Below are 115,343 nucleotides of genomic sequence, written 5' to 3'. Positions count from 1 at the left end.
CAGGTGACGCGTGGAGATTCGCTGATCGATACTGACCACCAGGTCCACCCGGATGCCTTGCTTGAGCAGAGGCAGATAGGCTGTATCCACACAGATCAACAACGGCCGCTCAGGTTGTCCGGCCACGGCCCGCAATGCCGGGTAATGCTGCTCCAGACTTGGTCCCGTAGCGATCACGAACACCTCGCGCCCAGGATGAAGATCGAACAGTTCGGCAACATCTCGATCTGCCCGAACCCAAGGTTCGATGGTGGCCAGACGCGCGGCGATATCCGGCGTATCGGCCGAGAACAGACGATTGTTGAAGGACAGATGGGTCTCGCTGATCAGCCGATCACGAATCTTCGCGCTGTAATCATCGGCCAGCACCAACTCGGCTGGCAGGGCAAAGAACGGCAGTTGAATCTCTGGCAGATCGCCGGCATACAGCAACTCGACCCGCGGATCGGCCAGCCAGTCCTGCTGATCAAGCAGTTGCAGCACCAGCCTGAACACCGCGCCATTGAGGATGTGCACGTACAGGCGCTTCAGCTCCGGCCGCTGGAGCAACGCCCGTTGCAGATCCCCCAAGCCACAGCCGTACAGATGCAGGACCGGCGCCTCAGGCAGGCTGGCGGCCTGGGTATGCGCCTCACGGGTGCGATCATGACGACTGGTGAGCTGAATACCTGCAATGCTCAGGGTCGAGCCCAGCCCCTCAACCAGATCGGCCTGCAGCGCACCACTGTCTTCAGCCAGCAGCCGCTCCAGCAGCACCGGCCAGCGCTCGCCCAAAACCCGGGCATTGTGTTCCAAGCTGTCGCTCATGCTGCCTCGCTTATCACTCGCGCAAAAAAATAGCGCTCAAGATTACACCTTGAGCGCTACGTGTGCCGCTGAACGCTGAGCGTCAGGAGCGATAGATGATCGCCGACCCCCAGGACAAGCCAACGCCGAAACCACTCAAGGCCACGCGCTTCCAGCTGGAATCGAACATGTGTTTTTCCAGCAACAGCGGAATGCTCGAGGAAACCGTATTACCGGTTTCCACCATGTCCTTGATGAACTTGTCCGGATCGCCCTCAAAGCGCCGGGCCACGGCGTCGACAATGGCCGCACTGCCCTGGTGAATGCAGAACGCATCGATATCGTCCGGCTGCAAGCCCGACTCGGCTAGCAACTCGTGCAGGTGGGCAGGCACCTTGAGCAGCGCGAAGTTGAACACCTGGCGGCCATTCATGAAGAACACGCCGTCGCTGACTTTCAGGTGCGGAGCACCGGAGCCATCGGTGCCGAACTTGGCCTTGCCCAACTGCCAGGTCGCGCCCTCGCCCAGCCAGGTGGCAGTGGCGGCATCGCCGAACAGCATGGTGGTGTTGCGGTCTTCGGGATCGACGATCTTCGAATAGGGATCGGCGGTCACCAACAGGCCGTTCTTCAGGCCCGCAGCTTCCATGAAGCCCTTGATGGCGTAGATACCGTAGACATACCCGGAACAGCCCAGGGAGATATCGAAAGCCGCGACTGTCGTCGGCAGGCCCAGTTTGTCCTGAACGATCGCGGCAGTGTGAGGCAGCCCCTCCTCGTCACCGTTCTGGGTGACCACGATCAATACGTCGATAGCTTCGCGCTTGAGTTCCGGGTTGCTGGCGAACAGGGCATTGACCGCTTCGACACACAGATCGGAAGTCTCTTGCCCGTCGTCTTTGCGCGGCAAAAAAGCAGAACCGATCTTGCCCAGGATGAAATCTTCATCCTTGGCGAATTTTGCACCTTGTGCGTAATTGTCCACGCCGGCTACAGGCACGTAGCTCGCAATGCTTTTTATGCCAATCATTACGGCTTCCCAATAATAAACAGCTCAATACCCCCGCTCAGTCACTGAGCAGGGCTGCCGAAAGAAACACAGATACTTGCGCCGAACACAACGGCATCGGGAAGAACCAAGGGCTATCACGGGTCCTGTCACGCAGGGCTGGCGCCATCTTCCCGGGCAATACAATACAGTGAAGATGCACGTTATGACTCACAGGTCACGCTATTTTGCCGAATCAGCCACACAAAGGCCTATTCGATGAGCGCCCAGTCCAGTGCCGTGCCGCGCTTGAGGGCTTGACGCGCACGACGGCCAAGCAGCGCATCGTAGTGCTTGGGAGCCAGCCCCAGCCCGGGACGGATTGCCCGCACGTTGTCGGCACTGAACAGCTCCCCGGCCTGCATGTCCCGGGTGACATACAACGACCGACGGTACATCAGCGACTTGCTCTCGGCCTGAGTAGCGCCATAGCGCACTTGCCCCATGGCCTGCCAGGCCCGCTCGGTTTCCACCACCAGGCTGGCCAACTCCCCTGGCTCCAGGGAAAAACTGGCGTCGACCCCACCGGCCGAACGGTCCAGGGTGAAGTGCTTTTCGATCACCGTGGCGCCCAGGGCCACAGCAGCCACCGAGACCCCAACCCCCATGCTGTGATCGGACAAGCCCACCTCACAGCCGAACAGCTCCCGCAGATGAGGAATGGTCAGCAGGTTGCTGTTGGCCGGCGAAGCCGGATAGGTGCTGGTGCACTTGAGCAATACCAGATCCCGACAGCCGGCCTGCCTGGCGGCCTGCACGCTTTCGTCCAGCTCGGCGATGCTGGCCATGCCGGTGGAAATGATCAGCGGCTTGCCGGTGGCAGCGACCCGGCGAATCAGCGGCAGGTCGGTGTTCTCAAAACTGGCGATCTTGTAGGCCGGAACGTCGAGGCTCTCGAGAAAGTCCACCGCGCTCTCGTCGAACGGTGTGGAAAACGCCAGCATGCCCAACTCACGTGCCCGAGCGAAGATCGGCTCGTGCCACTCCCATGGCGTATGGGCACGCTGGTACAGGTCGTATAGCGATGAACCGGCCCAAAGACTGTCCGGGTCCTTGATAAAAAACTCGCCCTGATCCAGGTCCAGGGTCATGGTGTCGGCGGTGTAGGTCTGCAACTTCAGGGCATGGGCACCGGCCCTGGCTGCGGCCTCGACAATCTGCAGGGCCACATCCAGCGACTGATTATGGTTGCCGCTCATCTCGGCGATGATCAACGGCGCCGCACCCGCGCCCACGCAGCGCGAGCCGATCTTGAAACTAGTCATCCAGATGTTCCTTCAACACACGGGTGAATTCACAGGGCGCCTGGCAATAGCCGGCCCGGCGAAACAATGTCAGCGAAACCTGATTCTCTGCCAGCACCCTAGCCCCCAGACGCTGCACGTCGGGCCAATGGCGCACCAGCCAAGCCTCGCCCTGCTCCAGCAACGTCCGCCCCCAGCCCAAGCCCAGGTGCTCGGCAAACAGGTAGATCGACACATCCACCTGAACGCCTTGGCGGTCATAGCGCAGCACCCCCACGGCCCCTGCGGCTGTTTCCGCTATCAGCAACAGCCGCTGCGGATCTCTCACAGCGGCCTCCAGCCAGCGCACATGGTCCGGCCACTCAAGCGCCTCAGGCAGCAGGGACCAACGCCTGACAGGCTCAGCATTGCGCCCGTCGAACAGAAGCCGGGCATCCTCCACAGTCGCCGGACGCAAGCGCAGTACTGCAGTGAACAACGCCGCCGCCACTCGCTGCACGCCCCGACCATCCACCAGCTCGCGGGCCCGGCGAGACAGGCTATGCCGCAGCCCCGGATTGCCCAGCAACAGGCTCAGGGCCTGGCGCACCTGCTCCACGCTGACCTGCTCACAGGCCCCCAGGTACAAGTGGGCACCCGCCTCGGCCAGCAACCGGGCATTGGCCTCCTGGTTAGCGGCCACGGTGATGCACAGCGTAGGCACGCCCAATACCGCCCGCTCCCAGCTGGTACCGCCCCCCGCGCCCAGGCACAGGTCGGCCTCGGCCAACAGCCCGGCAAAATCCTTCACATAGCTGTGCAGTCGCCAGTGCGGCCGTTCGGCAGCCAGGGCCTGCATGGCCTGCCAGTCCGGGTTGCCGCTGCCGGCGACGAAGTCCACCTGCAGATCGTGAAATTCCAGCAGCGCCAACATGGCCTTGCGGGTCTGACCGGCGGCATCGAAGCCGCCGAAGTTCACCAGCAAGCGCCGCGCCTGTGGCCGGATCGATATCGGTGGACGGCGGAACTCTTCGCGCAGCAAGGCGTAGTGCGGACCGAACAGGGTCCGGCACGACGCATCGTGCAATCCGGAATAAGCCTGGGCACTGCCGCTGAAATTCTGGTCCAGCAACAGGTCCACGGCATGCTTGCGGTTGGCCAGATCATCGATCGCGGCAATCCTCGGCGCCCATTGGCGAGCGGCGCTCTGCCATTGATGATCAAGGCCGTAATGATCCACCAGCACCCAGTCGAAGGCCGGCTGAGAGGCCAATGCCAGCTGCAGCGCGGTAATGTCCGCCTGCCAGGGCAAGGGCGCCTCGATTCCCAGTTCTGGATGCTCGCCGACGTAGCACTCCGGCAATTCAAAGGCCTGGAAGCCCTCGGCCCGCAGCGCCTCCAGGCGATGACCGGGCAGACGCCGACAGGCGAACGCCACATCAGCGCCCTGACGGCGCAGTTCCTGGGCCAGGGTCAGGCAGCGGGCCACGTGGCCACTGCCGATGGCCGGCGACGCGTCGGCGCGAATCAGCACCCTCACTCCAGCTCTCCTGCGGCCTTCAGCGCGGCATACAGGTATTCAGCTCGCTGCCAGTCCTCTTCGGTATCGATGTCCTGCACCAGATGACGGGGCAGGATCACCGGCAGGCTGCGGGGCGAGAACAGCACCTCCCCCTCCAGCCAGGCCTGGCTCCTGCCCCAGTAGAACTGCCCGGCATCCTGATAGGCCGGTGGCAGATCCTGGGAACGGCTCTGGCGAAATTCCGGGTACAGGGCATTGAGCGCCCCTTGCTCATCGAGAGTCAGCGCCCGCTGCACGGGAAAGCCGAAGCTGCATACCGAGAAGGCGAACGCCTTGTCCGGGTGCTGCACCAGCGTCTCCAGCCCCTGGCGCAGATAACGCACCTGCAGCAAGGGCGCGGTGGCGTAGATACAACACGCGTACTCAAACACCTGCCCCTGCTCCTGCAACGCCTGCAGGGCATGGACAATCACCGCTGCCGTGCCGGTGAAGTCATCTGCCAGGGACTGTGGCCGAATAAACGGCACCTCGGCGCCACAGGCGAGCGCCAGTTCGGCGATCTCTGGATCGTCGGTGCTGACCACCACTCGCTGGAACAATCCGCAACTCAATGCCTTGTCGATGGAGCGAGCGAGCATCGGCACACCGTCAAAGGCCCTGAGGTTCTTGCGCGCGATACGCTTGCTGCCGCCTCGGGCAGGAATGATGGCGATTGCGCTCACGATATTGACGGCTCCTGAATCCAGCGTCGCACCTGCTGGACAACATAGTCCTGCTCGCTGTCACTCAACCCGGGATAAATCGGCAGGCTGATGGCTTCTGCGTAATAGTGCTCAGCCTCGGGAAAGTCCCCCTGGGCGAAGCCCAATGCCTGGTAATAGGGCTGCAGGTGCACCGGAATGTAATGCAGGTTGACCCCGATTCCCGCCTCACGCAGCCCCTCGAAGACCTGCCGATGGGAGCGCTGCAATCCGTCGAGCTGCAAGCGCACCACATACAGGTGCCAGGCTGACTGCGCATCAGCCTGAGCCTTGGGCAGCGTCAACGGCAAGTCCTGCAACAGCTGCTGGTATCGGGCTGCCAGGTACTGGCGTCGCGCTACAAAGCCATCCAGTTTTTTCAACTGTGACAAGCCCAGCGCCGCCTGAAGATCGGTCATTCGATAGTTGAAGCCCAGCTCCACTTGCTGGTAATACCAGGGACCATGGCTGGCCTCACTCATCTGTTGCGGATCACGGGTCATACCGTGGCTACGCAAGCGCCGTAAACGATCCGCCAACTCAGGACGATTGGTCAGAACCATCCCTCCCTCGGCACTGGTAATGATCTTCACCGGATGAAAGCTGAACACGGTCATGGCGGCAAACTCGCCGCACCCGACAGGCCGGCCGGCATAGCGCGCACCCACCGCGTGAGAGGCGTCCTCGATCACGGTGAAGGCATAACGCTCGGCCAGTTCCGCCAACTGGCGCATGTCACAGCTCTGTCCGGAAAAAGCCACCGCCACCACCACCTTGGGCAGGCGCCCCATGGCCTGGGCAACCTGCAGCTTGCCAGCCAAGGCCTCGACATCAAGATTCCAGGTCTGCGGATCGATATCGACAAAATCCACATCCGCGCCGCAATAACGCCCGCAGTTGGCCGAAGCCAGAAAAGTGTTGGGGCTGGTCCACAGCCAATCGCCTGGCCCCAGGCCGGCCGCCAGGCAAGCAATGTGCAAGGCCGCCGTGGCATTGCAGACGGCCACCCCATAGGCTGCTTCGCAACGGACCGCCACGGCCTGCTCAAAGGCATCTATGGTGGGCCCCTGAGTCAGCCAGTCGGACTGCAGGACGGCCAGAACCGCATCAATATCGGCCTGATCCACGCTCTGGCGGCCGTACGGAATCATGCCGAAATCCCGTCATGCAACTCGGCAATCTGCCCCACCGAGAGAAAGTGCGGATTGGTATCGGAGCGGTACTCGAAATCCTCGGCGACCGAAACGCCCCTCTCCCCGACCCCATCAACGGCAAAATCGACATTGACACTGGTGAAGCGAATGGACGGTTGAATCGTGTAGTGATCGGCAAACTCCAGGGTCATGCGCGCATCATCCAGAGGCACCATCAACTCATGGAGCTTCTCCCCAGGACGGATGCCCACCTGCTTCTGCGGCAGATGAGAGGCCATGCCCGACGCCAGATCGACAATGCGAATCGAGGGAATCTTGGGCACGAAGATCTCACCGCCATGCATACGGGCAAAGCTGTCCAGAACAAACTGCACGCCGTGATCCAGTGTGATCCAGAACCGCGTCATGCGCTCATCGGTGATCGGCAGTTCCCTGGCGCCCTCGGCAATCAGCTTGCTGAAGAACGGCACGACCGAACCACGGGAGCCGGCGACATTGCCGTAGCGCACCACAGCAAACCGGGTTGGCTGCTCACCGGCAATATTGTTCGCCGCCACAAACAGCTTGTCCGACAGCAGTTTGGTGGCGCCGTACAGGTTGATCGGGCTCGCCGCCTTGTCGGTAGACAAGGCCACGACCTTTTTCACTCCGTTGTCGATGGCCGCGGCAATGATGTTCTCCGCACCATTGACGTTGGTGCGAATGCATTCCGTGGGGTTGTACTCGGCAGCCGGCACCTGCTTCAGGGCGGCAGCATGGATCACATAGTCGATGCCACGCATGGCTTGGCGCAAACGCTCGGCATCACGCACATCGCCGAGAAAATAACGCATGCAGGGGGCATTGAAGGTTTGCTGCATTTCATACTGTTTGAGTTCGTCACGGGAAAACACCACCACCCGCTTGGGCTGATACTGCTCCAGCAGACGACGAATGAAATTGCGCCCGAACGAACCGGTGCCACCGGAAATGAAAATCGACTTGCCGTTGAACATGACTGAATCCTTATCCGAGCAACTGGGCCCAGTTGACCGCACTGGCAGCACCCAGGGCAAAACCCTTGCCGCTCAACGCCAGGTTCTGGTTATAGGCAATATCCTGGGCAAAGCGTGCCGCCCATTTGTCTTGCAGTGCCGCGGCCGCCTGTGGGTGTTGCGGCAACGTCCCCGGATGCTGCACCTGGGCCTGGGGCGTCAGTACCGTGAGGTAACCGGCATCGGCCACTTTCAGGCACAGGTCGACATCGGCGAAAGCCTGGTCGAAATGCTCTTCATCCAGCCCGCCCACCGCCTCGAACAGCGCTTTGCCGATCATCAGACAGGCACCGGACACCGCTGAATAATTCTTCTCCACCCACAGGCTATTCATGTAGCCCGCAGCCTCCTTGGTCTCACCGGCGAAGGCCGCACCCAGGTGGCCGTCGAACCCCAGGATCAGCCCGGCCTGGGTGGTCACGCCGTTTTCGTTCACCAGCTTGGCGCCAACAATCCCGACTTCCGGACGTTGAGCCTGGTTGAGCAAGCTCTCGATCCAGTTGGCGTTGACCACCTCAGCATCGGCCGCAAGCAGCACCAGGTACTCGCCCCGAGCTTCACGGCACGCCATGTTGAACAAGGCCGAAGCGCTCAGGCGTTGGCCGCTGCGCAACACACGAATGCGCTCGCCGCGGCCTTCCAGGCTGGTCAGCCAGCTGTCGAGCTCGACACTCTGGTTGTGGTTTTCGGCGATCAGCACTTCATAGCGCTGGTAGCGGGTGCGCTGCAGCACGCTGACCAGGCAGCGTTGCAACTCGGCGAAATTGTCCTGGCTGGGCAGGATGATCGACACCAGAGGGCGCTCGGCGTGCTGATACTCGATCTGGTAGGTACCCGGCTGCGCCGAACCGACCTGAGCGCGATAACCTCGTGCGGCCAGGTGCCGGGTCAGCACCTGCCGCTCTTCGGCGTCAGCCTCATCCCCCGGGGCCTGACAAATCAGCAAGGGCTCGGCCAGGTGGGCCAGACCGGACAGGCCACCGTCCTGGATCAGGCGCAGCAACAGGTCCAGCTCAAGCGCCTGCTTGAGCTCACGGGAGAAACCACCAGCCTGCAACACAGTCTCGCGGTGCAGCAACCAATGCCGAGCCATCAGCGCCGGTGTGCCTTGCAATTGATCGAGGTTGACCCCGGGGCGGAACACCGAAGTCAAAGTGGCATCGGCACGGCGCTGGATCTCGTCCATGGCCACGGCACGAATGCCTTCGGCGCCGAGCAATTCCAGGCTCGCCCGCAGCAGGCCGCTGGCGGTGAACTGATCACCGGCCTCGGCCAACAGCACCCAGTCGGCACGAGACTGGGCCATGGCCTGATTGATGCGCTCGACGTAGTTGTTTTCCGTGACCTTGACGAAATGCAAGGTGTCCTGGGCCGTGGTGGTGGCCGGCAGCTCGCCCGTGGTGAACACCACCAGTTTGAACGCCTTGTAATGACCGGCCAGCAGGCTGTCGAGCGTGGCCTGCAACTTGACCAGGTCAGCGTCCAGGTCCAGCAGCAGGATCTGCACTTGCGGGCCACCGGCATGGCGGGCCAGGTGCGCAGCGATGGCACTCAGCTGTGTCGGCTCCGGAGCACGGGCCTCGAGCCATTTGAGCAAGCGTCCCGACTCGGTCGCGTTGAACAGCGCACGACTGTCCGACCCCGGTACCGACGCCAGGCGCTCGGCCCAGGCCTGCAGCTTGCGCGCCTCCTCGGGCTCGTCGCTGTCTTGCATCGACTCGGCCAGGCGCTTGACCACCTCGCGGTTGAACAGGTTCAGGGTCAGCGCTTCCCACAACCGGGCGCGCAAGCTCTCCGGTGTGTCGTTGGGATGAACCCGCATCAACTCTTCCTGACGCAGCAACACACCCTCCAGCTCTTTGAGCTGCAGACGCCCGGTGGGCATGGCATGCATGAGGAATTCCAACTCGGTCAGCAGATCGAACATCGGCTGGTTGTAGAACGGCATCTCGACGAACTGCTCGGGACCGAAGGAGCGTACCGGCTCGGCCCCGACCTCGACCCAGGCCGAACGAAAGATCGCCGTGCCCTTGAGGGAACGTCCGCTGAGCAAGCAGTCGGCCATGGCGGTGAAACTGTCCAGGGCGATCTGCTTCACCTGCTCGGGGTCCCGACCACTGAAACCGGTGGGCAGCGAGGCGAGGAACTCGGCGAACGCCTCACGCTGGGCCACCGATTGCGCGTCCTTGTAGGTCAGCACCGTCAGCACATTGGTGTTGTGCTCCGAGGCCCCGTAGTTGGCCTCACGCACGGCAAACGGAATCGGCAGGATCCGCGCCTTGGCGCAGGCCAGCAGGAAGAAGGAATGACCGATTTCCTGCCATTCGAAACTCACCCCTGGCGGCAGCAGCTCATACCACTGGCGCAGCAGGTCGGTGCGGGTTACCGCATAGAACGGTGGCAGGAAATGCCCCATGAAGTTCATCACCCGATCCTGGGCATCATCGGCGTCATAGTCCTCCATGACCCGGCGATCACGGCGGTAGTAATTGGTTTCCGAAGCCCGGGCCAGGTACATCATCCCGTAGCCATGGCACAGCCCGTAGTCGGGATGGGCCTCAAGAAACTCCAGGGAGCTGGTCAGCGCATCATGGAGGAGAAAATCGTCATCGGCAGCGAACGCCATGTAGGGCGTGGTCACCAGGCTCATGCCGTAGGTCAGCTTGTCCTGCAAGCCCTTGTAGCCGAACTGCGGCAGATGCCGATAGTCGACCTGGGGATAGAGCTGCGCCAGGGACTCATCCGCCTCCAGCGACGAATCCAGTACCAGGATCGAGCACGGATAGGTGCTGTAATACTGCAAGGTGCGCCGCATGAACGCTTTGCGGTTGTGGGACAACAGCACAAGGGTGAAACGCTCACTCAGGGGTGCTTTGTCATTCATTGCTTTGTCTCCAACCCACATAGGTACTTCCCCACAACCGGCCAAACGCCTTGAACCTGCAACCATTGATAGTTAACGAACCCGACGCAGGTAACCGTCCGGCGCCACGGTGATCAGCAACTTGTTCTGCATCTGATAGTCGATCTCGAAATCGCGGTTCTCCTCCAGATAGGCCCAGACTGCGGTTTTCGGGTTGTCACCCGGACCCCACGGACGGTCCGGGAAGAACTCCGGCGGCATGTCCTCGACCACGGTGTCCATGACCACGCAGTAGCTGTCCACCGACACCAGCGGCGCATACAGACGCAGCTCTTCGAGCACGTGCTCGTGGGTATGGTTGGAGTCCAGGACCAGAATCACCTTCTTGCCGGCGGCTGCAGCCCGTACCTGCTCGGCGATGGCCGGGTCGATGCTCGAACCTTCGATCATGCGGATCCGCTTGCTCATCGGATGCTGCTCGATGGCTTCGCGGTTGTGCGGGCGGATATCCAGGTCGATGCCCAGCACTTCGCCATGGCCCTGCAACTCCAGCAGCGAGGCGTAGTAGATGATCGAGCCGCCGTGGGCGATACCGCATTCGATCACCAGGTCCGGCTTGACCTGCCAGATGATCTCCTGCATCGCCATCATGTCCTGGGGCAGCTGGATGATCGGCCGGCCCATCCAGGAAAAGTGATAGCTGTACTTGTGGGTCGCGGACTCGTTGAAAAAGTCACGGGCCAGGCCCTTGAGTTTCTCATCCTGGCCCTGGGCGCTGATCTGCGCCTGGCATTCTTGTTCAAAGGCTTGAATGACGTTGTGCTCGGTCATGTTCGGTTCTCAATGGCAAATTAGCTGAACGAAGCGCTGTCGACGGCGTGATAGACATAACGACCGTCGGTCATGCGCTTGATTTCTTCGAGGTAGTTGGAATTCATCACGAACAGGTTGGCGCCTGCCGGCAGTGCCTCCATGGCTTCTTGTGGCGATGACACACGCATGCCACTGAGCGGCAGGTACCGGCCCTGTTTGGCCGGGTTGATATCGACGACCTGATCCACCGCCACACCCGCGCGTTGCAGGAACAGCGAATAGATCACGCCCTTGGACGACGCGCCCCAGATCCCGGCAGCGGTGTGCGGCGCCGAGCCGATGATGCGTTTGGCGCACTCGATGCTGGCGGTGAAATCCGCCGGCATCTGCAAGGGCTGGATCGGCGCCGGCAACGACGACGTCAAGCTGCCCAGGTCCGCCACCACGTACAGGTACTGGCCGCCGAACAGATGCCCGGCCTCGTGCACGGTGCCGAACATGCGCTGCAGGTCCTCGAGGCGGAAGTAGTTGACGTGCTCATAGAACACGTCGAACCAGGCGCGATGCTCGAGAATCCAGTCGAAACACGGCACTTCGATATAGATCTGCCCGCCCTGGTTGGCATCGGCAATCTCTGCCAGAAAGGCCAGCGGATCAGCAATATGCTCCAGCACATGACGCAGCACGATGGCCTCGGCAGCCAGCCCCAGGCCTCGGGTGAAAGGCGCCTTGATCACCTCGGGGTTGGTCCCCTCGTAGGCCGGGTCGATGCCGGTGATGGCATAGCCCTCACTGCGCAGCAGTTCGAGGAAATAGCCCTTGCCGCAACCGACCTCGATCAGCTCGCGCCCCTTGAAGTGCCGGGCGATGATGCCCTCTACATCCATCAGGTGCTGCTGGAACTGCGCCGAATGGGCCTGTTCGTTCTGGTAGTCGCTGTCGTAGCTGAGCTTATCGGCATCGAAGGCCTGATTGAAGATCAGCCCGCTCTTGAGATCCTGCACCAGCACGATGTCCGCAGACGCCGAGGCGCGGGCACTCTGGGCATCGGCGAAGGTACGGTTCTGCAACACCGGCAAGTCGGCGACCCGATACAACTCATGCGCCATGTTCGGCTCCTGTTATGTGCAGCAAGCGCTGGTTCAAGCCCCAGAACGCCATGGGTTCGTAGTCCGGGTACGGGTAATGCCCCAGGTTCAGGCGAATCGCCGAACCGCGCTGGGCGATGCGCTGCTCCACCAGGGAACGCACGGCTATTGGCCGGCCGCTGGAGCAATTGACCACCCCGGAAAAGGTCCGCTGGCGCAGCAGCGCCGCGAGGTAGCCGGCCGCTTCTTCGATGGCCAGGTAGTCCCGCAGCTGCTCGCCGCCGGACATGTCGAACACTTCGTCACCGGCGTCGATGGCCCGATCCAGTGCCGCCAGCAGGCTCTTGGGATTCTGTCCGGAGCCATGCAGGTAGAACAGCCGCGCCCACTGCAAGCTGAAGGGCAACTGCTGCTGCAGGGCCTGGAGGAACAGGTGCAGGCTGTGCTTGGCCAGGCCGTAGGGATTGCCTGGACGAGCCTCGGCCTGCTCTGTCAAAGGTCCGCTCTGCATGCCGTACTCGAAGCAGGTGCCGGTGACCAGCACCTGGCTCACACCCGCCTCGACCACGGCCTTGATAAAGCGATAGTCGGCCATCAGGTTGTGCTCCAGGTGAAACAGCGCCTGGTAGTTCGGCAATCCGGGCCAGGCCAGATGGGCCAAGGCATCGACCCCGTCCACCAGGGCCGCGATATCCAGCTGCGGGTCATGCACATCCAGCGCGCGAAACTCTACCGCGTCGAACCAAGGCATCTGCCGCGCCTTGTCCAGATCCCGGGCCAGCGCACGGACCCGGCAACCCCGGGCCAGCAAGGCCGCGACCAGATGCCGGCCGACAAAGCCGGTGGCGCCGGTGACCAGCACCGTCATGCCCTTCACAGCAGCTTCAACTCAGGCACGGCAATCACGAAACGCCCGCCCCATTGCCGCACCTGGGCCAGTTGCTCGCTGACTTCGCCCAACAGGTTCCAGGGCAACACCAGCACATAGTCCGGCTGCTCCTGGTCGATGCGCTCGGGCGCGACCACCGGGATGCGACTGCCCGGCAGGAACTTGCCCTGCTTGTGCGGGCTGGCGTCGGCGACCCAGGCCAGCAAGTCGGCCTTGACCCCGGCGTAGTTGAGCAAGGTATTGCCCTTGGCCGCCGCGCCATAACCCACCACGCGCTTGCCTTCGGCCTTGGCCTGGAGCAGGAAGCGCAGCAGCTCGTGCTTGATCCGCTGCGCGGCTGGCGCCAGGGTCTGGTAGTACTCGGGCGTGTTCACCCCGGCGCGCTGTTCCAACAGCAACTGCTGCGCCACGCTGTCTTGCACCGGCCGGCGCGAGCCGTCGATGCGCTGCACGAAGACCCGTAGCGAACCGCCATGGGTGGCCAGGGTCTGGACGTCGAAAACTTCCAGGCCGTTGCGTTGGCACAGGCTCAGGACGGCGGTCAGCGACAGGTAGGAATAATGTTCGTGGTACAGGGTGTCGAACTGCTGCCCGGCCATCAGGGTCAGCAGCTGGGGAAACTCGAACGTCGCCACCCCCGTCGGCTTGAGCAAAGTCGCGAAACCGCAGAGGAAATCGTTGATGTCCGGCACATGGGCCAGCACATTGTTGGCCGCCATCAGGTCGGCGGCCCAGCCCTCCTCCAGCAACTGCGCGGCAGTGCCACGGCCGAAGAACAGCTCGCGGATCTGCAACCCCTTGGCCCGCGCCGCCTGCGCGGTGCTGCGGGTCGGCTCGACCCCCAGGCAGGGAATGTCACGCTGGGCCACGTACTGCAGCAGGTAGCCGTCGTTGGCCGCCACTTCCACCACCCGGCTGCGGGCGTCCAGGCCGAAACGCTCGACCATCTGCGCCACGTAGTCCCGGGCATGCTGCAGCCAGGTGCTGGAGAACGAACTGAAGTAGGCATAGTCGGCGTCGAACAGGTGGTCGGCGCGGGTGTAGTCCTCGGTCTGCACCAGCCAGCATTGCTGGCACACCTGGACCTTGAGCGGCACCCACTGCTCGGCCTGATCCAATTGCTCGGCCCGCAGGTAGGCGTTGGATGGCGGCGAGGTGCCCAAGTCGATCAGAGGCAGGCTCAGGCATGCGCCACAACCGCGGCAATTCATAGTCTTACTCCAGCGAAGGCAGCATCGAGCAAGGGGTGGCTGGCATCCCGGGTCGACAGATTATTGACAGGCAACGGCCAGTTGATCGCCAGTCGCGGGTCCAGCACCGACAACCCGGCCTCGTGCTCGGGGGCATAGTCGGCGCTGTGCAGGTAGAGCAACTCGGCATCGTCGCTCAGGGCCTGGAAGCCATGGGCGAAACCCGCCGGCAGCAACAGGCTGCGCCCATCGCCGCCACGCAGGTGCTCGGCATGCCAATGCAAAAAAGTCGGTGACTCGGGGCGCAGGTCCACCGCCACATCCCAGACTTCGCCGCGCAAGCAACTGATGAGCTTGGCTTCGGGCCGGGCGGCGGTCTGATAGTGCAAGCCACGCACGCTGCCCTGTTCGCGGGTGCAGGAGTGGTTGATCTGGCGAATATGGAAGGGCTGGCCAAAGGCGCTAAGGCTGCCTTCGCAGAACAGCCGGGAGAAATGCCCGCGCTGATCTTCGAAGCGTTTGTGGCGCACCTCGAACAACCCGGCCATTGGCAGAGCCAGGACCTGGAACTCGCTCACAGCGCCCCCCGGTACAGGTTCAACTGCCCAAGGGTCACGGCACGCATGTCCGCGCCGCTCTTCCAGGCCAGGTGCCAGTCCAGGGTCTGCGCCAGGCACTGTTGCAGCGTCCAGCGAGGTTTCCAGCCCAACAGCTGGCGCGCACGACTGCTGTCCAGACGCAGCAGGCCGGCTTCGTGCAGCTCACTGGGTTCGATTCGCAGGCCCGGGGCCTCGGGCCATTGCCGGGCCAGCAGCTCCACCACTTCACCGACGCTGCACATGTCCTGTTCACCGGGCCCGAAGTTCCAGGCACCGGCGTATTGCGGGCCGTTCACGTACAGGCCGGCTGCCAGTTGCAGGTAACCGGCCAGGGGCTCCAGGGCGTGTTGCCAGGGGCGTACCGCCTGGGGATAACGCAAGGTCACCGGCTCGTCGGCCGACCAGGCCTTGAGCACATCGGGAATCAACCGCTCGGGGGCGAAATCGCCACCGCCCAGCACATTGCCGGCCCGGGCCGTGGCCAGGGCCAGGCCGTGCTCGGCATAACGCTCGGCAGCAAAGAAGGATGAGGCATAGGACTGGGCCAGCAACTCGCAACAAGCCTTGCTGCTGCTGTAGGGATCATGGCCGCCCAAGGCTTCGTTTTCCCGATAGGGCCACAGCCATTCCTGATTGGCGTAGACCTTGTCAGTGGTCACCAGGACGCAGGCACGGACCCCACCGACCTGACGGATCGCTTCCAACAGGTTGAGGGTGCCCATGACGTTGCTTGAGTAGGTTCCCAGCGGATCACGGTAAGCCTCGCGCACCAGGGGCTGGGCCGCCAGGTGCAGGACGATTTCCGGCTGCACCTGGGCGATCAGCTCCAGCAGGCTACCCAGGTCCCGCAGGTCGCCACGATGATCGTCGACACCTTCGGCCACCCGGGCCAGTTCGAACAGGCTCGGCTCGGTCCCCGGGTCCAGGGCGAATCCGCTGACCTGGGCCCCCAGGCTTTGCAGCCACAGGCTCAGCCAACTGCCCTTGAAACCGGTATGGCCGGTCAGCAGGACCCGCTTGCCACGCCAGAATTCCTGGCTCAGTCCCATTGCTTCCACGGGGCCTCCCCGCTTTGCCAGAGCTGCTCCAGATGATTCTTGTCCCGCAGGGTATCCATGGACTGCCAGAATCCCGAATGCTCGTAGGCGCTCAGTTGCTGATCCTTGGCCAGCTGGATCAGCGGCTCGGCCTCCCAGGTGGTGCTGTCGCCATCGATGTAGGACAGCACCTTGGGCGACAACACAAAGAACCCACCGTTGATCCAGCCACCATCGCCACGGGGTTTCTCGGTGAAGCCCAGGACCTGGTCGCCATCGCGATCCAGGGCGCCATAGCGGCCCGGGGGCTGCACGGCCGTGACCGTGGCCAGCTTGCCGTGGGACCTGTGGAAATCCACCAATGCACCGATATCCAGATCGGATACGCCATCGCCATAGGTGAAGCAGAAAGCCTCGTCTTCCTGCAGATAACGTCCGGCCCGGCGCAAGCGTCCGCCGGTCATGGTTTCCTCTCCAGTGTCGATCAGCGTCACGCTCCACGGCTCGCTGTAATTCTGATGCACGTCCATGCGGTTGTTGCGCATGTCGAAGGTCACATCCGAAGTGTGCAGGAAGTAGTTGGCGAAGAAGTCCTTGATCGCGTAGCCCTTGTAGCCCAGGCAAATCACGAAGTCATGAATCCCGTGGGCGGAATACTGCTTCATGATGTGCCAAAGAATTGGCTTGCCACCGATCTCGATCATGGGCTTGGGCTTGAGGTGGGACTCTTCGCTGATTCGCGTACCCAGTCCACCTGCCAGAATTACTGCCTTCATCGCTGTCCTCTTGCTCTTCGCGGGCCAGCCCAGCCCTTTCAGGACTGGCACGGCGCCAGATGCAGATCATTCATCGCAACCAAAGGGGCCCTTGCACTGCGCCGCAGTGAAGGATTTATGGCGATTTGCCGAGGACTTGCAGGAAGTGCGCCAATTGCGTGCGCGGCGCCCGCAGGCGCCGCAGAAGACAGCGAGAGCAACCACCCGAACGGAGGATTGCCCAACATCCCGGCCAACGACGATGGCAATCGCCGGCCGGGGGGAGGACGATCAGTCCGCCAACCATCCCCACAGCCAGTGCCGCAGGTTGTCGTCGCGCAGCATGAAGTCGCGATGCACCGCTTCTCGCAGTTCATCCCCCATGCGGTAGCTGGCTGCCGGGTCGGACAGGTGCATGCGGATCGCCTGCAACCATTCCTCGGTGCTGTTGCTGCGGACCTTGGTGCAAGGCAGGAAACCGCGATAGGCCTCGGTGTCGGTGCAGATCACCGGGTAACCGCAGGCACCGTATTCCAAGAGCCGCAGGTTGCTCTTGCAGTCGTTGAAGATATGAAACTCCAGCGGCGCCAGCGCCAGATCCAGGTTCAGGCTGGCCAGCTTGAACGGATAGCTCTGCAGGCTGGTGAGCGAGTGAAATTCGTGTACGTAAGGACGCAGGTCGTCAGGGCACATGCCAAAGAATACCCACTCGACCTCGTTCGCCAGCTCGCGCACCACCTCGGCGATGATCTCCAGGTCGCCGGTATGGCTGGTGCCACCGCCCCAACCCACCCGCGGCTTGCTGGAGGTACCACGACGACTGGTCAAACTGGCCCAGGGGTCCAGCGCCAGCATGTTGGGCACCACGCGAATGTCGCTGTGCATGCTCGACAGGGCATCGGCCAGGGGCTGGGTGGTCACCACCACGCGATCACACAAGCCGATGCCTTCGCGCAGCATCTGCTCGGTGTTCACCGGCTTGTTCCGAGCGTGGGTGTTCTTCTTCGGCGCACTGACGATGTAGTCGTCGAGCTCGAAGACCCGCAGGGCGCTGGAGTATTTTTTCATCCGCAGAATGTCACTGGCCGCCCCTTCGCTGTAGCGGCACTGCAGGATGATGGTATCCGGCGACAGGCGCTCGATGTCCGCCGTGGACGGCGACTCGTAGGCCACCCGGGCAATCACCCGCCCCGCTTCTTCCAACGCCGTCAGGGGACCGGTCACCCGGTAATGCCCGACCGCGGAACTGTTGACCGGCAAGCCGAGGATCAAGGGCAAGGCGCGACTGCAGAACGGATTCCAGTTGTTGCGCAAGGAAGGCTCCAGACTGAAGCTGGAGTAGCCCAGGCTCAGGGCCGGGTTATAGGCCGGATCGCGAGCGATCTTCGCCATCCACTGCTGATAGAAGCGCTCCTGCTCGGCCTCGCGGGCCAGCTGCCGCTCGCTGTCATCACCGGCAGGCGACGCTGGCCGCAGCATCAGGGTGGCGTGAGGCGTCCAGACCACCAGATAGCCGTTGCGGTCGACCCGCAGGCACAGGTCGGTCGCCCCCAATTCGTCGGCGAAGGCCTGCTCATCCAGGCCGCCCAGGCTGTCGAAGACCTCCTTGCGTACCATCAGGCAATCGCCACTGACCGCACTCCAGTTCTGTACCACTTGCAGCCGTTGCATGTAGCCCCGGGCGTCCATGGCTTCGCCGACAAAAGGCGAACTCGCAGGCCCGGCCATGCCCAGCACCTGGCCGGCATGGAGAATGGAGCCATCGGTGGCCAGAATCCGCGCCCCCACCACGCCCACCTCCGGACGCTGGGCCTGATTGAGCAACTCATCCAGCCAGTCGCCGCTACAGATCAGCGCCCCCGGATTGAGCAGCAACAGGTAGTCGCCACGCGCCTGGCTCGCCGCACTGTTGATCAGCGCAGCCTGGCTGTGCGGACCGACATAAGGCAGAACCCGCAGCATTGCACCACCCAGCTGGGCCATGGCCGCCAGCCAGTCGGCCATGGCCGGGTCGCGACTGCCGGCATCCACCAGCACAATTTCGTAGTGGTTGTAGGCCGTCTGCTCGATCAGGCTTTCAACGCAGCGCTGCAGGGTCGCCAGGGAGTCACCGCACGGCAGGATGATCGACACCAGCGGCCGGCTGCCATGCAGGTAATAGATCCGATTGAGCAGGGGCAGGTCATCGTGAACAATCCGGTGTTCCACACCGATCCGCTGCAGATGCGCGGCCACCAGCCCTTCACTGGCCTCGATCACCTGGGGCCGGGACAGCCACTGGGCGAAGCTGAACGCGGACTCCAGCTGGATATCGGCAATGTGCTCGATGGTCCGGGGCCCCGCCGCCTCCACCATCCGCCATAGAAGATCATGGGGCGCCAGTTCGCCATGGCGCGGATCGAACCCGCCTTCGGCCATGAAGCGCTCGCGGGAAAAAGCCAGGGCACGACCAACATAGGGATAGGAGCGCATCAGGTCGAGGTTGAAGTCAGGCTTGAACACCGGCTCCGACGACTCACCCTCCAGCAGCGCGCCTTCATCACTGTAGGCACAGAGCATGGCCGGGGTATTGGCGATGCGTTCGGCAAGGATCAACAGCGCCGACTCCAGCAGGCGATCACCGGCCTGCAGCAGATAGAACCAGTCGCAACCTTCCAGCTGCGGCACCAGCTCATTGAGCTGCTGCACCCAGTCGCCTCGCAGAGGCTGGTGCAGAACCCGGTCACGCACCTGCTCCTCGCCCACCGACAACACCAGCACCGCGGCAGGCGCGAACAGCTGGCCATCAATGCTCTCCAGAGTCCGGGCAAGCGCTTCGCCATCGCCCTCGAAGTCAAGGACCACCGGCACCAACTGCACCCGCCGCGGCCAGCTGTCGATGCGCTGAGGCATCAGCCGCTGCTCCACCGCCGAGAACTTGCGTACCGACAGCCACTCCCGATAGAAATCCTCGTAACTGATGCTCTCGCCACCCACCCGACCATCGACCACGGTACTGCGGTTGCCCAGCACCCGGGTCACGCACAGCTCCTGCCAGTTGCGCGGCTGCCCGGCCTCCCGAGCCATATCGACATACCGCACCCAGCCTGCCGCCGGCGCCGACTCGCCACTGCGAGCGGCCAGCATCTGCACCAGCCACTCCCACTCACTGCGTGCCTGCTTGAGCATTTCCGGGGTAGCGCTCAGGCGCCCCGGGTACAGGCGTTCGCAACTGAGCACCGTCACCAGCGCCGCAAGATTGCCACGGCGCATCAGGCAGATGAACAGGGCGAAATCCAGCAGCGCGACAAAACCCGCGCCCTCCTGGATCAATGCCGGCAGCAGCTCCAGCACATCGGCACGACGCATCAGCGCCGAGCTGAAGTTGCCGATGAAGTTGCGTGGCGTGCTCTCGAAGATCGCCAGCATATCCTCGCCCTTGAGCACGGCATCGTTGTAGGTAAAGCGGCAGTTGTCGACCCGCGGCGGCAGGATGAAATTCCCAGCGTCACTGAATACCCGCAGCGCACACACCAGATTGACATCCGGATTGTCGATCAGCACCGGCGCCTGCAGGGCGATGCTGGGTGCAAACAGCCGATCGTCATCACACAACACCTTGATCAGCTCGCCACGCGCCTCTTCAACACAGCGCAGAACGTTCTTCTGCAGCCCAAGGCGTTGCGGGTTGCGCAGGTAACGCACAGGGTGCGCAGGCTCGGCCACAGCTTCAACGATACGCTGGATCTGATCGTCGGCACTGTCGTCGCAAATGACGATTTCCAGGGGCTGGTAGGTTTGGGCCAAGGCACTGTCGAGGGCCTGGCTGAAGAAGCGCGGATTGAAGGCGGGGATAACGATGCTGACTAGAGGGGCTTGGTTCACGGTTGCAAACTCTCGAGCGGCGAGCCCTGGCCAGAAAGACCAGGGCTGCAGAACCGCTTAAAAAAGACGGCTGACGGCTCGACGGTCATGGCGTTCGAGCCGCAGCTCGAACGCCATGTTCTCAGACCTTGTTGAACAGGCCGAGCTGAGTGATCTTGCTGAAGGCCAACTGCGAGGCCTGCAACATGGTCTGCTGCAGGGTCAGGCGGGTCATGACTTCGGCCGGGTCGGAGTCACTGATGGCAGAACGGGTGGTGACGTTGGCTGCCGCCAGACTTTCGTTGATTTCGTTCTGGGTGGCCAAAGCCGAACCACGACCACCGATGGAGCTGATGCCGATGGACAGCTGATCGACACCACTGGCCAGGTTGGCCATGCCCGACGCAAGGTCGGCCAACTGCTTCTGGGTTGCCAGGACGTCACCGTCAGTGGGTGTGTTCAACGCGTTTTTCAACTGACTCACGGTGTCCAGGATGTTCTGGGTTTCGTGGGTGTTCACCGCCACGCTGAACTGATCGTTGGCGGCCGGCGAAGGAGCGCCCGTCAGGGTGAAGCTCACGCCTGCCGCAGTGGCGATATTGCCCGGCCCTACCACACCCGAAGACACCGGTTTGCTGTCTGCCGTCAGCGGCGCGGCATACAGATCGAAATTGGTGGCGCTGGTGAACTTGAGCACGGCAGAGCCACTCGGGAACGTCGAGTTGTAGGCTACCGGATCAGTCACGCTGGCGGCCGAGACCTGAGTCATGCTCGGGTTGCCCGGAGAACGCGCAACGTTGAAGGTGTCCGGCTTCGACGCCAATGTAAAACTGTGCCCCGGCAGCACCGCGCCAGCGACATCGCCGGACTTGAGATTGACGTTCAGGTTCAGATCGACACCACGGAAACTCACCGTCTGATTCGGCGAAGTACCGATCACCCCGCCCTTGCTGGCCTCAGCCGTCACATCGTTGCCGCTGCCATCGAGGATCTGCAACTGGGTGCCGCTGACGAACGACACGGTATAAGGCTCGCCACCGCGGAACTGGCTGTTGTAGGTGCCGCTGTTGGTCATCTGGCCATTGGACAGGGAAACCCGCCCATCATCCACCACCGGCGAAGTCATGGTGACCTGGCTACGACTGGTGTTGAGCGCCTGCTGGAACACATCCCAACCGGTGCTGTTGGCAGCCATCATCATGGTGTCGCCCACCGGCAGCTTCAGGCTGCTCTGGTCACCGTTGTAACTGTAGGTGCCATCGGAGTTGCGGCTGAACGGCGGAACGTCGTCCTTGGAGCCGCCAAAGAGGTACTTGCCGTTTTCGTCCTGAGAGTTCATCAGGCTCAGCAGTTGCTCTTCGATCTGCCCCAGCTCGGCAGCATTGGCCTGCCGGTCGGCATTGGTGTATCCGGCGCTGCCGGCGCCGACGGCCAGTTGCTTGGCCCGGTCCAGAACGTTGTTGATGCTGGTCATCACCGACTCGGCCTGGCCCAGGGAAGCCTTGATCGAGTTGCTGTTGGCCTTGTACTGATCAAGCAGGGAAGCCTGCTGACCCAGCTGCAGCAAACGGGCAGCGCCCACCGGATCGTCGGCGGCAGTCTTGACCCGGACCAGGCTGCTGGCCTCTTCGCCACTCTTGATCGCGTTGGAGAAGTTCTTCTGATAGTTGGCAGCCGAAGTCTCGTAATACTGGGCGGTGGAAATGCGCATGGGCTACGACTCCTTAAAGGCTGTTGATCAGCGTGCTGAAGGTTTCCTGCGCAGCCTTGATGATCTGCGAAGACGCGGTGTAGTACTGCTGGAACTTGACCAGGTTGCCGGTCTCATCGTCCAGGTTGACGCCGGACAGCGAGTCACGGGCACCCTTGGCGTTGGCCAGGATGGAACCGTTGGCAGCACTGTCGAGCTTGGCCTGGCTGGCCTTGGCGCCGACGTTCTCGATCAGCTTGCCGTAGGCATCCACCAGGGTGATGCCCTTGCTCGCCGAACCGGTGTCCACGGTCTGCTTGGTCTGCAGCCCCGACAGCGCCAGGCCGTTACGGTTATCGGAAGAGCCGGCGCCATTCACCGAAATGTTCATGTTGTCGCCGGCATTGGGCGAACCGGCAACGGTCATCTGCACCGTGAAGGTCTTGGTCACAGGTGGCACGCCGCCGTCAGTGATCGGGTTACCGCTGGCATCGAGCATCTTGATCTGCAGGTTCAGGACATTGCTCTGCCCTGGCACGATGGAGCCGCTGCCCATCTTGACGCCCTTGGCGTCAAAGTAATCGTAGGTCTGGCTGCCGCCGGACGCCGCATTGAACACCACCTTGACCGGGCCGGAGTTCTTCAGGGCGGTCTGCATTTCCAGCTTGCTGGCTGCATCGTAGTTGTTGATCGGCACCGCCAGGGACGGCTGCGCAGAGATGCTCAGGGAGCTCTTGACCCCGGCACCGATCTCGGCCTTCAGCGGCGCAGCCAGAGCCAGGCGCTTGGCGTCAGTCATTTCCGTCTGGATGGTGGCTGCGGCATTGCGGGTCGGGGTGATCTTGAAGCTGTCACCGGCGGCCACCGTGCCATTGAGATTCAGCGAGAAACCGTCGATCACGGGTGCCGGGCTGGTCGTGGTGCTGAAGGTGCCCATGTCCTTGCCGTCGGAACGCTTGACGGTGTAATCCGTGGCACTGCTGAAGGTCACGGTGTAGTCGCCGGTGCTCAGCTTGCCGGTGTCCTTGATGGTCACATCGAAGTTGCCCGAGCCCGCGCTGTTGGCGGCGCTGGCCATACTGCGCTGACTGATCATCCGCAGGCTGTTGATGTCGTTGAACAGGTTGCCGCCAAACTCACCGTTCTTGTCGATACCCTGGGCCATCTGGCTGTTCATCTGGTCGGCAACCACCAGGGCCACGCGCCCCAGTTCATTCATTGCCGGGTCCAGCACTTCACTGCGATAGCGCAACAGGCCACCAATCTCGCCACCGGTGGTGACGTTGGTGATGTCCACGGTGCTGGTGCCGCGATTGAGCTGCAGCATGGAGCGCGTCGGGTCGTTCTTGCCCTGCACCACTTCCAGGGTGTTGGCGGAGTTGCCCATCACCAGCGGCTGGCCACTGCCCAGGTACAAGTCGAGGCTGGAACCACGCTCCGACACCTGGACGCCGATAAAGGTCGAAAGCTGGCGCACGGTTTCGTTACGGGCATCCAACAGGTCGTTGGGCATACCGTTGCCATTGGTCGACAGTTCGGAAATCTTCTGGTTGAGCTGGGCGACGGTATTGGCCAGCTTGTTGACCTGGTCGGCCATGCTCGCCATGTTGCCGTTGATGTTGCTGTTCTGTTCGTTGAGCTGGCTGGACACCGAGTTGAAACGGTTACTCAAGGCCTGGGTGTCGCTGAGCAGCAACTGCCGAGAGGCTTCATCGGTAGGCTTGGCGTTGAGGTTCTGCAGCGAGGCGAAGAATTTGGTCAGGGCGCCGTTCATGCCGGTGCCGTTGTCCGACAGCAACTGGTCGACCGGGCTGATCTGACTCTGGTAGGCCGCGACGTCACTGTTCAAGGACGTGGCGGTGCGCAACTGGGCATCGAGGAAGCTGTTGTACACCCGGCGTACGTCCGCCAGGGTGGTACCGGTGCCGATGAAGACATTGCCGAATTGAGCGGAGGCCTTGGTGCCCTGCACGGTCTGCTGCCGCGAGTACCCGGCGGTGTCGGCGTTGGCAATGTTGTTACCCGTAGTCACCAACGACGTTTGGCTGGCGGCCAGCCCCGACATCCCAATATTGAGCAAACTCATGATTCAGACCTTATAAATTCGTGGAAACGCCCGCCGCAGCGTAGCTCTCGTAGTTCTTCATCTGCTTGGCTATCTGCGAAATCTTGCTAGCGTAATCCGGGTCCGTTGCATACCCGGCTTTTTGCAACTCGCGAACAAACTGTTCTGGTTTATCGGCAACCTTCAGCACTTCTTGATAGCGATTATTGCTCTGCAACAAGGTCACCAGATCGTGGAAGCTGTCCTGGTAGGAATCATAGGAACGGAACGCCGCCGTCTCCTTGACCATCTGCCCATCGCGGAACTCGCTGGTGATCGCTCGGGCCTGAGCGCCCTGCCAACTTTTGTTGGCCTTGATGCCGAACAGGTTGTGACTGCTGCTGCCATCCTGCTGACGCATGACCGATTTACCCCAGCCGGTTTCCAGCGCGGCCTGGGCTACCAGATAACGCGGATCGATACCGATGCGCTGGGCCGCCTGCTGCGCCATCGGCAACATGGTGGCGACAAAATCATCTGCGGAACTGAAGGCGCGCTTGGCCGGCGCCAGCGGTGGCTGAGCCATGGCCCGGCCATACACGCGCATCTTGCCCTGGGACGCGGCGTAGCCCTGGTTGACCCGCCACTCGCCACGCAGCACCGCATCGGCGGCTGCGCTATTGCGGGTGGGCGCAACGTTCTGGGTAGAAGCGTCAGCAGTCGCACCGGCCGAAGGCACGATACCGGTCAACAGGCGATCGGTAAGCTTGCTCGGCAACGACAGGCGCCGTTGATTGAGCAACGCCATATCGTTATGCGACACCGTGCTGCGCAACGGGTCCTGGGCACGCGAGGCCCACATTGGACGCTGACCATTGACCCGGCTCAACGGACCATCCTGGGCGGTGGTACCGGCGGCAATCGGGGTCGGAGTCGCCACCGGCGCCGCGGCTGTCAAGGCCGTATGGGTCGCGCCCGGGTTGGCCGGTTTGTTCTTCATCATCTGGCGCATCAGCACATTGGCCAGGCCGATACCGCCACCCTCACGAGACAGGGATACCGCCAACTGCTGGTCGTACATGTCCTGGTACTGCTTGGCGGCCGGGGTATTGAGCGGGTTGTCCTGGGCAATGACATCAGTGGCCTTGCGCATGGACTTGAGCATTTCATTGAGGAACAGCGACTCGAACTCCTGCGCCACTTTGCGCACGTTGGCTTCGCCGTTCTTGTCGCCGACCTTGAGTTGCTGCAGGCGATTGAGGTCGGAGTAAGACCCGGAATCGCCGCTGCCAATCAGTCCACTCTTACGAATATCCATGGCGCTCACCTCAAATCACGATCAGGTCGGCCTGCAAGGCGCCGGCCTGTTTCAAGGCTTCGAGGATCGCCATCAAGTCACCCGGCGCAGCCCCGACCTGGTTCACCGCACGGACGATCTCATCCAGGGTGGTGCCCGGGCCGAACTTGAACATCGGCTTGGCTTCCTGCTGGGCGTTGACCCGCGAACGCGGCACCACAGCGGTCTGGCCATTGGACAGAGGGCCGGGCTGGCTGACGATCGGGTCTTCGGTAATGGTCACGGTCAGGCTGCCGTGGGTCACCGCCGCCGGCGAGACCTTGACGTTCTGGCCAATGACGATGGTGCCGGTACGGGAGTTGATGATGACCTTCGCCACCGCCTGCCCCGGGTCGACTTCCAGATTCTCCAGGATCGACAGGTAGTCCACGCGCTGGCTTGGGTCCAGAGGCGCGGTAACCCGGATCGAACCGCCATCAATGGCCTGGGCCACGCCCGGGCCGAGCATGTCGTTGATCTTGTCGACAATGCGCTTGGCGGTGGTGAAGTCCGAACGATTGAGGTTCAGGGTCAGGCTGTTGCCCTGGTTGAAACCGCTGGGCACGGCGCGCTCCACCGAAGCACCACCGGGAATCCGCCCGGCAGATGGCACGTTGACGGTGATCTTCGAGCCGTCACGCCCTTCAGCGTCGAAACCGCCCACCACCAGGTTGCCCTGGGCAATGGCGTAGACGTTGCCGTCGATCCCCTTGAGCGGGGTCAGCAGCAAGGTGCCGCCACGCAGGCTCTTGGAGTTACCGATGGAGGACACGGTGATGTCCACCTGCTGACCCGGCTTGGCGAATGCCGGCAGATCGGCGCTGACCGACACCGCCGCGACGTTCTTCAACTGCACGTTGCCGGAGCCGGCCGGCACCTTGATGCCAAACTGCGACAGCATGTTGTTGAACGTCTGCAGAGTGAACGGGGTCTGGGTCGTCTGGTCGCCGGTGCCGTTAAGCCCGACCACCAGGCCGTAACCGATCAATTGGTTGGAACGCACGCCGGAAATACTGGCAATGTCCTTCAACCGCTCGGCCTGGACGCCAAGGGAAGTGGACAGCAACAACGCCGCCGCCATCAGGTGCTTGAAGTTGAACATGAGGCTTCTCATCACCTAGAAAGGGAACAGCGGACTGAGGAAGAAACGATCGAACCAGCCAGGCTGGTTAGCATCGGCAAACGAGCCGGTACCCGAATAAGTAATGCGGGCATCTGCGACCCGGGTCGAGGAGACGGTGTTGTCGGTAGCGATATCGTCTGCCCGTACCAGACCGGCGATCCGCACCAGTTCGTCACCGGTGTTGAGCGTCATCCACTTCTCGCCGCGCACCGCGATGATGCCGTTGGGCAATACATCGGCCACGGTGACGGTGATCGAACCGGTCAGGCTGTTGCTCTGCGCCGCCTTGCTGTCGCCCTTGGTGGCACGGTTGCCGCTGTAGCCGGCATTGAGGGTCAGGTCGCCATCGCCCAACGGGTTGTTGGTGTTGGGTACGGCACCAAACAGCGAGGTCAGGCCGATGCTGTTGGAGCTGGTCTTGTTCAGGGCCGAGTTGGCGCCCTTGCTGGCGCTGGTCCGCTCGTTCAGGGTGATGGTAATGATGTCACCCACCCGGAACGCCTTGCGGTCGCTGTACAGGTTCTGCTCAAAACCGGCCTGGTAGATCGAGCCGTTGTTGGACGCGGAAGGCAGCGGCGTGCGCGGCAACACCGGGGCGTAATAAGGGTCATTGGGCTTGGGCGGCGGAGCAACACAGCCCGCGAGCACGGCACTCCCACTCAGCGCTAGAACACACATAAACCGATTCATGACCCTTCCTCACGATGTTGCCGGTGCGCCACTTCAGACCCGTGGCGACCTCAAGACTTGATTACAGCTTCTGCGTAATGAACGAGAGCATCTGGTCCGCAGTGGAGATCACCTTGGAGTTCATCTCGTAGGCCCGCTGGGTGGTGATCATGTTGACCATTTCCTCAACGGTGCTGACGTTGGACGCTTCCAGGGTGTTCTGCAGCGTGGTGCCGAAGCCGTTAAGGCCCGGGGTACCAATTTGCGGCGCGCCACTGGCGGCGGTTTCCAGGAACAGGTTGTTGCCCTGGGACTGCAGGCCAGCCGGGTTGATGAAGTCGGCGGTTTGCAGGTTACCGATCACCTGGGAAGCCGGGTTGCCGGCGATGGTGATGGATACGGTGCCGTCCTGACCCACGGTGAAGGTCTGTGCGTCGTTGGGCACAACCACCGCAGGCTCCAGGGCAAAACCGCTGGCAGTGACGATCTGACCATCGGAATTGAGGTGGAACGTACCGTCACGGGTATAGGCCGTGGTGCCGTCGGGCTGCAGGATCTGGAAGAAACCACGGCCATTGATGGCCAGGTCCAGAGGCTGCTCGGTGGTCTGCAGGCTGCCGGCAGTGAAGTTCTTCTGGGTCCCGACAATGCGCACGCCGGTACCGACCTGCAGGCCGGTTGGCAGTTCGCTGTCCTGGGTCGACTGGGCACCGGGCTGGCGCTTGATCTGATACAGCAGGTCCTGGAACTCGGCGCGATCACGTTTGAAACCCGTGGTCGAGACGTTCGCCAGGTTGTTGGAAATAACACTCAGGTTGGTGTCCTGGGCGGACAGACCGGTTTTGGCAACCCATAGAGCCGGAAGCATTCGATTCTCCTCTCGCGCCTGTTTTACGGCGCTAGATACTGGTAATTAGCTGATCTGCAAGACCCGAGCCATGGCCTGGTCGTCTTCTTTGGCGCTGTTCATCATCTTGACGTGCAATTCGAACTGGCGGGACAAGGCCAGCACCGCGGTCATTTCTTCCACGGCATTGACGTTGCTCGACTCCAGGAAACCCGAGACCAACTGCACATTGGCATCGGCAGGGGCCGGCTGGCCGTCCTTGGTCTTGATCGACCCATCCAGGCCCTTGGTCAGGTTCTTGATATCCGGATTGACCAGCTTGATGCGATCGACCTCGGCCATGACCCGCGGACCTTCACCCATGGCACGAATGCTGATGGTGCCGTCCTGGCCGACTTCGATCTTCTGCTCTGGCGGCACGGCGATAGGACCGCCATTGCCCATGACCGGCATGCCATTGCCTGCCCGCAACACGCCCAGAGCGTCGACATTCAAGCTGCCGGTGCGCACATAGCTTTCGCTGCCATCGGGGCTCTGCACGGCGATCCAGCCCTTGCCGCTGACGGCCACGTCCAGGTCACGACCGGTTTCCACCATGGAGCCGGGAGTAAAATCCGTTGCCGGCCGCTCCCCCATGGCAAAGGCCCGCGCCGGAAAACTGTCACCAAACACCGGCATCGCGCGCGCCTGCTCCAGGTCGCGCTGAAAACCGTTGGTGGAGATGTTCGCCAGATTGTTGGCATGAGCCTTTTGCGCCAGAGCATTCTGGCTGGCGCCGGTCATTGCCACATAAAGGTACTTGTCCACAATCGTTCCTCATCTGCCGGACGTTTGCCGCCCCACACTGTACTGAGCATGGCGTAAGCAATTTCTACACCAACTTTAACTTCCAGCAGCGCTCCCCATGCAGGCCGGGGCTTTGCCGCGAGCAACGGGTTTTTCAGGGCGGAATGAGAGACGAAAAAACGGCGGACTTATGCCGCTAACGGCAAGTCTCGGTCCCATGACCCGGGTCCGCTCCGCACTCGGGCTGGACACTTTGTGAACGGATCTTGCTAGGCACAGTGACTGGCTATCGCAACTTCAGTTTGCGCAGGGGTGGCCGACACCTAAGCCAGTGACTGCCAAGGAGAACCACTTTGAACCTGTACCTCAATCAGCTGCGCAAGACAGCTGACTTCAAGGAAGCCATCTATTCCGGGGATATCTTCCTGGACACTGACCTGGCCACCGCAAAAGAACTCTGCGGGTACGCCAAGGAAAGCATCACCGCGGCATTCGATGGCGAAACCAACCACCAGGCTCTGCACACGATGATGCCGGTAGAAGAGTTCGTCAGCCGGGTTACCCGACTCAAGGGCCAGTTCACCAACAGCCAGCGCGTCAAGGATCTGATCCTTGGCTTCATTCACGAGATCGGCATCGATCCTCGGGACTACATTTTCGACGTACCGCGCCTGCGGGTCGTGCCCAACTACGACTACCTGCACGCTGGCGTCAGCTACGCCTACAAGCCTCATCGCGACAGCTGGTACGGCAGCGTGGATTGCCAGATCAACACCTGGATGCCGGTCTACACCATCACCCCGGACCAGACCATGATGATCAACCCCAGCTACTTCGAGAAGCCGGTGGCCAACACCTCGAAGGACTGGAGCCTGAAGGACTGGATCAGCAACCAGCGACACAAGGCCAAGGACAACCTGACCGAAGAAGTACGAGTCCACCCGGTGCCCCTGGGGGAGATCGACGACAGCTCTGAACTGCGCATCGCCGGCAACTCAGGCGAGATGCTGGTGTTCTCCGGCTCGCACCTGCACGGCACTGTCCCCAACCGTACCGACCGCACCCGCTTCAGCGTGGACTTCCGCCTGATGCACCTCGAAGACCTGAAACACAACCGCGGAGCCCCCAACGTAGACAGCGCCTGCCCCGACGTCGGCTCCGGCTTCAAAGACTACTTCCACGCCCACGACTTCTCGAATTTCCAAGGATTCAAGCCATGACCAAACGCCGCCTTACCCCCGCCGAAGCCCAATACAACGAAACCCGCGCCGGCGTACTCAAGCGGGTCGACGCCGAGTACGTTGCCGACGCACCCTTCGTCTTCGCCAACCGCATCAACGTCACCGCCGCGCTGTCGCGCATGGAGCTGTTCAAGAAGGTCATGGATGTACCCGGGGCGATCATCGAGTGCGGCGTGTACAAGGGCAACTCGCTGATGCTCTACATGCACCTGTCGATGATCCTCGAACCTTATGCCATCAACCGCTCCATCGTCGGCTTCGACACCTTCGAAGGCTTCACCAGCATCAACAAGGACGAGGACCCGGCCGACATCAACGAAAGCATGTTCTCCGACACCGACCAGTCGCTGATCCAGGACATGATCGATGCCAACGACCTGCTGCGTCCGGTGAACCGCATCCCGCGCTGCGAGCTGGTCAAGGGCGACATCTGCAAGACCGCGCCGGAATTCGTCAAGTCGCGTCCGGACCTGGTAGTGGCCATGCTGATCCTCGACACCGACCTGTACGAGCCCACCAAGGTCGCCCTGGAAACCTTCCTGCCGTACATGCCCAAGGGCGCTATCGTGGTTCTCGACGAAGTCGCCTACCGCAACTTCCCGGGCGAAACCAAGGCCCTGCGCGAAGTGTTCGACATGAACAAGATCGAACTCAAGCGCCTGCCTTTTGACTCCTGTGTCGGCTACTTCCATATCTGAAGACAGCCAGCCCCGAGCCAAACGAAAAGCCCCGCTTCATAAGCGGGGCTTTTTTCATTCCGGCGACTCCTTGCCAACCTCGTACTGGCGCAACTTGTTGGCGATGGTGGTATGGGAAACCCCCAGGCGCTTGCCCAGTTGCCGACTGCTGGGATGCTCGGCATAGAGACTTTCCAGCACCGCCTTTTCAAAGCGACCGACAATCTGCTCCAGGCCGCCTTCCAGGGAAAAGTCCCCCAGGGGCTGGCGCGCGCCATAGTCCGGCAGACGGATATGCTCGGCCTTGACCGTGCCGCCATCACACAGCGAGACCGCCTGGAACAGCACGTTCTCCAACTGCCGGACATTGCCCGGCCAGTGATAGTGACTGAGGCGCTCCATGGCCGCCGGAGCCAGCCGTGGCAGCGCACAACCGATCTGGCGACTGGCCTGATCGAGGAAGTGCTCCACCAGGGGCGTCAAACCGTCGAGGCATTCGCGCAGCGGCGGAATATGCAGGGACAGCACGTTGAGTCGGTGGTACAGGTCCTGGCGAAACTCGCCCCGGGCACAGAGTTCGGACAGATCCACCTGAGTCGCACAGATCACTCGCACATCCAGGTAGACCTCCTCGTCACTGCCGACACGGCGGAAGCAACCATCCTGGAGAAAGCGCAGCAACTTGACCTGCAGGCGCGGGCTCATTTCCCCCACACCATCGAGAAACAGCGTGCCGCCGGCCGTCAGTTCCAGCAGCCCGAGCTTGCCCTCGGCGCGAGCCCCTTCAAAGGCCCCGGGGCCATAGCCGAACAGCTCGGTCTCGGCCATGGATTCCGGCAGCCCGGCGCAGTTCAGAGCCATCAGCGGCGACTGGCCCCGAGGGCTGGCCAGGTGGCAGGCGCGGGCCAGCAACTCCTTGCCGGTGCCGGTCTCGCCTTCAATCAACAGGGGCGCATCCAGGGGCGCCATGCGCCGGGCTTCCCGCACCACCGCTGCCATGACTTTCGAACTCTGGAAAATACTGTCAAAGCCCCGCAACTCCTGCTTGCGCACATTGTAGATACGCTCACCAACCCGATCCGCCCGGTGCAGAGTCAATACCGCACCGGCCATGGCCTCGCTGTCATCGTGCTCGGATTGCAGCGGGGCGATGTCCGCCAGAAACACGTCGCCCTTGACCTTGACCCGCAGCCCGTTGATCCGCGACTGGTTGGCCCGCACCAACTCCGGCAAATCGAAGTCCTCGGCGTAGCGTGACAGCGGAATCCCCGGCACCTCATCCACCCGCACGCCCAGCAACTGCGCTGCCGCTCGGTTGGCGGCCACGATGGAGCCGCCCATGTCGATGGACAGCACCGGGAACTCCAGGGCACCCAGCAGCGCATTGAGCTCCATGTGCCGACGCTCGCTGGGCATCAGCCCGACCCTTTTGACGCCAAACACTCCGGCGATGGATTCGAACTTGGGGCGCAATGCCTGGAACTGCAGGTTGATCAGGTTCGGACAGTGCAGATAGATGGCGTTGCCATGTTCGCCCCCCACCTCGCCCCGGGCCACGTTGATCCCGTATTCCACCAGCAGATTGAGGATGTCCCGCAGGATGCCGATGCGGTTCTGGCAGTGAACTTTGATACGCATGAAGAAAGGCCCGAAGCGGATAATGGAGGGCATAAACGCCGAAAACCGACGCTTTTGACGTCGGCACTTGCAAACTTTCTGCTGGGTGGCGCAGATAATCGTCAAGATTATGTGACAGCAAAGGGCTTTTTCAAACCTGAAAAGCCACAATACTTGGGCGCCCCGGGCAAAATCGTAACGATTAGTTTACAAATTGGCGTCCTACCCCCCTCCATCAGCGCCTGTCAGCTGCTGCAAAGCGTCGCACCCTGGGGTATCACTGGGGTCACCCATAACAAGAACGCATCCCCTGGCAGGAGAGCAGCATGAAGCAGACGCAGTACGTGGCCCGCGAGCCCGACGCGCAAGGTTTTATCGACTATCCACCCGAAGAACACGCGGTGTGGAACACCCTGATCACGCGCCAGTTGAAAGTGATCGAGGGGCGCGCGTGCCAGGAGTACCTGGACGGCATCGACAAGCTCGGACTGCCCCACGACCGCATCCCGCAGTTGAGTGAAATCAACAAGGTCCTCGGCGAAACCACGGGCTGGCAAGTGGCCCGGGTGCCGGCACTGATTCCTTTCCAGACCTTTTTCGAACTGCTGGCCAGCAAGCGCTTTCCGGTGGCGACCTTCATTCGTACTCCTGAAGAGTTGGACTACCTGCAGGAACCGGACATCTTCCACGAGATTTTCGGCCACTGCCCGCTGCTGACCAATCCCTGGTTCGCCGAATTCACCCACACCTACGGCAAGCTCGGCCTGCAAGCCACCAAGGAAGAGCGCGTTTACCTGGCGCGTCTGTACTGGATGACTATCGAGTTCGGCCTGGTGGACACCCCGGACGGGCGACGCATCTACGGCGGCGGCATCCTCTCCTCGCCCAAGGAAACCGTCTACAGCCTGTCCGAAGAGCCGGAACACCAAGCCTTCGATCCGCTGGAAGCCATGCGCACGCCTTATCGCATCGACATCCTGCAACCCATCTACTTTGCCCTGCCCAACCTCAAGCGCCTGTTCGACCTGGCCCATGAAGACATCATGGCCCTGGTCCACCAAGGCATGCAGCTGGGCCTGCACGCCCCCAAGTTCCCGCCAAAACCCAAGGCGGCCTGAGCAGCCCGCCCTCGCGGGCGGCTGCGAAAGATAGTAACTTCCAACAAGAATCGAACTCAGGAATACACCATGACCGCTCTGAACCAAGCCCATTGCGAAGCCTGCCGCGCCGATGCCCCTCAGGTCAGCGACGAAGAACTGCCGGTACTGATCAAGCAGATCCCCGACTGGAACATCGAAGTTCGTGACGGCGTGATGCAGCTGGAAAAAGTCTTCCTGTTCAAGAATTTCAAATTCGCCCTGGCCTTCACCAATGCCATGGGCGAGATCTCCGAGGCCGAAGGCCACCACCCGGGCCTGCTCACCGAATGGGGCAAAGTCACCGTGACCTGGTGGAGCCACTCGATCAAGGGCCTGCACCGCAACGACTTCATCATGGCCGCCCGCACCGACGAAGTGGCCAAGACCGCAGAAGGACGCAAGTAATGCATTTTGATGCCATCGGTCGCGTACCCGGCGATCCGATTCTCGGCCTGATGGAGGCCTACGCCAACGATCCCAATCCGCGCAAATTCGACCTCGGCGTGGGGGTCTACAAGGATGCTCAGGGCCTGACGCCGATCCCGCAATCGGTGAAGCTGGCGGAGCAGCGCCTGGTGGATCGCCAGACCACCAAGACCTACATCGGAGGCCACGGCGACGCGGCCTTCGGCAAGGTGATCAATGAGCTGGTACTGGGCAGTGATTCGCCACTCATCGCCGCGCAGCGCGCCGGTGCTACCCAGACCCCGGGAGGTACCGGCGCCCTGCGCCTGAGCGCCGACTTCATCGCCCAGTGCCTGCCGGGCCGCGGCGTTTGGTTGAGCAACCCGACCTGGCCGATCCACGAAACCATCTTCGCCGCAGCCGGGGTCAAGGTCAGTCACTACCCCTACGTGGGCAGCGACAACCGCCTGGACGTCGAGGCCATGCTGGACACCCTGAACCGGGTGCCCGAAGGCGACGTGGTGCTGCTGCACGCCTGCTGCCACAACCCCACCGGCTTCGACCTGAGCCAGGCCGACTGGCAACGGGTGCTGGAGGTGGTGCGCAGCCGCAAGCTGCTGCCGCTGATCGACTTCGCCTACCAGGGCTTTGGCGACGGCCTGGAACAGGATGCCTGGGCGGTGCGGTTGTTCGCCGCCGAAGTGCCGGAAGTACTGATCACCAGTTCCTGCTCGAAGAACTTCGGCCTGTACCGCGATCGCACCGGGGCCCTGATCGTCTGCACCCGGGACGCCGAAAAACTCCTCGACGTGCGCAGTCAACTGGCCCATATCGCCCGTAACCTGTGGTCCACACCACCGGATCATGGGGCCGCAGTAGTCGCCACCATCCTCGGTGACCCGGAGCTGAAAAGCCTCTGGGCCGACGAAGTGGAAGCCATGCGCCAGCGCATCGCCCAATTGCGCGCCGGTCTGCTGGAAGCCTTGCAGCCCTATGGACTGGCCGAGCGCTTCGCCCACATCGGCGTGCAACGCGGCATGTTCTCCTACACCGGCCTGAGCCCGTCTCAGGTCAAGGAACTGCGTGAACACCACAGCGTGTACATGGTCAGTTCCGGCCGGGCCAACGTGGCCGGGATCGACGCTTCGCGCCTGAGCCTGCTGGCTGAGGCGATCGCTCGGGTCGTCTAAAAGCAGAGCGCGTGCTTGCCGGCGCGGGAGGCCCTGAGGGTGCCTTCGCCGGCAAGCCGGTTCCTGCCGCCGCTTTGTCCTTTCATCCCGAAATCGCGATAAAAATCTTTTTGTCATTTCCAGTGCTGTATCCTGCCCAGGCTTTTTAAAAGCGCGGACCTACCCAGCGATTTAAAAAACAGACTTTGCGAGGAGCAACGACATGCATGAGATCCCGAATCTCCCCTTCCCAAGCCTGCACGAAACTGAGCAGACAACCACGCCACAAGCCAGTGCCGAAAAGCCTGTAGTGCAAGAAGCCGCCGACAGCCGCAAGGCCGACAGCGAAGACTGAAAAGAGCTGTAACCAGACCGTGTGGAAAGCGCTACTCAAGCGCTTTCCACACCGCCTGAATCTTTCCCCCCGAGCCCCTGCCGAACCATGACCGACTCCTTCAGCGAAACCCAAGCCAGCGTACTGCTGGGTACTGCGGAAAAAATGATCGAGATCTGGAATCGCCTCAGCCCGGAAAAACAGGCCGCCCTGCTGGCCCGTTTCGGCACCCAGGAAAATGCCCTGGCCGCTCTGGTCACCACTCAGCTGCTGAGCGCCAAAGACACCTGACTCAATCCCTCAACCAGGGACGTTCTGAACAACGCGTCGATTTCTGCCCCTGCATCCCCGTCCACATCGGTATCATAAGCAGCCTATCTATTGAGCTGTCGCAGTGGACCCATCCCCATGCCAGATACCCAGCGCCCCTTGACGGTCACGCTGCAAGTCGTCTCCATCGTCCTGTTCACCTTTATTGGCTACCTGAATATCGGCATTCCCCTGGCGGTACTGCCAGGCTACGTCCATAGCGACCTGGGGTTTGGCGCAGTGATCGCCGGCCTGGTGATCAGCGTGCAATACCTGGCCACCCTCCTCAGCCGCCCCTACGCCGGACGCATCATCGACAACCTGGGCTGCAAGCGCGCTGTCATGTACGGCCTGGCCGGCTGCGGCCTGAGCGGCGTGTTCATGCTGCTTTCCACCTGGCTGCAGGGTCAGCCGACCCTGAGTTTGATCAGCCTGCTGATCGGCCGCCTGGTCCTGGGCAGCGCGGAAAGCCTGGTGGGTTCGGGGTCGATTGGTTGGGGCATCGGCCGAGTCGGCGCACAGAACACCGCCAAGGTGATTTCCTGGAACGGCATCGCCAGTTATGGCGCCCTGGCCATCGGCGCGCCCCTGGGGGTTTGGCTGGTCAATCGCCTGGGCCTGTGGAGCATGGGGGTAAGCATCATTCTGCTGGCGGTGCTCGGCCTGCTACTGGCCTGGCCAAAACTCGCCGCGCCGATAGTCGCCGGGGAACGCCTGCCGTTCATCCATGTGCTGGGCAAAGTCTTCCCTCACGGTTGCGGCCTGGCCCTGGGCTCCATCGGCTTTGGCACCATCGCCACCTTCATCACCCTGTACTACACGACCCAGCACTGGTCCAACGCGGTGCTTTGCCTGAGCCTGTTCGGCGCCAGTTTCATTGGTGCACGCCTGCTGTTCGGCAACCTGATCAACCGCCTCGGCGGCTTTCGCGTGGCCATTGCCTGCCTGTCGGTTGAAACCCTCGGCCTGCTCCTGCTGTGGCTGGCCCCCGATGCCCACTGGGCCCTGGCCGGCGCGGCCTTGAGCGGCTTTGGCTTCTCCCTGGTGTTCCCGGCACTGGGCGTGGAGGCGGTCAATCTGGTGCCGGCCTCCAGCCGTGGCGCGGCGGTGGGCGCCTACTCGCTGTTCATCGACCTGTCTTTGGGCATCACCGGACCACTGGCCGGGGCGATTGCCGGCGGTTTCGGCTTTGCCTCGATCTTCCTGTTTGCCGCCATCGCCGCGTGCTGCGGCCTGCTGCTGAGCCTGTACCTGTATCACCAGGCCCCCAAGCAGCGTAAGGAACGTTCGAACCGCTAGAAGTCCACTTTGCCGCGGCCAGCCTTGATGCTGCCGCGCTTGACCTTGGTCTCCAGGCGGCGCTTCTTCGAGCCCAGGGTCGGCTTGGTGGGGCGGCGCTTCTTTTCCACCTTGACGGCGCTGAGGATCAGCTCGGTGAGACGCTCCAGGGCATCGGCGCGATTCTGCTCCTGGGTGCGGTACTGCTGGGCCTTGAGAATGATCACGCCGTCACTGGTGATGCGACTGTCGCGCAGCGCCAGCAGGCGCTCCTTGTAGAAAGGTGGCAGGGACGAGGCCGGAATGTCGAAGCGCAAATGCACTGCACTGGACACCTTGTTGACGTTCTGACCACCGGCGCCCTGGGCGCGGATGGCGGTCAGCTCGATCTCGGCATCCGGCAGATGCACGTTGTTGGAAATCACCAGCATGGAACAGGAATCCGTCTTCAGGGCGCACAGGATACCCCCATTCCCCACGCTCTTGCGGACCTGTTCGCTGGCAAGCCAGCGCCTGCGACAGGCAACTCCCACGCTGGAGCCGACTGGCCGACGAAAGCGATCTCGCTCCCACAAAGATCACAGGCATGAAAAACCCGGCCGGAGCCGGGTTAGTCATTGCCAAGGCCGCGCTTACTTCAGCGCAGTACTGGCTGCTTGCAGCGAGTGCTGAGCACTGCGCTTGTTCTTGATCAGGTAGCAGACCCACATGAACACCACCCACACCGGGATCGCGTACACCGAGATCTGAATGCCTGGAATCATCAGCATGATGCCGAGGATGAACACCACGAACGCCAGGCAGACATAGTTGCCGTAGGGGTACCACAGCGCCTTGAACAGCGAGGTCTGGCCGGTACGGTTCATGTGCTGGCGGAACTTGAAGTGCGAGTAGCTGATCATGGCCCAGTTGATCACCAGGGTCGCCACCACCAGGGACATCAGCAGCTCAAGGGCGTGCTGGGGAATCAGGTAGTTGAGCACCACGGCAACGAAGGTCACCACCGCCGAGGCGAGGATCGACAGCACCGGCACACCGCGCTTGTCGATCTTGGCCAGGACTTTCGGCGCATCGCCCTGCTCGGCCATGCCCAATAGCATGCGGCTGTTGCAGTAGGTGCCGCTGTTGTACACCGACAACGCCGCGGTCAGGACCACGAAGTTGAGGATGTGCGCTGCCGTGTTGCTGCCCAGCATCGAGAACACCTGGACGAACGGACTGCCGCTGTAGGCATCGCCAGAGGCATTCAGGGTCACCAGCAGGGTGTCCCACGGGGTCAGCGACAGCAGCACCACCAGGGCGCCGATGTAGAAAATCAGGATGCGGTAGATCACCTGGTTGATGGCCTTGGGGATCACGGTTTTCGGCTTGTCGGCCTCGGCTGCAGTGAAGCCGAGCATTTCCAGGCCGCCGAAGGAGAACATGATGATCGCCATGGCCATCACCAGTCCGCTGACGCCGTTGGGGAAGAAGCCGCCATGGGACCAGAGGTTGCTCACCGATGCCTGCGGGCCGCCGTTCCCGCTGACCAGCAGGTAGCTGCCCAGGGCGATCATGCCGACGATGGCCACCACCTTGATGATGGCGAACCAGAACTCGGCCTCGCCGAACACCTTGACGTTGGCCAGGTTGATGACGTTGATCATCACGAAGAACACCGCCGCCGAGGCCCAGGTCGGCACCTCCGGCCACCAGTAATGCACATACTTGCCGACCGCGGTCAGTTCCGACATGCCCACCAGGATGTAGAGAATCCAGCAGTTCCAGCCGGAAAGGAAACCGGCGAAACCGCCCCAGTACTTATGGGCGAAGTGACTGAAAGAACCGGCCACCGGCTCTTCAACGATCATCTCGCCCAGCTGGCGCATGATCATGAAGGCGATGAAACCGCAGATGGCGTAACCGAGGATCATCGACGGACCGGCGGATTTGAGCACCCCGGCCGACCCCAGGAACAAACCGGTACCGATCGCGCCACCCAGGGCGATCAGTTGAATATGGCGATTTTTCAGGCCGCGTTTCAGCTCGCCCGAATGCGAGTTTTGTCCACTCATGAAAAGGTTCTCACGCAAGGTTTGATGATGTTTGCAAGACGTTGCCGCCCGGTGAAGGCTTAAGCGGCGCGGAGCAAACCCCAGCGCAGGCACCCGAAGTTCAGCGTTTTTCTAACGGTCATGCGTCACCTGTTTGTTTTTATCTGTGACGAAATCGAACCCACCACGCTCGTGACGCGGCGGAGTGAACAAGGTGGATAACCTTGAGTTTATTGGCCCGGCAGCAGTGTCTTCAGCGCCCTGGGAGCAGACTGAAACACGCGGCGCAGACGCAAAGTGCGCGGGTACGCAGTTGGGTCACAGTTAAAACGCCGCGCATTGTACACCCCTGCCCCCCTGCCGCCAGACACCGCTGTATCAGCGTGCCGGTAACCGGGATCCTGAGGGGCCAGCTCGATGCTCGGCATCGGCGGCGCAACGTTGGACGGACCGAGTGGGGTCGTCGATGAAGGTGCGATGACCATCGCCCTTCGAAGGGTGTCGGTGAAAGTCGGTTACGGCGTTCATTGCGCCTCCTTCTTGTTATGCACCTGTACGCAGGCAGGTGTGCATCTCACCTGCCTTGGCGCCCTGGAACAAGCGGGCCAGAGCTCTGGCAAGCGGATTAACCGATGCCCGGCGGCAGCTTTTCCTTACAGCGTCCGGGCCTTCGCCGATTCAGGGCGAAACACGGAGGATTTCGTAATATTTTCTTTACAGTGTGTAACGTGAATTTGCCAAACCAGATCAATCAGCGCGGCGACTGCAAATTGACGCGCACGCCATCCCACATCGGAAAAAGCCTTAGCTTTTTGTTTTCAGGTGATAAATTTCCGTCCTTAAAATAGAAAATAAAGTTCAGCAGAAAATAATCTAATTATTTTTTTGCACTTCAAAATCCCCTGAACTAGGTTTCCAGCCACTTGCCGGATGCCTCACCCGACAAGTACGAGGAGTGGATGAGCAGCCCTCGCAACCATCCCGTTCGCCGCTGTTGATCCGTTCCGCCAATGGACTGCTGTGCCCTATGTCATCTAGGAGAGTCACCATGCAAACACTGGAACAAGACCTGGAAACCGAACTGCAACTGGACGATTGGTTCGAAGCGGCAACCCACGATGCGGCCGTGGAAATGATGCAGGCCGAGGCGGTGGTACCGTTCGGCACGGCGATGTGGCCGATGTAAGGCGCCCGGACCGGAGCAGGCCTCGCGCCTGCCCCGGTCACCTTTGTCCTCCAGGGAGGTTTTATGGACCAGACCCGCGCCATCCGCCATTTCCTGTACTACCTCGAACGCCATCCGGCCTTGAGCGGTGCCCAAGCATTGAAAGTGGTGATCGGCCATACCGCCGACTACCAGGCCATGGCCAACGCCATCATCGAACAATCGCGCCAGGCCACACCCCTGACTGTCAGCGCCCTGCGCCTGGACCTGGAGCCGGCCGAACGCCTCGCCCAGGCGATCATCGACTGTGACCTGTACATCTTCTTCTACGACTCCTCGACCCTGCCCCAGCCACGCCCCGATGGCCCGGAATTCCTCCGCCCCCTGCATGGCCTGATGGCCGAACACTGGAAGAAGTCCCTGCTGTTCAAGGATTACGGCGACTATTTCTACGACACCTTCAGCGTCGAGCCACAACGTATCGCCGACCTCAACGCCACCTTGATCCGGCGCCTGTCCCACGCCAGCACCCTGAGTTTCAGCGATCCCCAGGGCTCATATTTCGAGGCGCCCCTAAACAGCGTGAAGAAGTGGACCGACATCAACGGCGTGGGCAATTACGACCTGGCACCGGGTGAGATCGCCACCCACAGCGATGCAATCAATGGCCATGTGAAATTCCTCGGCACCTTCCTCAGCACCATCCCCTTTGCTCGCAAATACGGGGTGCTGCAGACTCCGCTGGAGCTGTGGATCGAGAACTCCAGCATCCGCCAGGTCGCCACCCAGGTGCCCGGGCTGGCCAATGACTTCAACAAGTACCTGGACGCCAACCCGTCGAACCGACGCATCGAGGAGCTGGGGATCGGCACCAACGAAGGCATCAAGTCCTTGTACGGACGCAACTCCGGCTTTGAAGAGCGTCATTGCGGCCTGCATCTGGGGCTGGGAGGCGGAGCCAAGGGCAGCCACCACCTGGACCTGATCTTCAGCGCCGGCGTGCTGACGGTGGACAACAAACCAGTGTTCGACGGCCAGTTCGCCTTTTAACCTCTATTGATACAGGAACCGGCTTGCCGCGGCGAAGGCGATCATGAGCCTTGCCCAAGGCTTGAGAGTCTATTCGCCGGCAAGCCGGCTCCTACGAAACACCGGGCAAAAAAAACGCCAACCCGAAGGTTGGCGTTTTTTTGTCTGCGGGCCGAGGCTTATTCCGGCTTGCGACGACCGAAGCCAGGACGCTGGCCGCTACCGGCCGGGGCGCCACGGCGCTTGCCGGACGGTGCGTCCTTGTCCAGCACCAGGCTTGGGCGCTTGGACTTCGGTGCCGGCTTGGCTGGACGCTTGGTGTCCGCCGGACGCTCGGCTACTGGCGTACCACGGCCGCTTGCCGGACGCGGTGCACGTGGCGCGCGCTCGCCATCCTGACGGGCCGCCGGCTTGCGCCCTGGACGCTCGCCCTCGATCTGCGGCTCGCGGGACACCCGCGGATTGGCCGGTGCGCCATTGGCCGGACGCAGGGTGCGTACACGCTCGCTTTTGCCCACCGGACGCGAGGATTTACGCTGCATGCGCTCCAGCTTGTCCTTGGACTTGGCGTTGAGCTGTGGCAGCGCCACCGGGGTCAGGCCGACTTCGGCGCTGAGCACGTCGACTTCGTACTGGCTCATTTCGCGCCAGCGGCCCATGGGCAGGTCGGAGTTGAGGAACACCGGGCCGAAACGCACGCGCTTCAGTCGGCTCACCACCAGGCCCTGGGACTCCCACAAGCGACGCACTTCACGGTTGCGGCCTTCCATCACCACGCAGTGGTACCAGTGGTTGAATCCTTCGCCGCCGGGCGCCTGCTGGATATCGGTGAACTTGGCCGGGCCGTCTTCGAGCATGACGCCCGCCTTCAGGCGCTCGATCATCTCGTCATCGACTTCACCACGTACACGCACTGCGTACTCGCGGTCCATTTCGTAGGACGGGTGCATCAAGCGGTTGGCCAGCTCACCGTCGGTGGTGAACATCAGCAAGCCAGTGGTGTTGATGTCCAGGCGGCCGATGTTGATCCAGCGGCCTTCCCGCGGACGCGGCAGCTTGTCGAACACGGTCGGTCGGCCTTCCGGGTCGTCACGGGTGCAGATCTCGCCGTCGGGCTTGTTGTACATGATCACGCGGCGCACCGATTCGGCGGCCTCTTCGCGCTTGATCACCTTGCCATCGATGGAAATGGCGTCATGCAGGTCGACGCGCAGGCCGAGGGTGGCCTCTTTGCCGTTGACCTTGATCCGGCCCTGGCTGATCCAGGCCTCGACGTCGCGGCGCGAGCCGACGCCGATGCGGGCGAGGACTTTCTGCAGTTTCTCGCCGGCTGGACGGATTTCCTGGTCGTTCTGATCGGTATCGCTCATCTGGGCACCTCCCGGTGTAGCGCTTCAGGCTAGAGCGGCCTGAAGACGTGAAAACAGGTTCTGTGGCGAAGGGATCGCCAAAGGGTCGCGAATCATACGCTCATGGCGGCGATTGCGCATCACAGACTAGTTGATAAGTCGCCGCCCGGGCTTTTTTCCGCCCGCCGGCGCCCCTTCTGCGCAAGCCGGCTTGCCGGCGAAGAGGCCCACACGCCTTGCACCTAAGCGGCCGACACCTTCATTGGCCAGCCAGCTACGGTCAGTCGTCCAGCAGACGGCGTTCGTTTTCGATCGCTTCGGCCAGGGCCAGGGCTTCGGCCTCTTCTTCACTCAATTCCGGCGCCGAAGGCTCCAGGGCCGCAACGGCAGCCAGCAACTTGGCTCGGGCCTCGGCAACGCCGAGCACATCGTCCTCGGCGTCAAGCAGCGGCTCCTCTTCGGGCTCGACCGCCAGTTCATCGGTGTCATCAGAGTTGTCATCAGGGACGGCAGCCTCGGTTTGCCCCTCAGGCTGATCGAACACCGGCTCCGGGTTCTCTGGCTCAACCGCGCCATCACGATGCAGGTCGTCGAAGTCGGTCTTGATTCCCTCCTCCATGGAGTCCAGCTCCAGCAACAGGCTATGGAAGCTGGTTTCTTCCTTGGGTTCCTCAGGCTCGGCGCTGGCATCGGCCAACTGCTGCAGGTGCTCGGGCACCGGCGCATCGTCGAACTCCAGCACCGGCTCGGCCTCGATCTCCCGCAATTCGGCCAGGGGCGGCAGGTCATCGAGGTTCTTCAGGTTGAAATGGTCGAGAAACGCCTTGGTGGTGGCGAACATCGCCGGTTTGCCCGGCACATCGCGGTAACCCACCACCCGAATCCACTCGCGTTCGAGCAGGGTCTTGACGATGTTGCTGTTGACCGCCACGCCGCGCACATCCTCGATCTCGCCGCGGGTGATGGGCTGGCGGTAAGCGATCAGGGCCATGGTTTCCAGCAGGGCACGGGAGTAGCGCTGCGGGCGCTCCTCCCACAGGCGGCCGACCCAAGGCGCGAACTTTTCACGGATCTGCAGGCGATAGCCGGAAGCCACTTCCTTGAGCTCGAAAGCCCGACCTTCGCAGGATTTGCCCAGCAGGGTCAGGGCCTTCTTGAAGACGGCCGGGTCCGGTCGCTCGGCTTCTTCGAAGAGCTCGAACAGGCGTTCCAGGGACTGGGGTTTTCCCGAGGCCAACAGAAAGGCTTCGAGCAGGGGCGCCAGCTCGCGGGGTTCATTCAGGTTCATGATTTAAGCTCGTTATTCGGCTCGCGCCCGTACGTGGATGGCCGCAAAGGGCTCATTCTGCACCAGCTCGACCAGGGATTCCTTGACCAGTTCGAGGATCGCCATAAAGGTCACCACCACTCCCAGGCGCCCCTCTTCTGCGGTGAACAGCTCGACAAAGGGCACGAAGCCACCGCCTTTGAGCCGCTCCAGCACATCACTCATGCGTTCGCGAGTGGACAAGGCCTCGCGGCTGACCTGATGGCTTTCGAACATGTCGCCACGGCGCAGCACCTCGGCCATGGACATCAGCAACTCTTCCAGGGCCACATCCGGCAGCAGCTTGCGCGCCCGGGCCTCCGGGGCATCAAGCTTGGGCACCACCACGTCGCGGCCGACCCGGCTCAGGCCGTCGATGCCTTCGGCGGCCGCCTTGAAGCGTTCGTACTCCTGCAGGCGGCGAATCAGCTCGGCCCGGGGATCATCCTCTTCTTCCTCGATCTCAGCAGAGCGCGGCAGCAGCATCCGCGATTTGATCTCGGCCAGCATCGCCGCCATCACCAGGTACTCGGCGGCCAGCTCCAGGCGCACCGACTGCATCAGCTCCACATAGCCCATGTACTGGCGGGTGATTTCCGCCACCGGGATGTCGAGGATGTTGATGTTCTGTTTGCGGATCAGGTACAGCAGCAGGTCCAACGGGCCTTCGAAGGCCTCGAGGAAGACCTCCAGTGCATCCGGGGGGATGTACAGGTCCAGGGGCATTTCCATGACCGCCTGGCCGTAGACCATGGCGAATGGCAGCTCCTGTTGGGCGCCGGCCTGCTCGTCGACGGTTTCCAGTACGGACATCTAGGCCTCGGCCATGAACGGCGCAGGGTCGCCGCAACCGACGCGAATCACTTCCGGTTCACCATCGGCCAGGCTGATCACCGTGGAGGACTCGGTGCTGCCAAAGCCGCCGTCGATGATCAGGTCCACCTGATGCTCCAGCAGCTGGCGCATTTCATAGGGGTCGCTCAGAGCCTCTGTATCGCCGGGCATGATCAGGCTGACGCTCATCAGTGGCTCACCCAGCTCGGCCAGCAGCGCCAGGGCAATAGGATTGCTCGGCACCCGCAGGCCGATGGTGCGGCGCTTGGGATGCAGCAGCAGGCGCGGGACTTCCCGGGTGGCGTTGAGAATGAAGGTGTAAGGCCCCGGCACATGAGCCTTGAGCAGGCGGAAAGTGCCGGTATCGATCTTGGCAAACAGCCCCAACTGCGACAGGTCACTGCAGATCAGCGCAAAGTTGTGCTTGTCGTCCAGTTGACGCAAGCGCCGCACTCGTTCGATCGCGCCCTTGTCACCCATCTGGCAGGCAACGGCGTAGGACGAATCCGTGGGATAAATCACCACGCCACCGCCGCGAATGATCTCGACGGCCTGTTTGATCAGACGTGGCTGTGGGTTTTCCGGGTGGATCTGGAAAAATTGACTCACTGTCTCTACCTGTTCAGGCGGCAATAATTGGCTCATGTTTGAACCGACACCAAAGTGGCGGCAGGTCCTCCGGAACCGGACGATACTCGCCGATCTCGGACCAGCCTCCTGGGCCATGAAAGTCACTGCCAGCGCTCACCAGCAGTCCGAATTCACGAGCAAGGATGGCCAAACTGCCCACTTGCTCTGCAGGTTGGTGGCCATTGACTACTTCGATTGCATGGCCGCCGGCTTGAATATAGTCGGCAATCAAGCGACGGCGCTTGCTGCGGGTGAAATCGTAATGCCAGGGATGGGCCAGACTGACCCAGGCCCCCGCCTCGCGAAGGGTGCCGACGGTGTCTTCCAGTGTCGGCCAATGCTGTTTGACGTCTCCCAGCTTTCCCGCCCCCAGCCATTTGCGAAAAGCTTCGGCACGATCCTTCACAAAACCGGCACGTACCAGATAGTCGGCAAAGTGCGGCCGCGCCGGGGCATTGCCACTGTCCCCCAACTCCTGCTGGATCGCCCTGGCGCCTTCCAGCGCCCCGGGCATGCCCTTGAGGGCCAGCTTGCGGCTGATCTCCTCGGAGCGCAGCCAGCGCCCCTCGTGCAGTTTGTCGATGGCCGCCACCAGAGCCGGGGCCTGGGTATCGAATCCGTAGCCCAGCACATGAATAGTGGCACCGCCCCAGGTGCAGGACAGCTCGACGCCGTTGACCAACTGCATGCCCAGTTGCGCCGCTGCCTGACGGGCCTCCGCCAGGCCTTCGAGGGTGTCGTGGTCGGTCAAGGACAGGATTCGCACGCCTCTCTCGTACGCACGCGCAACCAGAACCGCAGGCGCCAGGGCGCCGTCGGAGGCCGTGCTATGGCAGTGCAAATCAACATTCACAGGACGATAAAACCTCAAGTCAGCTGGCGCTTTCGCTACCAAGGATGTTTGTTATTATGCCGCCACATCCTGCTTCTGGCTGCCACTGTGAAACAATTCATCGACTTCATCCCGCTGTTCCTGTTTTTCATCGTCTACAAAATCGATCCCCGGATCGTCGACCTTGCCGGTCACGAAGTCAGCGTGGGCGGTATCTACAGCGCCACCGCAGTACTGATCATCAGCTCCCTGGTGGTTTACGGCGCACTGTTCATTTCCCAGCGCAAACTGGAAAAAAGCCAATGGCTGACCCTGATCGCCTGCCTGGTCTTTGGCAGCCTGACCCTGGCCTTCCATAGCGAAACCTTCCTTAAATGGAAGGCGCCGGTGGTCAACTGGCTATTCGCCCTGGCCTTTGCCGGCAGCCACTTCATCGGCGATCGCCTGTTGATCAAGCGCATCATGGGCCATGCCCTGACCCTGCCGGACCCGGTGTGGACCCGCCTGAACATCGCCTGGATCGCCTTCTTCCTGTTCTGCGGCGCCGCCAACCTGTTCGTCGCCTTCACCTTCCAGAGCATCTGGGTCGACTTCAAGGTCTTCGGCAGCCTGGGCATGACTGTATTGTTCCTGGTGGGCCAGGGCGTCTACCTGTCGCGCCACCTGCATGACGCTGATCCCACCACCCCGAAAACCGAGGACTGACATGCTTTACGCAATCATTGCCACAGACGTCGCCAACTCCCTGGAAAAACGCCTGGCCAACCGGCCGGCGCACCTGGAACGGCTGCAAGTGCTCAAGGACCAAGGGCGTGTGGTGCTGGCCGGCCCACACCCGGCGATCGACAGCAATGACCCTGGCGCCGCCGGCTTCACCGGCAGCCTGATCGTCGCCGAGTTCGACTCCCTGAGCGCCGCCCAAGCCTGGGCCGACGCCGACCCCTTCGTGACCTCCGGCGTCTATGCCCATGTGCAGGTCAAGCCGTTCAGGCAATCGATGCCGTAAATCCTCCCTGACGCGATGAACCTTCACGGTTCATCGCGTTCTCAATCGCTCATTATTCTCGTTTGACGGCCGACAACCTGCCCAACACTCGATTGGAATCAGGAGTTTCGATGCGCCAAGGTCCGCTGTGCCTGCTGTTGGTCATGTTGTCGATCGGGGCTCCGGCCCTTGCCGAGGAAACCCAGGAAACCGGCCATTCCACGCCGCTGTCCCTGAGCGCCGGCAGTCAGATCACCGAGTTGCAGCAACGCTTGAAAGAAAGCGAACGCCTGCGTGAAGAGCTGAGCAAACAACTGCAGAGTGCCGATGCCGAACGGGAAAGCCCGCAGCTGACCCGCTTGCGCCAGGAGAACCAGCGCCTCAAGCTGCAACTCAAAGAGGCCCAGGCCAACCCGGCGCCACGCCTGCTGACCGACCAGCAGCAATGGTTCGTCACCGGCGGCGGCGTGGCCCTCATCGCCCTGCTCTGCGGTATCTTTGCCAGTGGCGGACATCGCAAGCGTCGACAATGGCTAAATTGAGTGATTCATGAGCGACCTGTTACTGATTGATGACGACCAGGAGCTGTGCGAGCTCCTGAGCAGCTGGCTCGGCCAGGAAGGCTTTCAAGTGCGGGCCTGCCACGATGGCCTGAGCGCACGCCGGGCCTTGTCGGAAATGGCCCCGGCTGCCGTAGTCCTGGACGTGATGCTGCCCGACGGCAGCGGCCTGGAGCTGCTCAAGCAACTGCGCAACGACCACCCCGACCTGCCGGTACTGATGCTCTCGGCCCGGGGCGAGCCCCTGGACCGAATCCTCGGCCTGGAACTGGGCGCCGACGACTACCTGGCCAAGCCTTGCGACCCTCGCGAACTCACTGCCCGCTTGCGCGCCGTGCTGCGCCGCAGCCACCCGGTGGCCACCTCCAGCCAGATGGAGCTGGGCGATCTGTGCTTCAGTCCAGTGCGCGGCGTGGTCAACATCGACGAACAGGACATCACCCTGACGGTTTCCGAAAGCCGCCTGCTAGAAGCCCTGCTCAAGCAGCCTGGCGAGCCCCTGGACAAGCAGGAGCTGGCGCAGATCGCCCTGGGCCGCAAGCTGACCCTGTACGACCGCAGCCTGGACATGCACGTCAGCAACCTGCGCAAGAAGATCGGCCCCCACCCCGACGGCCGCCCACGAATCGTCGCCCTGCGCAGCCGCGGCTATTACTACAGCCTGTGATTGCAATGTGCCCTGACGCATTTGTCAGGGCCCGGAAATACCTTCTTTACCCAAGCTTTACCCTCCGCTGACTGCCGCTGACCTTGATCTGGGTAACCTGAACTCATCCGGAACTTACCGGGAATGAGACAAGGAGACACACCATGCGCAAGACCCTGATCGCCCTGATGTTCGCCGCCGCCCTGCCAACCGTGGCCATGGCCATGCCTGAAGGCAACGGCCCGATGGGTCCGATGGACGGCCCTCGGCACAGCGAACACATGCGCGGCAAAGGCCCCTTCAGCGAACTGGACCTGAGCCGTGAACAGCGTCAGCAGATCGGCAAACTGATGGGCGAGCAAATGCACGACCGCAAGGCCGTGGTGGAAAAGTACCTGGAGAAACTCTCGCCGGCCGACCAGAAAGCCATGAAGGATGAACTGGCCGCCAAACAGCAGAAAACCCAGGCTGACATCCGCGCACTGCTCAAGCCCGAACAACAGAAAGAGTTCGACGCCATCGTCAAGAAACAAGAGGAACGTCGCGCCGAATGGGCCCAGTTCAAGGCCTGGAAAGCGCAACAACCGCAAAAAGCGCAATAATGCGTTAGCGTTCACCCTAATAGCCCAGTGGCCTCCCCCACTGGGCTTTCGCGTTCGAGGAGTTCCTGTGCGTTCATTGTTCTGGCGCATCCTGGCCAGTTTCTGGCTGGCCATCACCCTGGTTGCAGGACTGTCGATCCTGCTTGGGCACATGCTCAACCAGGACGCCTGGATCCTCAGCCGCCATCCGGGGCTCAACAGCCTCACCGCACAGTGGACGCAAACCTACGAGACCCAGGGCGAAGACGCCGCCCAGGACATCCTCCAACAGCGCAAGCGCCAGTACCACATCGATGTTCAGGTACTCAACGAGAGCGGCGACCCGGTGGTACGCGGGACTTTCCCGCGCCGCGCGGCTGCCTTCGAAGCCCGGCAGAACAACGATGACCGCCACCTGCCCTGGCGCCGCCTGACAGCGGAATACACCAGCCCGACCACCGGCGACACCTACCTGTTCATCTACCGCATCCCCCATCCGGAACTGGATGCCTGGCATCGCGACAGCCTGACCTGGCCCCTCAGCGCCCTGGCCATTGCCCTGGTGGTGCTGACCCTGTTCAGCCTGCTGGTGACCCTGTCCATCACCCGCCCCTTGAGCCGCCTGCGCGGCGCGGTTCACGACCTTGGCCAGGCCACCTATCAGCAGAACAGCCTGGCGCGCCTGGCCAATCGCCGTGACGAGTTCGGCGTGCTGGCCCGAGACTTCAACCGCATGGGTTCACGCCTGCAGAGCCTGATCGGCAGCCAGCGCCAACTGCTCAGGGATGTCTCCCACGAACTGCGTTCGCCCCTGGCGCGCCTGCGTATTGCCCTGGCACTGGCGGAGCGCGCCGCCCCCGAAGAACGGGAGAGACTCTGGCCACGCCTGACACGGGAATGTGATCGTCTGGAGGCGCTGATCAGCGAGATCCTGGTGCTGGCTCGGGTCGATGCGGACAACGCCAGCGCCGAAGAGGTCGACCTCAACGCCTTGCTGCAGGCCCTGCAAAAAGACGCGCAACTGGCCTGCCCCGAGCAGCAGGTCCAGATCACTGCCCAAGCGCAATTGAGCCTGCGGGGCTGGCCGACCATGCTTGAACGGGCGGTGGACAACCTGCTGCGCAACGCCCAGCGCTTCAATCCTGCCGGGCAACCGATCGAAGTCACGGCCCTGCGCCAGGGCGAGAAGATCCAGATCAGCGTGCGCGACCATGGTCCTGGCGTGGATGCCGAGCACTTGCGACAACTGGGAGAGCCGTTCTTCCGCGCCCCTGGGCAGAGTGCTCCAGGCCATGGCCTGGGGCTGGCCATCGCCCGCCGCGCAGCGGAACGCCACGGCGGCAGCCTGATACTGGGCAACCATCCCCTGGGCGGATTCGTCGCCACGCTGGAGCTGCCCCTGGTCCCGGGAGCCGTGGTGCAGGCCTGAATGCAACGCGGGCAAGCCGCTGCTGCGAGGTTCGACAGCAGCGGGCTTGCCCGCAAGGTACTCAGCTTTCGAAGGGGATAATCAGGCCCTGGCGGTCCAGGCGCTGACGAACTCGGCGGTGTCGACTTTCGGTGCGACCCGCGGTTCGTTCAGCGGCGTGCCCAGGTAAAGGAAGGCGATGATCTCTTCGCCGTCTGCCAGGCCGAGCCCCTTGGCCACATGGGGCGAATAGGACAACTCGCCCGTGCGCCATACCGCGCCGATACCCTGGGCATAGGCTGCCAGCAAAATACCGTGGGCTGCACAGCCCGCCGCCAGCAATTGCTCGGACTTGGGCACCTTGAAATGCTCCTGCAGCCGTGCCACGACCACGACCACCAGCGGTGCGCGCAGCGGCATGGCCCGAGCCTTGTCCAACGCGGCCTGAGTCACTTCGCCGCCTTGCAGTTGTACCGCTTCGACCAGCAGTTCGCCCAACTGGTCACGGGCTTCGCCTTCAACCGTGAGAAAGCGCCAAGGGCGCAGTTGCCCGTGATCCGGCGCCCGCAAGGCGGCAGCAAACAGTGCTTCGCGTTGCTGCGCTGTGGGAGCTGGCTCCACCAGGCGCGGCACGGAAACACGGTTGAGCAAAGCGTCGAGAGCCTCCATCGGCCACCTCCTGAAAAAAATGTCCGGCTATTCTAGCGGTATCTGCCGGCCGGGTGCCGGTTTACATGCCCTGCACCGCAGGTAGAATGGGCGCCCTTCTCATACCAGCCCGAGCGGAACACATGGCGTTGCCGACCTTAAGGATCATTGGTTTCATTATCGGCATCTTCCTCATCACCCTGGCCATCGCCATGGTGGTGCCGATGGCGACACTGGTGATCTTCGAACGCACCGGCGACCTGCCGTCCTTCCTCTGGGCCAGCATGATCACCTTCATCGCCGGCCTGGCTCTGGTGATTCCTGGCCGTCCCGAACATATTCACCTGCGCCCCCGGGACATGTACCTGCTGACGGTCTCCAGCTGGGTGGTGGTGTGTATCTTCGCCGCCCTGCCGTTCCTGCTGACCCAGCACATCAGTTACACCGACTCGTTCTTTGAAAGCATGTCCGGCATCACCGCCACCGGCGCCACCGTGCTCAGCGGCCTGGACAGCATGTCCCCGGGCATCCTGATCTGGCGCTCGATGCTGCACTGGCTGGGGGGGATCGGCTTTATCGGCATGGCGGTGGCGATCCTGCCGTTGCTGCGCATCGGTGGCATGCGCCTGTTCCAGACCGAATCTTCGGACCGCTCGGAAAAGGTCATGCCGCGCTCGCACATGGTGGCGCGCCTGATTGTCGCCACCTACGTGGGCATCACCATCTTCGGCAGCCTGGCCTTCTGGTGGGCCGGGATGAACATCTTCGATGCCATCAACCACGCCATGTCGGCGATCTCCACTGGGGGCTTCTCTACCTCTGACCAATCCCTGGCCAACTGGCAGCAACCGGCGGTGCACTGGGTGGCGGTGGTGGTGATGATCCTCGGCAGCCTGCCCTTCGCCCTCTATGTGGCAACCCTGCGGGGCAACCGCAAAGCGTTGATCAAGGATCAGCAGGTCCAGGGCTTGCTGGGCATGCTCCTGGTGACCTGGCTGGTGCTCGGCACCTGGTACTGGTGGACCACCAACCTGCACTGGCTGGAGGCCCTGCGTCACGTAGCTCTGAACGTGACCTCGGTGGTCACCACCACCGGGTTTGCCTTGGGTGACTACAGCCTGTGGGGCAACTTCTCACTGATGCTGTTCTTTTACCTGGGGTTCGTCGGCGGGTGTTCGGGGTCCACGGCGGGCGGGATCAAGATCTTCCGCTTCCAGGTCGCGTACATTCTGCTCAAGGCCAACCTCAATCAGCTGATCCACCCCCGGGCAGTGATCAAGCAGAAGTACAACGGCCATCGCCTGGACGAAGAAATCGTCCGCTCGATCCTGACCTTCTCGTTCTTCTTCGCGATCACCATCTGCATGATCGCCCTCGCCCTGTCGCTGCTGGGCCTGGACTGGATGACCGCCCTGACCGGCGCCGCCAGCACCGTGTCCGGGGTGGGCCCGGGCCTGGGAGAAACCATTGGCCCGGCAGGCAACTTCTCCACCCTGCCCGACGCTGCCAAGTGGATCCTGTCCCTGGGCATGCTCCTGGGCCGGTTGGAAATCATCACGGTGTTCGTGCTGTGCATTCCGGCGTTCTGGCGTCATTGATCGAGCCCGGCAGCGCCAGCAACCGCGCCCGGTACTCTCCGGGCGTGACATCGAACCAGCGACGGAACGCCCGGAAAAAATTGCTCGGATCGGCAAACCCCAACAGGTAGGCAATTTCCAGCAAGGTCATGCGCGGCTGTGCCAGGTACTGTTCGGCCAGTTCGCGGCGGGTGTCATCGAGCAGGGTCTGGAAGCTGGTGCCCTCCTCCTGCAAGCGGCGTTGCAACGTACGCTGGGACAAGTGCAGGGTCTGCGCCACCATCTCGCGCTTGGGCTCGCCCTGCGGCAGCAGACGGCACAGCACCTGCCGCGCCTTGTGGGTCACCCGGCTCTCGGAGAAACGCGCCAGGTATTCGCCGGCGAAACGATCGTGCAACAAGGCCATGGCCTCGTTGGCAGTCGGCAGTGGCGCTTCCATGTCGGCCCGCTCGAAAATCAGCGCATCAAAAGGCGCAGCGAACACCAGCGGCGCATGAAACATGTCCTTGTAAGGCTGCACATCCTGCGGTTGCGGCCCTTGCAACAGCACTTTGCGCGGCTGCAGGGCGCGCCCCGTCAACCAGCCACACAAGGCCAGGGCGCAAGCCAGCGAGGCTTCGGAGCTTTGCCGGGTAGGGGGCAGATGATCGCCATGCACCGTCAGAATCAGCGCATAACCCTCAGGTAAAAGACGGAAACTCAGGTCAGCACTTTCAGCAATGATCCGTTGATAACGCACCAGGCGCTGAAAGCCCTCTACCAGGGTGCGACTCGACATCAGTGCATAACCGGCCACATGGAAGGACGCCGGACGAACCAACTTGCCCATGTTCAGGCCGATCGCAGGGTTGCCGGACAACTCGACCGCACGCTGCCAGAGCCGTGTCATCGAGTCTTGGGTGAAACGCGCGTCGGGGTCGTCGAGGGCGCCATAGTCGAGCCCTAACTGCAGGAACAAAGCGCGGCAATCCAGGCCGTCCATCTCCAGGGCCTTGACTATTCCCAAGACCCAGCTTGCAGAAGTCGTTCGTTCGCTCATGAGGATTTCTTACATGATGAGCCGCATGCTACGGCCAATTTCACAAGGATACTAAAGTGGCGCCTATTGTCACTGGCCAGCGCTGCCAAGGACTCTAGACTCAAATAAGCTCCCCGCAGAACATCCGCTCACGAACAACAAGCACAGAGATCGCGGCCATGGAAAACATCCGACAGTTCAACAGCTTCGCCGAGTTCTACCCCTATTACCTGAGCGAACACAGCGACAGCACCTGCCGTCGCCTGCACTTCATCGGCACCAGCCTGGTGATCTTCCTCCTGGCCTTTGCCATCGGCAAAGGCGCCTGGCTGCTACTGCTGGCCTTGCCGGTTGCCGGCTATGGCTTTGCTTGGGTCGGGCATTTCTTCTTCGAGAAAAACCGCCCGGCCACCTTCCAGCATCCGCTGTACAGCCTGCTGGGGGACTTCGTCATGTACCGCGACATGATTCTCGGCAAGGTCCCTTTCTAGGCCCGGCCGGACAGCAAGCCGCCCCCTACAGCCACTGTGGTGACGGGACGCAGGCATAGACTCCAGCCCCGAGCGTCGCTGTACAAGGCGATGGAACAGGCCAGCCCCACCTGAAGCCTGATCGACAAGCCATCGCTCAGGCCGGCTCCGCCATCTTCAAGCGCTCGGCCTTGAGCTGGGCTTCCCGGGCCTGGGCCTCGGCCAGGCGATAGAGTTCGATGCTGCCGTCCCAGTGCTCGATCAGGGCTGTGCAGGACTCCACCCAATCGCCGCAATTGAGATAATCCACCTCGCCCACCTTACGGATCTCGGCATGGTGAATGTGGCCACAGACCACCCCGTGCAACTCACGCTTGACGCACTCGTGGGCAATGGCCTCCTCGAAGTCACTGATGAAACTCACCGCAGTCTTGACCTTGTGCTTGAGGTAGGCCGACAGCGACCAGTAACCGTAGCCATAGCGCGCCCGCCAATGATTGAGCCAACGATTGAGGGTCAGGGTGAACTCGTAGGCCGAGTCGCCGAGAAAGGCCAGCCAGCGGTGATATCGCGTAATGACGTCGAACTGGTCACCGTGGATCACCAGCAGATGGCGGCCGTCAGCCGTGACGTGCACGGCTTCGTCCACCAGTTGGATGTTGCCCAGAATCAGCTTGGAGTAACGGCGCAGGAACTCATCGTGATTGCCGGTGACGTAGATCACCTCGGTGCCGCGCTTGCTCATGGTCAGCAAGCGGCGGATCACGTTGGTATGGGCTTGGGGCCAGTACATGCCGCCCCGCAGTTTCCAGCCATCGATGATGTCGCCAACCAGATAGATACGGTCGGCCTGATACCCCTTGAGAAACTGCGCCAGGTGTTGCGCCTGGCAATCCCGGGTGCCCAGATGCACATCGGAAATCCATAAAGTCCGTACCCGTTGCTTGCGGCTGGGCTTGGCGAGTTCGGCATGGGTCATGGACGCTCTCCGGGATTTTTTGCGAGCTTGCGCCGCAGCGATTAATAGCCCATGACAAAAATGCGGCAGTGCGATGACAACGCGAGCCCTCCGACCGCCGGTGTACACTGGCCGCCTGCCAAGGAGACCGTGATGGGATCTATCCTCACCCTGCGCCACTACACCCATGACCTGATCGCCCACAGCCACGAGCATGCGCAACTGGTGTTCGGCCTGCGTGGCCAGCTCCAGTTCGAAGTCGAAGGCCAGGGCAGCCAAGTGCAGCAGCAGAGCTTCGTGGTGGTGCCGGCCGGCGCCCGACATGTCTGCGGCAGCCCCAGCGGAAGCCATTGCCTGGTGTTGGACATACCCGGTGAACGCTGGGTGCAACAGTCTTTGGGCGAACATGCCGAGGCCAGCCGACGTTTGCTCGATGCGCCCCGACATCAGGTCCTGGGGCCGAGCCAGAGCCGCCTGGTCAACTGGCTAGCGGACAGCCCGGTGGACGACCCCTTGATTGCCCAACAAGGCGCAGTCCTGCTACTGGCCAGCCTCAACCATTGCGCCGACAGCCAGCCTGGCGAGCGTCGTCTGCCCTATGCAGCCCTGAATGCCCATATCGATCGTCACGCCGCCCACCCCTTACAGGTGGCCGACCTGGCCCAGATAGCCGGGTTGTCCGCTGCCCGTCTGCATGCACGGTTCATCGCCGAGTGCGGGGCCAGCCCCATGGAGTACGTGCGACGCCGGCGCCTGCACATGGCCCTGGAACTGTTGCGCGGATCAGCCTTGCCCATGGGCGAAATCGCCAGCCGCGTGGGTTATAGCTCCCAGAGTGCCTTTGCCGCAGCAATACTGCGGCAGTACGGCCACTCGCCGCGCCAACTGCGCCAAGGAGCAGACGCTAGTCCCTCGACAAAAAACGCCAGGATCGCGACAGACCAACAGGTCGCCCGCCCCTAGACTGAGCCCATTGCCGCCTAGGCTCTGTACGAAAAGTGTTGAGACGAAGGTCAGGCACGGCGAAAACGGTCGAGGAACGGCCGGGGTCGCGTTCGACTTTACGGGGTGTAAATGAGCATTCCGATCGGACTCGCGCACGAGACCGTTTTCAACGCAGCATCACCGAGTATCAAGGCTTTTTGTACAAAGCCTAAGGCCATTACTGCCCGTCTTGTGGCTAAGGATAGAGATGACTCCGCGTACCGCCCTTGGCGCCCTGCATATCGGCGCCCTGATGTTCGGCCTGACCGGTGTATTCGGTAAGCTCGCCGCCGCTTCGCCCGCGGTCATCGTCTTCGGCCGCGCAGCCTTTGCCGTGCTCGCCCTGGGCGTCTTCGCCCGTCTGGCCAGCAACACCCCCTGGCAGAAACTGGCCGCCACCGATTGGCAACGCCTGCTGCTCAGCGGCCTGCTGCTGGCCGGACACTGGGTTAGCTTCTTCGTGGCAGTGAAGGTCGCCGGGGTGGCTATCGCGACCCTGGGCTTTGCCAGCTTTCCGGCCTTTACGGTGATTCTCGAAGGCCTGCTTTTCCGCGAGCGGATCCGCGTCAACGAGATTCTGCTGGTGATCCTGGTGAGCATCGGCCTGGTGCTGGTAACCCCGGAATTCGACCTCGCCAGCCAGGCCACCACCGGCCTGCTCTGGGCCATGGGTTCGGGCCTGCTGTTTGCCCTGCTGTCCTTGAACAACCGCACCAGCTCCGGGCGTATTCCTGCGGTGCAGGCAGCCCTCTGCCAGAACGTGGTGGTCACCCTGTGCCTGTTACCGGTGGCAGCCCCCGAGCTTGGCCAGGTGCGGGCCATGGATTGGCTGTGGATCAGTCTGCTGGGGATTTTCTGCACCGGCCTGGCCCACAGCCTGTTTGTCGCCAGCCTGGCGGTGATCAAGGCACGCACCGCGGCGGTGGTCTTCACCCTGGAACCGGTCTACGGGATCACCGTGGCCTGGCTGCTGTTCGGCGAGAATCCGACGCTGCGCATGCTGATGGGCGGAGCCTTGATCATCGTTGCCATCGTGGTTTCAAGTCGCCTGTCGATGGGCTCAGGCAGCAAGGCTGCCACGGCTGAAGCCGGCTCTCACTGAGTACGATCGTTGTGGCCCAGGTTGCGCTCCGGATCGATCTGGTCGCGCACCCGTTGCTTGAGTACCTTGGCCTCGGGAAAACCGCCATCGGCCTTGCGCTCCCAGATCTGCACGCCATCGCAGGAAATGCGGAACGTGCCACCGGTAGCAGGCTCCAGAGACACTTTGCCCAAGTCATCGCTGAACGTGCTCAGCAACTCCTGGGCCAGCCAGGCGGCTCGCAACAGCCACTGGCATTGGGTGCAATAGGTGATGACCACTTCGGGTTTACGTTCAGTCATGGTACGGCCGACTCCTGAGTTCAAGGGCGTCGCTATAATAGCCGGCTTTATCGTCCGTCCCCGAGAACCACGATGCGCCGCCTGCTGTCCTGCCTGTTCCTCTGCCTGCTACCCCTGCTCGCTCAATCCAGTGAAGCGCCGCGACCGAAAATCGGTCTGGTGCTGTCCGGAGGTGCTGCCCGTGGCATGGCGCATATCGGCGTGCTCAAGGCCCTGGAAGAGCAAGGCATCCGCATCGACGCGATTGCCGGCACCAGCATGGGCGCGGTGATCGGCGGGCTCTATGCCTCGGGCTACAAGATCGACGAGCTGGAAAAACTGGCCCTGAACATCGACTGGAGGCAAGCGCTGTCCGACGCTCCGCCCCGGGAAGACGTGCCCTTCCGGCGCAAGCAGGACGATCGGGATTTCCTGGTCAAGCAGAAACTCAGCTTCCGTGACGACGGTAGCCTGGGCCTGCCACTGGGGGTGATCCAGGGCCAGAACCTGGCGTTACTGCTGGAAAGCAAGCTGGCGCACGCCAGCGATACCCGGGATTTCGACAAGCTGCCCATTCCCTTCCGGGCCGTGGCCACCGACATCGCCAGCGGCGAAAAGGTGGTGTTCCGCAAGGGCCACCTGCCCCAGGTGATCCGCGCCAGCATGTCGATTCCGGCAGTGTTTGCGCCGGTGGAGCTCGATGGTCGGCTACTGGTGGACGGCGGCATGACCGACAACATTCCCCTGGACGTCGCCCGAGGCATGGGAGTCGACATCGCCATTGTGGTGGACATCGGCACGCCGCTGCGCTCGCGCAAGCAACTCAACACCGTGGTCGACGTGCTCAACCAGTCCATCACCCTGATGACCCGGCGCAATTCCGAGGAACAATTGGCGACGCTGCACAAGGACGACGTACTGATCCAGCCGTCGTTGTCGAGCTTCGGCGTCACCGACTTCGGTCGAGCCCAGGAGGTGATCGACGCCGGTTATCGCGCCACCCGTATCCTCGACGCCCGCCTAGCGCGCTTGCGTGCGACCCAACCACAGGATGCGCAACTGGCCGCCGCGCGCCTGCCCAGCCAGCGCACGCCGATCATCAGCGCAATCAAGGTGGAGAACGACTCCAAGGTCAGCGATGAGGTCATTCGCTACTACATCCGCCAACACATCGGCGAACCCCTGGACCTGGGCCGCCTGGAAACCGACATGGGCACCCTGTACGGCCTGGACTTCTTCGAACAGGTGCAATACCGCGTGGTGCACAAAGGCCAGGACAACACCCTGGTGATCAGCGCGCGGGGCAAGCGCAGCGGCACTGACTACTTGCGCCTGGGCCTGAACCTGTCCGATGACATGCGCGGCGACAGCGCCTTCAACATCGGCGCCAGCTATCGCATGAACGGTATCAACAGCCTCGGCGCAGAATGGCTGACCCGGGTGCAGATCGGCGACCGGCAGGAAATCTACAGCGAGTTCTATCAACCCTTGGATGCCGGTTCACGCTATTTCATTGCGCCGTTTATCGCTGCCCAAGCACAGAATGTCGAGGCAGTGCTGGATAACGATCCGATCGCCGAATACCGCCTGGAACGCTACGGCCTGGGCCTGAATCTGGGGCGGCAGATCGGCAACAGCGGCGAAGTGCGTTTCGGTGTGGGCGAGGCCTGGGGCAAGGCCGATGTGCGGATCGGCGATCACGACCTGCCCAGCGAGAACTTCAATGAGGGTTATTACCAGCTGCAGTACTCCTTCGACTCCCTGGACAACGTCTACTTCCCCCACTCCGGTGAAGACATCGGCCTGACCCTGCGCCAGTTTGAACCGAGCCTGGGTTCGGACAATCGCTACCGACAGTGGGAATTCAAGCTCGACAAGGCCTTGAGCAGCGGCCCCAATACCTTCGTACTGGGAGGGCGCTATGGCCGAACCCTGGACAATGCCGATGTCGTGACCTCCAGCTTCCTCCTGGGAGGCGCACGACAGTTGTCCGGCTTCCGTCAGGATGCCCTGTCCGGGCAGAACATCACCCTGGCCCGCGCCGTGTACTTTCGCCGACTCACACCACGCTCCTACCTGCCACTGGATTTCCCGCTCTACCTGGGCGGCTCACTGGAACGCGGGCGGGTGTGGAACAACGACAACGCCTTCGACAGCGGCTATATCAATGCCGCGAGCATCTTCCTGGGCTTCGACACCCCGCTGGGCCCATTGAACTTCAGTTACGGCTTCAACGACGACAACCAGAAGGCCCTGTCGCTGAACCTTGGCCAAACCTTCTGACAGGCGCACAAATGCCGCACCGGACGGCGCAATCAGTAGGATTCAGGGGACACGAAAATAGGACGAACCGGGGTCAGGCAACCCCGGCTGAAGGCATCAGGATTTTTCCAGATTAGCCAGGATGCGCCCATGAACGCGCATGCAGACCCGCAGGTCTTCGTCGTCGACGCCAATGAACAATTCATGGCGCAAGGCAGTGGCGATGGTCTCGATCTGCTCAATCAAGGGCCGCGCGGAAGGACAGAGGACGATCTTCTTCGCCCGGCGATCTTCCACCACCGATTGGCGCTGGACCAAGCCCTGGGTTTCCAGGCTATCCAACAACCGAGCCAGGGTTGGCCCTTCTACGCCAACGCTTTGCGCCAGCTCACGCTGGGTTGGCGCGTCTTCAAAACGGGCCAGATGCAGCAGCACCAGCCAGCGGGCCTGGGACAGGCCAAGCCCGGCCAGGCGGCGGTCCAGTTCGGCACGCCAGCCGCGAGACATATGCGCCAGCTGCATACCAAAACGGTGTTCATCGGTTAACGGCATAAAACACTCATGATCAGACTGAAAATAAAGAAAAACTAATTATTAGTCAGCTAAGCATGACCCTTGCCAGGAGGCAAGGCCTCTAAGGGACTGAATCGTTACAACATTGACGCACCCCTTCACATTTCAAACTCCGACTGCAGCGCGGCACGCACGCAGTACAAAACACCTTCGGGGACTCGTCCGGCAAACACTTGGCTGATCTCGACCACGGGCGGCAGTTCGCCCTCGCCGTCGAGGAAGGCGTCCTGGATTTCCCCCAGCAAGTCCTCCGGAAGATCCAGCGCCTGTTCCAGGGACAGTTGCTGCTTGCCAATGGCTTCGGCCAGCAAGGTGTAGACGTTCTTTTCCGTGCACTGCAGTTGCCCGGCAATCTGCACCGGGGTCATCCCGGCACGGGCCAGGGTAATCAGCTCGTGGCGGATATCGGCGACCACCTTCGGCGCCTCGACACCGCCGCCTAGCACTTCGAGGAACGCCGCGCCATAACGCTCCAGCTTGCGCGCACCGACACCACTGACCTCGGCCATTTCCGCCATGGAGCCGGGCTGGCTGCGAAGCATCTCCAGCAAGGTTGAGTCGGGGAAAATGACATAGGGCGGCACCCCATGCTCTTCCGCCAGCTTGCGCCGCAGGGCTCGCAGCGCCTCCCATTGCTCGCGCTCCTCGCCACGTACCAGTTGGCTGGCCTGGCTGGTGCTGCTCTTGGGGGTGCTTTGCGGCTTGAGATCGCGTCGCAGCTCCAGGGTTACCTCGCCCTTGAGCAAGGGCCGGCACGTGTCGCTCAAACGCAGACCGCCATAACCTTCAAGGTCGATGTCCGCCAGCCCGCGAGCCACCAGTTGGCGGAACAGAGAACGCCATTCGCCTTCGCTACGAGCCTTGCCGACCCCGAACACCGACAAGTGCTGATGACCGAAGCTGCGGACCTTTTCGGTGTCCTTGCCCAGCAACACGTCCACCAGGTGACCGACACCATAACGCTGACCAGTGCGATAGATGGCCGACAGTGCCTGGCGCGCCGGCTCGGTGGCGTCCCAGGTTTGCACGCCATCGACGCAGTTGTCGCAATGGCCACAAGGCTGGGGCATGTCCTCATCGAAATAGGCCAGCAACGTCTGGCGCCGGCAGCGGGTTTCCTCGCACAGGGCCAGCATCGCATCGAGCTTGTGCTGTTCAAGACGCTTGTGGCGTTCGTCGCCTTCGGAGTTCTGCAGCATCTGCTTGAGCATCAGCACATCTTGCAGTCCGTAGGCCATCCAGGCGTCCGCCGGCAGGCCGTCACGACCGGCACGACCGGTCTCCTGGTAGTACGCCTCCAGGGACTTGGGCAGGTCCATGTGGGCCACAAACCGCACGTTGGGTTTGTCGATGCCCATGCCGAAGGCAATGGTTGCCACCATGATCAGGCCTTCCTCATTGAGGAAGCGTTTCTGGTGATAGGCGCGCAACTCGTTGGGCAGGCCAGCGTGATACGGCAGCGCGGTAAAGCCCTGTTCACAGAGGAAGGCCGCCACTTCGTCAACCTTCTTGCGCGACAGGCAATAGACGATCCCGGCATCGCTGCGCCGCTCGTTGAGGAAGGCCTGCAACTGCTTGCGCGGCTGTTCCTTGGGCACGATGCGATAGAAGATGTTCGGTCGGTCGAAGCTGGAAAGAAAACGCTCGGCGTCCTGCAAGTGCAGGCGATTGACGATCTCTTCCCGGGTACGCTTGTCGGCGGTGGCGGTCAGGGCAATGCGCGGCACGTTCGGGAACATTTCCGCCAACTGCCCCAACTGCAGGTATTCAGGACGGAAGTCATGCCCCCACTGGGACACGCAGTGAGCTTCGTCAATGGCGAACAGAGCAATATCGAGGTTCTGCAGAAACGCCAGCATACGTGGCTGAACCAGGCGCTCCGGGGCCAGGTAGAGCATTTTCACCTCGCCGCGACGAATACGCGCCGCCAGGTCACGCTGCTGCTCGGCGCTCAAGGTCGAGTTCAAGGCGGCGGCCGCAACACCGAGTTCCTCAAGGGTGGCCACCTGATCGTCCATCAACGCGATCAAAGGCGAGACCACCACCGCCAGGCCTTCGCGAAGCAGGGCCGGAACCTGGAAGCACAGCGACTTGCCACCGCCGGTGGGCATCAATACCAAGGCATCGCCGCCGCTGGCCACGCGCTCAATGATCGCACCTTGGCGACCACGGAAACTGTCGTAGCCGAAGATGTCCTTGAGGACGCGTTGAGCCTGTTCGAGCATGAAAAACTCCAAAAATCGCCGATTTCCCTGGATGCAGACTGGCCGAAAAGTCGGCGTGGTTCACCGACAAATGCGTTAGCGGACTTGTCCGCACTTGCCGTCGGGCCTGCAGGGCATCACAAAACGCGCGAGTATACCCGAGCCCTTCCCGGCAGAGGGCGCCGACAATGGACCGCTGGTAACCTTTAGAACCGCTCAAATCTGCCCCGTGGCTGGCTTGAGCGCTCAAGAAAGCCTAGAATTCAGCATCGTTTATTCCCCAAGGTAGCCGTCAATGTCCTTCGCTGAGCAACTAACCCGCCTGCAAGTCTTCCTCGACGCAGATGATCTGCACGACGAGGCGCTGGACTACGTGGCCGCTCACGGCTACTTGACCGCGCTGTCGATCTGCTCGGAAAGTGTTCCCGACCGTGAATGGATCGACGCCCTGTTCGCCGAAGAGCCGCATTACAGCGACGACGCCGAACGCGAAGCCATCGAATCCACGCTACTGGCCCTCAAGGCGCACATCGCGCGCCAACTGGCTTCCGATGAAGAGTTCGAGCTGCCTTGCGAACTCGACCTCGGCGACGACCCGGACGACTCCGACCTGCGCGGCTGGTGCATCGGTTTCATGGAAGGCGTGTTCCTGCGTGAAGCAGCCTGGTTCGAAACCGCAGAGGAAGAAGTCAGCGAGATGCTGCTGCCGATCATGGTCGGGTCCGGCCTGTTCGACGAGCAGCCGGAATTCTCCGACATCGCCAGCGATGCCAACCTGATGGACGACATGATCGTGCAGATCCCCGAAGCACTGACCGCGCTGTACCTGCTGTGCAACGCACCCGACGAAAAACCGGCGCTGCTCAAGCCTCGCCACCACTGAGTCGGCGCCTATGGCCAAGCCCATAGGCCAACGCCCCCTGGTGTTGCGTTACGTTCTGCTGGCCATCGGCTGGCTGAGCGTAGCGCTGGGGGTACTCGGCATCTTCCTTCCGGTATTGCCCACCACCCCTTTCCTACTGCTGGCGGCCGCCTGTTTCGCCCGCAGCTCTCCACGCATCTACCAATGGCTGGTGCAACACCCGCGCCTGGGTCCGTGGATCCGCGACTACCTGGATGGCAATGGCATTCCGCTCAAGGGCAAGGTGTATGCGATCGGCCTGATGTGGCTAAGCATTGGGCTCTCGTGCTACCTGGTGCCACTGCCCTGGGCGCGAGGCTTCATGCTGACCAGCGCGGTGCTGGTCAGCATTTACATCCTGCGCCAGAAAACCTTGCGGCGCCCTTGAGCAGCCCCAGCAGCCGCTGCCTGGGCAGCGGCCTCAAGGACCATGACGACCATCAGACGGTATCCACCTTCAACGAGTGATCGTTGAGCATGCCGTTGATGATGGTGGCCGTGTCCGCCCCTCCGGCAATCACCCCACCCGCCCCTGGCGTGACTCCGTAATGGCTGGCCAGGTCGACCCCTGCCAGGTCAATGGTCTGGGTCGGCGTCGCCCCTGCCACCGCGCTGACATCGATGCTGGTGACCAAGGTCGCGCCACTGCCAGTGACCTTGAAGTGCAGGTAGTCATCCAGGGAAGCGGAAGTCGCATTCTCTCCCTGTAACAACTGCGACAGGTCCAGCTTGTCGGTGCCCGGCGTAAAGTCGGTCACCACATCGTGCCCATTGTTACCCTGCAGCCACTGGAAGGTATCGCTGCCGCCGCCTCCGGTCAGGGTGTTGTTGCCCATCCCGCCGATCAGCAGGTCATCGCCACCACCGCCATTGAGCACATCGTTCCCCAGCCCGCCGGTAATGACGTTGGCGTTGCCATCGCCGGTCAAGGTGTCGTTGTAGTTGGAACCCACCAGGTTCTCGATGCCTGTCAGGGTGTCGGTGCCCGCGCCCAGGGTGTTCTGCGCCCCCACCAGGCCGAGGTTGACCGTCACTGCCGCCGTGGCATGGGCGTAACTGGCGGTATCGACACCCGCACCGCCATCCAGCAGATCATTGCCCGGCCCGCTGAACAGCAGGTCATTGCCGCTGCCACCATTCAGGGTGTTGTTGCCCGAGCCTGCGGTGAGCACATCGTTGCCATCGCCGCCATTGAGGATGTTGTTACCACTGCCCGCCACCAGCACATCGTCACCGGAAGTGCCGGTCAGGGTGTTGCCATCCTGGTAGGAGATGCTCACCGCCGCCACATCGCTGCCACCGTGACCATCACTGGCGGTGTAGGTGCCGTGGTAATCCGGGGTGACGTTCTGCGCTCCGGAGTAATTCACGGTCATGGTCAGCTGATAGTTTTCCGCTGCCGTGGTGTTGCCGCCGCTGGTGTTGGTGATGTTGACGATATGGATCTGGTAAGGCCCATCCGCCGCCGCCGTGAAGGTGCCGCCATCAGCGATCGCCGTGTAGGCTCCACCGTTAAAGGCATATTCCATGGAGACGCGGCCGGCGGCCAGATTGTGATTCAGATTCAGGGTCTCCCCCTGTTTGAGATTGACGGTGATCACGTCCTCATCGTTGGCATTGGCGTTGGTGACAGCTCCCAGGTAACCGCTGACCAGCACCACCGCGGTCATGGTCGCGGCGTTGGCATTGAACGAAGCGCGATCGATGGTGATGGCCTGGTTGGCGCCATTGTTGCCATTCCCGGCAAAACCGATGGTCTGCTGACTCGCCGCCGTGAACGCCGCGCCCTTGGCCGCCCAGCCGGTGTTGAAAGTGGTGGGCGCCGCATTCAGAGGATCACCATTGACGTCACTGTCGTTGGCCAGCAGTACATCCTCGGGAATCGCCACACTGCTGGACAGCACGTTGGTGATGATGTGGTCATCCCCGGCGACCGGTGGCGCATTGGGATTGACCTTGACCACCAGAGTCGAGCTCGCCAGATCACCGTCGTTGTCGCTCACCGTATAGCCGAAGGTCTCGGTGATTACGGAGTTTGTGACCTTTTGCGAGCTGTAGCTGAAGTCCCCGGTATCGAGGTTCACCACCAGGGTGCCGCCATTGCTGGTGGCAATGCTGATGCTGTTGTTGACGGTATTGAAGGTCCCGTTGTTGGTGGTGCCGCTGAAGGTCAGCGAGCCCTGGTTGCTGTTGCCTTTGGGGTCGTAGGTGTAGGTTCCGCCATCCACCACGATCGACTTGATGAACCCGCCGTCGGCACCAAAGCTGCCGCCATCCCCCAGCAAGCTGCCGGTGACCGGAGAGCCTTGCACCGTACCGGCCAGCACCGAATTGAGCTGGTTCAGGTCGGTGACCACCACCGCATTGGTGTTGAGGTGAGTACTGCCGTCATAGGCCAGCGGATCGAGGTTGCCATTGCTGACCCCGCTGCCCAGGCCGATCGCATAGTTCTTGATGCCATTGGCATCGAGGAAGGCTTTCCAGGCCGTCTCGTCCGCGGTGCCGATTTCCTGACCCGAGGTCGGTGCGCCGTCGGAGAAGAAGTAGCCGACATTCTGCGCGCCACTGAGCTGGCCACTGGTGACAAAGGCCAGCTTCGCCGCCGCCACCGCCGCGTCGTAGTTGGTCCCGCCTCCTGCCACCAGCGTGGCGACAATTGCCTTGGCCGTGGCCACGTCTACCCACACCGGAGTCTGGGCGGTAGCGGAGCTGCTGAAAGTGACAAGCTGGACTTTGACATCCCCCATGTCGTCGTACTTGTCGAGCAAGGCGCTGATGGCCTGCTTGGCCAGGCCCAGCCTCGTCAGCCCGGAAACACCTGAAGGATCAGCCATGCTCCCCGACACATCGATCACCAGCAGCAGGTTGGAGTCCACCTCCACCGCCGTGACCGAACGCTCGCTGGCCACTGCCTTGGGCACATCATCGACAATGCTCACCAGGATGCTGCCGGTGGTGCTGTTGCCCAGGGCATCGGTGGCCTTGTAGGTGAAGCTTTCACTCAAGGTATTGGCGCCATCGTTGGCGTTGGGGGTGGTTTTCGGCGCCGAGGTCAGGGTGTAGGTGTAGGTGCCATTGGGGTTGAGCAGAATCTGCCCGTAGCTGCCCGTGGCACTGCCCACCAGACTGAAGATGATACCTCCAGAGCCGCCGGTGACCGAGCCCACCAAGGTACCGCTGGCGGTTTCCGCGGTGGAGCCCGGATCGCTACCAGCCACGGTGCCAGCAGCCAGGTCCTGACCATCCTTATTCAGGTCCAGGGCCTTTTCATAGACAGTGACGTCCTGATCGGTCACTGCCTTGAGGCCGCTGTCAGTGACATTGATGGTCAGGGTGGTGGTGCTCTCATCACCATCTCTGTCGCGGATGGTGTAGGTGAAGACATCACTGGCCCCGGGCGGGCTCACCGAGTTCGGATTGCTGTGGTACACCGCGTTGCCGGCGGCATCCAGGGTCAGGGTGCCGTAGGTGCCGGCGATGTTGCTACCCAGCCCGCCGATGGCCGAGGTGGCGGTATTACTGCCGGCGCGCACGCCGACCACCGCGCCACCAACGGCTGCACCATCGGCGCCCAGCACATCATTGCCCAGCACACTGACATTGATGGTGGCGCCTTCCGTGCCGCTGGCCGTATCCGCCACGGCGCCGGGCAGGTCATCGACGATGTTGACGTCTATCACCCCGGACGCGGTACTGCCGTCGCCATCGGTGGCCACCACATTGAATTGTTCAGCAATGCTATTGGCGCCCAGCGCCGTTGGATGGGCTTCGTTGTCCAGCAAGGTGTAGCTGTAGCTGATGACTCCGGTGCCGGCGTTGTAGCCGGTGATGGTCAGGGTGTTGCCCAAGGCGGTGGTGATGCTTTGCGGAAAGCCCGCGGCCACACCGCCGCTGACCACATTGATACCGCCCACGGTCAGGGTTTGCAGACCGTCCAGCGCGGTCACGGTAAACGTGCCGCTCTGAGTCAACGCAGGGGTATTCGGGCTGCTGCCATCGCTGAGGTTTTTCTCATAGACCGTCAACTCGCCACCGTTGACGTTAAGGCCGTTCAAGGTCACCGGGTCGTCGTTGTTATGAATCTGCAGCACCAGGTTCGCTGTGCTCGGGTCGCCATCGGAGTCAGTGACGGTATAGGCGAAGGTTTCTGTGCCGTTGCCATTGCCGCGCAGGGCTTTGAAGTCGGCATCCGCAGTATTCAGCGTGTAGGTGTAGGAACCGTTGGCATTGAGCACCAGGGTGCCGTAGGTGCCAGTAAAGGTTCCGGCTGTCACCGGCCCGCTGGGCACTCGGTCTGCCCCTTGAGTGTCGTTGGTTAGCACGTTGCCCGTCAGGGTCAGCTGGCTTTCCGAGGCAGTAGTCGGATTGCTGTCGTTGACCGCACTAGGCAGGTCGTCCACCACATTCACGTCCAGGGTTCCGGTGGCACTGCTGCCATCCACATCCGTAGCCACCACATTGAACTGTTCGCTGAGGCCGTTGGCACCGTTGGCGCTCGGGTGGGCCTCATTGTCCAGCAGGGTGTAGCTGTAGCTGATGACTCCGGTGCCGGCGTTGTAGCCGGTGATGGTCAGGGTGTTGCCCAAGGCGGTGGTGATGCTTTGCGGGAAACCCGCCGCAACGCCGCCGCTGACCACATTGATGCCGCCCACGGTCAGGGTTTGCAGACCGTCCAGGGCCGTCACGGTAAACGTGCCGCTCTGGGTCAGGGACGGTGTATCCGGGCTGCTGCCGTCGCTGAGGTTTTTCTCATAGACCGTCAACTCGCCACCGTTGACGTTAAGGCCGTTCAAGGTCACCGGGTCGTCGTTGTTATGGATCTGCAGCACCAGGTTCGCTGTGCTCGGGTCGCCATCGGAGTCGGTGACGGTATAGGCGAAGGTTTCTGTGCCGTTGCCATTGCCGCGCAGGGCTTTGAAGTCGGCATCCGCAGTGTTCAGCGTGTAGGTGTAGGAACCGTTGGCATTGAGCACCAGGGTGCCGTAGGTGCCCGTAAAGGTTCCGGCAGTCACCGGCCCGCTGGGCACTCGGTCTGCCCCTTGAGTGTCGTTGGTTAGCACGTTGCCGGTCAGGGTCAGCTGGCTTTCCGAGGCAGTAGTCGGATTGCTGTCGTTGACCGCAGTCGGCAGGTCGTCCACCACGTTCACATCCAGGGTCCCGGTGGCATTGCTGCCATCCACATCCGTAGCCACCACATTGAACTGTTCGCTGAGGCCGTTGGCACCGTTGGCGCTCGGGTGGGCCTCATTGTCCAGCAGGGTGTAGCTGTAGCTGATGACTCCGGTTCCGGCGTTGTAGCCAGTGATGGTCAGGGTGTTGCCCAAGGCGGTGGTGATGCTTTGCGGGAAACCCGCAGCCACACCGCCACTGACCACATTGATACCGCCCACGGTCAGGGTTTGCAGACCGTCCAGCGCGGTCACGGTAAACGTGCCGCTCTGGGTCAACGCAGGGGTATCCGGGCTGCTGCCATCGCTGAGGTTTTTCTCATAGACCGTCAACTCGCCACCGTTGACGTTAAGACCGTTCAAGGTCACCGGATCGTCGTTGTTATGGATCTGCAGCACCAGGTTCGCTGTGCTCGGGTCGCCATCGGAGTCAGTGACGGTATAGGCGAAGGTTTCTGTGCCGTTGCCATTGCCGCGCAGGGCTTTGAAGTCGGCATCCGCAGTATTCAGCGTGTAGGTGTAGGAACCGTTGGCGTTGAGTACCAGGGTGCCGTAGGTGCCGGTGAACGTACCGGCAGTGACGGGTCCGGAAACCACCCGATCCGCGCCTTGTACATCGTTGGTCAACACGTTGCCGGTCAGGGTCAATTGGCTTTCCGAGGCAGTAGTCGGATTGCTGTCGTTGACCGCAGTCGGCAGGTCATCCACCACATTCACGTCCAGAGTTCCGGTGGCATTGCTGCCATCCACATCCGTAGCCACCACATTGAACTGTTCGCTGAGGCCGTTGGCACCGTTGGCGCTCGGGTGGGCCTCATTGTCCAGCAGGGTGTAGCTGTAGCTGATGACTCCGGTTCCGGCGTTGTAGCCGGTGATGGTCAGGGTGTTGCCCAAGGCGGTGGTGACGCTTTGCGGGAAGCCCGCAGCCACACCGCCGCTGACCACATTGATGCCGCCCACGGTCAGGGTTTGCAGGCCGTCCAGCGCGGTCACGGTAAACGTGCCGCTCTGGGTCAGGGACGGTGTATCCGGGCTGCTGCCATCGCTGAGGTTTTTCTCATAGACCGTCAACTCGCCACCGTTGACGTTAAGGCCGTTCAAGGTCACCGGGTCATCGTTGTTATGGATCTGCAGCACCAGGTTCGCTGTGCTGGGGTCGCCATCGGAGTCAGTGACGGTATAGGCGAAGGTTTCTGTGCCGTCGCCATTGCCGCGCAGGGCTTTGAAGTCGGCATCCGCAGTGTTCAGCGTGTAGGTGTAGGAGCCGTTGGCATTGAGCACCAGGGTGCCGTAGGTGCCGGTGAACGTACCGGCAGTGACGGGTCCGGAAACCACCCGATCCGCGCCTTGTACATCGTTGGTCAACACATTGCCGGTCAGGGTCAATTGGCTTTCCGAGGCGGTGCCCGGATTACTGTCGTTGACCGCACTAGGCAGGTCGTCCACCACGTTGACGTCCAGAGAGCCGCTGGCGGTGCTGCCGTCCACATCAGTGGCCAGCACACTGAAATGCTCGCTGAGGCTATTGACGCCATTGGCCGTCGGATGGGCATCGTTGCCATTGAGGGTATAGCTGTAGCTGACTACCCCGGTGCCTGCGTCATAACCGGTAACGGTCAAGGTGTTGCCCAGGCCGGTGGCGATGGATTGCGGAAAACCCGCCACCACTCCGCCGCTGATCACGCTGATGCCGCCCACGTTCAGGCTCTGCAGACCATCAAGGGCCGTTACAGTAAACGTGCCGCTCTGAGTCAACGCAGGGGTATCCGGGCCGCTGCCAGTGGTCAGGTTCTTCTCGTAAACGGTGAGTTCGCCACCATTGACCTCCAGGCCGTTCAAGGTCACCGAATCGTCATTGTTGTGCACCTGCAGCACCAAATTGGCCGTACTGGGGTCGCCATCGGCGTCGGTCAGGGTGTAGGTGAAGGTGTCGGTAGCATTGCCGCCCCCGCCCAGCGCGAGGAACGCAGGGTCGGTGGGATGCAAGGTATAGGTGTACGAACCATCCGCTGCCAGCACCAGGGTGCCATAGGTTCCAGTGAAGGTGCCGGCCGTGATCGGCCCGGAAGCGACCCGGTCGGCGCCCTGCACGTCGTTGCCCAGCACATTGCCAGTCAGGCTCAACAGGCTTTCCGAAGCGGTCCCGGGATTGCTGTCGTTGACCGCCGTGGGCAGGTCGTCCACCACGTTCACATCCAGTGAGGCGCTGGCACTGCTGCCATCCACGTCAGTGGCCACTACATCGAACTGCTCGCCAAGGCTATTGGCACCATTGGCGTTCGGATGGGCATCGTTGCCATTGAGGGTGTAGCTGTAGCTGACCTCTCCGCTGGCCAGGTTGAAACCGGTGATGGTCAGGGTATTGCCCAGGCCAGTGGTGACGCTTTGCGGAAAGCCCGCCGGTACGCCGCCGCTGACCACGGTGATACCGCCGACAGTCAAGGTTTGCAGGCCGTCCAGGGCGGTCACCGTGAAGGTGCCGCTCTGGGTCAGGGCCGGGGTATCCGGGCCGCTGCCGGTGGTCAGGTTCTTCTCATAGACAGTGAGCTCGCCTCCCTCGACCTCCAAGCCCCGCAGCAGCACCGGGTCGTCATTGTTGTTCACCTGCAGCACCAGGTTGGCGGTGCTGGCGTCGCCATCGGCATCAGTCAGGGTATAGGCGAAGGTTTCAGTGCCGCTGCCGCCGCCCTTGAGCGCCAGGAAGGCCGGATCGCTGGTGTTCACGCTATAGGTGTAACTACCGTCCGCCGCCAGCACCAGGGTGCCGAAGGTGCCATTGAAGGTGCCGGCAGTAACAGGTCCGGCCGCCACCCGATCAGCGCCCTGCACATCATTGGTCAGCACATTGCCGCTCAGGGTCAGTTGGCTTTCCGAGGCGGTGCCTGCGTTGTTGTCATTGACTGCCGTCGGCACATCGTCGGTGATATTGACGTCAAGGGTGTTGCTGGCCGAGTCGCCATTGCTGTCGATGGCAACCACGCTGAACTGCTCGCTCAGGCTGTTGGTGCCATCCGCCGCAGAGTGCAGATCATTGCCATTGAGGGTGTAGCTGTAGCTGACCACCCCGGTGGCCGCGTTGAAGCCGGTGATGGTCAGGGTATTGCCCAGGCCGGTGGCGATGGATTGTGGAAAAGCCGCCGCCACGCCGCCGCTGACCACATTGATGCCACCGACATTCAGACTGAACAGCCCATCCGGGGCCGAGACTGTGAAAGTGCCACTCTGGGTCAGGGCCGCCGGATTGCTTGCCGAGCCCTGCTCCAGGTTGGCTTCATTGACCGTGAGTTCACCGCCCTCCACCGCAAGCCCACTCAGGCTCACCGGGTTGTTGGGGGTTGCACCATTGATCGGCAGCAGGCCATCGATGCGCTCAGGGACAAATTCGGGGATGCCATTGAAGCCCGCTGTCGGAAAGCCGATCACCGGCTCGACCCGGCCCCCGACTTCCTCCAGCAGAACAAAGCTGTGACCGCCGCCCTCGGCACCCGGCGCGCCACCGGTACCGGTGGGGCCCGCCGCAGTGGCTTCGGCGGTTTGGGTTGGGTCATCACCGGCGGCAATGGCTTGTTGCAGTTGTTCGACATCGCTCAGTTGCGCATCGCTGGGTGCCAGCACTTGCGGGGTATCGACCTGAGTGGCCTGCTGGTCAAGCAACTGCGCCGTCAGTTGCTGGCTGCTGTCACGGCCCAGGGTCAGATCCTGGCCATTTTGCAGATGCACTGCCACCGCACCTTCGGCTCCAGTGACCAACTGCTCACCGACAAACAGCCGGTCCCCCTCCACCAGGAGACGACGGGCGCCATCCGCGCCTACCGCGTAAACCTGCCCGATCACCTTGGTCACAATGCCGATTAACGTTGCCATGTGCACTCCTCCGATGCCGAGAACAATCGGCATCCGCTTGCTAGCGGCAGCGCAGACAGCGTTAACCCGTGGTTGAACAGACCCTGTGCCTGGCCGCTCCGCCCCCATGGCGAAGCGCGCCAGTCTTGATGTCCCGCCCTCCCTTGCTACCAGTCGGACGGCTGATACCGCAGGGCGCCGGACAAAACAGCCTCATCCGTGCCTTCGGATCGCTCACCAACTACATTGTGCGAAACAGGTCAAAAGGCGAAATCGCCAAAAAAATGCCGCCATATCCTGTTCCGTACCTTCTTCCTTGTAACCACTTCCCCGCCCTGAACTACCTGAAATTTGAACGTCCCCAGAAACTTCAGGAAATGCCTCAACGCCTGAAAATTCCGGGCTTGCGATTGGAACAATGTCTTGCTTTGACAAACATGCATAAGTTTTTTTTGGCATAAAACTTATGAATTTTTTTTCTTAGCTATCCTTCTGGATGTTCTTAGCTCTGTTGTAAACAAGATGAGACGGTTAAGTCTCAATTTTTTAGTCATATTTTTGACGAAAACACTGTTTCACTGGATCAGGGAGAGACACCCATGCGCGTTTTCACCCCCCTCAGCGGTGCAATTCTTTTGGCCTCAATCTGCGTCAGCCCGGCTCAGGCCATGTCTTTGACTGAAGCCATCCAGAGCACTCTGGACAATCACCCTGAACTTCGCGCCAGCCAGAACAACCGGCTGTCTGCCGATGAGGATGTGAAGGTGGCCAAGGGTGGCTTCTATCCCAGCCTGGACCTCAATGCCGGCTACGGCCGTGGCTACAGCGACAACAGCACCACCCGCGGCTATGGGGTGGCACGCGGTACCGGCAACCACAACACCGAGACCCTGAATTACACCCAGTCGGAATTGCGCCTGCGGCAGATGCTCTTCGACGGCTTCAACACGGCCAATGAAGTGGGCCGCACCCAGTCGGTGGTCAACTCCCGGGCCTACTTCACCCGCGGCACCGCCGAAAGCCTCGCCCTGCGCACCATCGAGGTGTACCTGGAGGTGCTCAAGCGCCGTGAACTCTTGACCCTGGCCAAGAACAACCTGCAGGCCCACCTGCGGGTCAACGACCAGATCGGCCTGCGCAGCCAGCAAGGCGTGGGCAGTACCGCCGACCTCGACCAGTCCAAGGCCCGGCGTGCCCTGGCGGAGAACAACTACGACACCGCTCAGGTCGACCTGGCCGATGCCGAGGCCAACTTCTACAGCGCAGTCGGACGCTTGCCCGACGAGCTGGAAAGCCTGCCGTCGATCCGCGGCGAAATCCCGCAGAACCTCAACGACGCCAAGCAGAGCATGCTGCTGAACAACCCCTACCTGAAGTCCGCCCAGGCTGACATCCAGGCGGCGGAGAGTCAGTACGAAGTGGCCAAGTCGCCCTTCTATCCACGCTTCGACGCCGAGGCCGCAGTCAACGCCAACGACAATGTGCAGGGCGACCTGGGCCACGACAACGAATGGCGGGTCGGGGTGATCATGAACTACAACCTGTTCCGCGGCGGCAGTGACAAGGCCCGCCTGCAGTCCAACGCGCACAAGATCAACCAGGCCATGGACATCCGCAACAACGCCCTGCGCATGCTCAACGAAAACATCACCCTGGCCTGGAACGCCATGCTCAACGCCAAGAAACAGACCCCCACCGCCCGGGAATATGCGGAAACCACCACCCGGGTGCGGGCCGCTTATCAGGACCAGTTCGGCCTCGGCCAACGCACCCTGCTCGACGTTCTGGACAGTGAAAACGAGCTGTACAACGCCAACCGCCGCTACACCGAAGTGCGCTACACCGAAGAGTTCTCCATGTACCGGGTACTGGCCAACATGGGCGAACTGCTGAGCAAGGAAAAAGTCGTGGTACCGGCCGAAGCCATCGCCCAAAGCGAAGTGAAAAGCGAGGCGCGCCTGCCGGAAATGAAGTAGTCCCGTGGAGGACTCGATTTGACCAGCCTCGAACCCGGGAGCCCGCACGCCGATCCGCGTGCCAGCTTCGATGACCCGCTGTTGGACGGATTACTGATCCTGTGTCGACTCCACGGCTGCAACGTCAGCCGGGGCAGCCTCAGCGCAGGCCTGCCCCTGGACAAGCAACGCCTGAGCCTCGACCTGCTGCCCCGGGCCGCGGCCCGGGCCAGCCTTCAGGCTCGTCTGCTGCGCCGGGAACTGGGGGCGATATCCGCTCTCAACCTGCCGGTGCTGCTGATTCTCCAAGGCGGTCGTTGCGCGGTGCTCAGGCGCTGGGGCGAGGATGGCCAGGCCCTGATCCTGCCCAGCGAGGCCGAAGGTGGCGAGCAGTGGGTGAGCCGCGAGGAACTGGCCCGGGAATACAGCGGCCAGGCCCTGTTCGCCCGCCCCCGCCATGAACTTGAAGACCTGCGCAGCCCCCTGGTGCCCAGGGTCGACGCCTGGTTTCGCGACACCCTGAAGCTCTCGCGCTGGCTCTACAGCGACGCCATTCTCGCCAGCCTCCTGATCAACCTGCTGGGCCTGATGGTGCCGCTGTTCGTGATGCAGACCTACGATCGGGTGGTGCCCAACCAGGCCACCTCGACCCTCTGGGTGCTGACCCTGGGCCTGCTGCTGGGCACCGGGTTCGAGCTGGTGTTGCGGGTGGTACGGGCCCACCTGCTGGACCAGGCCGGGAAAAAGACCGACGTGATCCTCTCCGCCACCCTGTTCGAACGCATCACCGGCATGAACATGAAGGCCCGACCAGCCACCATCGGCGGCTTTGCCCAAAGCATCCACGACTTCCAGGGCCTGCGGGAGTTTCTGACGGCCGTGACCCTGACCAGCCTGATCGACCTGCCCTTCGCCCTGCTGATGCTGGTGGTGATCGGCCTGCTCGGGGGCTGGCTGGTGGTGATCCCGATACTCGCGTTCCCCATCACCATCGTCTTCGCCATGCTGATCCAGGTGCGCCTGCGGGACACCGTGCAAAAAAGCCTGGCCCTGGGTGCCGAACGTCAGGCGCTGTTGATCGAGACCCTCGGCGGCCTGGAAACCCTCAAGGCCTGCAGTGCCGAAAGCGAACGCCAGCACAAGTGGGAAAGCACCCACGGCGCCCTGACCCGCCTCGACAGCCACGCCCGCAACCTCTCGGCCCTGGCCACCAACGGCACCCTGTTCATTCAGCAGTTGTCCGGCATGGCCACCATCGTCGCCGGGGTCTACAGCATCATCGCCGGCAACCTCAGCGTCGGCGCCCTGGTGGCCACCTATATGCTCGGAAGTCGGGTCCTGGCGCCATTGGGACAGATCGCCGGGCTGATCACCCGCTACCAACAGGCGCAGTTGACCATGCGCAGCACCGACGCCTTGATGGCCCTGCCCCAGGAACGCGATGCCCGTCAGCGGCCTCTGGAGCGCACCCAGTTGCACGGCGCCCTGGAAGTCAGCCGAGTGAGCTTTCGCTACCCCGGGCAAAGCACCCCGGCGCTGAACACCATCAGTTTCAGCCTCAAGCCCGGAGAGCGGGTCGGCATCATCGGCCGCAGCGGCTCGGGGAAAAGTACCCTGGCTCGGTTGCTGATGGGTTTTCTCACCCCGGAAGAAGGCCAATTGCTGCTGGACGGCCTGGACCTGCGGCAACTGGACGTGGCCGACCTGCGTCAGCAGATCGGCTACGTCGCCCATGACCTGCCGCTGCTGGCCGGCAGCCTGCGGGACAACCTGACCCTGGGCGCGCGCTACATCAGCGATGCCCGAATGCTCGAAGTCGCCGAGCTCACCGGGGTCACCGAACTGGCCCGCGCCCACCCCCAAGGCTTCGACCGACCGGTGGGTGAACGTGGGCAACTGCTGTCCGGCGGCCAGCGCCAAGCGGTGCTGCTGGCCCGGGCCCTGCTGCTGGACCCGCCGATCCTGCTGCTGGACGAACCCACCAGTGCCATGGACAACAGCAGCGAAGACGCACTGCGTCAGCGCCTGCATGCCAAGGTCCAGGGCAAGACTCTGCTGCTGGTGACCCACCGCACTTCGATGCTCAGCCTGGTGGACCGCCTGGTGGTTCTGGACGAAGGACGGATCGTCGCCGACGGACCGAAAGACGCGGTTATCGATGCACTGCGCAAGGGCCGTGTTGGCTCTGCAGCCGTCTAGGAGTGCCGAGCATGTCTACACCATCGTCACCCCGCAGTTACCTGGGCAGTTTTCGCCGAAGCGCGGAAAGCGAATTCATGCCGGAAACCGCAGAAGCCTCGTTGCAAGACTCGCCCCGCAGATCACGGTTGACGGTCTGGATCGCCGCCGCGCTGATCCTCTGCGCACTGGTATGGGCCAGGTTCGCGGTGCTCCAGGAAGTCACCACGGGCGAAGGCAAGGCCATTCCTTCGAGCAAGATCCAGGTGATCCAGAACCTGGAAGGTGGCATTGTCACCGAGATTTTCGTCCGCGAGGGGCAGATGGTGGACAAGGGCCAGACCCTGCTGCGCCTGGATGACACGCGCTTTCGCTCGAACAAGGGCGAGAGCGAGGCGGATCGCTTCGCCTTGATGGCCCAGGTCGAGCGTCTGTCCGCCGAAGCCGAAGGCAAGCCCTTCACCCCATCCGCCGAAGTGCTGAGCAAGGCGCCGCAAGTGGCGGAAGACGAACGCTCGCTTTACGACCAGCGCCAACGGCGCCTGGCCAGCGAGCAGCGCACCCTCAGCGAACAGTTGCGGCAGAAGACCCAGGAACTGGCGGAATTTCGCTCCAAGCAGGGGCAATACAGCTCCAGCCTGGCCCTGCTCAATCAAGAGATGAACATGTCGGCCCCCCTGGTGGGCACTGGCGCCGTGTCACCGGTGGAAATCCTGCGGCTCAAGCGCAGCGCGGTAGAGATTCGCGGCTCCCTGGACGCCACCACCCTGGCCATTCCACGGGCCGAATCGGCCATCAACGAGATCAAGAGCAAGATCGATGAATCGGTGCAGACCTTCCGCTCCGATGCCGCCAAGGAACTCAACGAGAAACGCACTGACCTGTCGAAGATCACCGCGTCGGGGATCGCCATCGATGACCGGGTCAACCGCACCACGGTGGTATCGCCCGTGCACGGCGTGATCAAGCTGCTCAGGGTCAACACCATCGGCGGCGTAGTCCAGCCCGGCAGCGACCTGGTGGAAATCGTACCCATGGAAGACAACCTGCTGATTGAGGCCAAGGTCCGGCCTCAGGACGTGGCGTTCCTGCACCCCGGACAGAAAGCCATGGTCAAGTTCAGCGCCTATGACTACACCATCTACGGCGGCCTGAGCGCCAAGCTGGAGTTGATCGGCGCCGACACCGTCACCGACGACAAGGGCAACAGCTTCTATCTGATCCAGGTACGCACCGACAAGAACCACCTGGGGGGCGACGCCAATCCACTGCTGATCATCCCCGGCATGGTGGCCACGGTGGACATCATCACCGGCGAGAAAAGCGTGCTGGACTACCTGCTCAAGCCCGTGCTCAAGGCCCGCACCGAAGCCATGCGCGAACGCTGACTGCCGGCTACGTAGGAGCCGGCTGGCCGGCGAAGAGGCCCTCTGACTTTGCCGCAGACTTGAGAGTGCTTTCACGGGCAAGCCCGCACCTGAAGGCAAGACGTCAGGGTTTGGCGCCGTGGTTGCGTTGGTAGGTGTCTTCGCCCATCGCCGCGATCTGCCCTTCGATCAGGGCCTCGAAGGGGCGCAGCAAGGGCTCGAAGGAGGCCGGCGCCTCCAGTACCTGCAACGCCTGGACAATGGCTTCCAGGGTCGACAGCGCACCCGGTCCCGGGGCTTTGCGCAGGCGATAGCGCGAGGGCGTCGCGGCGGCCAGGGTCACTCGCGGCAAGGCCGCCAGCAGCGGATTGAGGTGCAACAGCTTACGGGCCTTGCGCCAGGTACCGTCGGGCACCACGAGCAGCAGCGGTTCATCGGTCTCGGCATAGGCCTGCAGCGGCTGGGCATCGTCCGCCGGGAACAGCAGGCAGGCCCGGTATCCGGGTTGAGCGAGCAGCGTCGGCAAATCCTCGAACACCTCACCCACCCGCAACTGCGCATTGTGCAGCCCCAGGGCCGCCAGCCGCGCCGTGTTCAAGGCGTGGTTGACCTCACTGGGATGCTGCAGCAGCAACACCCGGGTGCGGCTGGGCAAATCCGGGATCAGCGGGCACAGACAATGGCCTGTGGGACGCAGGCAACGCTCGCAGCGTGCTCGGGACATGGGAATTCCTTATGACTGGTTGAGCTGGGCCTTGAGCAGATCGCGAAAGGTCTGGATCAGGGGTTCACGGCCCCGGCCACGACGCATGATCAGGGAGAACGGCGCCTGGTAGCCGAACGTTGCCGGCAGCAGCACCCGCAGGTCGCCCTTGTCGGCCCAGGCCTGGGCATAGTGTTCCGGCAGGTAGCCGATGTAGGCGCCGGACAGCACCAGGATCAACTGCGCCTCCATGCTTTCGACAGTCGCCGCGCTGTGCTTGAAGCCGTGCCGGGCCAGTTCCGCCTGGCTCCAGTAGCCACGGCCGACCATGCGCTGCTGGGTGATGACCTGCTCGGGGATGCGCCGCTCGCTGTACAGCGGATGCCGGTTGCTGCAGTACAGCCAGTGCTGCTCGCGGTACAGCGGCATGTACACCAGGCCGCTCATGCGCGTGGAAAAGGCGCCGATGGCCAGGTCCAGGCGGTTGTCCTGGACCCCCAGTTGCAGTTCGTGGGGGCTCATCACCGACAGGTGCAAATGCACCGCCGGATGCTCCTGGCTATAGGCGCCGATGGCCTCGGCGAACGGCAGGGCCTTGTCGCTGACGGTGGAATCGATCACCCCCAGGTTCAGGGTGCCGCGCAACTCGCCCTTGAGGGCCGCGGCGTACTGTTCGAAGCCCTCCAGCTCCCCCAGCAGACGCAAGGTCTCCTGGTGGAACAGCTCACCCTTGCTGGTCAGGCTGAACCCGCCACGGCCACGGTGGCAGAGCACCAGCCCGAGGGCGCCTTCGAGCTGGCTCATGTAGGTGCTGATGGCCGACGTCGAGAGATTGAGTTCGTGCTGGGCATTGGCGAACCCCTGATGGCGCACCACGCTGACGAAGATGCGCAATAGTTTCAGATCAGGTAAAGCGTTGGCCATGACAGGCTCCGATAACAGGCAAAACGACCACTTCCCTGTAACAAGTGCGCGTGCTCGTGCCGCGCGATGAAGCAGACCCGATGCCATCCATGCCCACGTTCAATCGCCCCCGTCACCCGGATAACGCTGCTTGCACCAGCAGAAGGGGGCAGGCTGCCACGCTTCGCAGGGCGTTGGCAGCAGCGCGAGAGTCTAGCGCGGCCCTGGCCATTAGTTTAGAAAAATCTGAACTAAGTATTTGTCCGTAGCGATTCTTTCCCCGAACTACATTTCGCAGAATCGGCCCAATCGGTTGAACGGGCGATACCTGCTGCGCCCTCAGCCCCATAAATATAAAACAACGATGAGGCCTATCCCGTGGACAAGATTCTCCACCAACCACTGGGCGGCAACGAAATGCCGCGCTTCGGCGGCATCGCCACCATGATGCGTCTTCCCCATCTGCAATCCGCCGCCGGCCTGGACGCTGCGTTCGTCGGCGTGCCTCTGGACATCGGCACCTCGCTGCGCGCCGGCACCCGTTTCGGCCCGCGGGAAATCCGCGCCGAGTCGGTGATGATCCGCCCTTACAACATGGCCACCGGTGCCGCTCCGTTCGACTCGCTGTCGGTGGCCGACATCGGCGACGTGGCAATCAACACCTTCAACCTGCTGGACGCGGTGCGCATCATCGAAGAAGCCTATGACGGCATCCTCGAACACAACGTGATTCCCCTGACCCTGGGCGGCGACCACACCATCACCCTGCCGATCCTGCGGGCCATCCACAAGAAACACGGCAAGGTCGGGCTGGTGCACATCGATGCCCACGCGGACGTCAACGACCACATGTTCGGCGAGAAGATCGCCCACGGCACCACCTTCCGCCGCGCCGTGGAAGAAGGCCTGCTGGACTGCGACCGCGTGGTGCAGATCGGCCTGCGCGCCCAGGGCTATACCGCCGAAGACTTCAACTGGAGCCGCAAGCAGGGCTTCCGTGTGGTCCAGGCCGAAGAGTGCTGGCACAAATCCCTGGAACCGCTGATGGCCGAAGTCCGTGAAAAGGTCGGCAACGGTCCGGTGTACCTGAGTTTCGACATCGACGGCATCGACCCGGCCTGGGCTCCAGGCACCGGCACCCCGGAAATCGGCGGTTTGACCACCATCCAGGCCATCGAGATCGTCCGTGGCTGCCAGGGCCTGGACCTGGTGGGCTGCGACCTGGTGGAGGTTTCGCCGCCTTACGACACCACCGGCAACACCTCGCTGCTGGGTGCCAACCTGCTGTACGAAATGCTCTGCGTACTGCCCGGCGTGGCCCACCGCTGAGTCTCGGCCCTGGGAGGGCTGGTGCCGCGCTCAAGCACGAGCGCGGCCATGGAACCGTCATGCAAAGGAGCGCAACACCTTAGCCAACGTGGTCGGAGCAGATCATGAATAACAATAAAGAAAACAGCCTTAACGACATGAACAACGGGGACGCCCAGATTCCCGCCCCTCGACGCAGCACCCTGTACGACCTCTCTCGAAACAGGCCCCCCTTGGCCTGAACTGCCCCAGCAACCGCAGCTCTTCCGGAAGACCGGCCTCCACTGGTCAACGGGGTGACCGTCCGCATCGGCGGGTGGCAACAACAATAACAACTTGCTTGTGAGGACCCGAACATGGGCTTGGATATTCTCGTAGTACTGATTTATGCCGCCGGCATGATCACCCTGGGCTGGTACGGCATGCGCCGGGCCAAGACCCGTGATGACTATCTGGTAGCCGGCCGCAACCTCGGGCCGGGCTTCTACCTGGGTACCATGGCGGCCACCGTACTGGGCGGCGCCTCGACCATCGGCACCGTACGCCTGGGCTACGTCCACGGCATTTCCGGCTTCTGGCTTTGCGGCGCCATCGGCCTGGGCATCGTCGGACTCAGCCTGTTTCTGGCCAAACCCTTGCTGAAACTGAAGATCTACACCGTCACCCAAGTGCTGGAGCGCCGCTACAACCCCGCGGCACGCCACGCCAGCGGACTGATCATGCTGGTCTACGCACTGATGATCGGCGCCACCTCCACCATTGCCATTGGGACAGTGATGCAGGTGCTGTTCGGCTTGCCATTCTGGGTATCGATCCTGGTGGGCGGCGGTGTGGTGGTGCTCTACTCGACCATCGGCGGCATGTGGTCGCTGACCCTGACCGACATCGTGCAGTTCCTGATCATGACCATCGGCCTGGTGTTCCTGCTGATGCCGCTGTCCATCGTCGACGCCGGCGGCTGGGACAGCCTGGTGGCCAAGTTGCCCGCCAGCTACTTCGACTTCACCGCCATCGGCTGGGACACCATCCTCACCTACTTCCTGATCTACTTCTTCGGCATCTTCATCGGTCAGGACATCTGGCAACGAGTGTTCACCGCCCGCAGCGAAGGAGTAGCCAAGATTGCAGGGACCGCGGCCGGCATCTATTGCGTGCTGTACGGCCTGGCCGGCGCGCTGATCGGCATGGCCGCCAAGGTGCTGCTGCCGGATCTGGACAACGTCAACAATGCCTTCGCCAGCATCGTCCAGACCAGCCTGCCCAACGGCGTTCGCGGCCTGGTGATTGCCGCGGCTCTGGCAGCCCTGATGTCCACCGCCAGCGCCGGCCTGCTGGCGGCCTCCACCACCGTGACCCAGGACCTGTTGCCGCGGCTGCGCGGTGGCCGTGAAAGTGGCAATGGCGACGTGCACGAAAACCGCATCGCGACGTTGCTGCTGGGCGTTGTGGTGCTGGGTATCGCCCTGGTAGTGAGCGACGTGATCAGTGCCCTGACCCTGGCCTACAACCTTTTGGTGGGCGGCATGCTGATTCCGCTGATCGGCGCCATCTACTGGAAACGCGCCACCACGGCCGGGGCCATCACCAGCATGTCTCTGGGCTTCATGACCGCGCTGTTCTTCATGTTCAAGGACGGCCTGGACGCCAACACACCGATTTACTACAGCCTGGCCGTGGGCCTGGTGAGTTTCGTGGTGGTGAGCCTGGTCTCCCGGCGCTCGGTGCCTCTGGCCAATGCGATCTGACCTGAAGTCAGACGCCTGAAGTTTTCTTCGACGGGTGCGGCGTCGGTGGCCGCACCCGTTTTTTTCGTCCACGAAAAAGTGCCACAACGCCGGATGACGCTCGCTTCAGCCCGATCCAGGAAGCCGCCCACTGGACGAGCGGTCACCACCGCCGGAAAAAACCTCTGCTGTAATCTGATTCAGCGACGACTGTTACTGAACAGTACAAGGATCGCTGGCAGCCTCAGGGCACGCTATCGCTTCACCCTTGGACGGGGTCATAAAACAATCAGAACCTCTCCCCTGCCCCGAGGTGTTTATGGACCGTTTCGACATCCAGCCAAGCATCCGCGTTGATCCAGACCTTGATCTGTACCGGATCAACTCCATCAGCGAACTCAGCCAGGTGATCCTGGAAAAGACCCGCGCCGACGCTGCCCGTCCCGCCTGACCTGCTCGCTCCTCGGGAGTAACGCGATGAAACGGGCCGAAGCACGCGTGGCCGTACACCTGCTCATCCGTCGGGGGCTGGATGAACGCACCGACTTCGATGACCAAAGCGCTCTGCAAGCACTCGGACTCGACCGGGAGGATATCGAAGCGCTGCTCTGGCGCCTGGAGGACAGGTTCGATCTCTGCATCTCCCCACGGGAAGAACAGCGAGCGCTCTGGCGCCTGGAAAAGGTCGACGACCTGGTGCAATGGTTGCTGGAAAAGTCCCGGCAAAATCAGGATTGACCCGATTGCCTCGGGTGGATGGCCGAGCGACTGCCGGCCAGAAAACCCTGGCGAGAGCCGGAGTCTGCACTCCGCTCTCGCCCTGAGCTCAACGACGACGTTGCTGACGGCGCCGCAGTTCTTCGTCGGTAGGCATCGGCACCGGTTGCAGCGGTGGCTCGATCAGGCCCAGTGCGACACCAAGGTCGTGCAGCCAGCTTTGCAGTTTGTCTTTCATAGTGCCCCCTCAGGGTCGTGCCGAGCGGCGATACTGCGCCGCCTCAAGCAGATAATAGTCCTAACTTTTCCCGCGCGCTGCCTCGCAATAGCAATGAACTGTTACTGGATTGAAGCGAATCGGCCAAGGCTATTCAGCCATTGGCCCGCAGCGCCTGTGGCGCCTGCCCGGCAGTCTCCTGGGCAGCGGCTTATAGAAAGCGCTTGATCCGCCGACGCAGCCATTGCTCGGCGCTGACAAAGGTGATGCCCAGCAGCACCAGCAGCGCCCCCAGCACAAAGTTGAGGCTCAAGGGTTCACCCAGCAACAGCACGCCGAAGGTCACGCCAAACATCGGTGTCATGAACGAAAACACCGCCAGGTTCGCCGCCAGATAGCGACGCAGCAGCCAGAACCAGGTCAGGTAGCTGAAGAACGACACCACCAGCCCCTGGAACAACACACTGGCCACGGCCACCGGGGTCAGGCTGACCTGGGTCACCTGGCCGCTGAGCACCGCAATCAGCAGCAGGCCGACGAACCCAACGATCAACTGATAGAACAGGGTCAGTGTGGCTGGCGCTTCCGACAATCGCGAGGCGCGTACCACCACCGTGGTCGCGCCCCAGGCCAGCCCCGCCAGTAATCCCAATACATCCCCCAGGAGCATGCGCCGATCCAGATTGTCCAGGGAGATTCCACCGGCAAAGGCGATGCTGATGCCAATGAAAGCAAGGATGATCCCCAACCATTGCAACGGCCGCAGCCGCTCACTGGGCAGCAACCAATTGACCCCAAGGGCAGTGAAGATCGGGGCGGTGTAGAGGAACACCGACATATGCGCGGCGCTCGTCAGCTTCAGCCCCTCGGCAATGAACAGAAACTCCAGGCCGAACAGGGCGCCGGCCAGTAAACCGCCTCGCCAGGTACTGGAGACCTGGGACCAGCCCCCTTTCCAGCACATCAGCAGGGCCACCAGCAGCGCCGAAATCCCGGAACGAGCAGCCGCCTGCATCACCGGGGCAATATCCGCCGCCGCCCATTTGATCATCACCTGCTGCACGCCCCAGATCAGGCACAACCCCAGCATCACCTGCAGGGCAAATCCATCGGCGTTGCGCCGCTCGATGCTCACCGCAGTCCCTCAGATTGATTCATCGACATGACAGCTACCCGCTGTGGAAAAGACAACGCCCCCAGGCGCCGCGCCCAGCCGTCGTGCTGCAAGACCGGCCGCACCAGGAAAGACAAGCAACACGAGACATAGAAGAGGTGGGGCTTTAAGCACATCCACCCCAGAGCGAAACAAGTATCAGCTTAGCTCGATACGATCTGCGTGAATGACAATCTGGCCCTGTTTATAGAGCGCGCCGATGGCCTTCTTGAAGTTGCCTTTGCTGACCCCGAACAAACTGCTGATCAAGGCCGGATCGCTCTTGTCGCTGACCGCCAGAGAGCCATTGTTTTCGCGCAACTTGGCGAGGATCTTCGAGTTCAGGCTGGTGGCCGCTTCTTCACCCACCGGTTGCAGGCTCAGGCTGATCTTGCCATCGGCCCGCACTTCCTTGATGAACCCCTTCTCTTGCATGCCGGAGCGCAGGAACTTGAACACTTCGTTCTTGTGAATCAGGCCCCAGTGCTTGTTGTTGATGATCGCCTTGAAGCCCATGTCGGTGGATTCAGCCACCAACAGGTCGACTTCCTGACCAACCTTGTAGTTAGCCGGAGTCTTGTCCAGGTAGCGGTCCAGGCGAGCCGTGGCCGTGATACGACGGGTGTGCTTGTCCAGATAGACATGCACCACGCAGTACTCGCCGGCATTCATCTGGCGCTTCTCTTCCGAGTAGGGCAGCAGCAGGTCCTTGGGCAATCCCCAATCCAGGAATACCCCGATACTGTTAACTTCGACGACTTTAAGGCTGGCAAACTCGCCAACTTGAACTTTCGGCTTTTCGGTAGTTGCGATTAACTTGTCGGCACTGTCCAGATAAACAAAAACATTCAACCAGTCTTCATCTTCACTGGGAATATCCTTGGGAATATAACGATTGGGCAGCAATATTTCGCCGTCCGCCCCTCCGTCCAGATACAAACCAAAGTTAGTGTGTTTAACCACTTGCAAACTGTTGTAGCGCCCGACTAAAGCCATTTCCAATACCCTCATTGCGTGGGCGGCATTCTACCTGTTTTCCACGCCCAGGTTGGCGCTCCTGAGTCCCGGACCGGAAAAATCCGTGAAGAGCCTTGGTTTTTCTAGCATCACTGGCGCTCAAGCGGCCATTCGTCAGGCCAACAGCGACCTGCCGGGTAAGGGCAAACAGCCACCAGGCCGCATTTTCAGTAACAGGTCTTTATTTAAAACAGCCACTTAGGAAGATGTCAGCAAGATCAACTTAAGGAAAAAGCTCAAAAAACGACCCTCTGTTTCAGAGGATATTTACCAAGCAATTGTCAAGTATTTCTGATAAGATGCCTGGCCAAATTAATTTTCCCAAAAGGTTAAATGGCCGCCATGCGAGTAAAAGCCTCCAACAGCAAAGCAAAACCAGCTCCCGCCGTTGAAACCAGCGAATCGATCAACGAACAAATCGCGGCCTTCCTGAAATCGGGCGGCGAAATCCAGCAAATTGCCAAAGGCGTCAGCGGCCAGACTTTCGGCCCATCCAAGCAGATCAGCCTCGGCAAGAAGTAATTCCCCCGCATTATCCTGGTCCCTTAGCGCTTTGCCCTCAAAGCGCTAGGACTGGCACCCTTCTCTCCTCCCCCTAGTACTAAAAGTCGACCAACGGCCCTTATCCGCTGTTCCTGGCCGCTATCCTTGCAGCTCTCTGGATCAATAGTTTCAGCCAACTCCCAGTTCATCACTGTCGGCCTTCCGCCCTGCGACTGAACGGCCGGCAGCCTTCCGGGTTCAGATGCAGGAACCCGAACTCGCAAGGACTCGAACATGGCGCGCCAGTGGCCCCTGCTTATCTCGTTGCTGATCCTCAGCCTGCTGCTCGGCGCCTGCAGCCGAGTCGGCCTGGCCTATCGCAACCTGGATGTAATCATCCCCTGGACCCTCAACGACTACCTGGACATGAACAGCGAGCAGAAAAGCTGGTTCAACCAGCGTCTGCAGCAGCACCTGAGCTGGCATTGCAGCACCCAGTTGCCCGGCTATCTGGACTGGCTCGATCGCCTGCAATTGATGGTGCAGAGCAATCAGGTCAGTGATCAGGACCTGCAAGCACGAACCCGGGAAGCCAAGCAGGCCATCGCCGAGACTGTAAGACAGATCACCCCTTCCGCTGTAGAACTGCTCCAGGACCTGGACGACGGGCAAGTCAACGAGATGAACAACGCCTTCGCCAAGGACCAGCAAGAACACCGCAAGAAGTACCTCACGCCATCATTGGCGCAACAGATCCAGCAGCGCAGTCAGCGCATGAGCAAGCGCCTGAATGCCTGGCTTGGCCCCCTGACCCCCAGCCAGCAACAACGAATCGAGCAATGGTCTGCCTCCCTGGGAGAGCAGAACCAGCAGTGGATCGCCAATCGCGTCCATTGGCAGACGCAATTCAGCGCCGCGGTGGCGCAACGCCGAGACAGCGATTTCCCACAGCGCATCGAGCAATTGCTGATCAACCGCGAGAGTTTATGGACGGACGACTACCGCCAGGCCTACGCCCACACCGAACAGGCCGCACGCAGCCTGTTGGTTGACTTGATGGCCGCCAGCAGCGTGGACCAACGCCAGCACCTGCTGAAGAAAATCGACGGTGTACGCAAGGACTTCGCCGCCCTGAAATGCCTGCAGAACGCGAGCCAGGGCTAGCATCGCGAAACTAGGCGATCTGCGCCTTGGAGGCCACCTCATCAAAGGTATCCGCAGCCAGGGCATCAGCCTGTTCATCCAGCACCTGACGCGGGTGATCGTTGCCCGGAATACTGCTGTCGATCAGACACAGCAGGCTTGAGCCACGAGGCGTCAGTACAAAGTTCTCGCCGTTGCCGCCCTCTTCCTCGGGCCTGGTTTCAATAAAGCCCCGGTCCAGCAGCAACTTTTCGTACTGGGTGGCGGTGACTTTCAGCTCATCCAGATTGCCGGTGGGCTCACCCTCCGCCTCCTTGGCCGCCGCATGCTGCTCTGCGTAGGGGCGAGGCGTGAAACTGTGGCCGGCGCCGTTCTGCACTTCGTGCAGCAGTCGTTCAATCAGATCCCAGTTATATGTGGTCATTGCGGTTCAACCTCCAGACATGAGAATGAAATGCCGTTCATAGGTTGTGACCGACCGGGTTTTCAGCCGTTCAGGAAATACGCCGCGCCAGCCTGACCCCTGATCGGAAAACCGCTGGGCAGCTTGTCGATCCAGCCCTGCGCCAAACGACTAGCGTCTGTAAGACCCATGCCCCCTGCCTTGAGGAGAAACGCCATGAGCACTACCGATCACCCCGTGGTCTCCCGGGAACAATGGCTGCTCGCACGCAAGCAGCACCTGATCCATGAAAAGGCCTTGACCCGCCAGCGCGACCAGCTCAGTGCCGAGCGACGGGCGCTGCCCTGGGTCAAGATCGACAAGCCCTACCGCTTTCAAGGCCCCGACGGAGCACTGAGCCTGGCGCAACTGTTCGGCGAGCGTAGCCAGTTGCTGGTCTACCACTTCATGTTCGGCGCCGGCTGGGAAGAAGGCTGCAAGGGCTGCTCCTTTCTTGCGGACCACTTCGACGGCGCCAACCTGCACCTGGCCCATCACGACGTAACGCTGGTGGCTGTCTCCCACGCGCCCTATACCCAATTCCAGGACTTCCGTCGACGCATGGGCTGGCGCTTCGACTGGTATTCCAGCGCCGGTGACGACTTCAACCAGGACTTCGGTGTCAGCCTCAGCGCCCAGCAGCTAGCCGCGGGCACCGCGACCTACAACTATGAACAGGCCAGTGGCGATGAAGCCGAGTTACCCGGCCTGAGCCTGTTCTATCGCAACGACCAGGGTGAGATTTTTCACACCTACTCCACCTATGCCCGCGGACTGGACCTGCTGGTGGGAGCCTATAACTTCCTCGATCTGACGCCCAAAGGGCGCAATGAAGAGCAGATCATGGACTGGGTCCGCCTCCATGACCGCTACGAACAGACACCCGAAGGCAAGGGAAGCCGCCCTTGCTGTGGTGACGCTTGAACCGGCAAGCCGGCTACGGGGCGTTTGTAGGAGCCGGCTGCCGGCGAATCGTACCGACAGGCGATTGGCTCTCACAAACGGCACAAATCTGCGGCAGACTGCAACGTCCGCCCCACAGCGAACTAATCTGCAAACATGAGCGCCGCCTACCACAGCCTCCACGAATACACCCTGCGCATGAGCCGGGTGCTGGAGCATATCGACCAACACCTGGACCAGCCCCTGGAGCTGGCAGATCTGGCGCGGGTGGCGCATTTCTCGCCCTACCACTTCCACCGCCTGTTCAGCGCCTGGGTCGGAGAGCCCCTCGGGGCCTACCTGCGGCGTCGGCGCCTGGCCTGTGGGGCTTATCTGATGGCCAGCCGCCCAGAAGCCTCAATCCTGGAAATCGCCATGGATGTCGGCTTCGGCTCCGGCGAAGCCTTCTCCCGGGCCTTCAAGCAACACTTCTCGGTCTCACCCAGCACCTGGCGCGACACCGAACCCAAACGCTGGCACCGCCGCCTCGACGACATCCGAGAACGGCGCCTGCGTGAATTGAGCAATCCTGATCAGACCCACATCCCGGCCTTCGACGATCCTGACGCCTTCATTCATCTGAAGGAAACCAGCATGAACGTCACCCTGCAGCAACTGCCCGCCACCCGCGTGGCCTACCTGCGCTACATCGGCGCCTACGGGCCCGGCATCGGCCTGTTCTGGCGCGAAACCGCCATGCCCTGGATGCTCGAACACCAGCTGTTCAACCACGTGCGCTACGGCATCGGCCACGACGACCCGGACCTCACCCCCGCCGACAAATGCCGCTACGACGCCTGCGTCGAAGTGCCCAAGGACTTCAAGGCCAGCGCCCCCGCCGTCGTCACCACCCTGCCCGGCGGCCTCTACGCCGTGGCCCACTACCGCGGCCTGGGCCCGGCGATCGCCGACGCCTGGATCGAACTGTGCCGCGACTGGCTACCCAAGAGCGGTCTGCAGTTCGACCCACGCCCGGCCTTCGAGCGCTACCCGGCGGATGCGTATTACGACCTCAAGACGGGAGAGCTGGAGTGTGAGATCTGCATTCCGGTGAAGAAGCTGTAACCCCAAAAGCACGTTGATCCTCATGTAGGAGCTAGCTCGCGAAGAACGCCAACGATCACGCGCTGTTACTGACAGAGCGCGGCGCCATCGGGTTCATCGCGAGCAAGCTCGCTCCTACAATCCCGCTACATACCCACTCAACGAGAAGGAATGGCCGTGATATCACGAACGATGAACTTCGGCAGAGCACGAATGTAGAAGTTCTCCACATCCGAATTACCGCTGTTGGTAATCGCCCCCAACATGGTCTTCATATTGCGCAACTGGCCCATGGCCCCGGCAGGCTGCAACCCATTGCGTTCCTGGGCGAAATGCAACACCTCGGCGCCGTCGCGCTTGACCTGGACCTTGTAGCCGAAATCGACACTGGCCAGGATCGTATTGTCATCGACGACCATCGACACCAGCCCCCCCTTGGAATCACTGAGCCGACGCTTGTACACCGCATTCACATCCAGCAGATAGTCGGCGCTGTCCTTGGTGGCGGCGTAGCGATTGGCATTACCCAATTGCCGGATCAACTCCATGCCCAGTTGCTGACGCAGCTTGTCCTCGGGCAGAAAGCGCTCGCTCTCGCCAACCAGTTGCAGGTTGAAAGTGTCGATCCAATAAGTGGCGGTGGCGGGAATCTGCACCGGTTTGGGCGAGATGTAATAGTCCGGGGTGGAGGCACAACCAGCGAGCAGAGCTAGGGTGAAGAGCAGAGACAACAGACGCATGACGGATCTTCCTTGAGAAGGTTTTCAACAACGCACCGCCACCTGAAAACCACCTGTGGCATGGCGATAAGCGGCGGCATTGTAAGCCAGGAAAATCGTGGCGGACCGGCTTGAAAAGATACTCTCGGCAAATTAGGAATTGCCTTACGGCAGAAGCAGACAGTCCAGTAGGAATGGGGCTTTAAGGACAGGGGGAGCGCTGGATATAGTCGAGGGGTCGTTGAAAGGACGACCGGGTTTGGCGACCTGATCTACAGAGTCCTCAGTCAAACTAAAGAGGCTCAATAAATGACGCGTTATCAAGCTATAACCGGTCACGACTGCAACATTCCATCCCTGCTGATCGATACCCAAGCTCCCATAGACGTCCTGCACGATGCAGCGGCGTATCGCATTCGCGCTGTGACTCAACTACTGGAAAACTTCGCGGTTTCTGATGAAGCGCCCAAAGGTGCAGTGGTGCTGCAGGAACTGTCGCTGGTGTGCAGCATTTTGCTGCGCGATGGGTGTGATTTGATGGATGTGACGACAAGGCGGATGCAGGAGCAGGTGCTCCAGTAAGCAAAAAAGGGCGGCTTGAAAGTCGCCCTTTTTTATCGCAATTGATCGGATACCGATCAAAGGCTTACTTGCTCTCTTTGACGATAACGCCCAAGCCTGCATCCTGGACCAGATAACAGCCCTCAACCGAACGACTATCACACCAACTTCGACTTCCGACTTGAGAGAGATAGCCCCCGCCCTCACCGTCACAAGCATATCTGTCCGCTTTTAGACTTTGGACTGTTCACCTGCTAACCGGGAGCAATGTGAAACAGATATATTGATTGCCACGACTACAGCCCATCCACCTCTATCGCATTAGTTACCTTCGACTTTTCCCGCCACATAGATTCTCATATAAATTTCCCTCAGATCCTCAACAAGCTCCAGAGCACTTTCAGCATCACGAACCTTATAGCCACTTCTATTTACACACTCAACTGGATAGTTATCACCAGCTTGCAAAGCTTTTATAGAAAAATCAAAAGTTCTCAAATAATCTTCGTGAAGGCCGGGATAACAAAAACTCAAAGACGCCATATCCTCAGCAGCCTCTTCAAGTGTCTGTTGATTCACAGTAGCAGCAAAAATATCAAGCAAATTTTCTTTCCACTCAAGACTAGCCACATGTCTCTCCATTAGAATTCAGGATGTGCCGTATGAATCATATAACCACCTTTCCCATCAGACTTACGAGCTAAGTTAACATTAGGTATAGGACTAACTATTTTAGAATATCTGACCAGCTGTAGTAAGAACTTAAAATCCTCGCCCCCCTAACCCTGGATCAGCCAAGAAGGCCTTAGTCATACCCGCAGGAGGTGAGGATGCCAACCATGAATTCAAATCTTGCGCCTTAATTAAAAATGTTATGACTATAGCATCCTCCATTTGCGCACGATCATTGAACGCTGTTCGTGAGCCTGTACGCTTACTATTAATCAACTCATTTTGAACCCTATCTTCAAGGTATCCATCACTAGCATCGGACCCATGCTTTTCTAACGGGTGAGTCGGGCTGGACAATTTCCCATTTGGCGTAACCACTTGACTACCCTCAGTAGATGCCGGCCCTCTTGGTTGAGACAACTCTGAGTGCGGAGAGTTACTAAAACACTACAGGCACTACAGGCACTTGGTGCAACATGCTGGGTTGGGTGTCAATCAGAAGATCAGAATTGAAGCCAGTAAGAATAGACTCGTGATTACAGCAGAGTAACAACAAACATTCCCTGGCAATGCCGGGAAATATTAATTTTCGATAACAAAAATATAATCCAGATAACTTGTAACATCGACGATAGTGCCCTGACGCAGAGAGAGGCCTTTTTCCTACAAATAGACGTAGATGATCGCAAAGATCGCAGGTACCAGTTGATGCTTTTCCAGCAGGTGCCGGAAATTCATGACTGTGGTGTCTTTGGGGATCGTCGCGCTCAGCGTCAGGCCTGCGAACTGGCGCATGGGTTTGATTTCGTAGGGCGCTTCTTCCATGGCCAGATCGCTCAAAGAGAACCAATTCTGCAACAGATGGATACACAGCATGGTTTCCAGCGGATAAGGTTTTCGCCGCCGCCAGCCTTCAGGTAGTAAAGCTCGATGAGCCCTAGCAAACCAATCTAGGGCGCGACCTGATCCATCTCGACCAAGAAGCGTTCGCGGCGCGTCTACTTGCGCCTGCCGGCTTACTCGAAGTAGGAAAAGCTCATCTGGCTCATGGGTGGCTCGTATCAGGAAGTCAGGTGTATTTCAGCACATTTGCGAACTTGATCGAAGAACTCCTAAAAACATCTAGTACATAGCAACACGAGAGTAGATAAAGCACCAAGAAACACAACAATAAAATTTATAATAGAGACAAACAACCAAACCTAGCCGATAAAAATATCAGCCAATCACGCCACATATCGACTACATCAACCACATCAACTTCTATTTCGCCTCAAGCGATGAACCAAGCTTAGCTCATCACAATACTCATACTCCCGCACATCAATTCCTCGTCTTTCAATAGCCAACTCATCGATCAAGCACGAACAAATCACTCTTAAATCTTGCGGAAAATCAAAAGGCACCGGCAACGACTCTAAAGATACTCCACCAGGAAGACAACCAACATGAAAAAAGTAAAGTATAGAACTTGAGATCACACCCTTACTCCAAGTATCAAATGAGTCATAATAGGGCCTAACATACTCAGAAATAACCTCTCTTAATTGCCGTTCATCTTCACCATCAACACAAGCAAGCTTTGAATACAGAGGTTCCTGAGGCTCGATTATTGGAGCCAATACAGCTTCCAGAACAACAAAACCAACCTTAATCATAAATCACCTCAACTTTGGATAAGCCGTATATGGTTTACCGTTGATATCGAACCGCACAACGGCCTTTGTAGTCTGCACATAACTACCCCCACCCTTTAAGTATCCCTCCCCAATAACTCGCCCCAAATCAACTGTGACAGAGGATTGTCCGGTTTTTCTATAGATCGCCTGAGCCTTCTGAAATGCTTCAGACATATCCTGATATGAGGCCCATCTAGGGATGGTCTGAAGTAGTCCGATATTTTTAACCGACTTCCGCACCTGCCATTTTTGAAAGCAGGGAGTCGATCTAAAACGACCAAATCACCCGCTCACTTCTTTGTTTTTAGCCGCCGCGAGCACCTCGCGACGGCTACTACCTGCATCACAGGCACACCTCTCCCGTATTCGTCAGCAAGTGCCGGCGCGCCATCCACAGATTTGAAAGAGCGAATAGCGTGACCAACTGCGCGGTGTTTTTTGCCAGCCCACGGAAGCGAACCTTGGTGTAGCCAAACTGGCGCTTGATCACACGAAACGGATGCTCGACCTTGGCGCGTGTCTGCGCCTTGGCTCTCTCGATCTTGCGCTTCATTCGGTACAACAGGCTGCGTTTTCCGTGCTTCTTGTAGGTGCTGCGGCGCGCCGCAATCTGTCAGATGACTTGGCTTCCTTCGTGCTCGGGCCGCCTCTCCACCCCGGTGTAGCCAGCATCGGCATGCACCGCCTTGTCTTTGCCATGCAGTAGTCGGTCGACTTGAGTGACGTCCGCCACGTTGGCCGCTGTGCCTACCACGCTATGCACCAAGCCGGACTCGGCATCCACGCCGATATGGGTCTTCATGCCAAAGTAATACTGGTTTCCTTTCTTCGTCTGGTGCATTTCCGGGTCGCGTTTACCGTCCTGATTCTTGGTCGAACTCGGCGCATGGATCAGCGTGGCATCGACGATAGTACCTTGGCGCAGCGACAAACCTCGGTCGCCGAGATAGCCATTGATGACGGCCAGGATGCCGGCTGCCAGCTCATGTTTTTCCAGCAGGCGACGGAAGTTGAGAATGGTTGTTTCGTCGGGAATGCGCTCCAGGCTAAGGCCGGCGAACTGGCGCAGGATGGTGGTCTCGTACAGTGCCTCTTCCATCGCCGGATCGCTGTAGCCGAACCAGTTCTGCATCAGATGGACGCGCAGCATCGCCATCAACGGATAGGCCGGACGGCCGCCTTCACCCTTGGGGTAGTGCGGCTCGATCAGGGCAATCAAACCTTTCCATGGCACCACCTGATCCATCTCGATCAGGAACAGCTCCTTGCGGGTTTGCTTACGCTTGCCGGCGTACTCGGCATCGGCGAAAGTCATCTGCTTCATCGGGAAACTCGGGCAACGGGATCGGCGTATTTCACCAGAAACGGGAAGTCTTCTTCAGGATTTCCTTAGTAGCGGAACGTACGCGACGATTCAGTTCAGCAAACTCTTCGGGGAAAAGCATAATATCCAGAGCACTCATCAGGAACTTTCCAAGATAGGAATGGCATCTGAAGTGCAGCGCAAACTTTGATTGACATTCTCAAATACAGTACCGTTCACAGCTCCCTTTACCGTCACCTTAGGTTTTCCCCTTTTTTGGACCTATGTCACAAAGTTTTTAGCTGCTTAGCTATTTTTCTGGCCGAGTGACGTATTTGTTGAGTCTCTCCAGCTTTACTCAACACCTCTAACTCCGCATCCAAACTATTAGATCTCGGAACGAATAAAACCCATTTCAATGCCAAGCCAGACCAGTACTCACTCTGACTTCTAAGACCTGCCAAAACAATTTGTTCAAATGGAAATAAGTCTATGAAGCCCTCGGAAAGCCCATAACCTTTAAGCCCATCGATCATCTCGCAACGAACCACTTCTGGAAGCTCCTCTAATACTGGCAAAAAAAATACACACGCAGCTTCGTCGCTGACTGTCTGAACAAAAAACTCTGTCGATCTAGCCCAAAGGCCCTTGGAAGTAAGCCCCAAAAGAAAACGCCCCCCACACAACTTTGCTACAGGAAGCCAACTCAAATCGTCCCCTTCAGAGTTGTACTCATTTTTTTTTATCCATGGAGCATCTAGCTTACCGAGCTCCATCAATAACTTTTTTTTCAGTTCATCTATCATCTAGATATCCCGGGAGTATGGGTAACATCCACGCCATGGCTGCTCATAAAGGACTTGAACTGCTCACGAAGCTCGGGAGTCCAGTTCATCCCGTAATGTCCGCTCCATTCATAGGTTCGAAGAACTCCATTTTCCTTCCAGATCCCGCCGCCGACGATAGCGTCAGATGAAGGGATTTTTCCAGCATCCAATATCCCATCATGCCCAAATTGGTTCCGCCCCATGATGAATCGTTGACTAGCCGGATCGTAAATAAAGTCAATAGGTTTTGAATTACTCAACCCTTGTACAGCTTTAGAGGATGAATATGCATCACTGACTTCTAAGAAGCCCTTAGCTGGCCCACTGCCATTTGCCGCAGCTTTTGCCGCATTAGATACCTCAGATAATGCTTCATGAATCGAACACGATCCATTATTACAGCTATAGCAAGGCCCAACGTTATGCACCCACGTACCAAGCTTACCAACATAGAACGTATGGCCAATATCCACCGTCAGGTTGTAGGTTCGCCCCTGAGGTTGCAGCAGCTCGACAGACGCCACCGTAATCGAACTGCCTTCACCAGCCCCATCCCCCAACGACTGTAGGCGATCACCGGATTTGAGCTCAATAAGAGGGACAAAACCCTTGCGTGCCGGAACATAGAATGGATGCCCTGGAGTCACCTCCAGCGTCTCCGACGCTGTAACGCCACCTAAACCGTCCTTTCTCAAACCCAAGCGATAGATAGGCTGATCAGTTCGAACATGAGTTGCGGTGATAGCTGCAGCGAAGGGTTCGCCACCCTGTTCAGGCTTGCTCCAAACAACATCACCGATCTTGAGCGTTTCAATAGCCCGCTCCCCTTTGGGAGTCGCGACCATAGTGCCGGCGGCAAAACAGCAGGGTTTATAGCCTGCCAGCTTGGCCTCGGACTGAGAGATCAACTTACTTCCTGTAGCGCCAGCAGCAGCTCCTTGCGTCGCCAACTCTTGGTCACGCAACGAGTTGGCAACCTTGCCAAGTTTGCCAGCCCGGTTGATAACCGCAAAATTCAGTGCAAACTCAGTCGCCCACTTCATCCTGACTTCAAGAGCGGCGCCAGGATTTCCCTGTAATTCGTACAAAAACGCCAAGTTCTCTGCATCCTGCTTGGCGCTATTAAAGGCAGCAATTACCTCTTGCGGGTTACTCGCAGCTCGTATCAAGCCATGGGTGACCCCATTGGCAGTGTTAGCCGTGTCTACTAACAACCCCTTGCCAAAGCCATAGAGATCCTCAGCACTGCCCTTAAGGGCACCGCCTATACCCTTTGCAGCCCCTGAGCCCTCTGCAAGAATGTCGAACTGGCGGTAATCGAGATTATTTTTATAGTAATCCCGCTGCTCTTTATCAGTGATGTACTCAAGATTAACCATCGGGCTGAAGAAGTCAGCATGGGTAAACTCATAGTTTTTCAACATCGCCAAGGTTTCAGATGGCGTATAGATTTTCCCCGGGCCAGGAGCGACAGGAATATCCCCTACAACCTCGGTCGGTGTGTCATAGAAAGCCCCCAGCGGTGCCAAGGCCTGTCCCAGATGCGCCAGAGTACTGTCCGCAAACACCACGCCTGATCTGCTCAGCTTTGTTTGCCAAGCCTTGTCCGTATAAAAAGCGAAGGCTTCAGCCAAACGTCGCTCTGCCTCGGCAACGCTGATTTTTTGTTCATCGGCCAACACCTTGGCCTGTTGCTGAATACGCTTACGCTCTTCGGGGTGCAGTTGACGGTTGTAAGCGGTAGCGTTCTTGGCAATCTCTGCGCCTTTAGCCACATCACCATTGACCGCAGCTGCAGCACTGATACCTATGAGCTGAGAAACCATCAGCTCAAGGTTCTTGTCGTTACCAATCACTCCAGAAAGCCGGGTAATAAGCGCTTCACTGGCCCCCGCTGCTGCGGCACCAGTAGCGAAGTCCCCCCCTGTCGCCTTGCTGAGGGCACCGCCAACAAGCGCATGGAAGGCAGTCTTTTCTACGCTACCTTCTTTCCAGTCGTACTCATCCGAAACGTCCCCGACCCAATTGAAAACACCGGCCTGCAGCAAGTGCTGCCCTTGTGCAGTGAGGGATTTGCTGAGATTTTCACTGAAACTGCCGCCCTGAATGACGCTTTGCGCCCCTGCCTGAACAACTCCCTGAGCGCCGAGGTAGGCGCCGAACTTGCCAAGATCCTTCACGCTGCCCAGATCAAAGCCTTTGGTCACTTTGTTGACGTTGTCGCCAGTGACCCCGAAGGCGTTATCCAGAACTCCGGCGGTGAAGCCTGCGGTCACCGCACCTGTGGCATAACCTTTGAGCGCGTCCTTGGAAGTGATGTCCTTGAACACCGCCCCCAGGTTGCCTTTGTTGTTGACGGTACTGACTGCAGCGCTACCGGCCATCGAGCTCAGAATGCTGCTGGCCATGACGTTGCCCCAACCGGCTGCAACGGTGGTGGTGGTCGTCACACCTCCGACCGTAGCAGTTGTCGTCGTTGCAGCAGCCATTGCCGAGCCCTGAGCCGCCCCGGTCGCGACAAGACCACTGGCTAAACCTGCCGTGAGGTAGCTCACCAGAATCATGATGACCAACTGGGCTCCAACCCCCAGCCCGGAGTGACTGTAGTCCCAGCTGTCGTGCAACTCCTTGACCCGGCGCCAATCCACATCGCCGCGCTTCTCGGCCTCCTTGAGCCATGCCAGTTGCGGATCGGCTTGCACCATGGCGTCGATGGTTTGGCTGATGGATTTCTGGTCGATTTGCTTGATGTCGATCTTCAGGCCATCAGCTGCCTTGATGATCAACTCGCCTTTGGCCATCAACTGGCTCTGACGCAAGGTTTCATCCGTGTTGCCCTTGCCCTTGGAGCTGGTCCAAGCCAGATCCCCCTTACTTTGTTCGTGGCTTTCTTGAAGAAGATCCTTCACCCCTTCAAAGGTGATAGCGCCACCACTCTCCAGGGTCAGGTCCTTGCCGCTCTCCAGCTTGGCGACCTGATACCTCTGGTCACCATCGCTCTTGAGCGTCAGGTTGCCACCAGCGCTGATCTCACTGCCAACATGGGTAACCCGGGTGACTTCATCGCGCTTGGTTTCCTTGCTACCCCAGCCCCCCTTCTTCTTCATGTCATACAGCGAGTACTCACTGTCCTGCTCCGCCAGCAGGTTCAACTGACCACCGGCCACCAGATAAGCTTCATCCCCAGCCTTGACCTTGCTGGAAATCAGGGTCATGTCCTGGCCAGCCTTGAGCGTCACATCCCCGCCCGCCGTCACCGTGGTGGCTTGTTGGTGGACGCTATCCTCTTCGCTCTTGGTGGTGCCGGTCTTGCTGGCCCAGTGTTGTTCATTGGCGGCCGAGGCCAGGGTCAGGTGGTCCTTGGCCGTTATCGAGACGTCGCCCTTGGCGTCGATCTGGCTGGCGACGGCGGTGACGTTGCCTCCGGCCTCAATGCTCAGGTCGCCTCCGCTCTCCAGGGTGGCGCCGTGCTGGGTTTTGCTCTGGTCGAGGTTGCCGATGCCGCGGTCGTTGCTGACCACTTGTTCGACGGCGTTGAGGCTGACGTTGCGACCGGCCTTGATGCGGGTGTCGCCACCGCTGTGCAGGGCGCTGCCGTTGCTATCGAAGTCCCGTTCGGCATCGATGCTCAGGCTGTTGCCGGCTTCGATACGGGCGGCGCTGTCGAGGAAGTCGCGACGCTGCTCGCGGACGTAGTCTTCGCTGCTGCTCTGGTGGGTGGTCAGGGTGCGGTCGTTGATCACATCGCCCTGAGTGGTGGTCAGGCTCACGTCGCGCCCGGCGATGATGCCGCCAGCACGGTTGACCAGATGGTTGCCCGCCAGCAGATCCTGGCGGTCGCCCGCCTCCACCAACCCACTATTGACCAGGTTCTCCCCCGCCACCGCCGACAGATCATTGGCCGCGCGCAGGGTGCCGACGTTGTTCAAGTCCTTGCCGGCAATCAGGCTCACGTCCTTGCCGGCGATCAGGGAGCCGTTGGGCGCCAGGCGGTTGTTGGCCTGGGCCAGGTACAGCACTGGCACCAGCACTTGTTCGCCGTTCACTTCATGGCTTTCCAGCCAGACGATGTCGTGGGTCAGGGCGGCGATTTGTTCGGAGGTCAGGGTCACGCCCACCGACAGGTCAAGCTGTTGCTTGCTCTGGATGGCGTTGTCCATCAGGTGCTTGAAGAGCTTTTCGTTGCTGTCCTGGCCGTCGATAAAGCGCTGGCCGGTGCGGGCCACCATGGCTTGCTGGATGAGTTTCTGTTCGTAGAAACCGTCCCCCAGGCGTTTGGCGCTTTCGTCCGGGTTGTAGCCGAGGTGGGACAGCAGGTAGTCCGAGCTCATGAACTGCTTGAGGTTGGTCAGCGCCGGGTTGGTTTCGATCAGGTACTTGTGCGGCCGGGACAGGCTCGCGGCGTCCGGCAGGCCGGCGATCTGCGCAGGCGTCGGGGCCTGGGCCAAGGTGCTGCCCTGGCCGCTGAGGCGGAACAGGCCGTTGCCGCTGGTGGGCAGGGTGAAGCCCGGCAGTACCAGGGGGTTGACCTGTTGCTGGGCCAGTTCCGGGGGCAGTTGCGGGTTGATCCGGATCGGCGTCGAGTAGCCGTTGCCAACGCCGGTGTCGGTCAGGGTCTTGCCGGCGCCGACGTACTCGTAGAAGGAGCGGATCACGCTGTTGTCGAGGGTTTTGTCAGCCTTGAGGTTGACCTTGCCACCGGCCTGGATGGTGGCGGCGAAGGATTGGTCGCCATCCACCACTTTGCTGCTGGAAGACCGCAATACCCCGGTCCAGGCGATAAAGGCGCTGAGGTCGGAAGCAAAGCTGGCAGACGGAGTCGGGTTGTTGCGGGCGTTGAACGCGGCGGCATGGGCAGCGGCGTTACCAGTCTCGTTGACGAAGCTCTGATACCGCCGCAGGGTGGTGATTTCCTGGGGTTGCAGGCCCTGGTTGTGGACGGTCTCGGCCTTGACGTTGATGTCGCCGGCCGCGGTGATCAGGCTGCTGGTGTTGGTCAATACCTGGGTGTCGATCTGCAAGTCGGCGCCGCTGTTGAGGCTGGCGGCGGCGCTGCTGTTGGTCACTCGCAGGCGATCGGTTTCGGCCACTTCCCAGAAGCCGTTGATGCGGCCGCCTCCGCGGTCGTCGCAACCAATCCACTCACACGGCAAGCGAGTGATACTGGCCGCGCTCTTTTCGTGCTCGGTGTACTCCAGCACGTCCATGACGTTGTTGACGGTGCTGGCGGCGATGCTCAGCTTGCCGAGGCTTTCGATATCCCCGGAACGGTTGTCCAGCAGGTCGGCGCGGGTTTGCTGGTCGTCCTTGGCGATCAGCGCGGTGCCCAGGCTGTACACCTGGGCGTAGCGGTTGGTGAAGCTGGTGGTCAGCAGCTGCATATTGCCGCCGCTGGAGATCAGGCCGTGGTCGTTGACCAGGGTGGCGGCCGTGAGGTTCAGGTCTTCGCCGCTGCCCAGGGTGCCGTGGTTGTTGATGCTGGCGGCCGTGAAGTGCAGGTTCTGCTTAGCGGTGATGCGCCCGGCGCTGTTCAACGCGCCATCGATCTTCAGGGTGCTGTTGGCGCCGCCGGCGATGCTGGCGCTGTCCGCCAGATCCAGTTGGGCGGCGTGCAGGTCCAGTTGCCCGAGGCTGCTCAGGCGGCCCTTGCCGCTGTAGTTACCGCTCAGGTCGAGGTTGAGCGCGGCGTCGCTGCCGATCAGGCCGTCATTGCTCCAGTGGCTGCCGCTGCCGGTCAGGCCGTTGCCCGCCAGGAGCTGGCCATCGGCGGTCTGGGTCAGGTGGTCGACCTTGACCAGCAACTGGTCGGCCTGGATTGCACTGCTGTTGGTCCAGCGCTCGGCCTCCAGGGTCAGTTGGCCGGCGGTCTTCAGGCGACCGCCGACGTCTTCGAGGTTGGCCATGGAGATGCCGAACACGCCGCTGCCGCTGTGCAGCAGGCTGCCGCCGCGGTTGTTGAAGCCGCCGGCGTCGAAGTCCAGGTCGTGGTTGGCGGTTTCCAGGAGGCCGTCGCGGTTGTCGAAGGTGCCGCCGATATCGAAGCGGGTTTTGCTCACCAGGCCCAGGGACCGCAGTTGCCCGCGCTGGTTGTCCAGGCTGGCGGCAGCAGTGGCCAGGGTGCTGCGGCTTTCGATCAGGCCCTGGCGGTTGTCCAGGGCGCCAGCCAGCTCCAGCTCAATCTGCCGGGCGCTGATCTGGCCGGCGCTGTTGTCCAGGTCCTTGGCGCTGATATGCAGGCCCTGCTGGGCGAAGAGCGCGCCGTCGCGGTTGTCGAGGCGGCCATCGGCAGCGGTTTCCAGGGTGGCGCCGCCGTTGAGGGCGGACACCTTGCCGGCCCTGTTGTCGAGGTGGCCCGCCTTGAGCGTCAGGTCGCCCTGCTGGGCAATGATCTGCCCGCCCTGGTTGCCGGTAGCGGCGGCAACCTCAAGGCCCAGGGTGGTCTTGGCCTGCAGCAGGCCCTTGGCGTTATCCAAGTGATCGGCATTGAGTTGCAGGTCGGCTTCGCGGCTGAGGATCTCGCCGCCATCACTGTTCTGCACTTCGCCACTGGCGCTGATCAACACCGAGTCATTGGCCGCGACACGGCCTTTCTGACGGTTGTCCAAGTGTTCGGTGAACAGCCGCAGCCACTGCTGGCTGGAGAGTTCGCCGCCCTGGTTCTCAACCTTAGTGCTGCGCTTGAGCAGCAAAGGGCCGGCGGCAGACAGCGTGCCCTGGTTGTTGATCAAGTGTCCCAGCAGATCGAGGGTGACACCCTGCTTGCCGGTGAAGGTGCCGTGGCTGTTGTCCAGGTCACTGCCGATGAATTCCAGGTCGCTGGTGGCGTTGACTGTGCCGCCCTGGTTGCCCAGGGCCATGGCCTGCAGGGTCAGGGTGGCGGCGCTGTCGATGGAACCGCCCTGGCTGTTGTCCAGCCGCTCGCTGAGTTTGAGGCTCTGTGCACCCGCGCTGGAGATCACGCCCTTGAGGCTGTTGTCGAGGCTCGCGGCCTTGACGTCCAGGGCCTGCTGGCTGACCAGGGCGCCGCCCTGGCTGTTGTTCAAGGCGTCGCTGAGGGTGATGTCGACACCGCCCTTGAGGCTGGAAACGGTGCCTTTGTTGCTGTTGTTCAGGCCGGTGCCCTTGAGGGTCAGGCCCTGCCAGCCCGACAGCAGCCCGCCCTGGTTGTCCAGTTCCGCAGTACCGGTCATCTCCAGGGTCTGTTGCGCCAGCACCACGCCGGTGAGGTTGTCCATGCTGGCCAGCACCAGGGTGCTGCTGCCCTGGCTCGACAGCTCGCCACCGCTGTTGCCCAGGTGGCCCAGGGTGGCGTTGAGGGACTGCTGGCTCTTGATCAGGCCGCCCTGGCCGTTGCGCACCTGATCGGCATCGAGTTGCAGGCGCTCGGCGCTCAGCAGCTTGCCCTGATGGCTGTTATCCAGAGTTGCGGCGCTGACCGTTACCTGGCGCTGCCCACTCAGGGTGCCGCCCTGGTTGTTCAGGGTCTGCTTGGTCGTGACCGTCAGATCACGGCTGGCCACCACGCTCTTGCCGCTGTTGTTCAGGTTTTGCGCCGTCAGGGTGACATCGCCGTTCGGGTTGCGGCTGTTGTCGAGGTTGACCCCGGCTTCGATGATGCCGTGGTTGTTCAGTTGCCCGCCGCTGCCCAGATTGATGCTGTTGGCCGCCGCCAGGGTGCTGTGGTTGTTCAGGTCGTCTTGGGTTTGCACCTTGAGCTCGGTGCCGGCGTAGACCGCGCCCTGGGCATCGAGGCTGCCGGCCTTGATCGACACCGCGCCCTTTTCGGCGGTGGCGTCAGCCATGCGCAACTGGCCGTTGGCATCCAGTTGGATATCACCGCCACTGGCGATCAGTTTGCCGTCGAGTTTCACCCCCACCCCGGCTTCAGTGCCCACCAGCTTGATCGCCCCGGCATACATGCCGCCCAGGGCACTGCTGTCGATGGCCAGTTGCGGCGCATCCGCCGGGTTGGCGGTCCGCGCCGTGGCGTTCAAGGTCTTGGCGTCGACATCGTTGGCCCCGGCGATCACCGCCAGGTGCTTGGCCTGGATCTCGGCGTTGATCTTGGCGCTGCGGGTGATGATTTCGAACTGGTCGATATTGCTCGCGTTGAGCCCCGCACCTTCAATGGCGACGCTGCCTTGGTCCACCTGGTAACGCTGGATCTGACCGTTCTCGATCACCGGCTTGCCGGTGGTCAGGGTGGCTTTCGGGGTGTTGATGAAGCCGCAGCCGTTGCAGCTGACGCCGTAGGGGTTGGCAACGATGACATGGGCCGATTGCCCGGCCACTTCGGTGTAGCCCTTGAGCTGGCTGGGGCTGCCGCCGTTGACCTCGTTGAGGATGACATTGGCCGCGCGGCCACCCAGGTTGGGGTTGCCGAGGATGATCCCGCCGAGTTGGGTTTCCTGGGTGCGGTTGATGGCGTTGTTGAGGATCACGCCCTGCTGGCCGACGTTGTAGTCGCTGAACTTGTTATGGGACAAGCCACCGCCATTGGGGGCGGCGATGTTGACGATGGGCACGCCATTGCCGGCCTGACCCAGTGTGGTGCCGCTGCCGTTGACCACGATGCCGTCGGCCATCGCCACCACGGGCTGCCAGAACATCATGTTGGCCAGGATGAACGCCAGTCCGCGCTTGGACAGCCCCCAGAACGTATCCCGCGCTTGCAGGGTGGCGGAAGGCTGGCGGGCCAGAAAGGCAAACTGACGAACGTCCATGTCATGTATCTCGGGTAAAGAGCGGAATTAAAGGAACAGGTCCAAACGGAAATAGATCGGCGCTTCGCGTTCACTCAGGGCTTCGGGCCGTTCGAGGGAATGGGCAAAAGTCACGCTGGCGGCGAGGTTCTTGCCGCGGGCAAAGAACTCGATGGAGTCGCTGGAGACCCGGCCATGCTGCTCGGCGTTGTAGCGGTCGTTGCGGATCGCGCCGAGGTCATAGCCCAGCCCCGTGCCGTACTCGGCGAACACCGGGCGCAGCCAGTCCCAGCCCACCGGGCGACTCCAGCGCAGGTCGTTGCGCCAGTAGTAGCCGCTGTCGCCATTGAGGCTCTGGTCCTTGTAGCCACGGATCGAGGACTGGCTGCCCAGGCTCATGCGTTGCGAGCTGAACAGCACATCCTCGCTGCGCTGGCCGGTGACCAGGCTGCTGAACACCAGGGACTCTTCCCACAGCTTGAACGGCTGCAGGTAGCTGGCGGTGGCGGTGTACTTGCGGTAGCGGGCGTTGGCCTGGCGATTGCCGTATTGGTCGCGCTGGTTTTCGCGCTGGGCATCGAGGGCGCCAATACCGTCCTGCAGCCCCAGGTCGAGGTTGAGGAAGGCGCTGCCGATACGCCGACCGTGGTTGATGCCGAACTGGGCTTCGCTGAGGCGGTTGCTGCTGTTACTCAGCTTGCTGTCTTCGATGTAGTTGTTGGTGCGCAGGTAGCTCAGGCCGCTGTTCAGCGAGGTCTTGCTCACGGCATCGCGGTGGATCACCCGCTCCAGGCGCAGTTGATGGTTCTGGCTGTCGCCGGTCTGCTTGAAGTTGAAGCCCACGGCCTGAGCCAGGGAGCGGTATTCGCTCTGGCTGTAGCTGTAGCTGAGGTTCCACCAGCCAAACGGCAGGTTGTAGTAGAGCATGGCGTTGCGCGAGGTTTTCTGGTGGTCGCTGACGGCGTCGTGGCCGCCGCGCAACACCAGTTGGTCGGCCAGGCCCAGAGGGCTGTCCCATTCGAAAGAGCTGCCCCACTGCTGCTCGCCAGTGCTCTTCTGGCCCTCATTGCTGCGCGACAGACCGACGCGCCAGGGCTTTTGCGGGTTGTTCTTGACCAGCACTTCACTGCCGCCCACGGCCTGCCCCGGGGCCAGTTCCATCTGCGCCTGGTTCGACGGCAGGCGGTTGAGCTGGTCCACCATCTGTTCGATCTGCCGCAAGTTGAGCAGCTCACCGCTGCTGCCGGGAAAGGCCATGTTCAGTTCGCGGGCTGTGAGCTTGCTGCCCTCGGCGGCCTTGAGCCCTTCGAGCTTGCCCTCTACCACCAGCACCTGCAGGTGGCCGCTGGACAGGTCCTGTTGCGGCAGATAGGCGCGGCTGGTGACCAGGCCCTTCTCGATGTAGCGGTTGGTAATGACCTTGAGCAGCTCGTTGAGCTGGGCCACCCCCAGGCACTGGCCGATATAGGGCTTGAGCAGGCTCTCGCGTTCGCTGGCGGACAGCGAATCGGCGCCTTTGAGCTGGATATCCTGAATCGGGAAGCAGCGGCTATCGCTGGGTGCGCTGGGCGCTACAGGCGCGGCGCTCTTGCCGGGCAAGTCCTTGAGTTCTTCGAGACGCCGCTGCTGTTCTTCCAGCAGGCGGTTCTGCCGGTCGCGGATCAGGTCCTGGTCACCAGGGTTGAAGGTCGGTGCGGGCAAGGGCGCGGCAATCGCCATGGACAGCGGGACTGTCAGCAGCAGGCAGGACAAGGCACGGCACAACCTCATCCCGAGGGTGGGGATAGACATATTCGGTCCTTCGAAAGGGCAGCAAGGGTCAGACAGGGCGAGCGATGTTAATGTGCCATCATCTTGGCGTCAAATAAGCGCTGAACGCCCCGAAAAACTGCGTACACTCCCCGGAATCCGGGCCTTGCAGTGGGTGCCGATACTGGATTAACCCCAATAACCGACACATCAGACACTTCTGAATTTTCAGGAAAGGATTCTTGGCAGCGGGCTGTTGATCCGCCAGAAGCGTCTCTTCGAGCTTTGGCCACTTAGCCAAAACTCGGGGGCATGGCCCAGATTGCCCAGATTGCCCGGGATGCCGGAATGGGCCGGGAAACCCAAGGCCAGTTGAGCCATCGAGGCCCGGAGTAGCTCTGAAAGCCAGTCAAAAAAAACCCGGACCAGGTCCGGGTTTTTCGTTTACCGCTGGCCGCTGGCTTATTCGGCTGCCGGCGCCTGAGGCTTGCGGCGCTTGAGCGGCGCCAAGCCGTCCTGGCTGACCAGGCTGTCGCTTTTCGGCCGGTTGGCGGTCTTGCGCTTGGTTGGGGCCTTGGCCACGGACTTTTTCTTGTCGCCCTTGGCGTCGGTCTTTTTCTTCTTCACGCCAACGGCCTTGCCGGACGCCTTGACCTTTTTCGGGCCGCTGTAGGTGCCTTTGACTTCCTTGATGGTGCGGCGCTCGAAGCTCTGCTTGAGATAGCGCTCGATGCTCGACATCAGGTTCCAGTCGCCGTGGCAGATCAGCGAGATGGCCAGGCCATCGTTGCCAGCACGGCCAGTACGACCGATGCGGTGCACGTATTCGTCGCCGCTGCGCGGCATGTCGAAGTTGATCACCAGGTCCAGGCCGTCCACGTCCAGGCCACGGGCGGCGACGTCGGTGGCCACCAGGATCTTGACCCCGCCCTGCTTCAAGCGATCGATGGCCAGCTTGCGGTCCTTCTGGTCCTTCTCGCCGTGCAGGACGAACGCCTTGTAATCCTGCGCCACCAGACGGCCGTAGATGCGGTCGGCCATGGCCCGGGTGTTGGTGAAGACGATGGCCTTCTGGTAGGTCTCGTTGGCCAGCAGCCAGTTGACGATCTGTTCTTTGTGCTGGTTATGGTCGGCGGTGATGATCTGCTGACGGGTGGTTTCGTTCAGCTGGCTGACACTGTTGAGTTGCAGGTGCTCAGGGTTGTTGAGGACCTTGGCAACCATTTCCCGCAGGCCGGAACCGCCGGTGGTGGCGGAGAACAGCATGGTCTGCTGGCGGTTCGGGCACTCGTCCACCAGGCGCTGCACGTCTTCGGCAAAGCCCATGTCGAGCATGCGGTCGGCTTCGTCGAGCACCAGCACTTCGACTTCTTTGAGGTCCAGGTTGCCGGCGTTGAGTTGCTCCAGCATGCGCCCGGGGGTGCCGATGAGGATGTCCGGCACCTTGCGCAGCATGGCGGCCTGGACCTTGAAGTCTTCACCGCCGGTGATCAGGCCGGACTTGATGAAGGTGAACTGGGAGAAACGCTCGACTTCCTTGAGGGTCTGCTGGGCCAGTTCCCGGGTCGGCAACAGGATCAGGGTCTTGATGCTGACGCGGATCTTCGCCGGGCCGATCAGACGGTTAAGGATTGGCAGGACAAAGGCCGCGGTCTTGCCGCTGCCGGTCTGTGCCGTCACCCGCAGGTCACGCCCTTGCAGCGCGAGCGGAATAGCCGCTGCTTGCACCGGCGTCGGCTCGACAAATTTAAGCTCGGCCACGGCTTTGAGCAGGCGTTCGTGCAGGGCGAATTGGGAAAACACGGGTGCTACCTCGAAGATATGCAAAAAAACAGCTGCATAGGGTAACGGTTTCGAGCGCGCAGGCCGAGTTTCTTTGTGCAAACGGTGGCAAAGAGTTGGTTTTTTGTTAGCCGATTTGTCCTTAACCGTAACTTTGTCAGGGTTAAATGCTCTAATCCTGCCCTTGTGCCTCATAGAAGAATCGTTTTAACCCATGGATTTCAAACAGCTCTGGCTCAATACCCAGGACCTCTGGGGAGCCCTCGATCAACACCCTCTCCTGCACGCCGGCATCGGCCTGGCCCTGTTACTGGTGATCGCCCTGGTGCTCGGACGAGTGGCCCGCTACCTGGTCCTGCACGCCGTCAGGCTGCTGGGCCGCCAGCCGTCCCTGCACTGGCTCAATGACCTGCGCCACAACAAGGTGTTCCACCGCCTGGCGCAAATGACCCCGTCCCTGGTGATCCAGTTCGGCCTGCACCTGGTGCCGGAGCTGAGCAAGACCAGCCTGCTGTTCCTCGGCAACCTGGCCATGGCCTTCACCATCCTGTTCCAGCTCCTGGCCCTGAGCGCCCTGCTCAATGCCCTGCTGGACATCTACGCGCGCACCGAACACGCCCGCACCCGCTCGATCAAGGGCTACGTGCAACTGGCGAAGATGGTGCTGTATGTGTTTGGCGCGATCATCATCGTCGCCACCCTGATCGACCGCTCGCCGCTGTTGCTGCTATCCGGTCTGGGCGCCATGTCGGCGGTGATCCTGTTGGTCTACAAGGACACCCTGTTGTCCTTCGTCGCCAGCGTGCAGTTGACCAGCAACGACATGTTGCGGGTCGGCGACTGGATCGAGATGCCCCAGGTGGGTGCCGACGGCGACGTGGTGGACATCACCCTGCACACGGTCAAGGTGCAGAACTTCGACAAGACCATCGTCTCCATCCCCACCTGGCGCCTGATGAGCGAGTCGTTCAAGAACTGGCGCGGCATGCAGCAGTCCGGCGGCCGGCGGATCAAGCGCAGCCTGTACATCGATGCCAGCGGCGTGCGCTTTCTGCATGACGACGAAGAACAGCGACTGAGCAAGGTGCGCCTGCTTACCGACTACATCGGGCGCAAGCAGGCCGAGCTCAAGAGTTGGAACGAAGCCCAGGGCAACGTCGCCGCGCTATCGGCCAACCGCCGGCGCATGACCAATATCGGCACCTTCCGCGCCTATGCCCTGGCGTACCTCAAGAGCCACCCGGAGATCCAGCCGAACATGACCTGCATGGTGCGCCAGATGCAGACCACGGCCCAGGGCATTCCGCTGGAGATCTACTGCTTCACCCGCACCACGGCCTGGGTGGATTACGAGCGCATCCAGGGGGATATCTTCGATTACTTGCTGGCGGTAATGCCGGAATTTGGCCTGAACCTCTACCAGCAGCCCAGCGGCACCGATCTGCGGGCCGGTTTGCTGCCGGCGATAGCGGGCGCCAGCCATGTTCCACAACCAGAAAAGCACGCGCTTTAACCTGTAGCCGCTGCCGAAGATTCGGGCCGCGTTCGGACGATCGGCCCCGCAGGGGCCGTAAAACCTGTGTTGGCGGTTCGCCTGGTCATACGCGGCGGCCGCCTTGCGAGTCCTGCGGCCTCAATCGCAGCCTACGGCAGCGGCTACAACCAGCCCGGCAGCGCCGCCAGCATCCAGCCCCTGGATCGCTGCCTCAGCGAGTCGCCAGCACCGTAAAGCCGCGGCGGCTGATCCACACCGCCCCAAGGATCACCAACCCGCCCAGCAACAAGCGCCCCAGGTCTTCATGCTGGTTCCAGATCAGCAGATTGACCAGAAGCCCCACCGGCACATGCAAGTTGTTCATCACCGCCAGGGTGGCGCCGGTCACCAGGCACGCGCCCTTGTTCCACCAGTACATCCCCAATGCCGTGGACACCAGGCCGAGAAACAGCAGCACCGCCCATTGCAGCGGCGCATCAGGCAGGTAATGGGCCTTGCCGAACAGCAGGAACGCCGGCAGTACCACCAGCAACGCCCCCAGGTAGAAGTAGCCGAAGCGCCGGTAATGCGGCAGGTCGCTGGGGTAGCGCGCCACCAGGTGCTTGTACAGCACTTGCCCGGCGGCATAGGTGAAGTTGGCCAGTTGCAGCAGCAAGAAGCCGATGAAGAAGTCCGGGTTGACGCTGTCGTAGCGGATCACCACCGCGCCCGCCACCGCCACCAGCGCCGCCAGCAGCCCCCAGGGGTTGAAGCGCCGGTTCAGGGCGTCTTCGATCAGGGTCACGTGCAAAGGCGTGAGGATGGTGAACAGCAGCACCTCCGGCACCGTCAGCACCCGAAAGCTCAGGTACAGGCACACGTAGGTGATGCCGAACTGCAGGGCCCCGATCAGCAGCATGCCGCGCATGAAGGCCGGTTCCACCCGGCGCCAGCGGGTCAGCGGGAGAAACACCAGCCCCGCCAGCAGCACCCGCACCAGCACCGCAAAGTAACTGTCGACATGCCCGGCCAGGTATTCGCCGATCAGGCTGAAGGAAAACGCCTGGATCAGAGTGACAAAAAGTAGATAGCCCATGTTCGCCTCATCTTGAATGGCGGCGACGATAGCGGTTTTGCCGGTACAGATGAAATCCCGGGCAAAAAAAAGCCCGATCTCGCTAGGCGTGCAATCGGGCGTCGGCACTGAAGAAGCAACCAGTGCAAAGGGAGGTTCGATGCGCGAACCGGCTTGAAGGGGATCCGCAGGCGCTACTTGAACACCGGCGGATTATCTGCGGATTAACGGCGCCCATCTTGCAGCGCCGCTTCGCCCGACGCGGCTCAGACCACCTGGGCCAGCTTGGCGTTGGCCTGGTTCAAGCCCTTTTCGTGGAAGTCGCCGCCCAGGTTCAGACCTTCGGCGTGGATGAACTCGACGTCGTGGATACCGATAAAGCCCATGACCTGACGCAGGTAGGGTTCCTGGTGATCGGCGCTGCTGCCGGCGTAGATGCCGCCCCGAGCAGTGAGCACGTAGGCACGCTTGCCGGTCAGCAGGCCCTGGGGCCCGGTGTCGGTGTACTTGAAGGTCACCCCGGCACGCAGCACATGGTCGAGCCAGGCTTTCAGGGTGCTGGGAATGGCGAAGTTGTACATCGGCGCGGCCATCACCAGCACGTCGGCGGCCAGCAGCTCCTCGGTCAGCTCATTGGAGCGCTGCAGCGACTCCTGCTCGGCGGCGCTGCGCTGCTCGGCAGGTTTCATCCAGCCTCCCAACAGGTTGGCGTCCAAATGCGGCACCGGGTTGCGGGCCAGGTCACGCACCGTGATCGAGTCGCCGGGGTGAGCGGCCTGCCATTGCTGGATAAAGGTCTGGGTCAATTGCCGGGATACGGAATCCTGCTGGCGGGCACTGCTTTCAATGATCAGGACGCGGGACATGGCTGAAGCCTCCATCGGGGTATGCGTAAGTCGATGGAGCGCAGATTAAACAGAGTGATATCGATGAAAAAGCGCAAATAACTGCTATAACCAATCAACAAATTCGTTTATAAGCGGAGCCAGCCCTAACGCAGTACGCCGGGCCGGCCCAGAGTCCATCATTTGGCCTGGCAGTTCAGGTCCAGGCGCAGCTTGATGATCTTGCGATTGAACTTGGCGGTCACGTTCTTGCTCTTGCCGGCCGCCACTTCCACCTTGCGGGTGCGGGGCGCCTCGGGGCCATTGCGAAACACCACCGAACACACGGCGTCGTTCTTGCCGTAGTTGTTCAACTGGATGGAGCCGATGTCTTCATCGGTATCGAAGGTGGTGTAGTCGATGCTCTGGCCGTTCAACTGCTTCTCGACATCGATGGGATAGGCCCAGGCGCAGAGGGGCAACAGCGCCAGCAACACACAACAGAATTTTCTCATTCGGCAGTCTCCAATAAGGAGCGCCAGCTTAGGACAAGAGGAGTCCCTCATGAAAGCGCCCCGCGTGACCCTGGATCAATGGCGCACCCTGCAGGCGGTGGTCGATCACGGCGGCTTCGCCCAGGCCGCCGAAGCCCTGCACCGCTCGCAGTCCTCGGTCAGCTACACCGTGGCGCGCATGCAGGACCAGCTCGGCGTGCCGCTGCTGCGCATCGATGGCCGCAAGGCGGTGCTCACCGAAGCCGGCGGCGTGTTGCTGCGCCGCTCACGGCAACTGGTCAAGCAGGCCAGCCAGCTGGAAGACCTGGCCCACCATATGGAACAGGGCTGGGAAGCCGAAGTTCGACTGGTGGTGGACGCCGCCTACCCCAATGCGCGCCTGGTGCGCGCCCTGACCGCCTTCATGCCGCAAAGCCGTGGCTGCCGCGTACGCTTGCGCGAAGAAGTGCTGTCCGGGGTCGAGGAAGTGCTGCTCGAAGGCGTGGCCGACCTGGCCATCAGTGGCTTCAACATTCCCGGTTACCTGGGCACCGAGATGAGTTCGGTGGAGTTCGTCGCCGTGGCCCATCCGGAACACGCCCTGCACCGCCTGCAACGGGAACTGCATTTCCAGGACCTGGAAAGCCAGTTGCAAGTGGTGATCCGCGACTCCGGTCGCCAGCAGCCGCGGGATGTGGGCTGGCTCGGCGCCGAACAACGCTGGACCGTGGGCAGCCTGGCCACCGCCGCGACCTTCGTCAGCAGCGGCCTGGGGTTTGCCTGGCTGCCCCGGCACCTGATCGAACGGGAGCTGCGCGAAGGCCTGCTCAAGGTCCTGCCCCTGGACCAGGGCGGCAGCCGCCATCCGACCTTCTTCCTCTATTCCAACAAGGACAAACCCCTGGGCCCGGCCACGCAGATCCTCGTGGAACTGCTGCGCACCTTCGACACCGCGCCCCTGGATGCGCCCTTTGCCGCCCCCGAGCAAGCCTGACGTCCCACCTACCAGAACAGGAGTTCTGCCATGGCGTATTTCGAGCATGAAGGTTGCACCCTGCACTACGAGGAATACGGCCGGGGCGAACCCCTGCTGCTGGTTCACGGCCTGGGCTCCAGCGCCCTGGACTGGGAAAAACAGATCCCCGAGCTCGCGGCCCGCTACCGGCTGATCATCCCGGACATTCGCGGTCACGGACGCTCCGACAAACCTCGGGAGCGCTACAGCATCCCGGGCTTCAGCGCCGACATCGTGGCGCTGATCGAGCACCTGAACCTGGGCCCCGCGCACTACGTCGGGCTGTCCATGGGCGGCATGATCGGCTTCCAACTGGCGGTGGATCAGCCGCAACTGCTCAAGAGCCTGTGCATCGTCAACAGCGCCCCCGAGGTCAAGCTACGCAGCGCCAATGACTACTGGCAGTGGTTCAAGCGCTGGAGCCTGGCCCGGGTGTTGAGCCCGGCCGCCATCGGCAAGGCCCTGGGGCCACGCCTGTTTCCCAAGCCGGAGCAGGGTGAGCTGCGGCAAAAGATGGCCGAGCGCTGGGCAAAAAACGACAAACGTGCTTATCTCGCCAGCTTCGACGCCATCGTCGGCTGGGGAGTGCAGGAACGTCTGGGGCGGATCACCTGTCCAACCCTGGTCGTCAGCGCCGACCGCGACTACACCCCGGTGGCGGTCAAAGAGGCTTATGTCAAACTGCTGCCGGATGCACGGCTGGTGGTGATCGAGGACTCCCGACACGCCACGCCGCTGGACCAGCCGCAGCGCTTCAACCACACCCTGCTGGACTTCATAACTACAGTCGACACCACCACTCAGGATCACTGAACCATGCTGAAAAAAATCGCCCTCGTCGCCGGCTCCGTGCTGTTCGCTGCCAACCTGATGGCCGCCCAACCGGCCAAGGCGCCTCACGTCCTGCTGGACACCAGCTTCGGCAAGATCGAAGTCGAACTGGACCCGGTCAAGGCACCGATCTCCAGCAAGAACTTCCTCGACTACGTCGACAGCGGCTTCTACAACAACACCATCTTCCACCGGGTGATCCCGGGGTTCATGGCCCAAGGCGGTGGTTTCACCGCGCAGATGGTGCAGAAAGACACCCGCGACCCGATCAAGAACGAAGCCTCCAACGGCCTGCATAACGTTCGCGGCACCCTGTCCATGGCCCGCACCTCCAACCCCAACTCGGCCACCAGCCAGTTCTTCATCAACGTCGCCGACAACGCCTTCCTCGACCCGGGCCGCGATGCCGGCTACGCGGTGTTCGCCAAGGTGGTGAGCGGCATGGACGTGGTGGACCAGATCGTCAATTCCCAGACCACCACCAAGCAAGGCATGCAAAACGTGCCTGTGGACCCGGTGCTGATCAAGTCGGCCAAGCGCATCGACTGAATTCCGCAGCCTGTCCCGACGGCGGCGCCCTACCCGGCGCCCCGTCCGCTTTCAGAACAGGAGAGCCCGTACCCCGGGCTTCAAGACCCCCATGCTCTTTCGTCGTTTTGAACAACTGATCGATATCTTCCGCGACGCCCCCAGCGCCACCCCGCCCAATCGGGTCCTGCCGTTCTACTTCCACTACATCAAGCAAGTCTGGCCCAGCTTCGTCGCCCTGCTGGTGGTGGGCCTGTTCGTGGCCCTGATCGAGGTGTCGCTGTTCAGCTACCTGAGCACCATCATCGACCTGGCCCAGGGCACGCCCAGCGTCCAGGTATTCACCGACCACGGCCTGGAGCTGGCCTGGATGGCGGTGGTGGCCCTGCTGTTCCGGCCGCTGATGGTGGGCCTGCACGACCTGTTGATGCACCAGACCATCAACCCCGGCATGACCAGCCTGATCCGCTGGCAGAACCACAGCTACGTGCTGCGCCAGAGCCTGAACTTCTTCCAGAACGACTTCGCCGGGCGTATCGCCCAGCGCATCATGCAGACCGGCTATTCGCTGCAGGACTCCTCGGTGCAGGTGATCGACGCCCTGTGGCACGTGACCATCTACGCCATAGGTTCCCTGGTGCTGTTCGCCGACGCCGACTGGCGCCTGATGATCCCCCTGCTGCTGTGGATCGCCGGTTTCATCGGTGCCATGCGCTACTTCGTGCCACGCATCCAGAAGCGCTCGGTGGACGCCTCCGACGCCCGCTCCAAACTCATGGGGCGGATCGTCGATGGCTACACCAACATCACCACCCTCAAGCTCTTTGCCCACACCCATTTCGAACAGAGCTACGCCCGCGAAGCCATCGCCGAGCAGACCGAGAAAAGCCAATTGGCCGGCCGCGTGGTCACCGCCATGGACGTGACCATCACCAGCCTCAACGGCCTGCTGATCGTCAGCACCACGGGCCTGGCCCTGTGGCTGTGGAGCCAGTCGCTGATCAGCGCCGGGGCCATCGCCCTGGCCACCGGTCTGGTGATCCGCATCGTCAACATGTCCGGCTGGATCATGTGGGTGATCAACGGCATCTTCGAGAACATCGGCATGGTCGAGGACGGCCTCAAGACCATCGCCCAGCCGCTGCAACTCACCGACCGCGAACAGGCGCCCAAGCTGGCCGTGGCCAAGGGCGGCGTGCGCTTCGAGCATGTGGAGTTCCATTACGGCAAGGCCAACA

94 protein-coding genes and 2 pseudogenes (2 of these 96 cut by a window edge) are annotated in these 115,343 nt (G+C 61.4%); 40 read left to right on the top strand and 56 right to left on the bottom strand.

Going from position 1 to position 115,343, the window contains the following annotated elements; all coding sequences use genetic code 11:
* The 23 genes from ACMGF8_RS13505 to ACMGF8_RS13395 all read right to left on the bottom strand — a co-directional run.
* Positions 1–807: the 5' portion of a motility associated factor glycosyltransferase family protein gene (locus tag ACMGF8_RS13505; protein ID WP_102864034.1), read on the bottom strand. Its footprint begins 483 nt before the window's first position; 807 of the gene's 1,290 nt are visible here — the first part of the coding sequence; the start codon lies at positions 805–807; its stop codon lies off the left edge, out of view.
* A gap of 82 nt (positions 808–889) precedes the next feature.
* Positions 890–1,816 carry a ketoacyl-ACP synthase III gene (locus ACMGF8_RS13500; RefSeq protein ID WP_102864035.1) on the bottom strand — a complete coding sequence of 309 codons (927 nt, stop codon included), beginning with the start codon at positions 1,814–1,816 and terminating at the stop codon, positions 890–892.
* Positions 1,817–2,046: 230 nt separating this feature from the next.
* On the bottom strand, positions 2,047–3,099 hold the full coding sequence (pseI, locus tag ACMGF8_RS13495) for a pseudaminic acid synthase (RefSeq protein ID WP_102864036.1): 1,053 nt from the start codon (positions 3,097–3,099) through the stop codon (positions 2,047–2,049).
* The gene (gene pseG / locus ACMGF8_RS13490; RefSeq protein ID WP_207167261.1) at positions 3,092–4,597 is read right to left on the bottom strand and encodes a UDP-2,4-diacetamido-2,4,6-trideoxy-beta-L-altropyranose hydrolase; all 1,506 of its coding nucleotides are present in this window, start codon (positions 4,595–4,597) and stop codon (positions 3,092–3,094) included. Before pseG ends, pseI begins: the two co-directional genes overlap by 8 nt.
* Positions 4,594–5,301 (bottom strand): pseudaminic acid cytidylyltransferase, encoded by a 708-nt coding sequence (pseF, locus tag ACMGF8_RS13485; RefSeq protein ID WP_102864038.1) that lies wholly within the window; start codon positions 5,299–5,301, stop codon positions 4,594–4,596. The genes pseG and pseF overlap by 4 nt, the downstream gene beginning before the upstream one ends.
* Positions 5,298–6,470, bottom strand: a complete 1,173-nt coding sequence (pseC, locus tag ACMGF8_RS13480; RefSeq protein WP_207167260.1) for a UDP-4-amino-4,6-dideoxy-N-acetyl-beta-L-altrosamine transaminase — start codon at positions 6,468–6,470, stop codon at positions 5,298–5,300. The genes pseF and pseC overlap by 4 nt, the downstream gene beginning before the upstream one ends.
* The gene (gene pseB / locus ACMGF8_RS13475) at positions 6,467–7,468 is read right to left on the bottom strand and encodes a UDP-N-acetylglucosamine 4,6-dehydratase (inverting) (protein ID WP_102878849.1); all 1,002 of its coding nucleotides are present in this window, start codon (positions 7,466–7,468) and stop codon (positions 6,467–6,469) included. Before pseB ends, pseC begins: the two co-directional genes overlap by 4 nt.
* Before the next feature lie 10 nt (positions 7,469–7,478).
* The gene (locus tag ACMGF8_RS13470) at positions 7,479–10,412 is read right to left on the bottom strand and encodes a TIGR00180 family glycosyltransferase (RefSeq protein WP_207167259.1); all 2,934 of its coding nucleotides are present in this window, start codon (positions 10,410–10,412) and stop codon (positions 7,479–7,481) included.
* Positions 10,413–10,463: 51 nt separating this feature from the next.
* A complete protein-coding gene (locus ACMGF8_RS13465) occupies positions 10,464–11,201 on the bottom strand; it encodes a cephalosporin hydroxylase family protein (protein ID WP_102864042.1) in 738 nt (245 codons plus the stop codon).
* 20 nt (positions 11,202–11,221) lie between these two features.
* Positions 11,222–12,292 (bottom strand): class I SAM-dependent methyltransferase, encoded by a 1,071-nt coding sequence (locus ACMGF8_RS13460; RefSeq protein WP_110595148.1) that lies wholly within the window; start codon positions 12,290–12,292, stop codon positions 11,222–11,224.
* The gene (locus ACMGF8_RS13455) at positions 12,282–13,139 is read right to left on the bottom strand and encodes an NAD-dependent epimerase/dehydratase family protein (protein WP_115582483.1); all 858 of its coding nucleotides are present in this window, start codon (positions 13,137–13,139) and stop codon (positions 12,282–12,284) included. Before ACMGF8_RS13455 ends, ACMGF8_RS13460 begins: the two co-directional genes overlap by 11 nt.
* 5 nt (positions 13,140–13,144) lie before the next feature.
* Entirely contained in the window at positions 13,145–14,371 is a 1,227-nt protein-coding gene (locus ACMGF8_RS13450) for a class I SAM-dependent methyltransferase (protein ID WP_102864044.1), read from the bottom strand.
* Entirely contained in the window at positions 14,368–14,928 is a 561-nt protein-coding gene (locus tag ACMGF8_RS13445; protein WP_102864045.1) for a dTDP-4-dehydrorhamnose 3,5-epimerase family protein, read from the bottom strand. Before ACMGF8_RS13445 ends, ACMGF8_RS13450 begins: the two co-directional genes overlap by 4 nt.
* Positions 14,925–16,007, bottom strand: a complete 1,083-nt coding sequence (gene rfbG / locus ACMGF8_RS13440) for a CDP-glucose 4,6-dehydratase (protein ID WP_102864046.1) — start codon at positions 16,005–16,007, stop codon at positions 14,925–14,927. The genes ACMGF8_RS13445 and rfbG overlap by 4 nt, the downstream gene beginning before the upstream one ends.
* The gene (rfbF, locus tag ACMGF8_RS13435) at positions 15,989–16,762 is read right to left on the bottom strand and encodes a glucose-1-phosphate cytidylyltransferase (protein ID WP_102864047.1); all 774 of its coding nucleotides are present in this window, start codon (positions 16,760–16,762) and stop codon (positions 15,989–15,991) included. The genes rfbG and rfbF overlap by 19 nt, the downstream gene beginning before the upstream one ends.
* 270 nt (positions 16,763–17,032) lie before the next feature.
* Entirely contained in the window at positions 17,033–20,605 is a 3,573-nt protein-coding gene (locus tag ACMGF8_RS13430) for a glycosyltransferase (protein WP_416759903.1), read from the bottom strand.
* Between the two features lie 121 nt (positions 20,606–20,726).
* A complete protein-coding gene (locus ACMGF8_RS13425) occupies positions 20,727–22,295 on the bottom strand; it encodes a flagellar hook-associated protein 3 (RefSeq protein ID WP_102864049.1) in 1,569 nt (522 codons plus the stop codon).
* Between the two features lie 13 nt (positions 22,296–22,308).
* Positions 22,309–24,360 carry a flagellar hook-associated protein FlgK gene (gene flgK / locus ACMGF8_RS13420; RefSeq protein ID WP_102864050.1) on the bottom strand — a complete coding sequence of 684 codons (2,052 nt, stop codon included), beginning with the start codon at positions 24,358–24,360 and terminating at the stop codon, positions 22,309–22,311.
* Positions 24,361–24,370: 10 nt separating this feature from the next.
* Complete coding sequence (flgJ, locus tag ACMGF8_RS13415) at positions 24,371–25,636, bottom strand: flagellar assembly peptidoglycan hydrolase FlgJ (RefSeq protein WP_102864051.1); 1,266 nt, start codon at positions 25,634–25,636, stop codon at positions 24,371–24,373.
* 10 nt (positions 25,637–25,646) lie between these two features.
* Complete coding sequence (locus tag ACMGF8_RS13410) at positions 25,647–26,756, bottom strand: flagellar basal body P-ring protein FlgI (protein ID WP_016963126.1); 1,110 nt, start codon at positions 26,754–26,756, stop codon at positions 25,647–25,649.
* 15 nt (positions 26,757–26,771) lie between these two features.
* A complete protein-coding gene (flgH, locus tag ACMGF8_RS13405; RefSeq protein ID WP_123723933.1) occupies positions 26,772–27,467 on the bottom strand; it encodes a flagellar basal body L-ring protein FlgH in 696 nt (231 codons plus the stop codon).
* A gap of 61 nt (positions 27,468–27,528) precedes the next feature.
* On the bottom strand, positions 27,529–28,314 hold the full coding sequence (gene flgG, locus ACMGF8_RS13400) for a flagellar basal-body rod protein FlgG (protein ID WP_102864053.1): 786 nt from the start codon (positions 28,312–28,314) through the stop codon (positions 27,529–27,531).
* Positions 28,315–28,359: 45 nt separating this feature from the next.
* Positions 28,360–29,100, bottom strand: a complete 741-nt coding sequence (locus ACMGF8_RS13395) for a flagellar basal body rod protein FlgF (RefSeq protein ID WP_102864054.1) — start codon at positions 29,098–29,100, stop codon at positions 28,360–28,362.
* A gap of 332 nt (positions 29,101–29,432) precedes the next feature.
* Between ACMGF8_RS13395 and ACMGF8_RS13390 the strand changes: the two genes are divergently transcribed.
* Together ACMGF8_RS13390 and ACMGF8_RS13385 are read left to right on the top strand one after the other, a co-directional pair.
* Positions 29,433–30,299 carry a hypothetical protein gene (locus ACMGF8_RS13390; RefSeq protein ID WP_102878839.1) on the top strand — a complete coding sequence of 289 codons (867 nt, stop codon included), beginning with the start codon at positions 29,433–29,435 and terminating at the stop codon, positions 30,297–30,299.
* Entirely contained in the window at positions 30,296–31,018 is a 723-nt protein-coding gene (locus ACMGF8_RS13385) for a TylF/MycF/NovP-related O-methyltransferase (protein WP_102864056.1), read from the top strand. Before ACMGF8_RS13390 ends, ACMGF8_RS13385 begins: the two co-directional genes overlap by 4 nt.
* A 54-nt stretch (positions 31,019–31,072) precedes the next feature.
* Here ACMGF8_RS13385 and ACMGF8_RS13380 read toward each other — a convergent pair whose 3' ends face one another.
* Positions 31,073–32,635, bottom strand: coding sequence for a sigma-54-dependent transcriptional regulator (locus ACMGF8_RS13380; protein WP_102864112.1), 1,563 nt, complete (start codon positions 32,633–32,635; stop codon positions 31,073–31,075).
* A gap of 305 nt (positions 32,636–32,940) precedes the next feature.
* Here ACMGF8_RS13380 and phhA point away from each other — a divergent pair, with 305 nt between their 5' ends.
* The 6 genes from phhA to ACMGF8_RS13350 all read left to right on the top strand — a co-directional run bounded on the left by phhA (position 32,941) and on the right by ACMGF8_RS13350 (position 37,269).
* Positions 32,941–33,732: a phenylalanine 4-monooxygenase gene (phhA, locus tag ACMGF8_RS13375; RefSeq protein WP_102864057.1), complete on the top strand. Its 792-nt coding sequence runs from the start codon at positions 32,941–32,943 to the stop codon at positions 33,730–33,732.
* Positions 33,733–33,801: 69 nt separating this feature from the next.
* A complete protein-coding gene (locus ACMGF8_RS13370) occupies positions 33,802–34,158 on the top strand; it encodes a 4a-hydroxytetrahydrobiopterin dehydratase (RefSeq protein WP_007930096.1) in 357 nt (118 codons plus the stop codon).
* Positions 34,158–35,348, top strand: coding sequence for an amino acid aminotransferase (locus tag ACMGF8_RS13365; protein ID WP_416759896.1), 1,191 nt, complete (start codon positions 34,158–34,160; stop codon positions 35,346–35,348). Before ACMGF8_RS13370 ends, ACMGF8_RS13365 begins: the two co-directional genes overlap by 1 nt.
* Before the next feature lie 202 nt (positions 35,349–35,550).
* Positions 35,551–35,682: a hypothetical protein gene (locus ACMGF8_RS13360; RefSeq protein WP_258009278.1), complete on the top strand. Its 132-nt coding sequence runs from the start codon at positions 35,551–35,553 to the stop codon at positions 35,680–35,682.
* Positions 35,683–35,769: 87 nt separating this feature from the next.
* Positions 35,770–35,952 (top strand): hypothetical protein, encoded by a 183-nt coding sequence (locus tag ACMGF8_RS13355; protein WP_253084426.1) that lies wholly within the window; start codon positions 35,770–35,772, stop codon positions 35,950–35,952.
* A 117-nt stretch (positions 35,953–36,069) separates the two neighbouring features.
* Positions 36,070–37,269 (top strand): MFS transporter, encoded by a 1,200-nt coding sequence (locus ACMGF8_RS13350; protein ID WP_115581851.1) that lies wholly within the window; start codon positions 36,070–36,072, stop codon positions 37,267–37,269.
* On the opposite strand, the gene arfB is transcribed toward ACMGF8_RS13350, so the two are convergent.
* Together arfB and ACMGF8_RS13340 are read right to left on the bottom strand one after the other, a co-directional pair.
* Positions 37,266–37,679, bottom strand: coding sequence for an alternative ribosome rescue aminoacyl-tRNA hydrolase ArfB (arfB, locus tag ACMGF8_RS13345; protein WP_416759893.1), 414 nt, complete (start codon positions 37,677–37,679; stop codon positions 37,266–37,268). The genes ACMGF8_RS13350 and arfB overlap by 4 nt on opposite strands.
* A gap of 201 nt (positions 37,680–37,880) precedes the next feature.
* Positions 37,881–39,302, bottom strand: coding sequence for an amino acid permease (locus tag ACMGF8_RS13340; RefSeq protein ID WP_102864062.1), 1,422 nt, complete (start codon positions 39,300–39,302; stop codon positions 37,881–37,883).
* A gap of 1,027 nt (positions 39,303–40,329) precedes the next feature.
* Here ACMGF8_RS13340 and ACMGF8_RS13335 point away from each other — a divergent pair.
* Complete coding sequence (locus tag ACMGF8_RS13335; RefSeq protein ID WP_162884115.1) at positions 40,330–40,467, top strand: hypothetical protein; 138 nt, start codon at positions 40,330–40,332, stop codon at positions 40,465–40,467.
* Positions 40,468–40,530: 63 nt separating this feature from the next.
* Positions 40,531–41,496: a leucyl aminopeptidase gene (locus ACMGF8_RS13330; RefSeq protein ID WP_115581850.1), complete on the top strand. Its 966-nt coding sequence runs from the start codon at positions 40,531–40,533 to the stop codon at positions 41,494–41,496.
* A gap of 158 nt (positions 41,497–41,654) precedes the next feature.
* On the opposite strand, the gene rluB is transcribed toward ACMGF8_RS13330, so the two are convergent.
* From rluB to ACMGF8_RS13305, 5 genes are all read right to left on the bottom strand, one after another.
* Complete coding sequence (rluB, locus tag ACMGF8_RS13325; RefSeq protein ID WP_102864064.1) at positions 41,655–42,845, bottom strand: 23S rRNA pseudouridine(2605) synthase RluB; 1,191 nt, start codon at positions 42,843–42,845, stop codon at positions 41,655–41,657.
* A gap of 259 nt (positions 42,846–43,104) precedes the next feature.
* Entirely contained in the window at positions 43,105–44,112 is a 1,008-nt protein-coding gene (gene scpB, locus ACMGF8_RS13320) for an SMC-Scp complex subunit ScpB (RefSeq protein WP_416759889.1), read from the bottom strand.
* Positions 44,113–44,124: 12 nt separating this feature from the next.
* Positions 44,125–44,823, bottom strand: coding sequence for a segregation and condensation protein A (locus tag ACMGF8_RS13315; protein WP_170001339.1), 699 nt, complete (start codon positions 44,821–44,823; stop codon positions 44,125–44,127).
* A gap of 120 nt (positions 44,824–44,943) precedes the next feature.
* Complete coding sequence (locus ACMGF8_RS13310) at positions 44,944–45,573, bottom strand: L-threonylcarbamoyladenylate synthase (protein ID WP_102864113.1); 630 nt, start codon at positions 45,571–45,573, stop codon at positions 44,944–44,946.
* A gap of 13 nt (positions 45,574–45,586) precedes the next feature.
* Entirely contained in the window at positions 45,587–46,447 is an 861-nt protein-coding gene (locus ACMGF8_RS13305) for a PHP domain-containing protein (protein WP_102864067.1), read from the bottom strand.
* 87 nt (positions 46,448–46,534) lie between these two features.
* On the opposite strand from ACMGF8_RS13305, the gene ACMGF8_RS13300 reads away from it, so the two are divergent.
* From ACMGF8_RS13300 to ACMGF8_RS13275, 6 genes are all read left to right on the top strand, one after another.
* Entirely contained in the window at positions 46,535–47,131 is a 597-nt protein-coding gene (locus ACMGF8_RS13300) for a septation protein A (RefSeq protein ID WP_102864068.1), read from the top strand.
* A 1-nt stretch (position 47,132) separates the two neighbouring features.
* On the top strand, positions 47,133–47,432 hold the full coding sequence (locus ACMGF8_RS13295; RefSeq protein ID WP_102864069.1) for a YciI family protein: 300 nt from the start codon (positions 47,133–47,135) through the stop codon (positions 47,430–47,432).
* Between the two features lie 110 nt (positions 47,433–47,542).
* The gene (locus ACMGF8_RS13290) at positions 47,543–47,953 is read left to right on the top strand and encodes a translation initiation factor 2 (RefSeq protein WP_102864070.1); all 411 of its coding nucleotides are present in this window, start codon (positions 47,543–47,545) and stop codon (positions 47,951–47,953) included.
* Positions 47,954–47,960: 7 nt separating this feature from the next.
* Positions 47,961–48,638 (top strand): response regulator transcription factor, encoded by a 678-nt coding sequence (locus tag ACMGF8_RS13285; protein WP_102864071.1) that lies wholly within the window; start codon positions 47,961–47,963, stop codon positions 48,636–48,638.
* A 143-nt stretch (positions 48,639–48,781) separates the two neighbouring features.
* Complete coding sequence (locus ACMGF8_RS13280) at positions 48,782–49,219, top strand: Spy/CpxP family protein refolding chaperone (RefSeq protein ID WP_102864072.1); 438 nt, start codon at positions 48,782–48,784, stop codon at positions 49,217–49,219.
* Positions 49,220–49,286: 67 nt separating this feature from the next.
* A complete protein-coding gene (locus ACMGF8_RS13275; RefSeq protein WP_250329295.1) occupies positions 49,287–50,627 on the top strand; it encodes a sensor histidine kinase in 1,341 nt (446 codons plus the stop codon).
* A gap of 81 nt (positions 50,628–50,708) precedes the next feature.
* Here the strand turns inward: ACMGF8_RS13275 and ACMGF8_RS13270 are convergent, their stop codons facing one another.
* Entirely contained in the window at positions 50,709–51,275 is a 567-nt protein-coding gene (locus ACMGF8_RS13270) for a nitroreductase family protein (protein ID WP_102864074.1), read from the bottom strand.
* 122 nt (positions 51,276–51,397) lie between these two features.
* On the opposite strand from ACMGF8_RS13270, the gene ACMGF8_RS13265 reads away from it, so the two are divergent.
* Complete coding sequence (locus ACMGF8_RS13265) at positions 51,398–52,852, top strand: TrkH family potassium uptake protein (protein ID WP_102864075.1); 1,455 nt, start codon at positions 51,398–51,400, stop codon at positions 52,850–52,852.
* On the opposite strand, the gene ACMGF8_RS13260 is transcribed toward ACMGF8_RS13265, so the two are convergent.
* Entirely contained in the window at positions 52,809–53,870 is a 1,062-nt protein-coding gene (locus tag ACMGF8_RS13260; protein WP_305948196.1) for an AraC family transcriptional regulator, read from the bottom strand. The genes ACMGF8_RS13265 and ACMGF8_RS13260 overlap by 44 nt on opposite strands.
* A 158-nt stretch (positions 53,871–54,028) precedes the next feature.
* On the opposite strand from ACMGF8_RS13260, the gene ACMGF8_RS13255 reads away from it, so the two are divergent.
* Entirely contained in the window at positions 54,029–54,340 is a 312-nt protein-coding gene (locus ACMGF8_RS13255) for a DUF962 domain-containing protein (RefSeq protein WP_025132224.1), read from the top strand.
* Positions 54,341–54,476: 136 nt separating this feature from the next.
* Here ACMGF8_RS13255 and ACMGF8_RS13250 read toward each other — a convergent pair whose 3' ends face one another.
* Positions 54,477–55,298: a UDP-2,3-diacylglucosamine diphosphatase gene (locus ACMGF8_RS13250; RefSeq protein WP_102864077.1), complete on the bottom strand. Its 822-nt coding sequence runs from the start codon at positions 55,296–55,298 to the stop codon at positions 54,477–54,479.
* A gap of 132 nt (positions 55,299–55,430) precedes the next feature.
* Here ACMGF8_RS13250 and ACMGF8_RS13245 point away from each other — a divergent pair, with 132 nt between their 5' ends.
* Both ACMGF8_RS13245 and ACMGF8_RS13240 read left to right on the top strand, forming a co-directional pair.
* On the top strand, positions 55,431–56,240 hold the full coding sequence (locus tag ACMGF8_RS13245; RefSeq protein ID WP_102864078.1) for a helix-turn-helix transcriptional regulator: 810 nt from the start codon (positions 55,431–55,433) through the stop codon (positions 56,238–56,240).
* Between the two features lie 229 nt (positions 56,241–56,469).
* Complete coding sequence (locus ACMGF8_RS13240; RefSeq protein WP_102864079.1) at positions 56,470–57,363, top strand: DMT family transporter; 894 nt, start codon at positions 56,470–56,472, stop codon at positions 57,361–57,363.
* Here the strand turns inward: ACMGF8_RS13240 and ACMGF8_RS13235 are convergent.
* Positions 57,357–57,644 (bottom strand): SelT/SelW/SelH family protein, encoded by a 288-nt coding sequence (locus tag ACMGF8_RS13235; protein ID WP_102864080.1) that lies wholly within the window; start codon positions 57,642–57,644, stop codon positions 57,357–57,359. The two genes, ACMGF8_RS13240 and ACMGF8_RS13235, sit on opposite strands and share 7 nt — an antisense overlap.
* Positions 57,645–57,716: 72 nt before the next feature.
* On the opposite strand from ACMGF8_RS13235, the gene ACMGF8_RS13230 reads away from it, so the two are divergent.
* Positions 57,717–59,906: a patatin-like phospholipase family protein gene (locus ACMGF8_RS13230; protein WP_305948195.1), complete on the top strand. Its 2,190-nt coding sequence runs from the start codon at positions 57,717–57,719 to the stop codon at positions 59,904–59,906.
* Positions 59,907–60,002: 96 nt separating this feature from the next.
* Here ACMGF8_RS13230 and ACMGF8_RS13225 read toward each other — a convergent pair whose 3' ends face one another.
* Together ACMGF8_RS13225 and recQ are read right to left on the bottom strand one after the other, a co-directional pair.
* Positions 60,003–60,437: a MarR family transcriptional regulator gene (locus tag ACMGF8_RS13225; protein ID WP_102864082.1), complete on the bottom strand. Its 435-nt coding sequence runs from the start codon at positions 60,435–60,437 to the stop codon at positions 60,003–60,005.
* A 119-nt stretch (positions 60,438–60,556) separates the two neighbouring features.
* Positions 60,557–62,683, bottom strand: coding sequence for a DNA helicase RecQ (gene recQ, locus ACMGF8_RS13220; protein WP_102878823.1), 2,127 nt, complete (start codon positions 62,681–62,683; stop codon positions 60,557–60,559).
* A gap of 274 nt (positions 62,684–62,957) precedes the next feature.
* Here recQ and ACMGF8_RS13215 point away from each other — a divergent pair, with 274 nt between their 5' ends.
* A complete protein-coding gene (locus ACMGF8_RS13215; RefSeq protein WP_102864084.1) occupies positions 62,958–63,545 on the top strand; it encodes a YecA family protein in 588 nt (195 codons plus the stop codon).
* Positions 63,546–63,555: 10 nt separating this feature from the next.
* Positions 63,556–63,951: a YbaN family protein gene (locus ACMGF8_RS13210; RefSeq protein ID WP_416759880.1), complete on the top strand. Its 396-nt coding sequence runs from the start codon at positions 63,556–63,558 to the stop codon at positions 63,949–63,951.
* A 52-nt stretch (positions 63,952–64,003) separates the two neighbouring features.
* On the opposite strand, the gene ACMGF8_RS13205 is transcribed toward ACMGF8_RS13210, so the two are convergent.
* On the bottom strand, positions 64,004–72,595 hold the full coding sequence (locus ACMGF8_RS13205) for a retention module-containing protein (RefSeq protein ID WP_416759878.1): 8,592 nt from the start codon (positions 72,593–72,595) through the stop codon (positions 64,004–64,006).
* 578 nt (positions 72,596–73,173) lie between these two features.
* Between ACMGF8_RS13205 and ACMGF8_RS13200 the strand changes: the two genes are divergently transcribed.
* The 3 genes from ACMGF8_RS13200 to ACMGF8_RS13190 are packed head-to-tail and all read left to right on the top strand — an operon-like array spanning position 73,174 to position 78,095.
* Entirely contained in the window at positions 73,174–74,550 is a 1,377-nt protein-coding gene (locus tag ACMGF8_RS13200; protein ID WP_102861704.1) for a TolC family outer membrane protein, read from the top strand.
* Between the two features lie 18 nt (positions 74,551–74,568).
* Complete coding sequence (locus tag ACMGF8_RS13195) at positions 74,569–76,728, top strand: type I secretion system permease/ATPase (protein ID WP_102861703.1); 2,160 nt, start codon at positions 74,569–74,571, stop codon at positions 76,726–76,728.
* 11 nt (positions 76,729–76,739) lie between these two features.
* Positions 76,740–78,095 (top strand): HlyD family type I secretion periplasmic adaptor subunit, encoded by a 1,356-nt coding sequence (locus ACMGF8_RS13190; RefSeq protein WP_207167250.1) that lies wholly within the window; start codon positions 76,740–76,742, stop codon positions 78,093–78,095.
* Positions 78,096–78,198: 103 nt separating this feature from the next.
* On the opposite strand, the gene ACMGF8_RS13185 is transcribed toward ACMGF8_RS13190, so the two are convergent.
* Positions 78,199–78,798, bottom strand: a complete 600-nt coding sequence (locus ACMGF8_RS13185; protein WP_102861701.1) for a tRNA-uridine aminocarboxypropyltransferase — start codon at positions 78,796–78,798, stop codon at positions 78,199–78,201.
* Between the two features lie 9 nt (positions 78,799–78,807).
* Complete coding sequence (locus ACMGF8_RS13180; RefSeq protein ID WP_102861700.1) at positions 78,808–79,701, bottom strand: LysR family transcriptional regulator; 894 nt, start codon at positions 79,699–79,701, stop codon at positions 78,808–78,810.
* Between the two features lie 357 nt (positions 79,702–80,058).
* On the opposite strand from ACMGF8_RS13180, the gene speB reads away from it, so the two are divergent.
* The 4 genes from speB (at position 80,059) to ACMGF8_RS13160 (ending at position 83,450) form a co-directional block, all read left to right on the top strand.
* Positions 80,059–81,009 carry an agmatinase gene (speB, locus tag ACMGF8_RS13175; protein ID WP_011059912.1) on the top strand — a complete coding sequence of 317 codons (951 nt, stop codon included), beginning with the start codon at positions 80,059–80,061 and terminating at the stop codon, positions 81,007–81,009.
* 335 nt (positions 81,010–81,344) lie between these two features.
* Positions 81,345–82,733, top strand: coding sequence for a sodium:solute symporter (locus ACMGF8_RS13170; protein ID WP_115581844.1), 1,389 nt, complete (start codon positions 81,345–81,347; stop codon positions 82,731–82,733).
* Between the two features lie 298 nt (positions 82,734–83,031).
* A complete protein-coding gene (locus ACMGF8_RS13165) occupies positions 83,032–83,163 on the top strand; it encodes a hypothetical protein (RefSeq protein WP_258009097.1) in 132 nt (43 codons plus the stop codon).
* Between the two features lie 26 nt (positions 83,164–83,189).
* Positions 83,190–83,450: a hypothetical protein gene (locus ACMGF8_RS13160; protein ID WP_110595135.1), complete on the top strand. Its 261-nt coding sequence runs from the start codon at positions 83,190–83,192 to the stop codon at positions 83,448–83,450.
* Positions 83,451–83,538: 88 nt separating this feature from the next.
* Here ACMGF8_RS13160 and ACMGF8_RS13155 read toward each other — a convergent pair whose 3' ends face one another.
* The 3 genes from ACMGF8_RS13155 to ACMGF8_RS13145 all read right to left on the bottom strand — a co-directional run bounded on the left by ACMGF8_RS13155 (position 83,539) and on the right by ACMGF8_RS13145 (position 85,795).
* On the bottom strand, positions 83,539–83,667 hold the full coding sequence (locus ACMGF8_RS13155) for a PA1414 family protein (RefSeq protein ID WP_416759873.1): 129 nt from the start codon (positions 83,665–83,667) through the stop codon (positions 83,539–83,541).
* A 190-nt stretch (positions 83,668–83,857) separates the two neighbouring features.
* Positions 83,858–84,781 carry a DMT family transporter gene (locus tag ACMGF8_RS13150; RefSeq protein WP_102878814.1) on the bottom strand — a complete coding sequence of 308 codons (924 nt, stop codon included), beginning with the start codon at positions 84,779–84,781 and terminating at the stop codon, positions 83,858–83,860.
* A gap of 177 nt (positions 84,782–84,958) precedes the next feature.
* The gene (locus tag ACMGF8_RS13145) at positions 84,959–85,795 is read right to left on the bottom strand and encodes a S1 RNA-binding domain-containing protein (protein WP_060838083.1); all 837 of its coding nucleotides are present in this window, start codon (positions 85,793–85,795) and stop codon (positions 84,959–84,961) included.
* Between the two features lie 354 nt (positions 85,796–86,149).
* Between ACMGF8_RS13145 and ACMGF8_RS13140 the strand changes: the two genes are divergently transcribed.
* Both ACMGF8_RS13140 and ACMGF8_RS13135 read left to right on the top strand, forming a co-directional pair.
* Entirely contained in the window at positions 86,150–86,338 is a 189-nt protein-coding gene (locus ACMGF8_RS13140) for a hypothetical protein (RefSeq protein ID WP_016962619.1), read from the top strand.
* A 255-nt stretch (positions 86,339–86,593) separates the two neighbouring features.
* The gene (locus tag ACMGF8_RS13135; RefSeq protein ID WP_102861696.1) at positions 86,594–87,463 is read left to right on the top strand and encodes a DUF6279 family lipoprotein; all 870 of its coding nucleotides are present in this window, start codon (positions 86,594–86,596) and stop codon (positions 87,461–87,463) included.
* Between the two features lie 10 nt (positions 87,464–87,473).
* On the opposite strand, the gene ACMGF8_RS13130 is transcribed toward ACMGF8_RS13135, so the two are convergent.
* On the bottom strand, positions 87,474–87,866 hold the full coding sequence (locus ACMGF8_RS13130; RefSeq protein WP_102861695.1) for a transcriptional regulator: 393 nt from the start codon (positions 87,864–87,866) through the stop codon (positions 87,474–87,476).
* A 195-nt stretch (positions 87,867–88,061) separates the two neighbouring features.
* On the opposite strand from ACMGF8_RS13130, the gene ACMGF8_RS13125 reads away from it, so the two are divergent.
* Together ACMGF8_RS13125 and ACMGF8_RS13120 are read left to right on the top strand one after the other, a co-directional pair.
* Positions 88,062–88,808 carry a DUF899 domain-containing protein gene (locus ACMGF8_RS13125; protein WP_102861694.1) on the top strand — a complete coding sequence of 249 codons (747 nt, stop codon included), beginning with the start codon at positions 88,062–88,064 and terminating at the stop codon, positions 88,806–88,808.
* Positions 88,809–88,943: 135 nt separating this feature from the next.
* The gene (locus tag ACMGF8_RS13120) at positions 88,944–89,891 is read left to right on the top strand and encodes an AraC family transcriptional regulator (RefSeq protein ID WP_102861693.1); all 948 of its coding nucleotides are present in this window, start codon (positions 88,944–88,946) and stop codon (positions 89,889–89,891) included.
* A 137-nt stretch (positions 89,892–90,028) separates the two neighbouring features.
* Here ACMGF8_RS13120 and ACMGF8_RS13115 read toward each other — a convergent pair whose 3' ends face one another.
* Positions 90,029–90,610: a hypothetical protein gene (locus ACMGF8_RS13115; RefSeq protein WP_102861692.1), complete on the bottom strand. Its 582-nt coding sequence runs from the start codon at positions 90,608–90,610 to the stop codon at positions 90,029–90,031.
* Between the two features lie 288 nt (positions 90,611–90,898).
* Here ACMGF8_RS13115 and ACMGF8_RS13110 point away from each other — a divergent pair, with 288 nt between their 5' ends.
* Positions 90,899–91,171: a hypothetical protein gene (locus tag ACMGF8_RS13110; RefSeq protein ID WP_102861691.1), complete on the top strand. Its 273-nt coding sequence runs from the start codon at positions 90,899–90,901 to the stop codon at positions 91,169–91,171.
* 300 nt (positions 91,172–91,471) lie between these two features.
* On the opposite strand, the gene ACMGF8_RS13105 is transcribed toward ACMGF8_RS13110, so the two are convergent.
* The 8 genes and pseudogenes from ACMGF8_RS13105 to ACMGF8_RS13070 form a co-directional block, all read right to left on the bottom strand.
* A complete protein-coding gene (locus ACMGF8_RS13105) occupies positions 91,472–91,780 on the bottom strand; it encodes a hypothetical protein (RefSeq protein ID WP_146036387.1) in 309 nt (102 codons plus the stop codon).
* Positions 91,781–92,488: 708 nt separating this feature from the next.
* Positions 92,489–92,802 (bottom strand): annotated as a pseudogene (locus tag ACMGF8_RS13100) (transposase); the annotation flags it as partial.
* Positions 92,803–93,078: 276 nt separating this feature from the next.
* Complete coding sequence (locus ACMGF8_RS13095) at positions 93,079–93,480, bottom strand: hypothetical protein (RefSeq protein ID WP_146036386.1); 402 nt, start codon at positions 93,478–93,480, stop codon at positions 93,079–93,081.
* Between the two features lie 364 nt (positions 93,481–93,844).
* A pseudogene (locus tag ACMGF8_RS13090) lies at positions 93,845–94,825 on the bottom strand (IS5 family transposase).
* Between the two features lie 266 nt (positions 94,826–95,091).
* On the bottom strand, positions 95,092–95,610 hold the full coding sequence (locus ACMGF8_RS13085; protein ID WP_416759867.1) for a hypothetical protein: 519 nt from the start codon (positions 95,608–95,610) through the stop codon (positions 95,092–95,094).
* Entirely contained in the window at positions 95,607–104,354 is an 8,748-nt protein-coding gene (locus tag ACMGF8_RS13080) for a DUF637 domain-containing protein (RefSeq protein WP_416759866.1), read from the bottom strand. Before ACMGF8_RS13080 ends, ACMGF8_RS13085 begins: the two co-directional genes overlap by 4 nt.
* A gap of 27 nt (positions 104,355–104,381) precedes the next feature.
* The gene (locus ACMGF8_RS13075) at positions 104,382–106,124 is read right to left on the bottom strand and encodes a ShlB/FhaC/HecB family hemolysin secretion/activation protein (RefSeq protein WP_416759864.1); all 1,743 of its coding nucleotides are present in this window, start codon (positions 106,122–106,124) and stop codon (positions 104,382–104,384) included.
* Between the two features lie 420 nt (positions 106,125–106,544).
* Complete coding sequence (locus tag ACMGF8_RS13070; RefSeq protein WP_042941946.1) at positions 106,545–107,885, bottom strand: DEAD/DEAH box helicase; 1,341 nt, start codon at positions 107,883–107,885, stop codon at positions 106,545–106,547.
* 193 nt (positions 107,886–108,078) lie between these two features.
* On the opposite strand from ACMGF8_RS13070, the gene ACMGF8_RS13065 reads away from it, so the two are divergent.
* The gene (locus ACMGF8_RS13065) at positions 108,079–109,377 is read left to right on the top strand and encodes a mechanosensitive ion channel family protein (RefSeq protein ID WP_115581831.1); all 1,299 of its coding nucleotides are present in this window, start codon (positions 108,079–108,081) and stop codon (positions 109,375–109,377) included.
* Positions 109,378–109,570: 193 nt separating this feature from the next.
* Here ACMGF8_RS13065 and ACMGF8_RS13060 read toward each other — a convergent pair whose 3' ends face one another.
* The 3 genes from ACMGF8_RS13060 to ACMGF8_RS13050 form a co-directional block, all read right to left on the bottom strand.
* Positions 109,571–110,434: a carboxylate/amino acid/amine transporter gene (locus tag ACMGF8_RS13060; RefSeq protein ID WP_416759861.1), complete on the bottom strand. Its 864-nt coding sequence runs from the start codon at positions 110,432–110,434 to the stop codon at positions 109,571–109,573.
* A gap of 245 nt (positions 110,435–110,679) precedes the next feature.
* The gene (locus tag ACMGF8_RS13055; RefSeq protein WP_416759859.1) at positions 110,680–111,279 is read right to left on the bottom strand and encodes an FMN-dependent NADH-azoreductase; all 600 of its coding nucleotides are present in this window, start codon (positions 111,277–111,279) and stop codon (positions 110,680–110,682) included.
* A 158-nt stretch (positions 111,280–111,437) separates the two neighbouring features.
* Positions 111,438–111,752 (bottom strand): 3-phosphoglycerate kinase, encoded by a 315-nt coding sequence (locus ACMGF8_RS13050; RefSeq protein WP_102861685.1) that lies wholly within the window; start codon positions 111,750–111,752, stop codon positions 111,438–111,440.
* Between the two features lie 49 nt (positions 111,753–111,801).
* Here ACMGF8_RS13050 and ACMGF8_RS13045 point away from each other — a divergent pair, with 49 nt between their 5' ends.
* The 4 genes from ACMGF8_RS13045 to ACMGF8_RS13030 all read left to right on the top strand — a co-directional run.
* Positions 111,802–112,725: a LysR family transcriptional regulator gene (locus ACMGF8_RS13045; RefSeq protein ID WP_102878799.1), complete on the top strand. Its 924-nt coding sequence runs from the start codon at positions 111,802–111,804 to the stop codon at positions 112,723–112,725.
* Between the two features lie 30 nt (positions 112,726–112,755).
* Entirely contained in the window at positions 112,756–113,559 is an 804-nt protein-coding gene (locus ACMGF8_RS13040; protein ID WP_102861683.1) for an alpha/beta fold hydrolase, read from the top strand.
* 3 nt (positions 113,560–113,562) lie between these two features.
* Complete coding sequence (locus tag ACMGF8_RS13035; protein ID WP_102861682.1) at positions 113,563–114,126, top strand: peptidylprolyl isomerase; 564 nt, start codon at positions 113,563–113,565, stop codon at positions 114,124–114,126.
* Between the two features lie 91 nt (positions 114,127–114,217).
* Positions 114,218–115,343, top strand: partial view of an ABC transporter ATP-binding protein gene (locus ACMGF8_RS13030; protein ID WP_207167246.1) — the 5' portion only. 707 nt of this gene lie beyond the right edge of the window; the window shows 1,126 of its 1,833 coding nt (coding positions 1–1,126); the start codon lies at positions 114,218–114,220; its stop codon lies beyond the right edge, outside the window.

This window comes from Pseudomonas sp. BNK-7, from assembly GCF_048072025.1.
GTDB classification, from domain to species: Bacteria; Pseudomonadota; Gammaproteobacteria; order Pseudomonadales; family Pseudomonadaceae; genus Aquipseudomonas; species Aquipseudomonas danubii.
Note: the sequence above shows the minus strand (reverse complement) of the source record. Positions and strands in the feature narration are given on the sequence as shown.

What these genes read in the sequence shown, in the direction of transcription:
- ACMGF8_RS13500 (WP_102864035.1), bottom strand. Translation starts at nt 1,816, where the DNA reads ATGATTGGCATAAAAAGCATTGCGAGCTACGTGCCTGTAGCCGGCGTG.
- pseI (WP_102864036.1), bottom strand. Translation starts at nt 3,099, where the DNA reads ATGACTAGTTTCAAGATCGGCTCGCGCTGCGTGGGCGCGGGTGCGGCG.
- pseC (WP_207167260.1), bottom strand. Translation starts at nt 6,470, where the DNA reads ATGATTCCGTACGGCCGCCAGAGCGTGGATCAGGCCGATATTGATGCG.
- pseB (WP_102878849.1), bottom strand. Translation starts at nt 7,468, where the DNA reads ATGTTCAACGGCAAGTCGATTTTCATTTCCGGTGGCACCGGTTCGTTC.
- ACMGF8_RS13470 (WP_207167259.1), bottom strand. Translation starts at nt 10,412, where the DNA reads ATGTGGGTTGGAGACAAAGCAATGAATGACAAAGCACCCCTGAGTGAG.
- ACMGF8_RS13465 (WP_102864042.1), bottom strand. Translation starts at nt 11,201, where the DNA reads ATGACCGAGCACAACGTCATTCAAGCCTTTGAACAAGAATGCCAGGCG.
- ACMGF8_RS13460 (WP_110595148.1), bottom strand. Translation starts at nt 12,292, where the DNA reads ATGGCGCATGAGTTGTATCGGGTCGCCGACTTGCCGGTGTTGCAGAAC.
- ACMGF8_RS13455 (WP_115582483.1), bottom strand. Translation starts at nt 13,139, where the DNA reads ATGACGGTGCTGGTCACCGGCGCCACCGGCTTTGTCGGCCGGCATCTG.
- ACMGF8_RS13450 (WP_102864044.1), bottom strand. Translation starts at nt 14,371, where the DNA reads ATGAATTGCCGCGGTTGTGGCGCATGCCTGAGCCTGCCTCTGATCGAC.
- rfbF (WP_102864047.1), bottom strand. Translation starts at nt 16,762, where the DNA reads ATGAAGGCAGTAATTCTGGCAGGTGGACTGGGTACGCGAATCAGCGAA.
- ACMGF8_RS13425 (WP_102864049.1), bottom strand. Translation starts at nt 22,295, where the DNA reads ATGCGCATTTCCACCGCCCAGTATTACGAGACTTCGGCTGCCAACTAT.
- flgK (WP_102864050.1), bottom strand. Translation starts at nt 24,360, where the DNA reads ATGAGTTTGCTCAATATTGGGATGTCGGGGCTGGCCGCCAGCCAAACG.
- flgJ (WP_102864051.1), bottom strand. Translation starts at nt 25,636, where the DNA reads ATGGATATTCGTAAGAGTGGACTGATTGGCAGCGGCGATTCCGGGTCT.
- ACMGF8_RS13410 (WP_016963126.1), bottom strand. Translation starts at nt 26,756, where the DNA reads ATGTTCAACTTCAAGCACCTGATGGCGGCGGCGTTGTTGCTGTCCACT.
- flgH (WP_123723933.1), bottom strand. Translation starts at nt 27,467, where the DNA reads ATGAATCGGTTTATGTGTGTTCTAGCGCTGAGTGGGAGTGCCGTGCTC.
- flgG (WP_102864053.1), bottom strand. Translation starts at nt 28,314, where the DNA reads ATGCTTCCGGCTCTATGGGTTGCCAAAACCGGTCTGTCCGCCCAGGAC.
- ACMGF8_RS13385 (WP_102864056.1), top strand. Translation starts at nt 30,296, where the DNA reads ATGACCAAACGCCGCCTTACCCCCGCCGAAGCCCAATACAACGAAACC.
- ACMGF8_RS13380 (WP_102864112.1), bottom strand. Translation starts at nt 32,635, where the DNA reads ATGCGTATCAAAGTTCACTGCCAGAACCGCATCGGCATCCTGCGGGAC.
- phhA (WP_102864057.1), top strand. Translation starts at nt 32,941, where the DNA reads ATGAAGCAGACGCAGTACGTGGCCCGCGAGCCCGACGCGCAAGGTTTT.
- ACMGF8_RS13370 (WP_007930096.1), top strand. Translation starts at nt 33,802, where the DNA reads ATGACCGCTCTGAACCAAGCCCATTGCGAAGCCTGCCGCGCCGATGCC.
- ACMGF8_RS13365 (WP_416759896.1), top strand. Translation starts at nt 34,158, where the DNA reads ATGCATTTTGATGCCATCGGTCGCGTACCCGGCGATCCGATTCTCGGC.
- ACMGF8_RS13360 (WP_258009278.1), top strand. Translation starts at nt 35,551, where the DNA reads ATGCATGAGATCCCGAATCTCCCCTTCCCAAGCCTGCACGAAACTGAG.
- ACMGF8_RS13355 (WP_253084426.1), top strand. Translation starts at nt 35,770, where the DNA reads ATGACCGACTCCTTCAGCGAAACCCAAGCCAGCGTACTGCTGGGTACT.
- ACMGF8_RS13350 (WP_115581851.1), top strand. Translation starts at nt 36,070, where the DNA reads ATGCCAGATACCCAGCGCCCCTTGACGGTCACGCTGCAAGTCGTCTCC.
- arfB (WP_416759893.1), bottom strand. Translation starts at nt 37,679, where the DNA reads ATGCTGGTGATTTCCAACAACGTGCATCTGCCGGATGCCGAGATCGAG.
- ACMGF8_RS13340 (WP_102864062.1), bottom strand. Translation starts at nt 39,302, where the DNA reads ATGAGTGGACAAAACTCGCATTCGGGCGAGCTGAAACGCGGCCTGAAA.
- ACMGF8_RS13335 (WP_162884115.1), top strand. Translation starts at nt 40,330, where the DNA reads ATGCAAACACTGGAACAAGACCTGGAAACCGAACTGCAACTGGACGAT.
- ACMGF8_RS13330 (WP_115581850.1), top strand. Translation starts at nt 40,531, where the DNA reads ATGGACCAGACCCGCGCCATCCGCCATTTCCTGTACTACCTCGAACGC.
- rluB (WP_102864064.1), bottom strand. Translation starts at nt 42,845, where the DNA reads ATGAGCGATACCGATCAGAACGACCAGGAAATCCGTCCAGCCGGCGAG.
- scpB (WP_416759889.1), bottom strand. Translation starts at nt 44,112, where the DNA reads ATGAACCTGAATGAACCCCGCGAGCTGGCGCCCCTGCTCGAAGCCTTT.
- ACMGF8_RS13295 (WP_102864069.1), top strand. Translation starts at nt 47,133, where the DNA reads ATGCTTTACGCAATCATTGCCACAGACGTCGCCAACTCCCTGGAAAAA.
- ACMGF8_RS13290 (WP_102864070.1), top strand. Translation starts at nt 47,543, where the DNA reads ATGCGCCAAGGTCCGCTGTGCCTGCTGTTGGTCATGTTGTCGATCGGG.
- ACMGF8_RS13285 (WP_102864071.1), top strand. Translation starts at nt 47,961, where the DNA reads ATGAGCGACCTGTTACTGATTGATGACGACCAGGAGCTGTGCGAGCTC.
- ACMGF8_RS13280 (WP_102864072.1), top strand. Translation starts at nt 48,782, where the DNA reads ATGCGCAAGACCCTGATCGCCCTGATGTTCGCCGCCGCCCTGCCAACC.
- ACMGF8_RS13270 (WP_102864074.1), bottom strand. Translation starts at nt 51,275, where the DNA reads ATGGAGGCTCTCGACGCTTTGCTCAACCGTGTTTCCGTGCCGCGCCTG.
- ACMGF8_RS13265 (WP_102864075.1), top strand. Translation starts at nt 51,398, where the DNA reads ATGGCGTTGCCGACCTTAAGGATCATTGGTTTCATTATCGGCATCTTC.
- ACMGF8_RS13260 (WP_305948196.1), bottom strand. Translation starts at nt 53,870, where the DNA reads ATGAGCGAACGAACGACTTCTGCAAGCTGGGTCTTGGGAATAGTCAAG.
- ACMGF8_RS13255 (WP_025132224.1), top strand. Translation starts at nt 54,029, where the DNA reads ATGGAAAACATCCGACAGTTCAACAGCTTCGCCGAGTTCTACCCCTAT.
- ACMGF8_RS13250 (WP_102864077.1), bottom strand. Translation starts at nt 55,298, where the DNA reads ATGACCCATGCCGAACTCGCCAAGCCCAGCCGCAAGCAACGGGTACGG.
- ACMGF8_RS13245 (WP_102864078.1), top strand. Translation starts at nt 55,431, where the DNA reads ATGGGATCTATCCTCACCCTGCGCCACTACACCCATGACCTGATCGCC.
- ACMGF8_RS13240 (WP_102864079.1), top strand. Translation starts at nt 56,470, where the DNA reads ATGACTCCGCGTACCGCCCTTGGCGCCCTGCATATCGGCGCCCTGATG.
- ACMGF8_RS13235 (WP_102864080.1), bottom strand. Translation starts at nt 57,644, where the DNA reads ATGACTGAACGTAAACCCGAAGTGGTCATCACCTATTGCACCCAATGC.
- ACMGF8_RS13230 (WP_305948195.1), top strand. Translation starts at nt 57,717, where the DNA reads ATGCGCCGCCTGCTGTCCTGCCTGTTCCTCTGCCTGCTACCCCTGCTC.
- ACMGF8_RS13225 (WP_102864082.1), bottom strand. Translation starts at nt 60,437, where the DNA reads ATGCCGTTAACCGATGAACACCGTTTTGGTATGCAGCTGGCGCATATG.
- recQ (WP_102878823.1), bottom strand. Translation starts at nt 62,683, where the DNA reads ATGCTCGAACAGGCTCAACGCGTCCTCAAGGACATCTTCGGCTACGAC.
- ACMGF8_RS13215 (WP_102864084.1), top strand. Translation starts at nt 62,958, where the DNA reads ATGTCCTTCGCTGAGCAACTAACCCGCCTGCAAGTCTTCCTCGACGCA.
- ACMGF8_RS13210 (WP_416759880.1), top strand. Translation starts at nt 63,556, where the DNA reads ATGGCCAAGCCCATAGGCCAACGCCCCCTGGTGTTGCGTTACGTTCTG.
- ACMGF8_RS13205 (WP_416759878.1), bottom strand. Translation starts at nt 72,595, where the DNA reads ATGGCAACGTTAATCGGCATTGTGACCAAGGTGATCGGGCAGGTTTAC.
- ACMGF8_RS13200 (WP_102861704.1), top strand. Translation starts at nt 73,174, where the DNA reads ATGCGCGTTTTCACCCCCCTCAGCGGTGCAATTCTTTTGGCCTCAATC.
- ACMGF8_RS13190 (WP_207167250.1), top strand. Translation starts at nt 76,740, where the DNA reads ATGTCTACACCATCGTCACCCCGCAGTTACCTGGGCAGTTTTCGCCGA.
- ACMGF8_RS13185 (WP_102861701.1), bottom strand. Translation starts at nt 78,798, where the DNA reads ATGTCCCGAGCACGCTGCGAGCGTTGCCTGCGTCCCACAGGCCATTGT.
- ACMGF8_RS13180 (WP_102861700.1), bottom strand. Translation starts at nt 79,701, where the DNA reads ATGGCCAACGCTTTACCTGATCTGAAACTATTGCGCATCTTCGTCAGC.
- ACMGF8_RS13170 (WP_115581844.1), top strand. Translation starts at nt 81,345, where the DNA reads ATGGGCTTGGATATTCTCGTAGTACTGATTTATGCCGCCGGCATGATC.
- ACMGF8_RS13165 (WP_258009097.1), top strand. Translation starts at nt 83,032, where the DNA reads ATGGACCGTTTCGACATCCAGCCAAGCATCCGCGTTGATCCAGACCTT.
- ACMGF8_RS13160 (WP_110595135.1), top strand. Translation starts at nt 83,190, where the DNA reads ATGAAACGGGCCGAAGCACGCGTGGCCGTACACCTGCTCATCCGTCGG.
- ACMGF8_RS13155 (WP_416759873.1), bottom strand. Translation starts at nt 83,667, where the DNA reads ATGAAAGACAAACTGCAAAGCTGGCTGCACGACCTTGGTGTCGCACTG.
- ACMGF8_RS13145 (WP_060838083.1), bottom strand. Translation starts at nt 85,795, where the DNA reads ATGGCTTTAGTCGGGCGCTACAACAGTTTGCAAGTGGTTAAACACACT.
- ACMGF8_RS13140 (WP_016962619.1), top strand. Translation starts at nt 86,150, where the DNA reads ATGGCCGCCATGCGAGTAAAAGCCTCCAACAGCAAAGCAAAACCAGCT.
- ACMGF8_RS13135 (WP_102861696.1), top strand. Translation starts at nt 86,594, where the DNA reads ATGGCGCGCCAGTGGCCCCTGCTTATCTCGTTGCTGATCCTCAGCCTG.
- ACMGF8_RS13130 (WP_102861695.1), bottom strand. Translation starts at nt 87,866, where the DNA reads ATGACCACATATAACTGGGATCTGATTGAACGACTGCTGCACGAAGTG.
- ACMGF8_RS13125 (WP_102861694.1), top strand. Translation starts at nt 88,062, where the DNA reads ATGAGCACTACCGATCACCCCGTGGTCTCCCGGGAACAATGGCTGCTC.
- ACMGF8_RS13120 (WP_102861693.1), top strand. Translation starts at nt 88,944, where the DNA reads ATGAGCGCCGCCTACCACAGCCTCCACGAATACACCCTGCGCATGAGC.
- ACMGF8_RS13115 (WP_102861692.1), bottom strand. Translation starts at nt 90,610, where the DNA reads ATGCGTCTGTTGTCTCTGCTCTTCACCCTAGCTCTGCTCGCTGGTTGT.
- ACMGF8_RS13110 (WP_102861691.1), top strand. Translation starts at nt 90,899, where the DNA reads ATGACGCGTTATCAAGCTATAACCGGTCACGACTGCAACATTCCATCC.
- ACMGF8_RS13095 (WP_146036386.1), bottom strand. Translation starts at nt 93,480, where the DNA reads ATGATTAAGGTTGGTTTTGTTGTTCTGGAAGCTGTATTGGCTCCAATA.
- ACMGF8_RS13085 (WP_416759867.1), bottom strand. Translation starts at nt 95,610, where the DNA reads ATGATAGATGAACTGAAAAAAAAGTTATTGATGGAGCTCGGTAAGCTA.
- ACMGF8_RS13080 (WP_416759866.1), bottom strand. Translation starts at nt 104,354, where the DNA reads ATGGACGTTCGTCAGTTTGCCTTTCTGGCCCGCCAGCCTTCCGCCACC.
- ACMGF8_RS13075 (WP_416759864.1), bottom strand. Translation starts at nt 106,124, where the DNA reads ATGTCTATCCCCACCCTCGGGATGAGGTTGTGCCGTGCCTTGTCCTGC.
- ACMGF8_RS13065 (WP_115581831.1), top strand. Translation starts at nt 108,079, where the DNA reads ATGGATTTCAAACAGCTCTGGCTCAATACCCAGGACCTCTGGGGAGCC.
- ACMGF8_RS13060 (WP_416759861.1), bottom strand. Translation starts at nt 110,434, where the DNA reads ATGGGCTATCTACTTTTTGTCACTCTGATCCAGGCGTTTTCCTTCAGC.
- ACMGF8_RS13055 (WP_416759859.1), bottom strand. Translation starts at nt 111,279, where the DNA reads ATGTCCCGCGTCCTGATCATTGAAAGCAGTGCCCGCCAGCAGGATTCC.
- ACMGF8_RS13050 (WP_102861685.1), bottom strand. Translation starts at nt 111,752, where the DNA reads ATGAGAAAATTCTGTTGTGTGTTGCTGGCGCTGTTGCCCCTCTGCGCC.
- ACMGF8_RS13045 (WP_102878799.1), top strand. Translation starts at nt 111,802, where the DNA reads ATGAAAGCGCCCCGCGTGACCCTGGATCAATGGCGCACCCTGCAGGCG.
- ACMGF8_RS13040 (WP_102861683.1), top strand. Translation starts at nt 112,756, where the DNA reads ATGGCGTATTTCGAGCATGAAGGTTGCACCCTGCACTACGAGGAATAC.
- ACMGF8_RS13035 (WP_102861682.1), top strand. Translation starts at nt 113,563, where the DNA reads ATGCTGAAAAAAATCGCCCTCGTCGCCGGCTCCGTGCTGTTCGCTGCC.